This is a genomic window from Bacillus sp. MN7755, assembly GCF_054771475.1.
Genome location: NZ_BTRL01000015.1, coordinates 169,226 through 284,568, shown reverse-complemented (window position 1 = coordinate 284,568; position 115,343 = coordinate 169,226). Strand labels below are relative to the sequence as shown.

Below are 115,343 nucleotides of genomic sequence, written 5' to 3'. Positions count from 1 at the left end.
GTCAATACTTCCGCACAGTTACGCGGACAGCCCGTTACACCCATCTTCATTTTATGAGGTGTATCTACCATTTCTAATGATTGTTCAAGGAGCATACCAAGTCCTAATGAATCTTTCGTACCGAAACGGCAGAAACGAGAACCAACACATGATTTTACATTACGAAGTGATTTTGAATACGCATATCCCGAAGTCATATTTAAGTCAGCCCATACGTTAGGTAAATCTTGTTTTTTTACACCATATAAGCCGATTCGGCTCGCACCTGTAATTTTCACAAGAGGGACGTCATATTTTTTCGCAACTTCAGCAATTTTCATTAAATCATCAGCTGTTGTAACACCTCCGTACATACGTGGAATAACAGAGAATGTACCATCATGCTGGATGTTACCATTCATTCTTTCATTAACGAAACGAGACGATTTATCATCTTCATATTCTTCTGGAATGGCCATACGTAAATAGTAATTTAATGCAGGACGACATTTCGAACAGCCATCTTCATGTACAAAACCAAGAACATTTCGTACTTCTTTTGGTGATTTTAAGCCTTTCTCATGAATCGCCGCTACGACTTCATCACGGGATAAAGGTGTACATCCACACATACCGGCAGATTGCGCTGAGGCATCAAAAGCATCTCCAAGTGTATAAGATAAAACTTGTTCGACAAGCGGACGACATTTACCACAAGACCCTGCGGCTTTCGTACAGCCTTTAACTTCTTCAAAAGTCGTTAACTCTTGTTCTAAAATGGCATGAACGATTGTACCTTTCGTAACACCATTACATCCACAAATCGTGTCATCCGCACTCATTGTAGCAACGTCAAGTTCACTTTCTTCACCAGCTTTGTGAAGAATGGAAGCTGGTGTATATTCTTGTATATCTTCTTCTTTCTTTAACATACTAAAGAGGCGTGTACCATCAGCTGTGTCACCATATAAAACGATACCGACGACTTTATTGTCACGAATTAATACTTTCTTATAGGAACGTTTACATTCATCAAAGATGGATATTGCTTTCGTTTGATCATCTTCATAAATTTGACCAGCAGAGAATAAATCACAACCAGCAACTTTTAATTGCGTACCGACGATACTGCCCGTATATCCATCAGTTTGTAAATTCGTTATATGTTTTGCTAATATTGCACCTTGTTCATAAAGAGGAGCAACAAGTCCATATGCGATACCGTCATGCTCTGCACATTCGCCAACTGCATAAATGGATTCATCATTTGTTAGCATATAGTCGTTAACTACAATACCGCGATTGACAATTAAACCAGCATCTTTTGCTATTTGCGTATTCGGGCGTATTCCGACAGCCATTACGATTAAATCACAATCTACAACTTCACCATCTTCAAATTGAATGCCCTCAACATGTTCTGTGCCAAGAATTTTTACAGTTTTCTTTTCCATTAGAAACTTCATGCCTTGTGCTTCTAAATCTTCGCGCAGAAGAGAAGCGGCTTTCGTATCTAGTTGCTGCTCCATTAAGCTAGGCATTAAATGAACAACATGTACGTCCATTCCTAAGTCAATAAGACCTCTTGCGGCTTCTAAACCAAGTAATCCACCACCAATGACAACGGCCTTTTTCTTTTCTGTAGCAGTATCAATCATAAATTGTGTATCTTCAATTGTTCGAAATCCTGTTACACCAGGAAGGGTGGAGCCTTCAATAGGTAAAATAAAAGCACTAGAACCTGTTGCGATAATGAGTTTGTCATATGTAAGAGTACGATTCTTTTCTGTGATAATGATTTTTTCTTCTCGGTTAATACTTTGAACTCTTTCGTTTGTATACAAAGTTATTTCGTTTTCTTCGTACCAACTGTATTCATTCATAATGATATCTTGCATATTTGTTTTGCCTTGTAAAACATGAGAGAGCATAATGCGATTGTAGTTTGGATGTGGTTCATCTCCAAAAATAGTAATCTCATATGAATCACTATCATGTTTTAATATTTCTTCCATACAACGTATGCCAGCCATACCATTTCCGATCATAACTAAACGTTTTTTCATTTTCGTTTCCCCTTTTTATGTGAAATGTTGAACAAAGGATTATATTTTTATTATAGAAAATCAAAAAAGGGAGAGATGTGATATTTATCACATTTTTATAATGATTCACAATTTGTTAAAATTCGGATTTGTGTGAGGGGAATGTGGATATTTTTCGCAAAATGAAAAAGCAGGACATAAGTATGTATACTCATGTCCTGCACTTTATTTATGCTCTCGTAATTGCACGTGGAAATAAAATATTATTCTCTAAATGAATGTGCTCAAATAAATCAGACTCTAACGCTTCAAGACGTTGATAAACAAGTCGATAAGTGCCGCAAGCTCCTTCTGGAGGAGTAAAGTCATTTGTTACTTTACGAAGTTCTTTTATAATATTTCCGGCATGATTGTGCTCATTTTCTAGTTCATCTACTACTTTACGTAACTTTGCATAGTTTTCATCAGTTGGATTTTGTTCGAATTCTAAAATTAATGGGAAATCTTCCGTTTCTTCTTTAATTAAATGTTGTTCTAATTCCATTTTAAGTTCATGAAATAGCTTATGAATTTGAGCTAAATGAGGCTGATTCGCTCCATGAACGCGTAATACTTTCGTTACATATGGGCTTAACTGCGGCAACTCTTCATTTAAATAACGATGATGCTTATTAATTACATAATCAATCAATTCACGATAAGAAGCATTTTTCCAATCAATTTCAGATTCATTTAATAGTTTCGTATTATGATAAAGCGTATTTAATTCTGTAAGTACTTCTGTTGCTGATAAATTTCTTTCATTAATTGCATCAATAAGTGTTTTATTACCACCACAACAAAAGTCTATTCTATATGATTTGAAAAGATCACTAGCTTTCGGAGATTGTGTAACGATCTCACCGACAATAGAAGTTTCAGTAAATGTATGTTCCATATGAATGCCTCCATAAAGTTTGAATGTAATATCTAAATTAAGAATAGCGATAAATGAAAAACAATGTGGTGATTGAAATCACTTATAATGTGTCAGTTTTAAGGATAATGAAATGAGTTTTATAAAAGGAAGAGGGAGGGGAATTCGTCGTAATAGTTTCTGATAATAAAAAAGAAGCTTACTAGAAGCTTCTTTTTTACTACTATTTTTCGCATGCAACTCCATCGCCATCACGATCAAGATGTGAGTCATAACCTGGTTGTCCTTTATATAGGGGAGCTTTCCCAGCAGATCTAACTGCGGCACAATTTTTGTAATATGCACTACTAGTATTTCCTGAAGCAGGTTGTGTTTGAGTTTGCTGTGATTTTTTCTGTTCCTCTTGTTGTTTGCGAGCTTGTTCATCAGCCAGACGTTTTTGCTCTTCTTGTTTACGAGCTTGTTCATCAGCTTGAAGCTTCTCATTTTCTTGCTTTTGAGTTTTTTCGTTCGCTTCTTTTTTTTCTAGTTCTTTTTTGTCGCTATCTTTGTGTTCTGTAGTGTTAGAAGCAACTTGTTTACTAGTTGCTGCCGTCTTTTCAGAAGAAGGAGCTGAAATACTTAATAATGCAACAAAAATGACAAATAAAATAGCAGTGATTATAAATTGTTTTTTTGCTACACCTGTCTTTTTAATTACAGATAAAATTGCCAGAACAAGGAAGAAAACAAATAAAACAAAACTTAAAATAGAAAAGAATTCAACAATTGGGTTATTAGAGGTCTCAGCACTAGTTATTATTAATACAATTGAAATCATAAAAAGAATAACGGCAGGACGACCATACTGTTTTGCTTTTCCATTTTTCTTAAAGAATGAAATGATACATAGAATTAAAAGAATAAAAGCAATTAAAAATAAAGCTGCACCAATATTACTCAAAATCGTCATTTTCATACCTCCATTTGTAAGATTTTCACTATTGATTATATAGGAACTTATTGGATATTACACGATTTATATAAATTTAGAAAATTAGTATTTTAATAGACTAACAAACATTTATTGTTATATACAGAAAAATAGATATATTTACTATTACGTTTTTAAAGAGAATTCATAAAGTATAGTATGTCGATTGAAAGGAGGAGATTTGAATGGAATTTCAATTATTGGTAACTTGTATATTACAAGAAGGTAATGCGTTCTTTTTAGTAACGAAAGTAGACGATGTAATTACGTTGAAAGTACCGATTACAGCAGGAGTAGCTGGTTTATTTTTAGCTTTAGGTGTACCAAGATGTTCTTAATTTAAATCTCTAGAGTAGAAAGAGGAGGACAAGCCTCTTTCTGCTAATACATAATTATTTTATGTAAACTAAAGTATTCTTTTTGTAATAGCACGTTTAAAATGGACATGCATATACTATAATGTTTCATTGGAAGTTATTGATATTTTTAAGCTATGAAAATAAAAGAGGTGCTATTATATATGAAAAGAAGAACATTTGATATTCCAGTTACATTACGAAGAGAGTGGTTTTTAATAGAGTTGGCTCATTTAACGAAAAAATATGGAATTGAAATTGCAACTAGCAAAATGGAAGCTGCACCGTTTTTAAGAGATCAAGTTACGGAATCAAAAATAGGATCAGGGCTCCAATACGATAAATATGATGATGAGTATATTATTGAAAATTAAAGGGTAAGAGCAAAACAAATTTCTTTATAACAAAATATAAAATAAAGCAGATTCTAAATATGGAATCTGCTTTATTATGGAATACTTCTAGTCAACTAGCCTCTTTCTAGTGTTTTTCCTACATTTTTCACTTGCGTTATTCCAAAAGATTCACGAAGAATGCGAGCATAATCTTTTGATTCTATTGGACTTTTATTTTTTGTGCCTTTAAAGGTTTCTGTATAATTTTTATTTGTTAATGAAACGTGACCATAATCAGTTAATTTACAAGTAATAGCCCCTTTATTAAAAGGAGATTCTTTATGCTCTACAATTACTTTTTGAATGTTATTCACTTTTTTCTCATCTATTGGATCTAAAGTGAAAGCATAGCCTATTTTCCATTCATGTGAAGGTTCAGATTGCAAGAAATTTGTAGATTCCCCGTTAGCCCCTTTTCTCATTTCTAAAATGTGTGTACCTTTTCGGGTAGTTCGTTTGCGAATTCGATATTCTCCCGTTTGAGAAGAGATGACTTCTCCATTAAAAGGGACTGGATGTAAAGGTAGATGAGATGCAAAACCTGCATCTATAACATAATCTTTATGATTATGATTTAATATGAGAATGACATGACCATCATCGGGTTTCCATTTATTATCGTAAAGATCATAAACAGTACCAGCTACTTTATATACTTGAAATCCACAATCCATTAAAAAGTAATACAATAAGGAGTTTAATTCATAACAAAGACCGCCTCGTTTTTGAATAAGTAACTTTTCTACTAAGTTATTTTTTGAGATGTTTTTAATAGTACCAGCCATAATATCGAGATTTTCATAGGGGAGAATCAAGCCCATTTTCAAGAGAATTTCATCTAAATCATTAAATGTTATTTCTTTTGCAGGAATTTTTAGTCGTTTAAAAAACTCCTTTTGTAAATTGGTCATCATAAAGCATTCTCCTTTCTTTTTACAGAATTTTCTTCTGCTCACCGCTAGGTTAGTACTTCTAAAAATTTAATTCAAGTCTACAAAAATTATCACAATATATGTTTCTGAAAATATTATTTTCTATTCGGAAATTTCAGTTTAATACTTAATAATAGGGAAGTCTTACAATATAAGCTTCTATTCGTTTAGTTTGTATTTAATTAAATAAAAGTACATATCTTCATTAAGTTTTTTTATAACTAGCTGGTAATAAAGTGTTTTTTTACTAAAGTTTTTTCAAGATTTGTATGCTTTATATAAACAATAATAATTTAGGGAGATTTAGATTCAGTAAAGTTAACAATTGTTGAGAAACTTTTTTGTAGCGTTCTCTCAAAAGGAAGAGATAGAATCAAAGAGAATAACGTGTGTAAAGGAAGAAGGGGTACTAGTAATCTCTTGAGAATAGGGACAAGATCTTGTTTAAGTAAAGAGATTATCTAGTATTAAGAGAGAAGATAAAAAATATTACAAAGAGCACCTTCTTTCAAAAAAAGTGGGGGGAGTAACATGCGATTGATGAGAAGATGTGTTGCCTTACTAATTGTATTTTTTATCATGGTTCCAATGATTAGCACAAATGTGCGAGCAGAAGTTGTAAAAGAGCTTAAAACAGGATTTCCAGATCAAGAAGTCTTTACACCTGGAGAATGGTTTTTAGGTCAAAAACCTGCTAATTATGATGAGAATAAACCTCCAATTCTCTTTGTGCAAGGAAGGAATGGGAATGCTGATAGTTGGTATGGAAAGACAGTGTATCACGATATGAATGATATGTATGACTATGCTTTGAAAGCAGGCTATCAAACAGTATTTATACAATTATATGATGCTGCTGGGAAAGGATCAGCTAGTCAGTGGGATAACGGAAAATTGTTAGCACAAAAATTAGAAGAAATATATAACCATTTCGGTAAAAAAATTAATATTGTAGCACATAGTAAAGGCGGTATCGATACACAAGCTGCATTAGTAGGATATGGTGCAAATCGATTTGTCGGAAATGTGATTACGCTTGCGACGCCACATCATGGATCAAATTTAGCGGATTTATCATACAGTTGGTGGGCAGGGTGGCTTGCTTCTATATTAGGTCAAAAAGATGATGGTACGTATTCATTACAAATGGGTGAAATGGCAAAATTTCGTTCAACGATTGATAATAATCCAACAGCTAAATTAAACCGTTATTATACAGTTACTGGGACTAGCTGGGGCCCTGTATTTTCGGCGTTATCAATGGGCGGATTATATTTGTCATCATACGGTTCAAATGATGGACTAGTAAATGAGTGGAGTGCTAAGCTGCCGTATGGAACTCATTTATTTACAGATTCCAGATTTGATCATGATAATATACGGAAGGGATCAGCTGTTTTCTCACGAATTGAACCATATTTACGTACAGCAAATGTACCGGTTCCAGCTTTAGTAGCATCCAGCACTAGTACAAATGAAAATATAGAACAATTAAATACAACTTCCAATCAAAACATTTTAGGTGGGGAATTGCCACAAAATCAGTGGATAGAGCAAACTGTTACGGTTGATAAAAAGGCAGAAGGAATCGTTTCTATATTAACTGCTTCTTCGGATGTAGAAGTACAAATGATATCTCCAAAAGGAAAAATGTATACAAATAAGGATAGCGTTATAACTACTGGTGAAGATGAATCTTTCTTTGGTGGCGCGACAATTAGAACATTTAAATTTGATAAAATGGATGTAGGAGAATGGAAAGTTAAAATGATGGCGAAGCAGTCGAAAGATGCATACTTAGTTGTAAGCGATTACAAGAGCGACGCACCATTTGTACTTCAAATGCCTACTAAAGTTAAAGCGAATAAATCTGAGTATAAACTGAAAAAATCACCTGTGGCACCTGAAATGAAAGGGGATCTTTCCATAACAGTAAGAGTAGTTAATAAAGAAGGAAAACTAGTCTCTGAATTTAATGAATTACAAAATGTGAATAACAATACATTTACTGGTGCTTTGAAGAACATAAAGCAACCAGGAGTATATAACGTTACGATGGATATAAAAGGGATGAATAAAGAAGGACAACCATATAATCGTACAATTGTTAAGTCGGTTTATGTAGAGAAGTAAGAAAGAATGAGAAAAAAGTACCGAACTTTTGTAGTAGAAGAGTTTGGTACTTTTTTCATGTTTATTAGATTAACAGAAAAGTATGTTTTATGAGGGAAACGATAGAAATCAAAAGAACATTATTCAATAAAAAAAATGCTGAAATAGCATCTGAATGTGAAGATGAATATTAACTTAGTTTTATAACTGTTAATTCAACTGAATTAATACCATTATCACAAGTTACAATACTTTGACGATTAAAACCACTATTATTTTTTAGTTGAAGAGTTGAATTAGCTGGTACTGTAACAATCGTTTCGCCTACTAGTTGAAGGCATTCGTTGTTTGATGACGTATTCACTTGAAAAGCAAAGTCACCTTGACTATTTGCAAGTGGATTGTTATTTGAAAATATAGTCATGACTGGAATATGTGGAAATACAGGATTTGAGGTCGTGTTAATAGTTGAAATGAATGAAACTCTATAATCACTAGCTTGACTAAATTGTATAGTGGTAGGGTTTAGTAAGGAAACGCCTCCTGCTATAGGGCCAACGTGATTAAATGGAAAAGGATCTCCAAAAGGAACATTTATAAACTCAGTTTGCCAAAAAGTGCCGTATGCTGGACAGTTCTTTTTATGTGAATGGTCGCATGAAAATTTTTTATATGAACTAGAAGAGGAGTTGCATGAACATTGTTTATTTGAGTTTGAAGAATGATAGTATGAACCCAATATATTACCTCCTATTATTAATGAAATTTATACTTATAATAGTTTATGCTTGCCTTATATAAAGTACTCAAATGAAGAAATATAGTAATAGAATAGTTACTGTAACAATTTTTGAAGAAGAAAAGGTTAATGATTTGGTAAAAATATCATAGGAATTTCTTGAAAGATTGAAATAAAGGCTGAATACTTATAATAATTCCACTTGCAAGAGTAAAACCAGTATCCTCAGTTTCAATGATGTAATCGTTTAAGTGAATTCATATATTTAAAATTTTGTATATTAGAGTTTATAGTCCTTGGACTTTATTTACGTAGCAGGGCAGGAAGAAGACAAAAAGTATCGAATGAATGTACATATATAGTATTGTTTGCTTTTGGTGTGAATAGTAGTAAAAGATACGTTGAAATATTTAGTACGGTAACGAAAGAGTAATTAAATAATAGAGGGAGCAACTTACATGGAAAATATATTAAAGGTATCTTCAAAATCAAAACCAAATTCAGTTGCAGGTGCAATAGCAGGTGTACTAAGAACAAGTGGTAATGTGGAAATTCAAGCGATTGGGGCTGGTTCTTTAAATCAAGCGATTAAAGCAATTGCAATCGCAAGAGGATTTGTTGCTCCAAGTGGTATTGATTTGGCCTTTGTTCCAGCATTTCAAGAAGTTACTATTAATGATCAAGAAAGAACGGCGATTAAATTAATTATAGGTCCTAGGAAGAGAAGATCTTAAAAGAAAGTTTTGATATGAGTAATTTGAAAAGGTTGATAGATAAAGTAATAAAAAGGCCACTCTCATTTTTGAAGTGGTCTTTTGTATTTTCGTATTTCATATTGTGGATACGCCCCACATACTGAATTCGTAGTGGTATTCAGTGCGCTCAATAACAATCCCGAATTCTAAATCGTCCCCAACTAATACAAAATCTGCATATCCAGTTAGAAATCTTGATATGGTTGATAACGCTTCTAAATTCTCAAATACTTCAGTAATGTTCAGTTTAACTGCTTCAAATTTACCACCCTTAGAGAAAAAGAGTCTCCCTTCATTAACTGGAAATTTAATAGTTTTAGCTATTTCTTTTAACAATGCTATTGATAGTCTTCTGTTTTCTTCATAATTAGTGCTACCAAAATTTTTTATGTTTGAAGTTTGTGCTAGCGTATTAAATAAGTCTTTACAAAATAAATCATTAGATTCTGGATCCATAAATGAGTCCATAGAAACTGTAACAATATTAGAAAGTTCGTCTATCAGTTCTTTTCTACTACCATTTCTTTTTGCTTTCATTTTTAGAATTTCAATTCGGCTGTTATTCATATTACTCAAAATTTTTCACACCTTTACTCGCGTCGTGGGTGAATAAAACCCCACTGACTAAAGTTTTACTTGTTTTTCTAAAAAGGGGATACATGCAAGTTTCCTTTAAGATTCTATCAGTTTGTTCTTCTACATATCTGAGTCATTTTTCGAAGTCGGTTTAATATTATTTATTTTCATTTAGCATAGTCTCTAATTTATCTAATTCAATAAGTAGAGAATCGTCAAATCTTTTTACGAGACCAGTTTCAGTATAGGCTCTCACTGCACCTTTAATTCCACGAGATTTACTTTGCTGATAAGTGGCTAAACGGTTTAATCGTTTTAATAAATCTTTATAGAAGGGATCTTCTTTTTGTATATTTTTTAAAATTTCAATTACTATCTCAATTTGATTTAATAGTACAGTTTCATTTTTAGACATATATATTTTCCTCCCTTTCCTAATTTAAATTATAAGATAATAGGAAAAAATAAACAGAGAAATAATGAATGGTTTATAAAATGAAAATTTATCAAATACAGTTAAATTAAAAGGCGATTATTTGCTCATATTTTCCACTCAATTAATATGAAACTACTGTTTTAAAACATATAACAAATAAAAAGCGTCGCAAATGCTTGTATAACAGGCATTTGTGACGCTTTTATAGTTTTATTTAATAAAAAATAAACAACCCTAAAACTGTTCATTCTTCTCCCAAGATTCAACGATATAGTATAAAAAACCTTATTATATCAAGGTTTATAAGTGTTGATTTTCCTTGATGCTCACATTTTGCTCACATTAAATCATTTCATTTTTTATCAGACGTTTTCATTAGATTTTATTATGCTCTCGAAGTTTTCTGCGGCTTGTTGCTGCATGTTCTGTGTGATGTGGCTATACTTGTCTAACGTCATTTGAATAGATGAGTGTCTTAAGCGATCTTGTACGATTTTAGGGTGTTCTCCAGCCTGAAGCATGAGTGTAGCGTGAGTATGTCGTAAGTCATGTATACGAATTCGGGGAACACCAGCTTTTTTATAGTGATCATTCAAAAAGCGATGGGGAGCATCTATATGTAAGGGCGAATGTATCGTATTGCCAGTGAAAATATAGGCCTCTTCATTCAAGTGTATACCCCAGCGGAAAAATTCTTTCTTTTTATAGGAGTAGTAGGATTGTAACTTCCCTATAACAAAAGAAGAGATACTAATGCTTCTATTTGAAGACTTAGTTTTTGTAGCAGCTTTAAAAAGTCCTTTTTCTGTTTTTACAAGCGATTTATTTACCAGGATACGTTTATTATCAAAGTCAATATCTTTCCATGTTAGTGCAAGTAATTCTCCGCGTCTCATACCTGTATAGATTGCGAGTAAGAAGAACATATGGTACTTGGTATTTTTTTCTTTTAAATAATGGAGGAATCGATTACATTCTTCGCTAGACCATGTTTTCATCTCACCTTGCTCTTCACGTGGTTTTTTTACTTTATTCATTATATTATCATGTACGATCTCCCATTCTACTGCATGTTTGAATATGCATCTGAAGCAGCGATGGATATTGCTGATTGTACCATTTGACAGGCCTTTTTCTTTAAGTTCAGCATAGTAGCTTTGAATCATTACGGACTTAATACTTTTAATTTTTTTATAACTAAATGGGGGAAGGATATAGAGCTTAACTAAGCTCATGTCTTTTTCATAAGATGTAATTTTTAATTCAGCTTTACGAAGAGGCTTTAACTTTTCCCATACATCTAAAACAGTTAATTGTTTGTCATCAAAATATATTCCTTTCTCTATCTCTGTAATCATCGTTGCAGCAGCATTTTGGGCTTCTTTTTTTGTTCTAAATCCACTCTTACTTTTTTGCTGACGTTTTCCTGTGGCCGGATCTATACCGATATCTATTGTAAAAGACCACGTATTTCCACGTTTACGGAAACTTCCTTTCATATTCAATACCTCCTGAATCGTTATTTTTGAAAATTACAGTATTGTGATATTTGGTTCTGTAATTTACTTGCTAATAATTGATTTTCATAATGTAAAAGCCTTTTTTCAGCAAACTGTGTTGTTACATTGAATTTTTCTGAGATTATATATGCTTTTAACTGTAGGGGAGGAATCTTTCGTAACATAAAAGTAGGTACACAAAACTGTTGTGCGAAGTTTTTAGCCTTTGCTTCTTGATAATCTAGAAACATTTGATGCATTAATAATTGATTACCAGAATGAAAGAGAATGTGACAGGTCTCATGGCCAAAATCCTCCCATTGTTCTTGCTGAGAGATACGATTATCAATAACTAAGTTAGAGATTTGATTTCGTTGCATTGCATGACTTCCAAACGGAGCAAAGTACAGCAAAATGTTTAGCTTTTTCGCAATCTCCATCATATCAATTTGCTCGGGAACAAAAATAGATAAGGATTGGTACAAGTGCTGGATATAGTCTTCAAGTTGTGTTGTGTAGTAGGGTTGCGATTGAAACATAGTTTCACTCCATTCGTATTATAAGAACGTACGTTCTTATAATATAACAAAAATGATAAACTTGGAAGGATAGGAAAAGGAGAGGGTAAAAAAGTATGAAAATATGATAGACAGTTACTTATATTATATTTATTGCTTATAAGATTTTAAAAAGTTAGATTGAGTAGGAAGCCCTTCTAAAATATATACGGTATTAACTTTCTATACATTGGAAATTACAGTGAAATATATATAAGGCATATCCTTTATTATTCTAATTGTGCAATTAATAATCTAAATTAACATAAAGAGAGGAGGCAGATGGCCAACCTTTTCTTTATGTTCACTGTGTTAAAGTTGTGTAATCTTTGAAAATACATCTCGATAAGCAGCGGGTAAAAAGCTTAATACAATGGAAAATAGGAATAAGCCAATACCTACAATCCCTAAAGAAATTATTATTTTAGGGATTGTGGATTCAAAACATCCCCAACAAATTTGCACTAATACAATTCCAAAATAGATTATAGTTAGAGAAACCATAAAGAACATACAAATTAAAAAACCAGCAAAGAAAAAATTAGGGGCGTATTGTAGGTAGATAAGAGATGGTATACTAAAGGCTCCGAAAATGGTAACAATACTACTAATAATGCTTAACTTATCGGCAGCTGATCCGTCTTTAAAATTTGTTTTGAGTCTTTGTAAAAAATTCATTATAATATCCTTTCTGCTTAATAAATAATTTATTATATATAATATAATAAATTAAAAGTGAAGAATAAAGCACAAACAAACATATAAATTCCATAGAGATAGGTCGCCGGATTTATATATAAGACTTTCAGATTGTCTATGGAATAACAGAATAGATAAGTTTATTTAATCAGTGGTAAACTAGTGGATAGTAGTATTATATAATGTAATGATTATAGATAAGAGGGTGTGTTTAATGGATAGTTATAATTTTAGATTTAGAAGAGGCATTAGAACGGCATCTAGTGAGCAATATGATATTTATTATATGAATGAAAATATAGGTGAAATTCACATACAATTTATGAAAGATAATTCTGATGAAATATGTAATTTAATTATTACAAAAGATATTTCGATTACTGTCAAGGAAGAATTAATTGAAGAGATTATAAATACAATTATAAGTAATCCTGAAGATTTTTTTGTAATTAATATATTCATTGGAAATTTTGAAGGTTCGGTAATCAATACACCTCATCCGGATGGTATGGCAGCTAAACAAAAGGATTTGTCTAAGTTTTTGAATACATATCAGGTAGCAAAAGGACAATTAGCTGAGGGAGCAGCTATAGATTTTTTTAAAAGTATGAACTATCAAGCTGAAGAAGCACCTCCTAACTATGATCAAAACTTTAAAATTGATATATTAGCTGAAAATGAAGAGGAAAAATTATATATTCAGGTAAAATTAGGGATGATTGCAGATAAAGAAATAGGGAAAGTAGTAAAAAATGTATCTGTGTTGGAAGATACAAATAAAAATAAGGTTGTTTGTATTGTTGCTGAAAGATTTCCAGTAAAAGCAGAGAATTTAAGGAGAACACTAGAAGAACAATATGGTATGAAAATTATGTACATCCATAAGTATCAAATATTGGAAAATTCCCCTAAATATAAAAGAACTCTAAAATAAGTTGTTAGGGAAATAATTAAACATAAAGAAAAAAAGTTAAGTATAAGAAAATCGTAATAAAGTATGTATGCTCATCCTTTTTATTTAACTATTAAAATACTTTATTATATAACCTTATCAAAGAATGGTGCAATAAGTAGGGCCTTTTTATTTCGAGATGTAAATTATAGTAGGAGTTGAATTAAAATGGTAAGTCGATTAATTGATTTACAGAATGTACAATCTAATGCTCATTCAAATCGAATTGAAATAACTGATGATGAAGAGGATAATTTAAGATTAAGTAATATAAAACTAATGAGAAGTAAACTGGTGAATTTAGGTATGAAACATGCTGAGTTTTCTACATGTGCAATTACACAGACTCGTCTGGAAAGGTGTTATTTACGTAAAGCGAAATTTGTAAATGTAGACTTTACTGGATCCACCTTTGAAGATTGTGATCTAGAAAATGCTAATTTTAATTCATGTAACTTAAGATACGTAAAATTTAGAAATTGTAAGTTGAACCTTAAAGAAATTCTAGGGTGTTTACCAACAGAACCAAATTTAAAGGTAGCATTGTTAAAAGAATTAAGAAAGAACCAATTAGATTTAGGCGATAACAAGTCTAGTGATGCAATATTAGTAAAGATATATGATACAGAAAAAGAATTACTGTTAGAAAGAGTAATGTGTAGGACAAGTTATCATAGAAACAGAGAAGATCTAGTCTCGAGAGCTGGTGCATTATTCAATTATATTATGCTGCAGATGAATGATTTCATTTGGGGATATGGATTGAAATTGTCTCGATTGTTTAGAACAGCAATATTAACGATTCTTATGTTTGGTATGTTAATCTATTATTTTACTGATAAGGATTATTTAGCTGTAACAGCAAGTGGAAATATCCATACCAAATTGAATTTTTGGGAATCTCTATATGCTAGCTATACTAATTTTACAACTGTTGGATATGGTCATTACACACCACTTGGAACGGCAAGTATACTATTGTTTGCAGTTGAAAATGTATTAGGATTAATTTTTATTGGATTTTTAGTTTCGGGCGTATATAGGAGGATAGCTAAGTGAATAAAAGGGATGATTTTGAGGAAATTAAGGGCCTATTAAGTATTGTTCTTTTTGGTTCAAAAGCAAGAGAAGATGAAGATGATTTTTCAGATGTAGATATATTTTTGTTGGTTGATGATGTTCCGCAAGTTCGAATAACAGAGATTATTAATTTAATAAAAACTAAATTACCATTTAATAATATAGGTATTTCTCTTTATACGATAAGTACATATAGGCAGTTACTATTAGAAGGTTCTATGTTTTTATGGCATTTAAAACTTGAAGGAAGAATCCTTTACACAAAATCCGATCTGAATTTATATAATGGCCTAGAACCTTTTACTAATTTTAAAAAGAACTATCTAATATATGAAAATCTCTTTATAAGTGCAAAATCGAGTTTGCAAAAAAACGGATTGAATGAATACGATCTTTCACAATTATTCTTTATTTGTAGAAATATATGCCTTCTTACATGTTTTAAATTATCCAATCCTACATTTGGTCGGATTTCTGTATTTGATAATTTAGTAGGCAGAATAGGGTCCACACCACTTAGTCGAGATAATTATATTTATTTATCAAAGTGGAGGTTAAATTATACTAGAGCAGTAGGATTCCAATTAGATTTTCCAACAGAAGTAAAGCTTTTAGAAATTTTGAATGAAATAGAGGCTTTATTTACTATTTGTAAAGAAGCTTTAGAAATAGGAGGACAAAATGATAGAGAAATTACCAGAAATGAAGAAGTTCTTAGGAGAATTGAAAACAGATAATACTGTAGTTTTTGATTTACAAAAAGTAAGTTTATTTGAAAGAGAGTTATATTTATCTATTCAAAGTGTACTAAGTAAAGAATATAATGTTCGTTTGGGTGGTTTAACCAATCGCCATCATATTGAGTTTCTAGAGCATTTAGACAAGAGAAACGTATTAATAGATAGTGATATTAAGAGATTAGTTGATGCAAGTTTTAAAATCTATGACATTATTCATAAAAGAAATGAATCTTTAGGGTATGGTCCTACAAAATCAGAGAATGTAGATAATGAGAATGTAATTTTATTAATTAACTCTATTAGAAGCTATATTGAGCAGTTTGAAACAATAGCATAGGAATCATTTTAAAGTAACTGCAAATAAATAACCGTTAGAACTGTTTTACAGATTCTAACGGTTATTTTATATAAATCTCAAAGAAAGCATCTCTCTTGAACTTTGCTTGTTTAATAATTGATTCCCATTTAAAATAATAATCTGCTGTTTGAGCTTTAACTTCCTTCTTAGCTAGTACATCTTCTTTTTTAGTATGAAACGAAGTGGTGACTTTGGTGATTCCCACTTGTGTAATTTATTTGAGATTTGATTTTTGATTCTATTTTAGAATGGTAGTCCCAAAACACTCTCCAGTTTATATAAGAACTGGAGAGTGTAAAAATGTTATGTTTTTCTTTGCTATATGTCCCATCGTTCATATTTATTTTTGATTTTTCTCTCCTTGCATCAAAAACTCCCAAAAACGTTTTAATTCCTCGCGTTTCTCAGGGGAAGCCTCTTTAATATTTTTAAACCAGAGACCTAGTTCTGGATCATTTATTATGGCATCTATGTCAGATGATTTAGTTTGCTTACAATTAGATACTCTGCCTAATAAAAAATCAGTAGAAACTGAAAAAAGATTGGCTATCTTCAATACAGTCTCCATAGGTGGTTGTTTAGTGTCATTTTCATATGCAGTATATGTAGTACGAGCAACACCTAGTTGATTAGCTACATGTGTTTGTGTCCATTTAGCGTTTTCTTTCTTTTTCTCTTCTCGTAAACACTTCAATTTTTCACCAAAAGTATTCAAAGTAGTCACCACCATTATATTTAAATCTTACTTTTAATTATAAACGAATTTTTGTGTTACTAATAGTAACTTGAATAATTGTTCCTAAAGGTAACATTTTTATTGATTTGTTCCTTAAAGTAACTTATAATCTTGTTAAGATGTTCTTTTAAGAAACAAGGAGGTCATAATATTGAGAGATTGGTTAAAAGAATTTAGATGTGTAAAAGGTTATACGCATGAAGATATTGCAAATAAATGCAAAATATCTAGAAGTTATTATACTCATATTGAAAATGGAACAAAAACACCTTCTGTAGAAATAGCTAAAAAAATAGGGGGAAGTTTGAATTTTGATTGGACATATTTTTTTGGGAAGCAATGTTCCTTAAAGGAACAAATAATTACATGAAGAGGTGGTATATATGATTAACTTCGATATCGAATCATTTCGTCAAATCATCCGAGAAGAAGTACAAAGAGCAACAGAACATCTTCAGCCAATGAAAGAATTACCGCCATTTTTAACTATTACAGAATTAATGGACCTGTTACATATTAAACGAACCAAAGCATCTGAGTTATTAAACCGTTCTGATTTTCCAGTATGTCGTGAAGCCGGGGTTCTTATTCCTACACACCTTCTTTTTAAGTGGATGGAGAATCACACTGAATGGGTAGAAAACAATACAGAGTATTACAATCCATTTAAAGAATCCGTCTAATAATAAATTACCATAGTAAGTTGTCACAAATAAATATTGCTTTAGGTACGAATGGGGGAAGTAAACGATGTCCATAGGAAAAGAAGTTGCTATGGCACGCAAACGAAAGGGAATCACCCAAGAGCAACTCTCCTTAGAAATCCCCGTGAGTCGTGAGTCACTAGCAAAATATGAAACTGAACAACGACGGTTACCAGAAGATTTACGAAAATGTATTACTGAAGGAATTGATGATCCACAACTGTTTTTCAAAATGTGGAGTGAAGCTACTGGTTATGTTAGTATCCCATTTTTTAATGGAGAGCTTATAGATCTACATCCTGCAAGTATGAGGTACATGGTCCAACAAGAGACCAATGAAGCGTTGGAACAACTTGATACAGTATGTTGGTCTAAGCCTTCACAAACTTGGTCCGAAAGAGAGAAAGAGGATTTGAAAAAGGTAATGTATGAAGTTCTGGATGCTACAGGTTCAATGATGAGCCTCGTAGCGGTCCTATGTGATCAATATGGTTTTTCAATGAAAGAGATCTTTATGTACTGGAAAGTATCATTACGAGCTAGGAAGTATATAAAAGATTAATTTAATTATTTTATTGAGGAGGTTTAAGTCATGACAATTGATTATGCAAGCCCAACTTTAAATCAATATAAAACGCTAATTCGTAAGGAAGCAAATTTATATGGTGATATTCGAATTGCAGCAGTTTGTGGAGACTATATGAAAGCTAGGGACCTAAAACAAGAGAAGAAATTAATGGAGATAAGAATTCGAATTATAGAAGCAGCGTTCGTTTTGAAAAACAAAAATAAAAAAGAAAAGACTACCGCATAGCCCGCGATAGCCAAGAAAATTAACATATGAATTATAGCATACTTCAATTTAATGCGATAAGCAATTGTGCTTGTCGTTATGATCAGAAAGGCTGAGTACCCCTATCTTTTAATAGATTCTGCTTTTTCTTTCTGTTCATAACGATGCGTACAGTATCAATTACTAGAAATAAGGAGTAAGTCATGAAATCAGAATGTAATAGTCTGTTTGATTTAGTTCTACCAGGTGATTTTGCTTTTGCAAATGAATTACATAATTGCATGGTGACATGTATTCATAACATGTTCAATGCTGGTTCATTAGATGAAGCGAATCATTGGGAGAAGGAATTAAATAGATGCGCAAAAGAATTCAAGAGCCTTCGTAATGAAAAAGAGGATCACGATGTATCTAAGAGTTATCGTGTAGTTGTGAAAAGCCTTCAAGGGCAGGGGATCAATGCATCAGTAGTTAGTCGAAGAAAATAAAAAATCTATCACTTGGCAGAGTGATAGATTTTAGACTCTTATAGAGAGTCTTTCTAAAAATTGAATTGGATTAAGTATATCAAAGCAAATCAAGTAAAACAATGGAGGATGAATAATATGGCAGTTTATAGACCTGTTCAAGTTTCATATTGGCAAGATGCTTTCGTTTTAGATCTTACACCGGAGGAGAAATACTTCTACTTATACTTAATGACTAATAGCAAAACTTCTCAGAGTGGTATCTATGAGCTTCCATTACGAGTGATAGAAATGGATACAGGGTATAACCGTGAAACGGTTGAGAAGCTGCTAGAGCGGTTTGCTGATTATGGGAAAATTTATTACAACAAAAAGACGAAAGAAATTATGTTGCTTAATTGGCTTAAATTTAATGCTATTACAAATTTGAATATTGAAAAGTGTGTGTTAAAAGAAATCCAGAATATTAAGTGTGAAGATTTTTTAATTGATTTTTATGAGACATGTTTAGATTTAGAACAGCAGCAAGATTTTAAAATACCTCGTATTAAGGAATACTTCCAAGCTCGTTTTGAGTGGCTTATAAGGGGCTTCGAAGACCCTATGAAGGAAAAAGAAGAAACAAAAACAGAAACAAAAGAAAAAGAAGAAACAAAAACAAAAAAAGAAGCAGCAAGCTGCTCAAGTGATAAAAAAGTTGCAGAAGAAAATCCAATAGCATTTTATGAGCAAAATTTTGGAGTTCTTAAACCATTTGTGGCTGAGGGTATTAATGCATGGATTGAAGATTTGAATGCACAGCTTGTTATTAAAGCAATGAAAATAGCTTTAGAAAAGAATGCACCTAATATGTCTTATGTACAAGGTATTTTAAGAGATTGGCATGCTAAAGGGTATAAAAGCATTAATGATGTTGAAGCTGCACAAGCTCAATTCCGTAAGAAGTATCAGTCACGTGGTGGAAGAAATAATGCTCGGAAAGAAATTGTTCCTGATTGGTTACATACTCAAGATACGGAAACACATTCTCAGTCAGTAGAGAATAGTGAAATCGAATTAGAAGCTGAACGGAAACGTTTAGAACAAGTGTTATCTAAATATAAAAAAGAGGCTTAGGAGGATTGTAATGCCAAAACAGTTAACGATATTTGATGTTGAGCCTGTAGTAGCATTCGATACTGAGAAAGCACACATTCATCGATTGAATTCTAAAGTTCGTTTTACGGATATAGTTGTTCAAGTGCCAAAGCAAGTAAGAGCTACTGATGAATTAAAACCAACAACAGCGCCAAATGATCAGTATGAATTATTTGAGGAATATACAATTGGAATTTGGAGATTTAAGCGAATGGAAGATAAGCAGTTCGATTGGGAAGAAGCGGAGGAGCTTTGCAAGTCTGCGAGAGATAATAAAGAACCGATTTCAATACGACTTTATTTATCATTAGAACAATCATTTATTCCCGATAATGTTGTGGAATATCTATAACAAAATAAAAAAGTCGAGATTGCTCCCGACTTGCTGCGACAAAATAATCATAACATACGGGAATGGTCTTAGTGGGAAGTATTAAAGAAAATCTTGTAGAAATGAAAGCTGAAATAGATTTGAAAATAAACGGAATATATGTTGTTAAAAATGGTCAGGTCCAACTAATAGAACCACCCCAAGGTGGATTTGGTGAACAATCATTTGTATATCAAAGTGGAAAAGTAATTCGTATGGAAGAACGAAAAACACAGTTAATTTAATCAAATTTGAATTTTATTAAATTATAAAAGTCCCTGTAAGTATCAAAAGGGATTTTAGGTTAATACAATTTTGCTTAAGCATTAAAGTGTGTTAACAATTATTGCTCTAATAGCACGAGGTCCTAGAGTATCTCTAGTGTCATCTGTATTAAGTCTACTTGTGGTGATGAATAGGCTATACTGATAGGTTCCTGGAGGTGGAGTATCTACCCACATGACAGATGGATTTAAGGTTATTTGAGCGAATAGGCTTGTTGTAATTATATTAAAAATATTTTCATTTCCAGTTGTTATCGGATCCCTATCTCTCAATAATCTAATTTCAATACCTGCGCCAAACTCGGATCCAATTTCAAAAGGAAAGAAATCTCCTGTAGCAAAAATATCAAGTATGACTATTTGTCCAGGTAATACAGTTATTAGGGGAATATTTAAAGTAGGAATGGTAAAAGGAGGTACAGGTTCATTGTCACCTGTAAAAAATACATTAACTATGCCAGTCGGCCCAGTTGGTCCAGTAGTAGTGTGAATGGTGGGACAGGTGGTAAAGTAGGTCCAACTAAATTAGGATTTATTGAAGAAGAAAATAAAAAATCGTCCATTATATTTTCAACTCTGAAAAATTCGTATTACTAATAGTAAATGTGAAGATAGAGTAAAGTGAAATGGACAAACGAGGAATTAGGCAATGGGATTTTAAAAAAGCGTTATTTGAATAGAAAAGGGGCAAGAAAAGATAAAATAAGACCGCTCCTTTTATAGGAACGGCCGTACAAATATCATGTGCTGGAGGTCGCTCCAAATGGCGTAAGATGTTTTCTCTAAAAAGTATGGACAAGAAGTTTTACGATTATACGTAAAAACGGCAGGCAACTAATTAAGTTACCCGCCTGTTCTCAAGTGGTACGGAGGAGAGAGCTCCGTTTGGAAAGAGTACAGCCGTGGGAAATCGGCTTGCAGATAGTATGTACGATATAAAAAAGATTATTCGTAAAGTGAAATATGAATGATTTTTTATTGAAAGTATTATTTTGTAGAATATTAATTAAATTTGAATTTTGTTAAGAGATGAAATGTTGAACAAATGTGAATGATCAGATGATACTAAGGTAAAAGAAAAAGAACCCTTTATAAGGATTCTTTTGGGGAGTCAATCTAACATTCACATTCGTAATCACGGTAATATTCATCGCACGAATCATGCCTATCATTGCAGCAGATACAAAATGTCTTTTTAATCAATACTTCAATGAAATTAAGGAATTCGGTATTATTTGTGAGAGTAAGGCTTTGAAAATCTTCTACTTGAAATACTCTTGTTTCATTTGTTGCAAGAGTCGCCATAATTGGTGTGGGAGATTTTCTTGTTTGAATAGTTACTTCGATGGGGAAGACATCTTCGGGTACAGATATTTGAAGTAATGTTTTATTGTGATTATTAGTTAAATCTTCAAAAACTCTTCTTGAAGTGTCAGGGGGTACGATGATGGTTATAGGGACATTTTCAGTTGGAGTGGTATCTGGACCAGCTACGGTATGAGTTTCGATAAAACAGTTATCTTTTTGAAAGTAAGAATATGATTGTTCTTTATAATACTTTTTATGAAAATCATGCCTATCATTGCAGCAGATACAAAATGTTTTTTGAATGAATATACCAATATTGCTATTGATATTAGTATTATTTGTGAGAGTGAGGCTATGGAAATCCTCTACTTGGAATACCCTGGTTTCACCTGCAACTATTGTTACATTAATCGGTAGACGAGAACTTCTTGTTCGGATAGTTACTTCAATTGGTTGGGAAGTACCGGGAATGCGAAGATCAAGTAATGTTTTATTGTGGTTATTGGTGGAATCTTCAAAAGCAGTTCTTGTAGTGTTAGCTGGTACGTTGAAATTTAAAGCTGTATTCGAACCAGTTATTGTATGGGTTTCGATAAAACAGTTATCTTTTTGATGGTGAGTGTACAATTGTTTTTTATAATACTTTTTACCATCTTTTAAAAATAATCAGCCATACTTATGTCGCTCTCCTTTCTTTGAGATATCTATATATTTTATTAAAAAAAGAATAGATTGCTTGTACACAATAAGAAAATCTGCTCTTGTAATTAATTAAAAACATTATTTGATATGTAAATGTAAGAGCACTTCGGGAAGTGCTCTGTAAAGACTATCCATTCTAAAAAGAAAAGAAAATAAAATATTTTATGAATTTATTTTTGATATTTGGTGTATTCTTTGTATAAAAATTTCATTGGAAACTGAAAACTAGATGCCATAATAGCACCTAGTTTTAAAGGAGTACTGATACTAGTTTAATTTGATAATGTTTAATTCTAAAGCATTTATTCCATTATCGCATGTACGAATGTCTTTTTCGCCTACAAAGCTATTATTTATAAGTTGAAGTGTTGAGTTGGCCGGGACTGATAAAATAGTGTCCCCAATGAGTTGAGTGCAATCTACATCCTCTGAATCTAGTATCGAAAGACCAAAAGTAGCTTTGAAATTGGGAATTAGACTGTTATTTAATAGTATAGAAATGGTAGGCGAATAAGGGAATGAAAGGGCTACAGTCAAGTTAATCGAGGAAATGAAAGAAATTCGATAATCCCCAGCTTGTGTGATATTAATTGTGGTTGGATTTAACAGAGAAATTCCCCCTACCATAGGGTCAGCCTGATCGAAAGAAAAAGGGGATTCGAAAGGGACTGTAATGATTTCCGTTTGCCAAAAAGTTCCGTAAGCTACTGATAGTGATCCAGTCGGCCCAGTCGGCCCAGTCGGCCCAGTCGGTCCAGTCGGTATTGTGAATGGTGGAACAGGTGGTAAAGTAGGTCCAACTAAATTAGGATTTATTGCAGCAGAAGATAAAAACTCGTCCATTATATTTTCATCTCTGGATAGTTAGTATTACTAATAGTAAATGCAGGGATAGAGAAAAGCGAAATGGACAAGTGAGGAATTAGACAATGGAATTTTCATAAAAGTGTTATTTTATTATAGGAAAATAGGTGACTCAGCAAGTGTGCCAGCCGAGTCACCCGGTACTATCGATCCAAATAATGTTCTTTTTCTATATGTATTTATGTTGAGTTCCTAGAGGCTAGCTCAAAAACCACAGTTAAAGGACAAAGAAAATCATTTTAGAGAGTATTAGATTTTATTATGTTAATGCTACAACAGCAAGAGTTAAGCCCAACGTATTTAATGTATTAGAATATGGTCCTACATTAACAGTAAGAGTACTTGTTATACCTGAAGGTGTAGTGAAAATTGCGGGTGCTGATACAGAAGTGAATCCTGCAGTATATCCTAGAGAAGTACCTGAGCCAATGATTGGATTATTATTAAGATACATAGTGATACCTGCAGAATTACCTCCTGGTTGAATAATAACTTGCACTTCATAGATTGCCAAATAGGTTCTTCCACCTTCAAGTAAAACAGTTGTTGGTGGTGTGAATGAGATTGCCGTACCATTAGAATTTACCACGGTATCTAGTGGAATTGCAGAATTTACAGAAACTATTGTTGGGGTAGTTTGAACAACATTTAAACTGTTAGACGTGGGGGATGGACAAGTGCAAGGCTTGTGAATTTTAGAGTTATTATCATTTTGGTAATTCACAAATAATCAAACTCCTTTGTGTAAGATAATTTTTTATCTCATATAAAACGTAGCTTTTTTGTGTATCTATGTTATTTTGAATAAGTTTGTAAAATTTAGCCGAATAGTATTGCTCAGTCAATTCTTAAAAGTATTTGATACTCTAGGGATTTCAAAGTGCATTCGATAAATATATATGAATGTTTTTCAAGGACATTACTGTAAGTTAGGAAACATAATAAAATAGTTATTGTATAATGACAAAAATTAAAGAACCTGTTAGTAATAACAGGTTCTGTGTACAAGGAGTTCAAGGAATACAAGGAAACCACTCCAGGGAAACCTGTGTATTTCTTGGCTTAATAGTAATGTATTCAAAATAAGCAAAAAAAATGAATGAAAGTTAAGTAAAAGTTTTTTATGACCAAAAATAAAATAACCCACTACTTAAAGTAGGTTATTTCGATGAGGTGTGCAAGGAATAAAACAAAATAGTTATATTATTAAAGAAAAAACATGCACAAAAATTGCGCATGTGCAATAAAAAGCTATGTCTCGTCTATGTAAATATATTCTTAACTACTATAAGCGGTGAGTATGTTTGAGAAAAATTTTTATTTACAAATATGAAGAGCGCTTTTAAGGCGCTCCATGACCAAAACTAATATTAAAAAAGAATACCACATGATATTTTATGCATGTTCTTAATAAAAGTGCAGTTTAAAAAATCTTTCTTTAGCGCAACAAAGCAGCTAGTTAATAAAACTAACTGCTTGTTGTACAAAAGAAACGCTACGCTTACAGAAATAGTTTGTAACTTAAAGTTACAAAAATAGTATGAACAGGGTTAAAAATGTTATTCAGAAATGAAAGAAAATAAAATAAAAAAGAGCACCATGCATAAGTGCTCTTTAAGATAGGAGGTAACACTTTGAGCTGGATGTTTAGGTTAAAATTATATGGCGCAGAAAAGAAATAAGACCTAAAACCTAAAACTTATTTTCAACTCAATACAAAAGAGCAGCTAGCAAAAGCTAACTGCTCTCTAGAAAAGCATTAAGAAGGAAGTTCAGAACTCAAGTGCATTTATAGTATGGACAAGGTTTAGGGATTTATTCAAGGAGGAATGGATAATGTGTACTTATTGGGGAAGCGCAGTTAAAGAATTCTTTAAGAAGCGAGAGCAAGAACGAAATAAAAGAGCAGCTAGCAAAAGCTAACTGCTCGGTACTCCAAGGGGGAACAAGGAGAAAGATAACCATGTGTCTACAGTATTGACGGAATATTGAGTTTTATTCAGGAGGTAGAGGGAAATGGATAAGAAAATTATGATTCCTAGAGCGGTTGCTGAAGAATTATCAAAAAAAGCGGAGAAGTATGGGAGAGAAGGCGCAGCATACATGATGCTTGAAATGTGTGACATTAATAATAATTCGACTTATGAATGGTTAAAAGGTGAAGGGAATCTTGTTAAACTAGCATCCGCTATTGAGTTTGGGTATGAGATTCAAGAAGATAAGTTATTAAATCGTTATCAATGGAGCAAAGGTATAGCTCAGACATCAAAAGATAATGAGGACGTTGATACATCTTGGCATATAGGTCATTACGTAGGAATAGAGGATGCACTTGAAATCTTAGGAATCACGATTAAGAGCATTAATGATCAAAACTGAACAAAATAATCCTTTTAATATAAGTGGTATGTAACTTAAAGTTACAGTTAGTGTATAAACAGAATTGGAAGAGTTGTATGGGAATAGAACTTAATGAAAGATTTATTTTAAAAGAAAGTGGTGATACAAATGTATATCTGTCCAAAATGTTTAGATTGTTTCGCTGATCAATATGAGCTTTTTGAAAATTTAACATTGTGTGGAGCGGATAATGATTCTTAAGTACTTTAATAAATTTAAAGTAGTTGGTTTATAAAGTTGATTCAGAAATATGTATAAAATCAATATAGAAGTACGTTTAACAAATTTGCATAATTCCTAAAAAATACTTTTATAAGACGTTATTATAAAATGAGAAAGTAAAGAGAAATTTAAAATTATTAACAGTGAGATGGGGAATTGAATAGGATTATATTAATTACTTAATGCTGGGATATGTTTTAAATGGAAAAACAATTTAAAGAGATATTTGGTGCATGGGTTGCAGCAATAGGAACAATTACTTCCGCTATTGGAAGTACGCCTTTTGATTTTATAAGCAGTAATGTAAGAAAGGATTTAAATGTTTATGGAAGCGTATTACAGGCTGTTGGAAATGCTTTAGAGGCTGATGGTCAAGGAGAAGTGTCTCTTGAAAAAATCGGTAATGAAATCTAATCAATTGGTAATGTCACTGTAATATCTGGATTGATTATCGATTTTAAAGAAGAAACACAAATTAAATTAGTGATTGCCGGGAATTGGACACAGGCTTTGGGTGGACTTACAGCATTAGCAGATGAATTTGAGGATACATCCGATAAAGATGAACACTTAAATATTATAGGAAACTTATTACAATCGATTGGGAATTCATTACAGGCAATAGGGGGTATTGACGAATTAAAAAGTATCAGAAATGAGGACCAGTCTAATAAAGAAGGTAATGTAAATGATGTGGAGAAAGATACAAACACTCAGGTAAACAACGAAACTAATGAAAATGAAGAAGGAAAGCTAATAGATATTATAGGAAGTTGGGTTCAAGCAGTTGGTTCTGTAATTTCATTAATTGGACAAATACGTGAAGAGAGTGAGGAATTGGAAGGGAACGATGAATAGAGTAATTTAATAGAACAGTTAAAACAATAATTCTTTTAAAGTGAAAGCAAACAGAATATAGTCCGGCTAGAAAACTAGAGGACACCAATTCATTAAAACGGCAATGAAAGCTGTTTTAGGGATAGGTGTCCTTTTTATTTTGAAAAGGGAGATGGGGAAATGAAGGTGCTAAGAGATCAATTACGTGAATGGAAAAAGCAATCGAACCAATTGAAAAAGAAAAATAAGAAAAAAGGAAAAGAGAAATTTAGCACTCGTGAAATTGAGGATTTGATGGGGATGCATAGACATTGTTATGAGCGGAAACGTGGAGCTTTAAGACAAAAATAATTTAGAAATAAAAAGGAGTGGTCTTACATGACTAAACAATTATCTTTCTTACCAAAAATCGATAGAACGGCAACACAAGAGGAATTAGAAGGCTTGCTGGAAAGCGTACGTATACATAGGCAATTTGGAATGATACGCAAAGAAATGAAAGTCACTCCTTCTTATGAAATGCGTGAGCACGGTCCTACGCATGCAGTTGGAAAACCACTAGAAGCTGTAGCTATAGCGAATATTCAACAAAGCAAACGAGAAGAGTGGCTTGAAAAAATGTCATTACGTATTGATCAGTTTCTAAATCGATTAGGAAACGGTCGTGCTGGAAGTATTCAAAGGGATATTATTTGTAAACGTTATTTAGAAGAAGAGGACGTATGTGATTACATGGTTTATAACGAAATAGGAATGTCAGAGCGTACTTACCGACGTTGGAAGTCTAAAGCGTTTTATAAACTTGCTTTTGCGCTTGGATTAGAAGTTTACGAGACAGAAGAAACTGGAGGTAATGAATAGTGAATTTTGTTCAACCAATACGTGATCCAGAGCAAATACAACAGATTAAAGAGTATTTAAAAGTAAAGAGCGAACGTAATTATATCTTGTTTGTAATGGGGATTAATACAGGTCTACGTATTAGTGACATTTTAAAATTGAAGGTTGGAGATTTAAAGGGAAGCCATATCTCAATGCGTGAAATGAAGACAGGTAAGCAGAAACGTATTCAGATTACTGCAGCATTAAGAAGAGAGTTAAAATGGTACATTGAAGATATGGAAGATCATGAGTATCTAATTAAGAGCAGACAAGGAAAGAATCGACCAATCGGAAGAAGCATGGCATATAAAATACTTAGTACTATAGCAGCAAAGTTTGGTTTAGAAGAGATTGGGACACATACATTACGTAAGACATTTGGATATCATATGTACATGCAGACAAAGAACATAGCTTTGCTGATGGAGATATTCAATCATTCAAGTGAACGAGTAACATTAAGATATATAGGAGTAAACCAAGATGCAATGGATAAAGCAATGACTAGATTTAAAATCTAATCATTGCTTTTTTGTTCGAGGATAGCAACATATGCTTATCGACTTAAGAACAGAAACTTACGCTTGAACATAAAATCAAATTTAGATGAGAAAAGCTATTTCAAGTGAATAAAATCCACTCTTTAAGAATACATAAAAAATATATATACAAGCGTAGTCTAATCACTACATCATTGGTGAAAGTAGAATTCTATAAATTTTGGAGGAAGAGATATGCAAAAAAGGGTTCTCCTGTTTACAGATTTAGGGATTGATGATGCGTTTGCTATACTGTACACCTTTTTTCGTAAAGATATACAACTTTTAGGAATTGTGGCCGATTATGGAAATGTATCAAGAGAAAATGTAATAAAAAATATTAACTATTTAAAGTATATTGCGGGAAGAGAAGAAATACCTGTATTCCTTGGTGCTTCTGTACCGTTGACAGGTATATTAATTCAGTATTTCCCTGAGGTACATGGAAAAGTTGGATTAGGACCTATTATTCCACCTGAAATTTCATATCCAGTTTATCCTTTAAATGATATTTATCAAATTATAGAATCAAATTTAGAAGATCTTACAATTATCAATTTAGGAAGACTTTCTTCGCTAGCTACGACTTTTGTATTGAATTTAGAAACAATGCGAAATGTAAGAGAATGCATTTGCATGGGGGGAGCTTTTTTCTATCCAGGTAACGTAACTGCTGTGGCTGAAGCTAATTTTTACGCAGACCCTTATGCAGCAAACTTAATTCTGCAGCATGCAAAGAACTTGACGATTATTCCTTTAAATGTGACTCAACATGCGATTGTTACACCTGAGATGGTCCAGCAAATCGATGCATTTCATCGGAATACACAGGATCTTGCAGGACTCATCATCAAACCTATGTTAGATTATTATTATAATTTCTACTCCAAGTCTACTCCTGGTATAAGTGGAAGTCCTATGCATGATTTTGTAACGGTGTGGTATTTGCTGAATCAAGAGGCTGTTAGTCTTTCAAGGGTACCTATTAAAGTGATTCCTGATCAAGGGGAAGGATTTGGTCAAAGCATTGCAGACTTTCGTTTTGTTACTAATCCAGGCTATAAAACGCATAATGTAGCTTTTCAGTTTGATTATGAATGGTTCAAGAAGGATATTATGGAAACGTTCCTAAAGAAGAGAGTGTAACAGACTTTATTAACTTCAGATAATACGGATTATATGAATGAAATATCACTGCACTTCACGTACAAGAATTCGACTTTTTTAGGTTGAAATTCGTCTAACATACAAAGCTCCCGAAATGTTGGCTGTACCCTATCACTATCAAGCTAACAGAATAAAATCTTCCTAATTTCTGGTATATTAAAACCTTAAGTTGATGACCATGTGGTGCTCCCCCACATCCATCAACTTAAGAAAAGTAAACACCTCAAAAACAAAAAATGAGTTGACTTCTCAAAATAACTAAATATAGAGAAAGAGAAATTTCATTTAGTGGGTACTTCAAAACCTTAGCTTGATTGCGATGGGGTCACCATATCAAAAAAGAAAATTGTGCGTTTAGACATATTTTTCAACCGCTTCCTGTACGTTAAGGGACTCGTTATTTTTTTACAGTTTTTTATTATGCAATTCAAAATAATTAATTATAATAGGTGAAAAAAACGATCAATAGTTGGGGTACGGAAAGGATTTGAATTTACATTCTTTCTCAATACATATCATGGAAAAATAAAGTAAAATATGGGTTGGGGCTATGTCTCATGTTGTGTTAATCCTAACAATAACTAAGGGTACATAATATGCTTTCATACCTTTGAATAATTTTGTTATAGAAGGGATGGAGATTTAACTGGCTCAAATTGTTGGTATTAATAGATACCTTTGTACTAGGGCTTTAATCTATATGCGTGAGGGCCTTTCCCTAAGTCTTGTCAGGAAGTAAGGAACAGTAAGCAAACACTTATACAATATGAATAGAGGAGAGGAATGCCATATGAAAATACGTAGTCAAATTACATGTGCAAGTCTGGCCCTTTTAATAGCTGGAAGTTCCCTGTTATATACAACATCAACCTCAATTGTAAAAGCAGAGCCCGCTCAAAATGTATCTAGTTCGTTACAAACAAATACGCAACGAGATCGTACTTCCGTCAAGCAAGCAATGCGAGATACATTGCAACTTGGATACCCGGGGATACTTGCTAAAACTTCTGAGGGTGGAAAAACGTGGGGGTATGCCGCTGGAATAGCGGATCTGAGAACCAAGAAACCAATGAAAACAGATTTTCGCTTTCGCATTGGGAGTGTGACGAAGACGTTCACCGCAACAGTTGTACTTCAATTAGTTGGAGAGAATCGCCTGAAGCTAGACGACTACATCGAAGACTGGTTGCCTGGTGTCATTCAAGGAAATGGATATGATGGTAACAAGATTACTATCCGGGAGATATTGAACCATACAAGTGGTATCGCTGAATACTCAAGGTCAAAAGACGTTGATTTTACGGATACAAAAAAATCGTATACGGCTGAAGAGTTAGTGAAGATTGGGATTTCTCTTCCCCCAGACTTTGCTCCAGGAAAGGGCTGGTCTTATTCAAACACAGGATACGTATTACTGGGTATCCTTATTGAAAAAGTAACTGGAAACAGCTATGCGGAAGAGGTTGAAAATCGAATTATTGAACCACTTGAATTGTCGAATACATTCCTACCAGGCAACTCAAGTGTTATTCCAGGCACTAACCATGCCCGTGGATATTTCCAACCAGACGGAGCAAGTGAGCTAAAAGACGTTACTTATTATAACCCAAGTGCAGCTAGCTCTGCTGGAGATATGATTTCTACTGCTGACGACTTAAACAAATTCTTCTCTTACTTGCTCGGTGGCAAATTACTGAAAGAACAGCAACTAAAACAAATGCTTACTACAGTTCCTACAGGAAAAGAAGGAATCGATGGATATGGTCTTGGAATCTATGAAACTAAGCTTCCAAGCGGTGTCTCGATATGGGGACACTCAGGTGGCATTCTAGGGTTTACAACTCTAGTTGGAGGTAAACTTGGAGGCAAGCATACGTTGGTCGTCAATTGGAATAGTTTGGGTAGAACTGGCAGTCCTAATCCTTTTAAAAATATTTTACTTGCTGAATTTAGCAAGTAGGAAAAAAGGAAAAATTTATCATAGTTTTCATAGTTGAAAATATACTTTTCTGGTTCAAAAGCCCCAACTTATTTTCAAGAAAAATTTGGGGCTTTTTTTGTTTTGGTAGCGTTTATTCTCCTTAAGTTGATGGATGTGTGGTGCTACCCTATTCTATACGGTTACTCATTTTTATTGTGTTGTGTAACTCAAAAGAGAAAGTGCTATGAAGCTATTGATATCAAGGGCTGTAGCGTTTAGATTAGTTACACAAAATATAAGATATGGGTAAGTGGTAGTATCAAGGAATTGAATGGTGTATATACATAAATATAAAATGTAAGGGGGAGGTAATTGTGATTCATGTTAAATGAAGAACTATTAGAAGTAATAATTAGATACAAAAGGAATACTGGAAGAAATCCTGATGTGTTAAAGCTAAATCCAACTTATTTTAGAAATATTCTAGAAGAATTGAATTATCCACAGTGGATTATAAAAAAGAAAATGACAGAAATGAAAAAAAGTATTTTCGGTGTATCAGTGGAATTAACAGATGCAGTGGAAAAATTTGAACTATGAAAAAGTTGGCAGAGTCGTGACCGCTTTTTGGCAGGAAATGTGCCGGTTATTTTGGAATTAACGTGTTATATTTGTATTGTGGGAAGTGGCGGGAAACACAACTCATTATGTTGTTTTTAAAATTCTAAACGGTTCGTAATGATGGCACATAAAATCCGAAACCAGCAGATGGTAGTGGTTGAATGATAACGTTATTAAGGAGAGCTTTTGCTCTTCTTCCAGTTACTTAATAAAGTGCAAACAAATTGATGCAGCAATATTAGGTGATTGGAAGAAGGAGAAAACTTCATTTACCGTAATTGAAATACAAATAAATAATTGATATCAGAGCATCCAAAACGGGTGCTTTTTTCTTTGTTATATAGAAATTACACATTAAACGTATTTAAATACTGTTTTAGGTATAACATGAATTGACATCAATGGTACAGATATTAGATGTTAAATGTACCGTGAAACTCTTGGAAATACAATGATGGGAAATTATAATGATATTGGTATATTACGGGAGAAGGCGGAATTGTAGGAGTAAAGGGAATGTGCCCAGGTTGCATACCATATTGACCATATGAATGATATTGAAGTAAATGTTGCCAAGTCGCAGCTGGAGCTACAACAATCCTCATCGGGAAAGGATTCATAATATAATCACTCCTAAAGTAGTATTCATGTAATAGGGTATGCGCTTACTGAATATGGATGTGCACAATCTAGGTCTATAAACATAATAATCAACGGACAGAAAATAGGGTTACTAATCTTATGATGTGTCCATTATGGGTGTTTTATTTTACTATGTAGATAGAACAAACATGTGTATAGCAATTATCGTAGGCGCTGCCGTGATCTGGGTGGCGCCTTGTTTGTTGTTAAGGAAAGATAAGGATTAACAAAACAAACTCAACTCAACCCATTTAATGGTAATTAATTAAAAATATAGTCTAATGTAACACATCATATATTTTGTTACGTAAATTTCGATAAAAATAGAGATAGTTAACTAAGTGAAGTTTATGCAAGGGAAAGCGGATGTTTTAGGGTAAAAACAGCGTAAAATCAACGATGTATAAAACATGTTGTAATTGGAAGTTCTCTAAAGGGCTACAAACGTTGATGTGACGGCATATTTCCCGAAAACCTTGTTTACATAAGTAACCTTATCGGTAGTCATTTTGAATATCTATTCATTTCCCATGCATACAACAAATTTCCTACCACTATTTTAAAAATAAGATTCTTTTTGGAGTAGTTTTTATGAAAAAGAAAAGATACATGAAGAAAAGAAAGAAAATGAATCTTTATTATGTGACGAATGGATATATGGGTGGTTCACAAATCCATGTATATGTCATTGCAGAAAATATAGATAGAGCAATAGAATTAGCTTCTGAAAAATTTAAAGAAGATGCAAGAAATGAAAGTTATGATGAGAGACTTGCTTATCATAAAAAATACGGTTGGTCCACAGATCACTTAGAAGAATATCGTTACGATGAAAGTTATTGGACTGATTTAGAAGCTTACTGTGAAGCGGAAGATGTTTCGCGAGAATTCGTTTCGGACGTAAATGATTAACTTCAAGTAGCGAATCTGCTGCTTTTTTATTTTGAATAGAAAAAAAGGAACCTGACATGGTTCCTTAATTCGATTCAGAAGTTGTGTAGTTTTTCTTGATGATATCTCTTATGTTGATAATTAAGGATATAAGGAATCCAACAGCTAGGATACCGTTTAGCCAATAATATGTATTCCCTGATGTAAATTTATTATAAAAGGAATTGACATTATAATATACTAGGAGCACTGAAAATACAGTAGAGAGTACTAACATTCCAAAACTTTTCATGATGTTCACCTCGATTCTAAAATTTGGAACTTTTTATATAATTATACATCAAAATTAATGGATTTAAAGTGAAATATAAAGGACTTACCATGAGGTGGTGTAAATGGAAGAAGAAAATATAAACGTTCCTACATGCTCTGTTTGTAATGAACCCTGCATGTGGACATTAAAAATGCCATTAACTATAACTCATTTTGATAAAACTTATATCCGTGAAGCAAACACGGATGATTCTCATATATGCATTGAGTGTTTAGAGAAGGAAGTGCAAACAATTGGATAAGGGGGCAGGTGTTATGTAATTATGGCGAGACAACGAAGTCCAGACCGTAACAAGGCATATGAAATATTTAAAGAACATAACGGTGATATTACGAATCGTAAAATTGCCGAATTATTGTCTACATCCGAACGAACTGTTAATGAAAAGACAGTAGGAGGATGGAAAACAAAAGATAAATGGGTGCAGCAATTAAATGGAGTACTCCATAAAAATGAACGGAGTACTCCAAAGAAAAATACGGAGTACTCCAAAAAGAAACCAGGAGCACCCAAAGGTAATAAGAATGCTGTAAATAATCGTGGTGGAGCCAAAAAGGGCAATAAAAATGCTGTTGGTAATCCTGGAGGTTCTGCTCCATTGCGTAATGGTAATGCAGCTACTCATGGTTTATATAGAAAGTACTTACCGCAAGAAATATTTGATTTAAAAGAAGAATTAATAGAAGCAATTAATAATGACCCTTTAGCAATCATCTGGGAAAGCATTATGCTGCAGTACACTCAAATCATTCATGCTCAACGTATCATGTTTATTAGAGATAAAGAGGACATGACAAAGGAACTTCGAAAGAAAAAGCTCACCGAAAGCGGATTGGAGGAAGAATGGGAAATTCAATTCGCCTGGGATAAGCAAGCTAGTTTCTTAAATGCTCAATCGAAAGCAATGTCAACGCTAGTAACCCTTATTGAAAAATACGATAGGTTAGCTAATACCGAGGAACAAAAACTACGAATTGAGAAACTTAAGAAAGAAATTGCTTCTATTAAAGTTGATGGTGACACTAATCAGAATACAGAAGACTGGAAAGAGTCACTTATGAAGATAGCAGCGCGCAGACGTAAACAAAAGGAAGCTGAAGCTAATGAGTAATACGTCCTTTAGTGAATTTATGGAGATTATCGATGTTTATTGGGATGATCCAGTTGCGTTTGCTGAGGATATGCTTGGTTTTTATCCGGATGAATGGCAGAGAAAAGTTCTTATGGATTTAGCACAAAGTCCAAAGGTTTCAGTTCGTTCTGGCCAGGGTGTTGGTAAAACAGGTCTTGAGTCAGTTGTTGTTATCTGGTTCCTTTGCTGTAGGCCAAATCCAAAAGTTATTTGTACAGCTCCTACAAAGGAACAGTTATTTACTGTACTTTGGGCTGAAATAGCGAAATGGTTAGAAGGCAGTGTGGTTAAAAATCTACTTAAATGGACTAAAACACGAGTATACATGATTGGCAGTGAGGAACGTTGGTTTGCTACTGCTAGAACGGCAACGAAGCCGGAGAACATGCAAGGATTTCACGAAGACTATATGTTATTTGTATGTGATGAAGCTTCTGGTATAGCAGATCCTATTATGGAAGCCATACTTGGTACTTTATCTGGTGCAGAAAATAAATTGTTTTTATGCGGAAACCCAACAAGAACAAGTGGTGTATTTTATGATTCTCATAATCGTGACAGAGATTTATATAAAATACATAAAGTATCTAGCTTAGATAGCCCTCGAACCAGTAAAGACAATATAGAAGTATTGAAAAAGAAATACGGCGAGGGTTCAGACGTTTGGCGTGTACGTGTACTTGGTGAATTTCCTAAAGCAGAAGCAGACGCTTTTATTCCACTAGAAATTGTAGAGCAAGCAGCATCTTGTAAAGTAGAGCCGACTGGTGAAACACTTGACTTAGGTGTTGACGTTGCCCGATTTGGTGATGATGAAACTGTAATTGCTCCAAGGATAGGAAATAAAGTCTTTAAAATATAAAACCACTATAAACAAGATACTATGGAAACTGCTGGCCACGTATTGAAATTAGCTAAGGAATACATGGTAAAGTACAAGCAGTTAAAAAGAGTTGATATAAAAGTCGATGATAGTGGTGTTGGTGGTGGTGTTACGGACAGATTGAAAGAAGTTATTAAATCTGAACGATTACCATTCAAAGTATATCCGGTTGTGAATAACGGGAAGCCGCTTGATGATGAGCATTATGATAATGCAGGTGCAGAAGGTTGGGCCGTTGTAAGAGATTTACTTGAAGAGAATATGAAAGCATTTATACAGGGGGAAGAACCTACAATGGAGATTCCAAATGATGAAAAAATGATTTCTCAATTTTCTAGCCGTAAATACAGAATAACAAGTAGAGGTAAGATTGCATTAGAGCGAAAAGAAGAAATGAAGAAACGCGGATTGCAATCACCCGATAGAGCAGATGCTATAGTTCTAGCCTTCTATAAACCGAAAGTAGTTATGGGTGGGAAAGTTAAAAGAGTGTAGTCGGACATTAATTGTTCGGCTATTTCTTTTGCTCTTTATTTATAGAAGAAAGGAGGACATACAAACGATATGAGCGATAAAAAGACAATTAAGAATGTAAAAGTATTTGGTATTAATAAAGCTGCAGATGAACCAAAGAATAAGGAAGACAACAGCAAGCAAATGGCAGTTGATCCATTCGCTCAATCATATAGTGATAAAGGATTAATTAAACCTCCATATGAAATGTCAGTGCTACTGGATATAAAGGAAAGTAATCCTATTCATTCTGCTTGTATTAGCGCAAAAGTCGATGATATTGCTGGTGTTGGTTTTGACTTTGCCCCTTTTGAAGAAGTAAAAGAAGCAGCGAGCCAGGAGCAGTATAAAAGATTAAAAGAATTCATGCGTAATTGTAATCCGGAAATGACAAGCTCAGAAATCATAAGAGCCGTATGGGATGATTATGAGACAGTTGGCTGGGGAATTATTGAAGTTGTTCGTAATAACAAAGGTGAACCGTCAGAACTATACCACATTCCAGCTCATACAGTTCGTGCTCATAAAGATAAAATTCGCTTTGCTCAAATCGTAAGTAACAAAGAACGATGGTTTAAAAAGTTCGGTTATCCTGATGAGTTTCGTCTTGTTGATGGTCAACCTTTAGGGGCAGAAGATATTGCAGAAAACGGGACAGAAAAAGCCGGAGAAGTAATTGTTATTCGCAAATTCGGTTCTCGTTCTTCTTATTATGGGATACCTAATTACGTTAGTTCTATTGGTTCAATAGTTGGCTCTCAAGCAGTGCGAGATTACAATATTAACTTTTTTACGGGTAAGACTATTCCGGATGCTTTGCTATTTATTGAGGGAATCGATGAAATAGATGAGGGAACGGAAAATGAATTAAAAGCGTTCTTCTCTGCAGAAACTAAGGGCGAACATCATAAGTTGGCCGTAGTTCCTGTTCCACCAGGAGCAAAAGCTAGATTGGAAAAAGTCAGCCCTGATGTAAAAGAAGGTAGTTTCCGTTTGTATAAGCAGGATAGCGCAATGGAGATATGTGTGGCCCATCGTGTACCACCTTATCGTATCGGTTGGGCTATGACAGGTTCATTAGGACAAACAACTGCTAAAGAAATGAATGAGATGTACAAGCGTTCTATTATTGAACCTGGCCAAGAAATATTAGAACATCGATTAAACAATCAATTGTTCCGTGTATTTTCTGAAATGCTAGGCGGTTTAGATTGGCATTTTAAATTAAATGAAATCGATACGGATGATCGTGAAGCAGATTTGAAATATGCAAAAGACAGTTATGAGGGTGGAATATTAAAACTGAATGAGTCCCGTAAAGTGGTAGGTTATGAACCTGTACCGGAAGGGGATAAATTCTTTGATGGTAAAACAGAATCTTCTCCGCCTGAACCAATTGCAAAAGCTGCAGATAACGAGCAAGATAACTTAATTGCTATTAATGCATTTAGGGAAAAGCATGAAGAAATAGAGAAAGCTATGCAAAAGAAGGTAGCTTATTTTTTTCCGAGCAGGGAAAACGGCTCTTAAACCTGCTTCCCGTAATTCGTATTAATAAAGCAGATGAAGAGATTGATCTTGTAATTGCAGAAGCAGAAGTTGATGAATTTCTGGATAATGTTGATTGGGATGAGGAACGACAAATGTTTGTCGATGAAGTCACTGCTACGCTACAGGATGATGTAACAGAATTTGTACAGAGTACTATTGCATCAAATGGTTTAACCTGGATGGTATTAGATCCAATTGGTGACGTTGCTGCAAAATGGGTTGCTGCTTATGCATTTGAATTAGCAAAAGGAATCCATGAAACGACTAAAGATAGATTAAGAGAGACAATGTTAAAGAATCTTAGTGAGGGAATGGGTGTCAATGCATTAAGTGTTTCTATTGCAGATGTGATGTCAGAAGCAAGTAACTATAGAGCAATGATGATTGCACGTACAGAAACAACATATGCAATGAATTACGGCAATTTAATTGCTTATAAGGGCGCAAATAGAAACAAGAAAACATGGCTTACAGGTAATGATGAACGTGTTTGTAAAGAATGTGGTGGTTTACACGGGGAAACGGTAGATATTGATGATCTATTTAGTAATGGAAAGATGTGTCCGCCAGCTCATCCGCATTGTCGCTGCACTATGATTTCAGAAGAGTAATAAAATACACCTATTTAATTGGGGTTTCATCGTCAAAACGTATACGGCTTTAAATTGGCTGCTATGCGTTTTGACAGTGGAACCCCAATATTTATAGGGAAGGAGGTAAAACAATGGCATACGAACTAAAAAACGCCGAAATTAGTTATATTTCATTGGTTACAAAAGGTGCAAATGGTCGTCAATTCGCCATTATGAAGAGTGCATCTGCTAAACAACCAAATATATCAAAGCAAGTTCCAATCCTTAAAACAGAGGAAGAGAAGCAGCTTGTTACAGGTGTGGTATATGAACCAAATGTAGAAGATTCACATGGGGATACAATGACCGCAGAGGAAATTGAAAAGGCTGCATATACCTTTATGGATAATTACCAACACATCGATAAACAACACGATGAAATCGCTGGTAAAGGGACAGTAGTTGAAAACTGGATTGCTAAAAGTGATATGACAGTAGGCGAACAAGAAGTAAAAGCAGGAACATGGCTCATGACAGTTCGTGTTGATGATGTAGATACCTGGGAAGAAATTAAAAAAGGTGAAGTCACTGGTTTTTCTATGGGTGGATTTGGTGAACGTGTAGAAATCGCAAAAGCAGATGATCTTACTCGTGAAGAGAAAGGCATTATTCGTAAAATGGTCGGTTTCTTCAAAGGTGAGAAACACGAGATTAAAAAGGGCGAAGTAAAAGATCGCTTTGTAGACGAAAGACAGAATCGTGATTTACGTGCCGTTTTTAATTTGTTCGAAGATGTGTTCTATTGGGAGATTTGGGAGAATAATCCCGATATCGACCGAATGACAGCTGCTCTTGATGATATGAAGGAAATCCTTTCTTCTATTAAAGGCGGTTATACCATTGCGAAATCAGAAGATAGTATAAAAGCAGAAAACATTGTATTAGAAAACATAAAAAAAGCTGGGAAAGTTTTATCCCAAAAGAATCATGCAAAATTAGATGAAGCATTAGCTTTAATTAGTGAAATAAAAGAAGCTGCTTCACCAGAGGAGGAAGAAGAAATGAAAGTAGAAGATATTGCAGAGATTGTTAAACAAGCGGTAGAGCCACTAGCTACTAAGCTAGATAAGATTGAAAAACAAGTGAATGGTGAGGAAGTAGAATCGACACCAGAAGAGCAAACAGCGGAAGAGCAAGTTGCAGCAGTTATCAATAAAGCGCTAGAACCATTTGTTGAACGTCTTGAAAATATCGAAAATGCTGCTTCTATTCGTAAAGGCTTAGATCCAGACGAAGAATTCACGCCAGGGCAACAACCAATTAAAAAATCTGTATGGACAGGGATTAACCTGTAATATAAGTGGGAAATATTAACATGGGAACAACGTACAACAATCAAGATTTATTAAAACGTGTATCTAGAATTGAAAAGACAATTACTACAGGATCAGTTTCTTCTGGTTTATTAAACCCGGAGCAAAGTAAAGAGTTCTTTAGAATGGCATTTGATGCAACACCATTCTCTCAGTTACATCGAAAAGAAATGCGTAAAGCGAAACAAGGCGTACTTGATAAAGTCGGTATTGGCGGTCGTATTCTACGTAAGAAAACAGAGAATAAAGATGATGAGTACCGCGCAGGTGTTACTACATCAACTATTCCATACAATACAAAAGCACTTCGCCTACCTTGGGAAATTACAGAAGAAACTCTTCGCGAAAACATTGAAGGTGAAGGTTTTGAAGATACTGTAATGACTCTTATGGCATCTCAAACTGGAGTCGATTTAGAGGATTTACACTGGAATGGGGATAGTGAATCATCGGATCCATTCTTATCAATTAACGACGGTTGGTTAAAGAAGATTTTAAAATCGAAAGAATCGCATATTATTGACCACGCTAAACTAGTAACTGGTACAGGAGAAGAAGCAAAAGTAAATGGATTTGGTAAAGGTTCAATCTTTGCATTATCTGGTGTTATGCCAAACAAATATAAGAATAGTAATCTACGCTGGATTATGTCGCCAAATCGTAGAGAAAAATGGATTGAATATTTAACAAACCGTCCTACTGGTGCTGGTGACGCTGCATTACTTGGAGCAGGCGATCAAGTTAATAAACCAATGGGCTACGGAATTTGTACAGTTCCTTCTTTAACGGATGATGTAATTATTCTTGCAGATCCACGTAACTTTATTGCTGTTAACACATATGAAACACGTATTCGTAAAACAACAGAAGGTAAAGCTGCAGTAATGGAAGATAAACGATTCTATGTAATTCACTTTGATGATGATGCTGTAATTCAAGAAATGGATGCAGTAGCAATCTTAACAAATATTCCGGATGCGTTTGGAGCTTAATATCCAGACGTATTTTTTATGGGAACAAACTCTTTGTTATTAGGGTTTTGAATGTATACTTTTTTAATATTTTCTTATTTTTAATGGAAAACGAGATAGAACCAATAAAATCAACAATACGAAAGTAAACTTTCATCGAAAAGTTTACTTTTAAAAATAGATAAAATAATTTGTTATTCACATCACTAGAAAACATAAATATCCAATAAAGATATTTAATTACAAATTCATTTATTTGATTTATAATTATATTTAGAAAATAGAATGGAAAGGTCTTGATAATATGTTGGGTATTGATGTTATAAAAACAACAGAGGAATTAATTATTAAATGGCAATTAGCAAAAGTTAGTATTCCATTAAATGAAATTATTGAAGTTACTGAAGATGATACTTATGCTGGTGTTGAAAAAGTAGATGCAATTCGAATTGGGACACCTTATGCTACAACTGATCGAATCTTAATTAAAACTAGAAAACAAGACTATGTACTATTTACTACTAATAAGGTTTCAATTTTAAATAAAATAAATGCTTAATTATTTTATTGATTTTGTATAGATTTTTTAGATTAAAAGACGACTTATGTAAAGTCGTCTTTTGTTTTCCTTATAATAAAACGAAAGTAAACTAATAATGATTATTTTACTTTCGTGAAAGGGGTGTTAATTATGAAATTAGTTACGCTGCGATTAGGTGGCACTTACACCGCTTATGGACAAACGTTTAAGAATGGTCAAGGAGAAACAGTTGCAAATGATAAAGCTGATTACCTTGTAAGTACTGGACATTTTGAACTTGTAAAAGAAGTCGATAAGAAGGAGAAAGAAACATAATGAATATTACCGTGCAGGACATTAAAGACCGCGTAAATGTGCAGAAAATGCCTGATACAGTTATTCAAGAACTAATAGATTACTATACGGTTATTACTAGAAGGTATTTAAGAATCAAGCCGGAGAATCCGATGAAAGAAATCATCCAGACAAGTAAACTAGCTTGGCTTACTTTTCCTACTGAATCTATAGCAAAAGTAACTCATGTTAGTTCGAAACAAGATATGTCCGATTCTATTACTGTAAACGGGCGTATTGTTTATGGTTTATCCGAAAATCAATTGTATGAATTCGAATATAAGATACAAGATTATGATGATCTGCAGGTACTTATGAAGAAATGTATTATTGATTTGGTTGTTTCTGCAGTAGTTCGTGCTAACTTGCAGCGAAAGGGAATGAAGACATCGGAAAGTATTGGCGATTATTCGTACCAGATTAGCCCAGAAACGTTAGACGAACCTGCTACAAACAATAAGATACTCAATGGCTTAAAAGGGTTTAGAGCAAGAGTTAAGCCGGTGATGGCAACATGAATATGTACTTTGATGATGGTGGTATGGATGATTTATATATTCATGAAGTAGTTGTAAAACGAAAAGAGAGAAAGAAACAATCCTCTGGTAATTATGCAGAAATAGAAGAGGACATTTACGAGAATATAATCTGTCGTGTAACTACTAATTCAGCTGCAGATAATGAGAGGTTTAAGCGTGATAAACAAAATTTCGATACAACCTTTAAGATATATGCACCTGCTTCTTACAAAATTAAGCCTAATGATCGTATTCATTTTAAAAATGAAGAAATAGGCGTTGATTATACGTTTGAAGTAAAAGGAGAACCTCGTAATCCTGCATTTTTAAATCATCACATTGAGATTTACTGCGAAAAGGTGTGATTCTATATGGCTAATTCAGTAGAAATTGAATTCTCAAGCAATATGGAGCAAGTAAAGACGCATATTAACGCTATGTGTGTTGAAAAAGTCACAGCAGCATCTATTCATTTACAAAATGAAGTTAAAAAAAATCTCACAGGTAGCCGTAGCGGTAAACAATACAAAATACCACATACAAGTCGTAAATATACTGCTTCTAAACCAGGGGAAGCTCCTGCTGTTCGTACAGGAGATTTGCTAAATTCGATTAAATACAATATTAAACGATCACAATCAGAAGTATTGGGTGCAGTAGGAAGTGACTTGCAAAAAGCAATATGGCTTGAAAATGGTACAAGTAACATGGAAGCCCGTCCATTCTTATTAAAGTCATTCGAAAGACAACGCAGAGACCTTAAAAGAATGATGGGAGGATAATGTATGTCTACTGCTATTGCAACTATTAGAACGCTTGTAGAGGGCGACGAAATAATAAAAGCTAATCTATCGGAATATGGTGAAGGCGAGGACAAAGGTCCCGCTCTTACATTTCAAACTGCGCAAGATGATATGGAAATGCCTTATGTGGTTATAAGAATTGAAGCAAATAATCCGGATGACGTTGAAATTATAGATCGTATGATTCTTAATTTCGATGTGTATTGTGATAACGGTGATTATGATAAGGCGAATTTGGTCGCTACACGTATTGAAAAATTGCTAGATAGAGAAGTTGGTTTAAAAGATGACGGGATACTTTCTATCCATCGTGCAGGTAGTCTTCCTGTACCAGATGAAGACCCATCTATCATTCATATAAATGTAAAATTTCTTGTCCGAACCATACGAACGGACTTGTATTAGGGGGTAGAACAAATGAGCTGGAAATTAATTAACGGTGTTCGGGAAGGAACTACTGATAATTTCGTTATTGGCCCTGGTGTTATGTACAAAGGATTTAAAAGTGTAAAAGAACTCGGGGAAATGGTTGGAGCAACTACTGGTGGTACGAAAGTGGGCTTTGATCGTGAGTACTATGATGCAGATATTGATGGTGTGCTAGGTAAAATGGTGCGCGGTAAATGGTTATTAAAAGATGAACCGCATATTGAACTTACATTAGTAGAATTTACAAAAGAAAACCTGCAGTTAGCTTTACCTGGAATGACAGTAGATTCTACAACAGAAACTGATTACGATATTATGAAGCCTTCAAATGAAATTCCTGACTCAAGTTATCACGATATTGCTTTGATTGGGATGGTTTCAGGAAGCACCTTGCCGATTATTTTCGTTGTTCGAAATGCATTAGTAGTTTCATCTATTGAAGTGGATTTGAAAGATGGAAAGGGAACGGTTGGTTTGAAATGTAAATTCATCGGCCATTACAGTGAATCTGCACCAAATACACCGCCTTATGAAATCTATTTACCAAAGAAGAAAGCAGCAGCACTTAAAGCGCCGACTACCGCATAAATGGTAGTCGGTTTTCTATTACATAAAACTAGCTAAATGCTAAAAGGAGAGAACGAAATGGCTTCTATTTTAGAAAAAATGATGAACAATGGTACAGACATTACAATCATGGGTGAGACAGTAGCAATGCGACGATTAAACGTAACGGACGTTTGGCGATTCGCTAAGATTATTTCGAAGGTTGGACGCAGTGCGATAGCTAACTTTGCTGATTTCGGTAAGGATAAGCAAGAAATGGATGAATTAACTAAAGTAGCCGAATCTCTTCCAGAAGAGGAAAAACAAGCGCAATTAGCTGCACTTAAAGAGAAGCAGCAACAAAAAGGATTGGAATTTGCTTTCCGTGTTTTAACAATGATTCCTGCTTGTGAGGATGACTTTACAGAGTTCTTTGCTAGTCTATTAAAAGTAAAAGCAGAAGAGTTTCGCCAGTTCCCTCCGGAAGCAATGGTTGCTGTTATACAAGGGTTATTAGAAAGTGAGGACTTAATGACTTTTTTCAACCAGGTCAAGGGACTAGTGAAAGTTCAGAGCGGGAAATGGAGCAAACCAGCAGCGACTCAGATCCAAGCGTAAACGAGAATACAAATGAATATTTAGAGGAAGCAGAACAAAATATGTTACGTGCTTTCGATAAGATCCAAAAGCGGTATGGATGGACAGATGAATATGTCTTATCCATACCTTATTCGCGTTTGATGGATTTATTTTCTTTCATTGCACAAGAAGAGCAGCAAGAAGAATTAAATGAGTGGAAGAAGATGGCGTTCATTGGATTTCAAACCCGTCAGCTAGAAGAAGGGACTACGTTTAATGATTACCTTCAAGCGTTTGGGCTTGCTGGTTCTCAAGAAGATACTGATGCCGCTTATAAGATGGGTGAAGTATGGACGAAAGAAGAATGTGAAGCACACGTTGAGCAAATCATGGCTCAATTCCAAGACGACGATGAGGAATAAATGGGTAATAAACCCCAGCGAAGGGGGTGCGTAAATGCTCGCTGAAATGTTCCAGTTGTTCGGAACAATTGGTATTAAAGCAGAAGGTGCTTATAAAGATTTACAACAATTTGAAGACCGCGTGCAACAAACTGCAAATGGAATGCATGATAAATTCCAAAAAGCAGGTGAGTCGATTAGTCATGTAGGTAACAAAATGAAAGATGTTGGTACTAACATGACTGCTGGTGTCTCATTACCTTTGGCTGGTATTGGTGCGGCAGCTGTTAAAGTAGCATCTGATTTCGACGCTTCTCAAAGAAACATCCAATCTTCTTTAGGTCTTACTGAAAAAGGTGCTGAAAACCTTGGCAAAGTCGCAAAGGAAACTTGGAAAGATGGATTTGGCCAGAGTATTGAAGAAGTAGATCAATCGCTCATAAAAGTGTATCAAAATATGAAAGATGTCCCTCACGAAGAATTAGAAGAAGCTACAAAGAGTGCTATGACACTGGGAAAAACATTTGATTCTGATATAAATGAGGTAACTCGTGGTGCAGGACAATTGATGAACCAGTTTGGTATTGAATCAAAAGAAGCATTTGATTTATTTGCAGCCGGTGGACAAGAGGGATTGAACTATTCGAATGAAATGTTTGATAATGTGGCCGAATATGCGCCGCTTTATAAACAAGCCGGTTTCTCTGCTAACGAGATGTTTACCATTATGGCAAACGGGACTCGTGATGGCAGTTATAATCTCGATTACATTAACGATCTTGTAAAAGAGTTCGGTATTCGTGTACAGGATGGTTCTAAAGGTGTATCTGATGCCTTTGCTGAAATGTCTCCCGAAACACAAAAAGTATGGGATAACTTCAATAAAGGTAAAGGAACTTCTGCAGATGTATTTAATGCAGTACTTGGCGATTTAGGTAAAATGGACGACAAAGTAAAAGCCAATCAACTTGGTGTTGCTGTATTCGGTAGATGATAAATTGTGCCGAAGTAAAATTGCGGTATTAAGCAAGAAGGGTGAGATTCCTAACTTGAACCGAAGGCTATATAAAATATAGTCAGGGGCAGAGCATAGAGGATGAAAAGATATAATTCCTCCACGAGACCGCGACACTTATTAGTGAAAACGTATGCCGAACTTGCATTAATATGAAGTGCAAGAAGTAGAGGATAAAAAGCCTTTACGATAACAAAGTTGACAAAATGGGAAGACATGGGCGCACAAGCCGTCTTAGGGCTTAATAATGCAAGTGGTGCATTAGGTGATGTTGAGGGCGCAATGGGCAAAATGCAGAAGACGCAGCAAGAGGCATTTGGTGTTCGATGGCAAAAACTCACTCGTACTACAATGGCATCATTAGAACCGTTAGGCCAGGCAATAATTGATATTGCAGAAGTTGCCCTTCCTCCTATTATCAAAGCTGTAGAATTAGTTGCAAAGGCGTTTAGTTCTATTCCAAAACCAATCCAAATTGGTATCGTAGCAATTTTAGGTATGGTTGCAGTATTAGGGCCATTAGTCGCTATGATGGGCTTTATGACAAGTGGAGTAGGTGCATTTGTCGGTTCATTCAGATTCCTAGTACCCGTATTATCTAAGGTTCCATTGTTATTTACGGGTATATTAAAACTTGGTCCTAGATTAATTGGTATGTTCGGAATGATAGGGAGAGCAGTAGCTTTCTTAGGTAGCACTGCATTTGCAGGACTTTTAAAAGTAGGGCCTAAACTTATTGGAATGTTTGGTGCAATAGGTAGAGCGCTCGCTATACTCGGAAGATCTGCAATGACATTACTCATGAATCCCTGGACGATTGCAATATTAGCTATCGTTGGATTAGTATATTTAATTTATAAAAATTGGGATGATGTTGTTAAATATACGAAACAAGCAGTGAAATGGATAGGTGATGTATGTTCTAAGGGATGGGATGCAACCGTAAAAGGTGCGAAATCAGCTTGGTCCGGTTTATCTAAGTTCTTTTCTGGATTTTGTGAGGGAACGAAAAAGGTCTTCCATGCCTCTGTATCATTTATAGGAAAAATACTCGAAGCAGCCTGGCGCGGTATAGCTGCAGTTATAAAGTTTTACATTAATTTCTGGAAAAAAGCATTCGAACTTGGGTGGATTGCTATAAAATTCATTTTTAATGCCGCTTTAAATATCTTAAAAAGCGTTGTTAAATTCGCCTTAGAAGTTATTAAAAATGTAATCTCATTTTATATAAAAGCATACCAAACGATTTTTAGAGTTGGGTGGAATATCATTAAAACGATATTTACAACTGTCCTTAACTTTTTGAAATCGTTTATTCGTGCTGCTTTCGAATTTATAAAAAATGTGATTTCAACAGCGATGAATGTTATAAAAACTATAATTTCTGCAGCCTGGAATTTTATAAAAACGGTATTTGTTACGGTTTTAAATTTCATTAAAAATACTGTTCAATCTGCATTCAATTTTATTAAAAATATAATTATTAATGTAATGAACTTTTTGAAAAATTTCATTCAAGCAGCCTGGAATTTTATTAAAGATACAATCATTGCAGCGGTTCGAGCCTTTGTTAATTTCGTAGTTGATAATTTTAATAGACTTAAAAATACTATTTTTAGTGTTGTTGGAGCTATTAAAGATTTCATAGTAAGTAGCTTTTCTGCAATTAAGAAAGCTATTACAGGAGCTTTTACAGGTATTGTAGATATCGTAAAAGATGTATTTAGCAAAGTAGGCTCTATTGTAAAAAATGTAGCAAAAGAAGCAGTTAGCTGGGGAAAAGATATCATTGCCGGAATCGGTGAAGGGATGGCTGGAATGGCTGGTTGGCTTGTAAAAAAAGCTAAAGGCGTAGTTTCAGGAATACCTAAAGCTGTATTAAAATTCTTCGGTATCCGAAGTCCGTCCCGTTTAATGATGGAATACGGGGGCTATATTACGGAAGGTTTAGGTGTAGGGATGGAACAAATGATTCCCGCGGTAGATAAAGCTTCTGAATTACTAAATAAAGCCGTTGTACCACCTAAACCAATGAAACTAGTAACGGACGTATCTACTCAAATTGGACAAATGGGAGCGCGCTCTGCTGACTTAATTGGTAAGACTGCACATCCATTCGCTGGCCAAACCCATGTTGAGAAGAAAACGAATAAAGGTGTAACGATTCAAAATGCTACATTTAAAGTCGATGTTGAAAAACTACAGTCTGCAGACAACTTTGTAAAAATGAGAAAGCTGCTACAAAACGTAGTTGCTGATGATCTAATGGGAATGGCGGTGCGAAATGTATGAGTATATTAAAAACATTGCATAGAAAAGCAGGTTCATATTACCTCTTTGAAGATATAGTCGAATTAAAAAACACAATACAATATACCATTAATTTCACATGGCCAGGGACATATAACTTTTCATTTATGTCCCAAGTTCCTATTGGTTCTGATGGGATGCTACCCTACAAATACTTTATTGTCCGGGTAAATGGTATTGAAAGGTTTAGAGCAAGAGGACCTTATGCCTGGGAAGCAAGAGAAATATTTGTTGGTGCAGGCCCACAAACAATTGAATTTACAACAATCGGTTACGGTTCTTCTGACAGAGCGTATGTGAGTCAAGCTTATTATCATTCATTTGGAGAGGTTCCTAACATTGCAATGATTGAGCAAACAAAGATGCCAAAGTCATTAGACAGCTTAAAAACTTACAATGTTATGCATGGATATCCGCGTTTTCAAAGTGCTGGTAATAAAGGATGCGAAGTAGAATTCACTCTGCTATTTAGAGATATGAAATATTGGCGTGATTTCATGAGGGAAATATATCGTACTCATATTATCACTGGTGATTACGGTACTTACGGGGGTATTATACCACCTAATGAAGTGGATACAATACGAAAAGGTACATTAGTAATAGCAAAATGCAAATTAATATCTACAGCACAAGCAGGCGTTGGAGTTGATGGCATATGAGGGAAGGTTCTGTATCTTTAATTAGAATGTTGGGGAGTCATTTCCAATTAGGAAATAACTCCCCTAATTTAATTGTTTTTATGAAAAAAAGGGACTCTTCTTCTTCTTACGTCCAAATTCAACACCGTGTAACGGGTTTAGAAGTCCAGGAGAACGCAGACCAGTTTGCTAGTACATTTACTATTACCTTTGCAAATGAATACGGTCAAATGGCCCCTGATAATTGGTATGGTAAGTTTTCTTCCATTCAAGAATGGTTTTATAACAGTGAGGTAACAAATACAAATCAACTGTATCCACAGACTGAATTTAAGGTGTCTATTGGCTATGGTGAAGAGGTTTTACCTTATATACATGGTTTTGTATCTGATGTGAAGGTAAATGCCGAAAGTGGTACTATTTCAGTCACTTGTACAACATCTTATAAGAAACTTCTACATAAATCAGTAATACCAACACCTGGATCGGATGAAATTGTAGCACCCACTGGCAATGTTTATAATGTTGTGAAATTCTTCTTTCAAAAAGCAGGGGTCGTCTTACATGGTAGTCCCGTAAACATACCTGGCACCAATCAAAGTTGGCTCGTAGAAGGCGCTACTGGTAAGAGGTTTCAAAAATGGGATGAAATTGTTCGAGATATTATAGATACAACATTCCACTATATTAAACATGAACCGGATGGAAGTTGTACGTTTATGAAAATGCCGGACTATGCCATTAACGAGCCTGCTAAATTTAACTTTAATGAAGGTGAGAATCTCATTTCATTAGATATGCAGCTAACAGACCAGGATATTAGTAATAGTATTGTTGTTAAATGTGGAGATTACGCAAACGGATTTCTTAATTCATTTCTTTTAAAAAATGTATCGCAGGGTGATTTACGAGAGGAAATGATAGAAGTCCCTTGGGCTACAACATTCTTTGCAAGAAGAGCAGTCGCTGCAGCTTATCATTTAAAGGCAATACAAAAGTTTAGAACATTAACGGTTGCAGTAGTTGGTGATCCAAGGATTCAATTGTTCGATGTAATTTCTGTTTATAACAGAGATTCTGGCCAACAATGGAATTATTTCGTAAAAGGGATTAATACTATGATTTCAGCAGATGATGGTTTCTATCAAACTTTAGATTTAACAGTTAACTATGGGTACGAACCTACTCCTTATACAGACATAAGCGGAATCACAGTAAACGTAGATACTTTACGATTAAAACTTTGGGATTATGACTATGAAGATGGTGACGTAATAAATATTTACGCCAATGATAGGTTAATAGAAGAAAATTACCTTATCCGAAACAACCCTACATATGTTGATATCCCGCTCGAATACGGGGTAAATGTAGTTGTATTTGAAGCTGTACGAAATCCTTTAAGGTGGCTTACAGGACGAATGCAAGTGTTAGATACACAGAATAATATTCTATTTGATTATGGTGATATTCCAGATTTAACGTTTGATAGAAAAAACATAGGTCCAGATGGATATTATATTCAACGTCCTGCAAAAACATGGTCTGTCACAAGGGTAAATTAGGGGTGATATGATGATAATGCAAAAGAACTTATATGATCCGATTATGTATTTGATGAAAGGATTAATTGATAGAGAATTTTACAGCGGCGGAAAACCAATGCCTGGCGATGACCCAAATAACGTATTTAAAGAAGGTATGACAGAGGGCTATACCCTCATTCGTGATGGTGCTCGTTTATCTGCTGTTGATGGAGATAAATATCTTTATTACGATTTAATTTTTAACGACCACGGTATGTTAGATAAGGTTATTTTATCCCACAAGATAACAGGAAAGATGATGGAAACTCAATTAATATATAATGCAAAGAAACAATTAGAACGTGTGCAGCCGCGACTCCTTAATAAAGGTAACGGTATGCTATCTGATTTAGCAATTCCCGATGTGTCGTAATGATGCACGGGAATTTTTTAATACATGGAAAAGGGTGAATGCTCTTGTTTGAAACAACCTATTTAGCTGGTGGCCGATTAGATCCACCGTTTCATCCAACAAAAACGGAACCATTCGTACCTGGATTCATTATGGATTCCACATCATATAAAACGGATGAAGTGAAATATATATTACCTGCAGATATGGAGATTTACGCGATTAGTGTTAGTTCCTCCATGTATGAATTAGATGATAAATGGGATTTAATCGTGAACGGACAAACTGTTTGCCAGGATATCTATACGAAGCGTATTCCCGAAGGTATACACTTTATGGTTTACAAATCTGTAAAAGCAGGAAGTACAATTACATTCCGATTCCATAATCAAGGAATTCTTGATAAAACGGTATGGTTTGAACTTCACTTTTTAAGATAAAGGAGAGTACTTTATGAGCTTTGCTGTTAACTATATGGCTGGCGGGCGATTTGACGCACCTTACTTCCCTACAAAGACAGAGCCATTTATCCAGGGTCGGAGAATTGGTATTTATGATCAAATCCATGTAGATAAGTTTTCATTAGCCTTTGAAACAGAAATGATTGCCTTCTCTGTTGCTGCTTCTCATTACAGTGATAGGGACTATTGGAATTTATTTATTAATGGCCAGCAAGTATTTAAAGAAGTTTATGTAAAAGATGTGCCGGAGGGTTTTAATTTCTCCGTTGTAAAAGCTATACCTGCTAATGCTGAAGTAAAGTTCGAATACCACAATGCATCCGCAGATAAAAAAACTATATGGCTGAATTACCAACTATTAAGAGATTAGGAGCGTGAAATAGATGGCATACGTTGAAAAAATAGTTACAGAAGCAGATTTTCATAATTCACTCATAAATTTAATGACTGAAAACGGTTGGAAGAAAGTCAAAACCTTTTATAAATACATTGATAAGGTCAAAGAGCAAGGAAGCAAAGATAACATTACTAAGCTGTATAAATATTGGTGTGCAAAACATGTTGTCTTACAAAATTCAGATGGTGGCATGTACGGAATCGTTCAAACTTGGGCTTGGGAAACTAAAACAAAACTAAATATTGATTTATCTACAGATAAAGGTAGAACAGAATTTCAGTCTTATGTTGAAGATAATCCAAGATATAAAGATCGTTCTTGTATGTATCTATACATGATAGAACAAGTTCCAAACTATCAAGACAATAGCATGATTCAAATGGGCGCTCAAGACGGTAGTGAATTTCAATCTATTATGGATGTTGAATTAGCTGAAGTAAAGGTGACTTCGGAAAGAAACGTAAATCCTAGTACTGGGGAAGTTTATTACACAAATTCCTACGAATATGCAGATTCACCTCAATTGATGATGTCCCCTTGGGTAAAATGTTCATTTAGAAACCCTAAACTAACAAATATAAATGTCGATTCGAATTGGTGGCCGGATTCAATGGTTCGTATTACGGGACAAGTAGATAAATCCCGTGTGGTTCTTCTAATACAAGCTGATAGAACGCCTGCTTTCGATAATAACTCTGTTCCTGTAATTCCTGTTTATATGGGGAAATTAGAAAGTTATGCAGCAGATGACACAATTGCCGACGCTCTATGGGCAGGCACCGCTTACGATGAAGGTTCAGAAGCGTCTTCCCATAATTATAACTTTGAAAGTAAAACTCCATTTAGGGATGTAAAAAAATATATGCCGAGAACGAAGGCATATCCAAAAAGCCCAGGTAACGGTATTGATAACATCATAATTAAACGTTCACGTTTTGGAGCAAGATATCAAGCTCATTATCTAGCGTGGAATGTTCCATCTAACATGATGCCACCAGATAGAAAAAGTACAACTGGTGGCCAGTATCCAAACGCATGGCAGAATCATGAAAATGATGAATACAAATATCAATTTAACCCTTCTGTTTACAGCAATAAAGTCCATACGTCACGAGCGTATATTGTTCATCCAGAGGAAGGTGTTCGCGGTTATATGCCTTATATCGTTCTACTATCACCTTTAGGTTTATTAAATGGAGATAAATTGAAAGTAAGACAAAATACTTGTCCAGATACCCATGATATTTATCGTTTCTTTACAGTCGATGCAATTTCACCAATTACAAAGTTACCCGCTACTGCTTATCGACCAGCTGGATTAGGAATTTACGAAAAAACAAGATAAAGGTGGATGAATATAAATGTGGTTTGATAAAATAACGTATTTGCAAACATTACCAAATGACTTAGAAAAAATGTTTACTACAAGCGGATGGAGTAGAAAACTATTTTTTAGGATTCGTAGTGGAATTAGTAAGTTTATCGATGTTCGTTTATTTGAAGCGGCTGGAAGTGATGGAGAACGTAGAAAACTAGGAGTAGCAACTGCCTATGATACAAATGTATCAGACTTTACCGATAGCCGATATATTACAACCGACTCCCCATTAGGAAAATTAGGTATGGGTGACGGTACGAAGAAAGACTTCCAAATACCCGTATTTCCAGTAATAGAAAGCTCCCTTATTATTTATATAAATAATCTCGTGAAAGATAAAAAAAGTTACACAGTGAATGCACGGACGGGAGAAATCAAGTTTACAGAAGCACCTACAAAAACCGATAAAATTACATATGAATGTAGACTTGCTAGTGATGCCTACGAGCCTTCAAACGATATGATTTTCTTCACTTACAGCCAATACTTTATTGAAAAAGAAGTAAAACTATCAGATCAAGCAAGTAATTTAGGGAATGGGAATGGAACAAAAACAGAGTTCCAATATCCATTCCCTAATTTTGATGAGTCTCGCACCATTTTTTATAAAAATGATGCCATTATCTCACCAGAAGAGTACACATTTACCGAATCAAAAGTTGTGCTTAAAAAGGCACCTGCAAGTACGGATAATATTAAAATGGCTGGCTTCTATACGGTTGAACCTAAAGCAGATGGAACCATCGATACACTAACAGCAACTAAATCTTTTGATACAGAAGATATGTTAGGCATTATGAGTGAAGTGTATTCAGCGTTGAATTTCGCTAATCCTTCACCATATACACCGATTAGTTTCACTCCGGAAAAACGGTTTACAAAAGACTGGAAACGAGATTCTGTTGTTTATATGTATGGAAATGCCAATAGAGATCGTATAGCCATGTTTATGCGTGTAGATCCAACACCTGCTCCTGTTCGTGCTTTATTCGTTCCTGTTTATATTGGACGGATGTATACATTTGATAATGCTCCACGAAGAAATATGATAATCGCAGCAGGTTGCCGTACAGGTGACCAATTTGTATATTCCGCAAATAAAAAAGTCGGAAATTCAACGATAGATTATGGGGAAAATACAAGTAACGGTAATGAAACGGTACAATTGGCACAATCTTATACAGGTTCCATGTATCAACACCATTACCTTTCTTTCATTACTCATAATATGGATGTTGATAATAGTCAGGGACACTTCAATCCGTCTGTTTATAGTGGTAAATACCATTTATCTCAAGTGTACATTGTTCATCCTAATGATGGGTATGTAGGGAAATTAGATGATGTCTATGCAGTCCATCCGAAAAACATCCAACAAGCCGATGAATTAGAAATTGAAAAAACAGTTTCTAATGAAGTTCTAGGGAAAGGTGATGGAGCACGTAAAATATTCCACTTAGAGCATAAACCTAAAGGCGATACCTTAAAATTACTACGCTCTTGTATAGAAGTACCTAAGGATGAATATGTGTACAATCCAGATGATAAGACAATTACATTTAAGGAACCACCAATAAACGATGCTGAAATTTTAGCCTATTATGAAATGGCGCAATTATACCGTTATACATTGCCCACAACACCTGTCTCGCCAATGACACAAGAAAAAGCAACGCCTTTCAATCCAATTGGCTTAGCGATCTACAAAGAAGATATCTAAAAATAAGGGGGTAGCAGAAGAATGAGTGAAAAAGTTTATTCTATTGCTTCCCCTTCTATATGTACCAAAGAAAAAAGTCATGTTGTCACAATTGGTTCTGGACCCAATAGAAATGAGAGAACCTATTCTATTTCTATTACTCCGGCAAACACAGAAAATAAGAATGATGTTGAGTATCTGCTTTGTATCGCTCCTTACGCAAGGCATAAGGCGGTTACAGAGAATAATGCAATAGTCACTGCGACGAAAGTACGAGCGAAGGGAGTCTTATCTAGTGCTCTTGAGGAAGCGATTAGACAAAATGAAATTGATGTTTCTATTTCTAACACAACTGATTTTGAATTAACTCGAATTATTGATGTGGCCAATTTGGAAACGCAGCAGTCTCAACGTATTGATAGTATTCCAGTGCAACTTATTTCTGCGGATGAATCCATACAACATGAACGAATTTTCGATATAGACCATATCGAAGGGGTAGAGAGCGAAAGACCAAATGAAAGAACTGCAGTTGTGCATCATACAGATGAATTACAACTTATAACCAGAGAATACGAATCAGCTCAAATCATAGAGCAGGATATATTAAAAAATACATTACGTGAGTTCGTAGCGGCTGGTGTGGATGAATTACCAGAATGGGTAAAAGTCGCTCGTGTGCTATATGGCGAAGAATTTTATGAAGAGGTAAGTCAAATTGTAACTAGGGAAATGCACGGAGAGTATAACGAGGGCACTATATCAAATATCGTTTCCCCAGCCATCGATGCATTAATTAACACAGAAGATATTAGTGAAACAAAACGAAAAGAACTAGAAACCCGTGTGCTGGATGATTACGAAACATTTACAACAGAACATGAATTACAAGCTTCCATAGAAGAATTTGATTTATTTGAAGGTATGGGGATTCCTGTATATCTTCCAGAGTTTGATTTGTTTGGACGTATCCGAAAAGAACTAGAAACACGAATTACACTTTTCGAAGATAATTCTAAAACATTACAAATAATACAAATGCAAATGGACCAAACAATTGAATCAAAAAAAGTAATGAAAGAACATACAACTGCAGTAATTCAAGAAGTGACTTCTTATAAACAAAATACACAACAAGCTCTTATTACAGAGCAAGAAACCTTTATCGGTATACGTGAATTTGAAGGCGGAGTTATCTCTGATAGTACACCAGCTGATAAAGAAGTTATAACAACAGATACAGAAGTAATTAAAAATGTAGATGCAGTAAGAGAATTTGAACAATATGCAATCGTTAGTGAACAAGAATTATTAGAGCGACAGGTCTTTGTAGAAGCTGTGACTAACGAAACAGATACATTTGATAGGGAACATGAATTAGAAAGCGTTACGGAGGAATATGAACGTTTTGAACGCAAACCAGAACGAGAATCGGTTCTAGAGGATACCGAACAATTCAAACTGGAGAGAGTATTTGATACAGAAAAACCAGATGAATTAATAGTTATCGAAAAAGAAAATGATGATCCGAAGTTATGGCTACGACATAGCCGTCAATCTTGGTGGACAAATTCAAATTGGAAGAAAACAAGATAAAGAGAAGGTGATGGTATGGCTTATATAGGACAAGTACTCAAAAAACCAGAAACAGGTTGGAGACGTTATGATGATGCCGAAGATAGTGCTCTTATTACGTATGAAGGCGCGTGGGAAATAAGGGGTTCGTCTTCCGCTGCTTATGGTAAATATCATATTTGTGGTGGTAAATTAAAAATACGATTTTCATTTGTGGGTAGTAAACTTCGTATAATAGGTGCTACTTATAAACTTTGGCCTGGCACTGTTGACGTCGAGATTGATGGTGAAAAATATGGTTCCTATAATATTGGTGACCCCGATTCAGATGGGGAATATTCTGTCCTTCTATATGAAAAGAACGATCTACAGTATGCAATTCATAACGTTATCTTGCATGCAGATGAGGTAAGTACTTTAGATGCTCTAGATTTTGACGCACCAGGAGGGCTTGTCACTCCTATTAAAGTTAGTGATGTTCTAAAAGAACCTCAACTTGGTTGGTCACGGTTTGATGATACGGATAGTAATTTTCAATATTCTGGAGCATGGGACATATCTAAATCAGTTGAACACTATGGAGGTTCTATACACTTTTGTCCAGAAAAAAACAAGCTAGCAACTGTACAATTCAAATTCTATGGGAAAGCTTTACGAATTATAGGTTTATTATCTTCTGCGTATGATGTAGGTCAAATTTCAATTGATGACATGCCATCCGAAAACATTATTTATACGTATAACCCTTTAAAACCTCAAGCACTAGTTTATGAGAAAATGGATTTAAAAGAAGATTTTCATACAGTCAAACTGTCTGGTCTTAACATAAATTTTGACGCAATTGACATTCTAAACGGAAAGTTAGTTCCTTTTAAACAAGAAAAAACAAAAGTATCCTTATACGAAAAAGAAAGCGGAAAAATATTTGTAGATGATTTTGATTCTGTAAATCCAAAATGGCTTATTTCACCATCAAATTCATTTAACAACGCTATCAAAAAAGGATTCTTACGTATGAATCATTCTGCAGATAAAGATGTTATGCTTTTAATCGATAAACCACAAAGTAACTTTGCAATCCAGGTTATTGCGGATTATGCTCCTACAAAAGAAGGAGATGAAGGTGGCTTACTAATCTATCAAAATGAAAAGAATAAAGTCGAGTTTCTTGAATCCTATTCTGCTAATAGTTCACAAAGCAATAAAGAGTGGATGGCGATTTGTACAGAAGATCAATGGGACTTTTACACAAAGACTGATACATTCTTTGATTATACGGATAACGATTCGTTAGCAGCAAAAAGAATTGGTGTTGTTCTAAAAAGAGGAACGGCAGAGGGATTTGCACCACTAGACATCAATAAAATTATTATGACAACAAGTAATATGTTACCTCTGCGCCAACTATATGAAAATTATAAGGTTGTATTAAAAGATACTGCAGGTAATATCCTTTCTACTAACATCGTAGCTGCAGCTCATACAGGCATTGATATTCTACTTCCTTCTTTAGAATTTGAGGGAATCATAGAAATATATGACGAGGAAAACGAACTGATAGCAAATAAACAAGCTACCTTCTATGGTGGAGATATGTATTGTATGGGTTCATCCCTACAAATCAAAATGAATAGCGAAGAATTAAATACAACGGATCCAACGAATTTAGGTTACATGTTGAATAATGAGCGGATTGTAAAAATGACTATCGTAAATGATAACATTGGTGCCGCTACAGATATAAAACTATCAATAGAGCAGTACATGGAGAAAGTCGGTTATACCTGGGCACTCATTTCATTAGATGGTACTAACTATTCGAATGAAATACAGATTGATTCAGTTGCTGCACAAGATACACGTGATTTTTGGGTGAAAGTTGTGAAGGATACAAATTTCCTAACATCCGAACCTATTTATTTTAATATTCATCTAAAACATAATTGAGGTGAATACAATATGGGAACTGTAATGAAATTATATAGATATACATCTGAAAGTGAGATTACACCATCAATCCTTATTGAGAGGAATGTACAAATTACAATTGAACCTGGAAAAGTTCTATATGCTCCATTGGATGTAGGTTGTAACAAATACGATATTCGTACAATTCAAGTTACAAATGACTCAAACGTTGAAGCAATGCTATTTATGTACGACCAAAAAGAGAACGGGAATCAAATTTATAAAAGTTTATTAGAAAAAAGAACGTATGATATTTTAACCATCCCTTGTGAGGATAAAGATCATACAAACAAGGTACATCTTTATATAGAAAATCGGGGCGGAACACCCTCTACTTTTAATGTTTCTATGAAAGCAATACGTTTAAATTAAGGAGGAAGATGTAAAATGACAAATAAAATTTTCAATCGCTTTGAAGTTGCACGAAAAGACATATTCCAAACAGTTATTGATGAGATGCTTAGAGTTGGATGGGTACAAAAAAATAAAGGAGCATCTTCTGAAAATAACTCTTTTGATATGTATTCAGATGGTAATGATAATAAGAAAAATATATTCTTAGCACTTATCCCGTTTGATGGAAGAAATTCTGAATCTGCCCCGTCAACAAACTCTAGTTATGATATTAGAAAATCAGACTACGCAGATCCATTCTTTCGCTTTTTTGAAGGTTACGACGAAAACTCAAATAGCCGGATAAATATAACTGACTCCAATCCTTTAGGCTGGTTTTTTGGTAGAAGATATAACACTGGTTTTACAAAGGGAAAAGGACCAACTTATGATAAGGATGCAATTTTTGAATTATACGTTTTTGCAGATAAAGAACGTGTCATTGTTGCTACAATCGCACCAGAATATCTATCCGGTTACAACGTTGTATCATATATAGGTGTTCCGGATGACCTGTATTTAAAAGAATCACATGAACCATTTACAAGGGCAATATATGCAGCATCAACAGCTTTCTCTGGAGTAACTACTAATTCTGCGGCGCAGCAAAATCAAGGTTGGATGTTTGCGGGTCCTGAATCATTTCCTTCTTCAACTAAACCATATAGATCCACCACAAGTTATTTTACGCCTTTGAAGAACCCGACAATTGATAAATCATATATTTTGTCTCCTATTTTTGTAGAGACTAAGGATGAGGGTGTCCGAGGACGATTAGATGGAATATTTTATTTAAGCGGAACAACGAATTTATCACAAGGAGACTTCATTGAAATTCCAACCGATGAAGGGATACAAAAATATAGATATTTAGCCTGTGTTAGTAATGTGGCCAACACCTTTTCGTTACCATCAGATATTGTAATAAGGGTTTCTTGATTATGGCTACTTTTAAAGGAATGATATTACGTAATTATCTAACTGTAGCCAATAGGAACGCACATACACGGAAGGGAGCATTTTTACCTAAAATAGAAACACCTAATAATCAACAAAATCATGACATGAAACGGCCAAGACAAGAGCCATTAGAACATTCATGGAAAAAATTAAATACGTAAACAAGAGAATCCAAGCGTGCAGCAGCAGGCTTTTTTATTTTGGCCAAAATTTGAAAGGAGGTGAGAACTTGGAAAGAATTCAAGAACTCATCAAGTCGTTAAATATAAGTGATGTCATTACAAGTACTCAATTCAAGGCAGGTGCAGCAATAAGTGGCGGATTAGGAACGCTATTTAATTTCCTGTATGGAAAGACGAATTTAATTTGGATAGTGATTTTCGGATGGATTATCATGCTAGATTGGATTACTGGCAGTAGGGCTTCTAAACTAGATGGAACCTATTCATCTCAATACGGAATTGAAGGCATCACGAGAACCGTGGTGCTTTTATCATTACCTGCTCTTGCACACTTCTTTGATATGGCTCTTAAACTACCGGACTTCTTTTTCTTCATGGTAACCGGTGGATTAATCTATCATATCTTTAATAGTTTCGCTGCAAACTGCGCGAGAATCGGCTGGGATAAATGGATTCCTGCATGGTTATTAGAAAGTGTAGCATCCGAAATTCAAGCAAAAATTCAAAGGTCAGATGCAAGAAAAGAAAAACAGAACAAACAATAAAAATACACGCCTTACATAAGGAGAGCATTGTCAAAAGACGGTGCTCTTTTTGTTTGGCTAAAAAGGGGAAAATACACAATGAAAAAACCATTGAAACTATTTAGTTCATTATTTATGACTCTATTGCTCTTATTTTCGTTCACTACGGCTTCTTTTGCCGATAGAGTACTAATTATCCAAGACTTACCGAAACAAGCATATCGCTACGGTGTGGGCGCTTATGAGGGCGTTGTCGCACATAGTACTGCAACACCAGAAGCACCAGCAATTAATATTCAAAAGTATGAGTCTCGTACATGGCGTTCTGCTTTTGTTCATTATGCAGTAGATTGGGATGAAACAATCCAAATTGCCGATACAAAATATATCGCTTATGGTGCTGGACCAGCTGCTAACAAACGATTTGTTCACGTAGAACTTTCTGAAACTAGTAATCCAGCTAAATTTAAATCTTCTTACGAACGTTATGTAAAACTATTAGCTAAGATTTTAAAAGATAGAGGAATTCATCCAAGCAAAGGATTATGGACACATAAAGATATTTCCTACAAATTAGGTGGAACCGACCACGAAGATCCGCTTGATTATTTTCGCAGTCACGGTGTATCAGAATCACAATTCAGAGCAGACGTACAAAAGGCATATGATGGCGCAACTGTTACAGTTAAACCAAAACCACAAGAACCTTCTCAAAACGTTACATGGACAACAGGAGTTGCTTATATCGATGGGTATAATATAAACCTTAGAAGTGGGCCATCAACAAATTACGGTATTATCCGTCAATTAAGTAAATATGAATCATATCAAGTATGGGGAAAACAAGGTGATTGGTTAAATCTTGGTGGTAATCAATGGATTTATAACAATCCATCCTACATTAAATATCAAGGGGAACAAACTTCTGCTGCAAGTTCTGTAGTAGGTAAACGCGTTGTTTCTAAAGTGGACAACCTTCGCTTCTATGACGCTGCTTCCTGGGCTGATAAAGATGTAGCAGGAACAGTAGATGAAGGGCTTGGATTTACTATTGATGCTAAGGTATCCGTGAATGGATCTGCACAATATAAAGTACACAATAGCAGAGGGACAACATTCTATATTACAGCAAATGAATCATATGTATATGTGAAGTAAAAAAAGGGTCTGCTCATACTTGAGTAGACCCTTTTTATTTTATATCAACAAATTCTTCAAATTTTAATCGTGTCTGTAATCCAAATGCATCCGTGTAATGTACCGTATTGCTTTGCTTATCAATATCTATAACAGTAATGTATTCATCATGGATAAATCCATCAAGATAGTATGAAATAAATATTTCTTTTGTTTCATGAAGGGATTGCATTAACGCTCTTTCTATTCGTTCCATAGTATCTTGTGTTAAAAAAGGTTTAGGTACTTTATATTGTTCCTCAAACATTCTATGTATTTCCTCGTATTGCTCCGGCATTGAAGCAAACGGGTTCCATTTGACCATTTTATCAAGATATTTTTTAAATAAATTTTTAATATTAACGATTCTATCATTATATATATATCTTCATCGATATCTTAATTTGGTAGTTACTTCTCTCTACATTTATTTATGAGAATTAAGTTCACTTTTTTCATTATATAAAGAACGATTCATTACATTTTTTAGTGTGAGTTCTGTTCAAGTTTCTTTTTACATAAAAATGTGAGGTGAAGTGATATTCTGATTATTTAAAAAGGAGGCAGACATATGTCTTTAGAGAAGTTTGTAGATGCATTACCTATTCCACCTGTCTTAAAAGCAAAAGATGAAATTGATGATATCCCATACTATGAGGTAACCATGAAGCAAGTACAACAAAAATTGCATAGAGATTTGCCACCAACTACTGTCTGGGGTTACAACGGTATGTATCCTGGTCCTACATTTGAAGTACGAAGAAATCAACCTATTTTAGTTAAATGGAAAAATAAATTACCCTTCGAACATCTACTGCCTGTGGATCGAACTATTCATGGAGCAGAACCAGATAAACCTTCTGTCAGAACGGTTGTTCATTTACATGAAGGGCGGGTTAGACCCGAAAATGATGGATATCCAGAGGCATGGTTTACGCGAGATTTTGAAAATGTTGGTCCAAAATTTGTGCATGAAGTCTACTATTATCCAAACTGTCAACGTCCTGCAACGTTGTGGTATCATGACCACGCCCTTGGAATCACTCGTTTGAACGTTTATGCAGGACTTGCAGGTTTCTATATCCTTAGAGATAGAGCAGAGGAAAAATTGAACCTTCCGAGTGGGAAATTTGAAATTCCAATCGTCATCCAAGATCGATCGTTCTATCCTAATGGTGAACTGTTCTATCCAACCCAGCCAGGCCATGAGCCGCCTCCAGCACCGCAGCCACCTCCACCAATAGATCCAACATTACCAAATCCATCAGTTGTACCTGAATTTTTCGGAAACACCATCTTAGTCAATGGAAAAGCATGGCCTTATCTTGAGGTCGAACCACGGAAATACCGATTCCGCATCCTTAATGGTTCCAATGCTCGTTTTTATCGTATACGGTTGAGTTCTGGCCAAAATTTTGTCCAAATTGGCACAGAAGGAGGGCTTTTAGAAACACCAATCACCGTATCCCAAATCATACTTGCACCAGCTGAACGTGTCGATGTTATTATTGATTTTTCGAACCATAAAGGTCAAAGTATCATCTTAACAAATGACGCACCAGCCCCATTCCCTAACGGCGAACCACCTGATTCAAACCTTACGCAGATTATGGAATTTCGTGTCAAACGAAAATTGCATAAACCTGACAATAGTAAAATTCCAAAAGAATTGAGTTGCTTGGAACATCTTGATCCTAACGATACTGTAATCGTACGAAAAAACCTCTTAGTTGAAACTACCGATGAATTCGGGCGTTTAAAACTTTTATTAAATAACCTAGATTGGGATCAAATGCCCCTTACAGAAACCCCATATAATGGGACGATAGAGATTTGGGAGCTTTACAATACTACACCGGACACTCACCCTATTCATTTGCACCTTGTTACTTTTCAAATTTTGAATCGTGCTACGTTTACTGGGGATCCAAATGGTCCTGACCTTATAGTTGGGCCACCACAACCACCTGATCCAAGCGAGATGGGCTGGAAAGATACTGTTCGTGCCAATCCTGGGGAGGTTACTCGTATCATTGCACGTTTTGGTCCTTTTACAGGAATCTACCCGTGGCACTGCCACATCCTTGAACACGAGGACCATGATATGATGAGACCATATGAAGTTCTTAATAATCAGAATTTTAACCCGTGTGAACCGATCCTTGGAGAATGTCCAGATGATTCGTTTTCTCAGTGTTTCGACTGTGATAATGATGACGATGATTGATCACAACACATCGCTATCAAGCTAAGATAAATTTGTATCTATAGAACGAAGAAAACGCTATTCTTTTTGTAGAAATATACAGAAAGGATAGCGCTTTTCTCAAAAGGCATTTTATAACTTTATAAGTAAAAAGATATTTGATTTACAAACTGTCATAAACTTTACCTAAATCTTTCTTGATTTGTGTCTTTAATTTTTGATTTTCACTCTCTAATAAATATACCTTTTCATTTAATCGATTGATCCTATTTTTTAACGTTTCTATAATTACATCTTTGCATGCTTCAGATGTATTTTTTTTATTTTTTTATATCATGTATTCCTTCTTGTTGTTGACGTAATCCCTCACTTTTGTTTTTTTAACTCCATTATAAACGAAGGTATGTTCTTTTTTTGGACATAAAAAAGTGCCATCATTATCAAGTTGATGACACGATATACGCAAAAAATATTATAGCGTACTTTTATTCAGAGCTATATTAATTCAAAATTAACGATTTTTAATATGAATATTCAAAAATAAGTTTATCAAGTTAGAATATTCAAAAAAATATTTATATAAACAAGTATGTCGTGGTAATATTTAACAAAGGGGAGGTAGAAGTAGATGAGTGTTGACAGTATTTCTAAAGAAGAAATCACAAAATTATTAAACGACTGGTATCAAGCTATGATTTCACAACGTGTATTACAGTCTAAGAAAATAAAAGAAGAGATTGCAAATAAAATCAATAATATTAAGGAAGACCAAACAATATTAGTCTACTATGCTTTATTGAATGGGCGGTATAACCTGCTAATACGTGATATGGATAGTTCGAAAGATATTTTGGACAAGATTGAACCATTACAAGAGCCTACGGAAACATTTTTAGAGTACTATTATCATTTATTTAAAGCGATTTATGCTATTAATACAGCAAACCATAGTGAAGCAAGAATGCAATTTGAAAAAGCTGAAATATTTTTAGAGTACATGCATGATGAAATTGAAAAAGCTGAATTTAATTATTGGCTTGCAGTTTATTACTATCACATATTAAAACCAATCCTAGCAGTTCAATTTGCTGTGAAGGCGAATGAAATATTTTCAATTAGCCCAGGGTATGAATTAAAAACTGCAGCATGCTTAAATACTTTAGGGATGGCACACATTCGACTAAATGAATTCGAAAGTGCAGAGGAATATTTACTTTCAGCACTAGGTACTTTCCAAAAATCTAATGATGAACTTCTTATTAAACGAGTTAAGCATAATTTAGGACTTTTATATGCAAGTCAAAACATGCCAGAGTTAGCAATTAAACACTTAGAGGATTCATTAGAAAATAACGCTAAAACTATGTTTCTTTTAGCAAGAGAACACTTTAAGTTAGGTTACAATCATATCGCCAATGAATACATTGAGAACGGCTATAAAATAAGTGACTTATGTTATCGACATCATTTTCAAATTTTAAGAGCATTACATAACTATGCGCCACAAGAAGAACTAGAAAATGTGGTCATGGAAGGTATTTCGTATTTTGAAAAAGAAGAATTATATGATTGGGTAAAAGAATATGTTTCTCTTTTAGGTGAAAGATTCTATGGTTCAGAAAATCATGAAAAAGCTAGCAAGTATTTGCACATCGCTTTAGATGCAGACAAAAAGAGCATAGAAAGAAGGGCGCTAAAATGAAAAAAGCAATCTTATTAATGATGATGTTATCCGCTGTTTTTACTTTAGGGATTAATAATGTAAAAGACGCACCACAAAACGAACCAATTCAAGTATTTATGGATCATGGAGAACATATTTAAAACCTAAGGAAGAGGGCGCTTATAGTGTCCTCTTTTTAATATCTATTATTTATATGATGAGGTTGCAGGTACGTCTTTAGGTTATTGTTTGATAAACGTAAGATGTTTCTAAAAATGTGTATACAAAGGTGTGATTTTGTACTATATATGTTCACATATTTGCTCACATTTTGTTCACATACCATATGAAAAAGTATGAAAATCTATAAAAATAATTATTTCAATAAAATTTGTTCTAGATATTAAAAAGTGCCAAAACCCTTGTGGTATAAGGGTTTTGGCACTTTTGTGTTTTTTATATTTTATCAAATAAACAACCCTAAAACTGCTCATTCTTCTCCCAAGATTCTACAATATAATGCGCAATCGTCGGATTAAAGCCTTTACCAACTAAAAACATAATTGCAGCAACTTCTGTTAAAGCGTGTTTGTGTGATGTATGTTTTGCTTCATTTAAACCGTAATCTACCCAAGGTTTTACGAAATCTAGTACAGGTTTCTTTAAAGGTAAAAACTGTGTACCGACAACTTGTTGAATTTGTTGTTGTGTTGGTTCTGTAATTGGTCCAGGTGGTAAGATTTGAGGCTGTGTAATATCGAATGTAGGTCCAGGCGGTAAAATTTGTGGTTGAGTCGGATCAATTGTTGGTGGTTTAGGTGGTGAGACACGTGCGTCGTAGTTTGGTTGATACATTTGTTGTTGGTATTGCGGTTGTTTAGACTGAGTTGGGTATGGGTTTTGTTGAAATTGTTGTTCTTGATTTTGTGGTGCTGTATATGGATTTTGAGGGTACTCATAATTCGGACGTGTGTCATATGGATTTTGTTGATATTCAGTTTCTTGATTTTGCGGTGTTGCAAATGGATTTTGCTGAAATTGTTGTTCTTGATTTTGTGGTGCTGTATATGGATTTTGGGGATATTCATAATTTGGACGTGTGTCGTATGAGTTTTGTTGATAATTAGTTTCTTGAGTTTGCGGCGTTGCAAATGGATTTTGTTCATATTGTTGCTCTTGCTGTTGTAACTCTTGTTCTTCATATTGTTCTGTATATCTTTGTTCTTGTTGCTGAGGGTAAAATGGTTGTTGTGGGTAAGGCGGTTGATTATTATAGAACATATTTATTCCTCCTTCATGATGATGCCTACCACCCAGTGTATGGGCGGACAAGAAAATATGTGATGAAAAAATGCGGGCGTGTTACAATAAGTAACTGGGTGAAGATAAAATGACAAAACAAGAAAAGGTTCAAAAAACAATTACTTTTGTAAAACATATTTTAGAAAAAGATGCGAGTGGGCATGATTGGTATCATATTGAGCGCGTACATAAACTGGCGATTTCTTTATCCGAGCAAGAAGGAGGAAATCGTTTTATAATTGAAATGGCAGCATTACTTCACGATGTGGCAGATGAGAAGTTAAATGAAAGTGAAGAAGCAGGAATGAAAAAGGTTTCTGATTGGTTAGAAGAGTTACATGTTGAAGAAGAGGAAAGTAAACATGTTCTTCATATCATCGCCAATATGTCTTATAAAGGTGGTCATGGCGGTAAAGTTGAGTCACTTGAAGGGAAGATTGTTCAAGATGCAGATCGCTTAGACGCTCTTGGTGCAATTGGAATAGCTCGCACATTTGCATATGGTGGAGCGAAAGGGCGATTAATGTATGATCCAACTATTCCTCCGCGTGAAGTGATGACGAAAGATGAATATAGAAAAAATAATGACCCATCTCTAAATCATTTTTATGAAAAACTTTTAAAACTAAAAGACTTAATGAATACGAACGCAGCAAAACAAGAGGCTGAAGTTCGTCATCGTTATATGGAACAGTTTATTGAACAATTTATGAAAGAGTGGAATGCACAAATATGAAAATGTTAACTGTGGAAAACTTATCAAAATCATATGGAGAAAAACCGTTATTTGATGGATTATCATTTAGTATTGCAGAAGGACAACGTGCCGGAATTATCGGTGTAAATGGTACTGGTAAATCAACGTTATTAAAAATTATTGCAGGGGCAGAAATTCCTGACACAGGTGATATGACTCATTCACGTGGGTATACAATTAGTTATTTATCACAGCAACCTGAGTTTGATGAGAAATTAACAGTATTAGAACAAGTCTTCCATGGTGATACACCTTTAATTCGTCTTCTTCGTGATTATGAAAAGGCGCTATTACATATCGAAAAAGATCCAAGTAATGAAAAAGTACAGGAACAATTATTTGCAGTGCAACAACGTATGGATGCGATGAGTGCGTGGGAAGCAAATGCGAATGCCAAATCATTATTAACGAAACTAGGAATTACGGATTTCACAGCAACTGTTGGAAATTTATCTGGTGGGCAGAAAAAACGTATTGCGATGGCGCAGTGTTTTATTGAAACACCGGACCTATTAATTTTAGATGAGCCTACGAACCATCTTGACCATGAGACAGTTGAGTGGTTAGAGGAATATTTAGCGCGATATACAGGTGCGGTATTACTTGTAACCCATGATCGTTATTTCTTAGATCGTGTGACGAATCGTATTTTCGAATTAGATAATGGAAAACTGTATAGTTATGAAGGAAACTACAGTACGTTTTTAGAAGCGAAAGCACTTCGTGAAGAGCAAGAACTTGCGCAAGAATCAAAGCGTCAAAACTTATATCGCCGTGAACTAGCGTGGATTCGCCGTGGTGCAAAAGCTCGTTCGACAAAGCAAAAAGCACGTATTCAACGTTTTGAAGAGATAAAAGGTCAAGAAGGACCAGCTGCAAAACAGTCTGTTGATATTGCACTTAGCGGTAGCCGCCTTGGGAAAAAAGTACTTGAGCTAAAAGATGTAACAAAAAAATTCGGTGATAAAACGGTATTGAACAATTTTAATCATATTGTGAAACCAGGCGATCGTATCGGAGTTATTGGAGCGAATGGAAGCGGGAAATCTTCGCTATTAAATATGCTTGCAGGTAAGTTATCTCCTGATAGTGGTGAAATTGAAGTTGGGCAAACTGTAAAAGTTGCTTATTATACGCAAGAAAATGAAGAGATGAATTTAAATCAACGTATGATTGAATACATTAAAGAAATTGCGGAAGTTATTCATACGACAGATGGAAAAGTAATTGGTGCGTCTCAAATGTTAGAACGTTTCTTATTCCCGCCACATTCACATGGTACACCGCTTGGTAAACTATCTGGTGGCGAGAGAAGACGTTTATACTTATTACGTATATTAATGGGAGAACCGAACGTACTATTACTGGATGAGCCTACGAATGATTTAGATACACAAACATTAACAGTGTTAGAAGATTATTTAGAAGATTTCCCAGGCGTCGTTTTAACTGTATCGCATGATCGTTACTTCTTAGATAAAGTAGTTGATGAATTGTTCATCTTTGCTGGCGGAGGCGAAGTACGTGAATTTTTAGGTAGCTATACTGATTACTTAGAAATGGAAAAAACGAGAGAGCTCATTGAGAAAGCGGAAGTGCAAAAAGAGAGAAAAGTAGTAGAAGAAGCACCGAAACAACAACGTAAGCGTAAACTTTCATATAACGAGCAACGCGAATGGGATACAATTGAAGATACAATTGCAGGACTTGAAGAAAAACTGGAATCTATTGGAGAAGAGCTTGCGAATGTTGGTTCTGATTTTACGAAAGCTCAAGAATTGTCTGAAACGCAGCAAAAAACAGAAGAAGAGCTGGAAAAAACGATGGAAAGATGGAGTGAACTATCGGATATTGTTGAAGGATTAAAATAAAAACAAGCTGCATATATTGAAAAGTAAAGAGAAAAACTTTACACTATTGGTAGAACCTATTTTAGGAGGGAAAAAATGAGAACATCTAATCCAATGTTGAAAAAAGAGGCATTTCGTAAAGAGGGAGCAAGCGCTTCTGCGATGACGATTGGCGGAACAGTAGGCAAAACGTTCATTATGCTTATCTTGCTACTTGCAACGTCTGTCTATTCATACATACAGATGATGCAGGGGACGATGAAAATGCCGGTGTTAATTGGTGCATTAGTAGTTGCAGCAATCATCGCATTTGCATCTATGTTCTTCCCGCGTATTTCACCTTTTGGTGCACCGATCTATGCAGCAGTAGAAGGGGTTGTATTAGGTAGTATTTCAGCAGTTTATACAATGAAATTTGGCGATTCTATCGTTTTAAATGCTGTATTACTAACAATCTCAATTCTATTTGCAATGTTAGTGTTATATGCAACACGCGTAGTAAAGGTAACGGATAAATTCCGTACAGGCGTAATGGCAGCAACACTTGGAATTATGGTTATGTATTTAGTCGTATTTCTACTAAACATGTTTGGTGTGACTGTTCCGTACATTCACCAAGGCGGTACAATCGGTATTATTATTAGTGCAGTTGTTATCGTAGTTGCTGCATTAAACTTATTACTAGATTTCGATTTAATCGAAAATGGTGTACGTAGTCAAGCTCCGAAATATATGGAGTGGTACACTGCGATGGGACTAATGCTTACATTAGTTTGGTTATACTTAGAAATTCTTCGTTTCGTTTCATACTTTACGAAAAATGACTAATAAAAAAATCCTGCATGAAAAATGCAGGATTTTTTTATTTTCAAAGATAAATTGATGATGTGGTATAATATGGATGTTAATAACTTTAAATTGAAGGGGATGGAATATGATGAAAGAGAAAAAAGGGATTATGAAAAAACTATTTTCTAAAAGTTTTTTCATAGAACTAGATGAAGCTTTAACGTATCCATCATCGGAAGTTATTACTTCAGCTATCGTAGGGTATGCAGCTGAATGTAATGAACAACTTAAATTTGAGAGTAAAGTAAAACCGATTACTTTTTATTTAGGAAGTGTATTGTACCGTGTTGAAATAAAGATGGCTCACGGAGGATATTACATATCCTGCAGTGAAGTATAATTTTTTGAAACCTTACATGTTTATAATATGTTAGGTTTCTTTTTTGTTTTTATAAGATATGAAATAATTTTTTTTACTATAAAATATATTATTTTACACTTTTTACCCTCCACACATTTTTCTTTACAATGAAGAAAAATATGTGAGGTGGTATAACTTATGATGAATCGAGTTGTATTAATCGGTATATTGACAAAGGAGCCAGAATTATACTACACAAAGCAAGGCGTCGCTTATGCACGAGTATGTGTTGCGGTGAATAGAGGTTTTCGAAATAGTTTAGGTGAGCAACAAGTAGATTTTATTAATTGTGTCGTTTGGCGAAAATCGGCTGAGAATGTAACTGAATATTGTACGAAGGGGTCTCTTGTTGGGATTACAGGGCGTATTCATACGAGTAATTACGACGATGAACAAGGAAAGAGAATATATAGAACGGAAGTTATGATTGAGAGTATTACCTTTTTGGAGAGAAGACGGGAGGGCGCATCGCAATAAGAGAGGACTTTAAACAATGGTTTGGGGGAATTAGGTGGAAAGAGAAAGAATGAAAAAGTATGATGATGGAAAGAAATCAGCAAGATAAAGCATCCGAGTAGGTTTAGAGAGGTGGAACATGTTACAATACACCTAAGAACACGCAATAAAGGAGAGTTTTTTACGTGAAGATTAAAGCAATTGAACCGACGCCAAGTCCAAATACAATGAAAGTTATTTTGAATGAAGTATTACCATCGGGAGCGCGTAATAATTATACAAATGAAAATAAAGAACAAGCGCCAATGCAAGTGCAAGAAATTTTGAAAATTGAAGGCATTAAAGGTGTATATCATGTAGCCGACTTTTTAGCGGTGGAGCGAAATGCAAAGTATGACTGGAAAGTTTTATTACAACAAGTTCGTGCTGTTTTCGGCGAAGAAGTAGTAGAAGAAAGTGAAGAACAACAACTTGCTCATTTTGGAGAAGTGAAAGTGTTTGTTCAAATGTTCTTTACAATTCCCATGCAAGTAAAGTTAACAGATGGAACGACGGAAGAACGTGTTGGTTTACCAGATCGTTTTAAAGAATCAATTATGAAAGTTCAAATGTCTGCACCAAACGTTGTAAAAGAACGTAAATGGGTGGAACAAAGTACACGTTACGGTAATTTTGAAGAAATCGGGAAAGAAGTAGTAGAAGAAATTGTTGCTGCTTATTCAGAAGCACGTGTAAATGAAACGGTTACAGAATTATTAAATCAGGCAGGGGCTGTTGAAGTAACGATTCAAAAGCGTGAGCCATATAAAGTAACAGAAGAGATGATGAAAGATGCTGACTGGAAAAACCGTTTTGCAGCATTAGAACAAATGGATCCTACAGAAGACGATATTCCAGTGTTGAAGATGGCGTTAGATGATGAAAAAGTTTCAATCCGTCGTTTAGCAACAGCATATTTAGGTATGGTAAAAGGTGATGAAGTATTACCGTTATTATATAAAGCACTATTAGATCGTTCAGTAAGTGTACGCCGTACAGCGGGCGATTGCTTATCAGACGTAGGTGACCCAGCAGCGATGTTCGTTATGATTAAATCTCTGAAAGATCCAAGTAAATTAGTACGCTGGCGTGCAGCGATGTTCTTATTTGAACTTGGAGATGAAAGTGCGATTCCAGCATTAAAAGCAGCGCAAGATGATCCAGAGTTTGAAGTAGCAATGCAAGCGCGTCTAGCATTAGAGCGTATTGAGGGCGGAGAAGAAGCAAAAGGTTCTGTATGGAAACAAATGACGGAGTCTCGTAAAGGGGAATAATGTATGATTGTTTTCTATGATAGTTGGTGTCCGATGTGTACGGCGGTTGCAGATCGTACGAAAAAACTAGATAAAAAGGGTAAGATGAAATTTGTTTCATTTCGAGATGAAGATATAGTTGAGAGGTATGAAATTTCTCAAGAACTACAAAGTAAGATGGAACAAAGATTGTATATTTTAAAAAATAGTAAGTGGTATGACGGAATTCATAGCATACATGTATTAGCAAAGGCTGTTCCATCTTATTGGTTTGCAGTGCCTTTTATAAAGCTATCTATCGTACTTGGATTTGGAAGTAAAGTATACGATTATATCGCTAACAATAGAAAACTTGTCCCAGTTGGACATTGCCGTGAAGGGGTTTGTGAAATCCCTTCAAAAAAATGAAATCATCGTTATGTTTCTTTTGCACCTATTAATAGAGCGTGATATGATGAACTTGGAATGAAAGTTGAAGGAGAGATTACAAGATGTCAAATGCTTATGAAGAATACATGCGCCAAATGGTAATTCCAATGCGCCAAGAATTAGTACGTTCTGGATTTGAAGAGTTAACTACAGAAGAAGCTGTAACAGAATTTATGGAAAACACGGCAGGCACAACTTTAGTAGTTGTAAACTCTGTTTGTGGTTGTGCAGCTGGTTTAGCACGTCCATCAGCAGGTCAAGCAGTTGTTCGTGCTGAAAAACAACCTGATCATCTTGTAACTGTATTCGCAGGTCAAGATAAAGATGCTACTGCAAAAATGCGTGAATACTTCGGAGAAATTCCTCCATCTTCACCATCAATGGCATTATTAAAAGGAAAAGAAGTTGTTCACTTCATTCACCGTCATGAAATTGAAGGTGCAACTATGGACGAAATTATTACGAACTTAGAACAAGCTTTCGAAAAGAATTGCTAAAGAAGGGGGAGAGTAAATCTCCCTCTTTTCTTTATATAGAGGTGAAACAATGATAGTAACAACAGCAGGGAGAACAAACAAAGAAATGACAGATTATGCAAATAAGGTAGCAGCAGAATTAAATAGTTCTTTCGTTAAACGTAATGACATACCAGTACATACACTGCATGAGCAGTATGAACAAGATATACTTGTTGTGGGCAAAAACCGATTAGCTATTTATCCAAAAGGTACGGAAGAGTCGTTTTTCTTTCATCCAAACTCAGCGATGTTTCGTGTGAAAAGGTTAATGCGCGGAGAACACGATCCATTTGTACAAGCTGCTAAATTAGAGAGCGGAATGACAGTGTTAGATTGTACGCTCGGTATGGCATCAGATAGTATTGTAGCTAGTTATATTGTTGGTGAAAGCGGAAAAGTAACAGGACTTGAAGGCAATGAATATATGGCTTACATCATGGGAAATGGTTTGCAAACATGGTCTTCATCCGTTTCTGAAATTGATGAAGCAATGCAACGAATTAATGTAAAGCAAACGGAGCATTTTCAGTTTTTAAAACAATGTGAGGATAATAGTTATGATGTTGTTTATCTGGATCCAATGTTTGAAGAAACTGTCATAGAATCAGATGGAATAAAAGGGTTAAAACACTTCGCTTTGTATCATGATATTACTGACGAAACAATTGCGGAAGCGAAGCGTGTGGCGAGAAAGCGTGTCGTTCTGAAAGATCATTTCCGTAGTTCTAGATTTGAAAAACATAATTTTCACGTATACAAAAGAAAAAGTGCTAAGTTTCACTTTGGTGTAATTGACCTTTGCTAATTGTTTGAAAAGATGTATAATAAGCAATAATTAATTAAATATACTGTCTGTGATGAAGAGAGTAGTCTTTTTTAGACGGAAAGCGAGCTAGGGATGGTGTGAGCCTAGTGCGGAAGAAAAAGATGAAGCGCACTTCGGAGATGCTTCTTGAACGAATAGTAGAGTAAGCCGAGGCCCCCTGTCCTCGTTATAAACGGGAAAGTGGTTCGTAATGAACAACAAGGGTGGTACCACGGGTTAAAACTCGTCTCTTTTTTAGAGACGAGTTTTTTGTGTTTTAAAAAATAAGGAGGTTATTTCATGGATTATAACACGCATTTTGCGAAAAGTTTATCCAGTATTTTAAAGGATGAATTAACGCAAAACCAAATTTTAGACTTAATTGAAACACCAAAACAAGATGATTTTGGAGATGCAGCGTTCCCATGTTTTTCACTTGCGAAGCAATATAAAAAATCACCAGCTTTAATCGCAAAGGAAGTTACGGAGAAATTAAGTGACCCGTTCTTTACGAAAACAGAGGCTGTTGGTCCTTACGTAAATGTATTTTTTAATCGTGAAACTGTAAGTGATGCAGTATTAAAAACGGTTTTAGCGGAGAAAGAAGAGTACGGCCAAAATCACATTGGCTGTGAAAAAACGGTCGTTATCGATTATTCCTCTCCAAATATCGCGAAACCTTTTTCGATGGGGCATTTACGTTCTACAATGATTGGAAATTCCCTGAAACATATCGCTGAAAAATGTGGCTATGAAGTTGTAGGAATTAATTATATTGGGGATTGGGGAACACAGTTTGGAAAGTTAATTACCGCCTATAAAAAATGGGGAAATGAAGCAGTAGTTAAAGAGGATCCAATACGTGAACTATTTAAGTTATATGTTCAATTCCATGAAGAGGTAAAAGACGACGAAGAACTAGAAGAAGATGGACGCGCTTGGTTTAAGAAATTAGAAGAAGGTGATGAAGAAGCAGTTGAGCTTTGGAATTGGTTCCGCCACGAATCCTTAAAAGAATTTTCTCGTATTTATGAACTTCTCGGTGTTGAATTTACTAATTATCAAGGAGAAGCTTTTTATAATAATTTAATGGAAGACTTTATTGGGATTTTAGAGGAACATGATTTGCTTGAAGAGTCAGAAGGTGCATTAGTTGTTAATTTAGAAGAAGAGGGAATGCCGCCTTGCTTAATTAGAAAATCAGATGGTGCGACTATTTACGCAACGCGTGACTTAACAGCAGCGTTATATCGTCAAAACACATACGCATTTGATAAAGCATTATATGTAGTTGGCCCGGAACAAAGTTTACACTTCAATCAATTTTTCACTGTATTAAAAAAGCTTGGATATACTTGGGTTGATGGAATGGAACATGTACCGTTTGGGTTCATTTTAAAAGATGGTAAGAAAATGTCGACACGTAAAGGGAGAGTTATTTTACTTGAAGAGGTACTTGAGGAAGCAATCGAACTTGCAAAACAAAATATTGAAGAGAAAAATCCAAACTTAAAGCAAAAAGAAGAAGTAGCAAAGCAAGTCGGTGTTGGTGCAGTCATCTTCCACGATTTAAAAAACGAACGTATGCACAATATCGAATTTTCATTAGAAAACATGCTGAAATTTGAAGGTGAAACAGGCCCATATGTCCAGTACACACATGCACGTGCTTGCTCTATTTTAAGAAAAGAAAGTGTAGAATTTGAAACGTGTACGTTTGTATTAAAAGATGATCATAGTTGGAGTGTCGTAAAATTACTAAACAAATTCCCGCAAATAATTGAAGCAGCCTTCACCAAAAATGAGCCATCAATCATTTCGAAATACGTATTAGATGTAGCACAATCGTTTAATAAATATTATGGAAATGTGCGTATATTGGAAGAGAGCGAAGAGAAAGATAGCAGACTGGCATTAGTGTATGCTGTGACGGTTGTATTAAAAGAAGGATTACGTTTACTTGGGGTGGATGCTCCTGAGGAGATGTAGCATAGTAGTAAACTGACAAACCGGTTTTAGTATGAACCTGGTTTGTTTTTTTATTAGATATATAATTCTTTTGCAAAATCAATTAAAATCTTTTTAGAGAGGGTGATTCATATTGATCCGAACTTTAATTTTGCAAATTCCTTGTCATAGAAGAGCGGAGAGAAGTTTCCTTAAACTACAAAAGTACATACCTTTATGTGCGCGTTGTACAGGCATGCTTATCGGTATTTTAATGTTTCCAATTTATTTTTATATAACCCCTTCATTTCTTTTGGCAATCATACTATCATTTTCTGCTCAAATTCCGTTACTCATTGATGGATTCATCCAAAAGTAGAAATGGAGAAGCAGCACAAATTTGCTAAAAGTAACTACCGGTGTATTAAGCGGTAATGGTATGGGGTTATCCATTTCGTCTAGTGTTATATGGATATTATCTTAAGGTATATAGTAACGGAGGTATTTACATAAATGTTCTGGGTTTACTTAATTCTAATTTTTATTTCAGGCGGAAGTGGAATCGGTTTTATAATTCAAAACAAGTATACAGAAGCAATAATAGCTTTTGTTATTTGCGCACTACTGATTTGGCTGCTGTATTATTATCTTAAAAGAAACAAAAGAAAGAGAAAATCAGATTGTGGCGATGTAGACTGTACGGATTGTTTAGATTGTGATTGTACTTGTTAATGAATTTTCTTCAATTGAAAAAGTATCTATATTTGGGAATTCGGCATTAACTTCAACTGGTGTGTTTCCTAGTGATGATTACGGTGTTTTTGTATATTTGCAATTTGATAAATGAAAAAATGTCATTTATTGTCGATAAGTCGATATTCGACATATAATCGCTGATATATGTTAAGAATCGGTCGATATATTTTGAAAATCGCCGATAAAACGAAAGAATCGCTGATATATTTGAATTATCGACGATATAATTTTATGTACAGAGTTCACCTTTCGAAAGATAAGATTCACATGTTACGTTATTACATATAATCAAACAAAATACAGAGAAAAACAATCATTTTTACTATATTTTGTTATAAATTTGAATAATATTAATTAATACCACTCATTATAAGTGATTTTAGTTGAATACCTACTATATGATGTGTAAAATCTAAGCAAGTAGCAGTTTAAATAAATATTCGAGGTGAATACATGCTAGATTTTAAGCAGTTAGATGCTTGTTTGAAAGACAAGAGATTTATAGATGGATTACAGGAAATAAATAATGAAATTTCATATATAAAAGAAAAGAATACTTTATCTTATTTGAAGAATTGGCTTGCTAATATTCCTTCACATAAAGAGTTTGATATATTAATACGTCTTACTGATGAAGGGCTTATGCACCAATACAGTTCATTCCTCATTCGCTATGCATATAAAAAATTCCCAAATATGAGAACGCTCTCTTTATATTGTGATGAGTTAATTGATGAGCGGAAAATACTTGAAGTAGAACAGTTGTTAAAAGATTCGTTAGAAGAGGTAAATAAAGAAGAAATAGAAGTTGATCTTTTAGCGAAAACATATTTTACGTTAGTACGATGTTTGCTAGAAATGAAACGAAATGAAGAAGCCCTTTTTTATATGAAAAAGGCAGAAGAGTACAGTGCACGTGCTGTATTTGATAAATGGGGCTACGTCTATATGCATACAGGTGAATGGGAGAAAGCAGAAGAACAATTTATAGCTGGCATGCAGCATAAAGATTGTGAAGAGTTATCTACCTATTTATTATCACAGTTATATGCGAATAAAGGAGAACAAAAACGTGCATTACAGCTAATTGATGATGCGATTGTAAAGTTCCCGCAAGTACCATATTTTCATTTTGAAAAGGTAAAATATTTATTAGATTTAGAGAAGTATGAAGAGATGTTAGCGGTAATAGATAATATAAATAATCAGCTTCCTTATCATGCTTATAAAGCTTATTTTGTACATTTACGTGCAGAAGCGTTTTACAAAATGAATAAACTTGTAGATTTACAACAGTTATTAAAAGAAGAAAAAAGTTTAAAAGAGTCTTTATATCATAATTTAGAAAAAAATCCAGATGGAAAAAAGGTTCACTTACCTATAGTTCCAATTGTACAAAAGGATAATTATTGTGTGCCGACAAGTTTAGAAATGATGTTGCAGTTATGGGGAGAAAAACGTACACAAGATGAAATAGCAGAGTTTATTTTTGATATGACTGGCTCGAAGTTTTCAGATACTGTTTCTTATTTAGAAGAATTAGGTTATGAATATCGTTATTTTAAAGGGAATGTGGAAAATTATAAGAGACTGCTAGATCAGGGGATTCCCGTTTTATTAAGTATAGATATTGAGCATGCTTCACATGTGCAAGTGCTAGCTGGATATGATGATACGTTACAAGCTTTTTATGTTCAAGATCCGAACTTTATAGAACCAGTTATTGTGGAATATAGTAAGTTACAAGAAAAATATCGTTATACAGGTTGTTTAGCGATTACGTTTGTTCCGAAAGAAAAGAAGGAACAATTATCATTTTTAAATGAAGAAGAAAATCATTATTTTAAATCCATTTTTTCTTTAACGGATCATTTAGATGAACAAGATAAAGATGGGATTCATAGCTTAGTACAGTTTTTAAAAGAGACGAGTGATAATCCGAATACGTGGTTATATACGATTAAACATTTAGATGTTGAAGTAGATAATAAGTTTATTTTATCTTGTATTGAAAAGTTAATGGAGAGGTTTCCGAACTCAGATTTTGTTAAATTACATGGTGCGCAGTGCTTTATTCGCCTTCAAGAATTAGAAAAAGCAGGGCAAATGCTCGCGAGTGTTGAGAAGAAAAATAATCGTGCTTTATATCATTTAATAAACGGAAGATATGCTTTTGAACAGGAAAGTTATATAGAAGCAATTTCAAGTTTTCGTTCCTCATTACAATTAGATGCAGATCAGCCGATTGCTTGGAGTTTTCTCGCATTATCATATATGTATATCGATCAATCTGAAAAGGCATTGCAGTTTTCTCAAGTTGCTTTAGAACGTAGTCCAGAAAGATTCACTTTAACGAATCACGGGTTAATATTAATAGATTTAGAAAGATATGAAGAAGCGTATGAAATCTTTAACGATCTGTTAAAAGAGTATAAAAATGAAGCACATGTATGGTATGAGCGAGCGAGATGTGCGCATCATTTAGGGAAATTACATTTAGCGATAAAAGGGCTTAAAATAGCGATTCATTTGGATAGCAATGCACCTTACATTTATACGAAACTTTCGGAAATATACGAATCTGATTTGAAGGATGAGGAAAGTACGAAAGAAATTTTATCAAAAGGTATTGAGAATTGTGATGATAAAGCACCTCTATACGTAAAATTAGGTGATTATCACTTTCAAAATGATAGTCTTGAAGAAGCAGAAGTATTGTATAAGCGTGCTTTAGAAGAAAATGATGAGGATGTTTATTCTCATTTCGGACTTACACAAGTTTATATGGCAAGAGAGCAATACAAGGAAGCAAAAGAATATATTCTCGGTATTGAAAAACAAATTGAAAAGAGCCAAGATTTTCATATGAATGCGGGAATGGTTTTATGGGATGCTGAGGTTGAACTTGGTGGAAATGAAGAAGGGTTTAAAGTAGCGTTGTCTAGGTTAGAGAGTGGTATAAAGCAGAGCGAATATAATGTAGCAAGTGCGTTAGATGAATATGTGAATCGAATTAAAGGAACTGTATTTGTACAACGAGGGATAGCATTTTTAAGAACGCTACACAAAGAAAGAAATGAAGTAAGTGAATTCGGTTGTTATACAGGTATTTTATATGAATCTATTGGGCAGTACGGCCAAGCGATGAAAAGATATAATAAGGCGATAGAACAAAAGGCAACAGCATTACCTTATTACCGAATTGGTGAAACACTTATGGCATTAGGGCAATTGGTGGAAGCAAAACAAGCGTATGAAACATGTTTAGAGCTTGATGGGAATTTCGTAGGTGTACATTTACAGCTTGCAGAAATATACGAAAAAGAAGAAAACCGCTCTAAAGAACAAAGTCATATGGTTCAGGCAATGAAAGAAGAGCCGCTGCATATTAATATGGAATATTTGGCACAGCTTTCAGTAGAGATGAATCTTCAGGAAGAGTTGCTGACTGAACTGGAACAATTAGCAGACGAAGTACCTGAAATATGGCGATTAGATGCGATTGCCTACGTATATGGAGCGATGGATGAAATAGATAAAGAACAAGCGCAGATTGAAGAAGCACTACAAGTAGATGGTGAGCATACAGAAGTTCTATATCATTATGCAAAAGTATTAGTGAAAAATAGAAATGCAAAAGCGATTGAAATTGCAATGAAAGTGATACAAAAAGATGTAAAGAATGAACGTATATTTGATGTATATGTAAAAGCGATAGAACAACATAAGAAATTGTCTAACATACGAGATTTTCTTCATACATTAAAAGTGAAAAAAGTAGAAAGAAGTATGGCATTTATGTATGCTGCATCTGCGGTTACAGAAAGATGGATTGAACGTCAACAAAATGAACAGCCGAAAAAATCCATATTTACGAGAGCTTTTTATCGTATGAAAAACCGTGCGAAAGAAATTTCGATTATTACTACAATCATTGATTTATATGAAATTTCCTTAAAGCTAAATTCGAAAAATAGTATGGCAGCGCAGCGATTTGCACTATTTTACGAGAATGTGGCGATGTATAAAGAAGCAGTAGATGTATTGCAAACATCGTTAGAACATAAATGGGATTACGATGTAGCGAAGCAACTTGTAAATCTTTTCATAGAGTGTGAGGGGGAAGATATGTTACGAGATGCTTCGGAATTAACGAAGCAAATGGTTCGAGAGTTACCAGATGATTATGATACCCTTCTTCTGCAAGCACAAGTCTTCTTTAAAGCAGGAGAAGTAAGAAAAGCAGAAAAGATTACCTTACAATTAACGGAGCAAACACCGTTTGTAAGTAGAGCGTTTCTTGCTTTAGGAGAAATGTATCAAAGTCAAGAAAGGTTTGAAGAGGCAATTCATGTATTGAAAAATGCTTGTATACACCATCCAAATGAAACCGCAATTCTGCTTTCTTTAGCATCTTCGTATCATGGTGCCGGACAAACGATAAAGGCAGAAAAAATAACAAATGAAGTATTAACAATTGATGAGAGTGATTTGTTAGCAAGATACGATCGTGCTTGTTATTTAGCACAGTTAAACAGAATGGAAGAGGCGAAAGAAGAGCTTGAAATTGTACTTCGTGAGGATGAGTCAGGATTTTTCGCTGAACTTATCGAGGATGATGAAAACTTAGCAGCATTGCGAGAATTTGAAAAGTAATTGTATACGAATAGGGAAAAAGAGTGAAAATATATTTTGAATTAGTTGACAATTTATTGCCCGATGGAATAAAATAGCTTTTAACAAAGTATACAAATCTGAAGACGAGAAAGAGTAAAATAGTGTACTGTTCCCCAGAGAGCCGGTATGTTGCTGAAAGCCGGTGTGCAGACGTTATTTGAAAATCATCTCCGAGGAGCCGAGGCTGAAAGTGAGTAAGCCCGGACGGATGTCTACCGTTACAAAGAACACGTATGATAGTACGTTGCTAAGTGCTATTAGTGAAGAGCTAATAGAATTAGGGTGGTATCGCGGGTAAACCCGTCCCTACTTCATAGGGACGGGTTTTTTGTGTGCTTTAAAATATTCAAAGGAGTGATTGTAGATGAAGAAAGTAGATGTAAAAGAGTCAGCTGTAGGGAGAGAAACACGTATTCGTAAACAGTGGAACGAGCAAAGCATTTTCGAGCAATCAATTCAGAATCGAGAAGGCGCACAATCTTTTGTGTTTTATGAAGGACCACCAACGGCGAACGGACTACCGCATGTAGGTCATGCACTTGGACGAACAATTAAAGATGTAGTAGCAAGATATAAAACGATGGCTGGTTATAAAGTGTTAAGAAAAGCGGGATGGGATACACACGGTTTGCCTGTAGAATTAGGTGTTGAGAAGCAACTCGGTATTTCTGGTAAACATGAAATCGAAGAGTATGGAATTGAGCCATTTATTAAGAAGTGTAAAGAGAGTGTATTCACATACGAGAAGCAGTGGCGTGAATTCACTGAAAGTATCGGTTATTGGGTAGATATGGATGATCCATACGTTACGTTAAAGAATCCATATATCGAAAGTGTATGGCATATTTTAGGGACGATTCATGAAAAAGGATTATTGTATAAAGGGCATAGAGTTTCACCATATTGCCCAAGTTGTCAAACTTCACTAAGTTCACATGAGGTTGCACAAGGGTATAAAACAGTAAAAGATTTAAGTGCAACAGTTAAGTTTAAAGTAAAAGATAGTGAAAATGAATATTTCCTAGGTTGGACAACAACACCTTGGACACTTCCAGCAAATGTTGCACTCGCTGTACATCCAAATATGGAATATGTTAAAGCGAAACAAGAAGGTCATGTATACATTGTTGCGAAAGAACGTGTGCAAGATGTATTAAAAGAAAACTATGAAGTACTATCTGTTCATAAAGGGGAAGAATTATTAAATACTTCTTATACAGCACCGTTTCCAATGAAAGAAGTTACAAATGGTTACCGTGTAATCGGAGCAGATTTCGTAACGGCAGATAGTGGTACAGGACTTGTTCATATCGCTCCAGCATATGGGGAAGACGATTATAGAGTCGTTCAAAGTGAAGGATTGTCATTCTTACATGTTGTAGATGAGAAAGGTGAGTATACAGAAGCAGTACCATTTTTGAAAGGTAAATTTGTAAAAGATTGTGACGTAGATATCGTTCGTTATTTAGCGAAGGAAGGTTTACTATACCATAAAGAAAAGTATGAACATAGTTACCCGCATTGCTGGCGTTGTGATTCACCGCTTCTTTATTATGCAGGAGAGAGTTGGTTAATCCGAACGACTGCAATTAAGGAAACATTTTTACAAAATAACGATACTGTTACTTGGTATCCAGATCATATGAAACATGGACGCTTTGGTAAGTTTTTAGAAAACATGGTGGACTGGAATATTAGCCGAAATAGATATTGGGGAACACCATTAAATATTTGGGAATGTGAAAATTGCGATCATCAATTCGCACCGAAAAGCATTGCTGATTTAAGAAAGCATAGTACGAAAGAAACACCGGAAGATTTAGAATTGCATAAGCCGTATGTAGATGAAGTGCAAGTTTGCTGCGAAAAATGCGGAAGTACAATGAATCGTACACCAGAAGTAATTGATGTTTGGTTTGATAGTGGTTCCATGCCATTTGCGCAATATCATTATCCGTTTGAAAATAAAGAGTTATTTGAAGAACAGTTTCCAGCAGATGTAATTGCAGAAGGAATTGATCAAACACGCGGCTGGTTTTATAGTTTATTAGCTGTATCAGCACTATATACAGGAAAAGTACCGTATAAACGAGTGTTATCACTAGGGCATGTTCTAGATGAGGAAGGACAGAAAATGTCTAAAAGTAAAGGGAATGCACTAGATCCAGTTGATTTAGTAGAGAAGTTTGGTGCAGATGCTCTAAGATGGGCTCTACTCGTTGACAGTGCTCCGTGGAATGCAAAGCGTTTTTCTGAAAGAACAGTACTGGAAGCAAAATCTAAATTTGTAGATACGTTAGTCAATGTGTATAGCTTCTACGTTTTATATGCAAATTTAGATAAGTATAATCCGAACGAAACGTATGATGTAAAGCGGACGAAATTAGATGAATGGGTATTATCAAGATTGCATAGCACAACGAAAAAAGTGAGAACAGCGCTTGATGATTATCAATTTACGAATGCAGCTCGTGAAATCGTGGCGCTTGTAGATGAAGTAAGTAACTGGTACGTAAGACGATCACGTAATCGTTTCTGGGAATCTGGTATGAATGCTGAAAAAGCAGCTGCATATGAGACACTTCATGAAGTGCTTGTAACAATTAGTAAACTAATTGCACCATTTACACCGTTTGTCGCTGAAGATATTCATTTGAATTTAACTGGAAGTAGCGTTCATTTAGAGGGTTATCCAGTTGTAAATGAAACATTACTACAACCTAAATTAGAAGCGGAAATGGATGCTGTTTTACAAGTTGTTGAACTTGGAAGAAGTAACCGTAATCAACATTCTTTAAAAGTAAAACAACCGCTAGCAGAACTCGTACTACTGGAGCATAACGAGAATGATATGGATTGGGAATCTTATCGTGATATCGTTATGGATGAACTAAATGTAAAATCGTTCCACGTTGAACTAGATGAAACGAAGTATACATCCTATCAATTAAAGCTGAATTTTAAAACGGCGGGACCGAAGTTCGGTAAGAATGTAAATGCAGTAAATGGTTGGCTAAAACAATTATCACAAGACGAGGTACAAAACTTTGTATCTACAGAAAGAGCAGTTTACGAAGCAGCCTCAGGAGAAGAAATAGTTGTAACAGCTGAAGATGTAATGGTTGAAAAAGTTGCAAAATCAGGCTTCTCTAATACGACTAACGGACAATATACAGTAATGTTAGATACAAATGTAACGGAAGAATTGTTACAAGAAGGAGTAGCACGTGAGTTTATTCGCGCCGTTCAAGAATATCGTAAGCAGTTGAATTTACCAGTAAATTTACGAGTGGATGTTATTCTTGATACAGAGGAAGAGCTGAAGCAAACATTAACGAATCATAAAGATCTGTTGGAAGAAAATTTACTCGTTAAGCAATTTTCATTTGGTAACTTAACGACTGAAGACGATGAACTATCTGTAGGTGAGACAAAAGTCCGCATTAAATTAAGTGCAGCTCAGTAAAGAAAAAAGGAAGTTGGAATGATTCCAACTTCCTTTTTGTATGAAGGTAAATTAACTAGCTAATTTCCTCATAATCCATTCGATAGGTCCTCTAGAAAATTTCTTTCTCCATAATACGCTAAACAAAATACTGAAAATGAAAAATGCAGTAGCAAATAATAAAACAAAAAGTAGTGTTTGATGTTCCATTCTATTTAATAGAATTAATGTCCCAATCCCGATAAATACATGACTTACATAATGAGTTAATGTTAATTGTCCGGTTTGTACAATGGAAGTAACAAACCAATTATTTTCAAATTTTTCAGTGATATAGAGGCAAATTATTAATATAGAAAAGACTGATCCAGTAGCAGATAAAATGTATAATAAATTTGGTAAAATGGGTCCTGTATTAAACAAAAATGTAGCTGCCTCTTTGCCGATGTATGGAATAAAGTAGTAGGTAAGTCCTTCTGATAAAAGTTCTGTCAATATTGTGGTTGTAATACCGAGAAAGAGTAATCTCTTTCTAATTCTCCTATTATGAAGGTCTAGCCGGCCAATTATCATACCGATTAAGAAGAACGAAAACCAAGGGAAAAAAGGGTGATAACCATTAAAGAATAGATTGCGAAGAAAACCGTTTACTGTCCAGAAGTCTACATAGTTTATAAATGGAGTAGGGCCTCCCCAACCTTCGAAAGTATTGAAAGTAAGCTGAAGAGATTGTGCCAAGAGTAGGATAATAATAGATAACAATAGTAATGCTTTTTTTCGTACTGTAATGAGTAATGCAGCAACGAAAAGGTAAACACCGTAGTAGTGTAATATATCCCCAGTCCACTCCATTACGTATAAAAGTAATCCTAAAATAAATAAGAATAGTGCCCGTTTCCATATGATTTTTCGTCTATTAGAAATTTTTATTTTTTCATTGCTAGCAACAGATGATCTAGTCATTAAAGATATGCCAATTCCAGCAAGTATAACAAATAAGGCAGAAGCTCTACCTTCAAAAAGTGACATGAAAGTTATTAAAAATGGGGGACCATTTCCTTCTGCACCTGTTATCACCATAAAATTAACAAGCAGCATACCAAACATCGCCAAAGCTCTAGCAAAATCCAATCCGATAATGCGCTTTTTTGTATTCACTTCAATCCCTTCTTTCAAAAATGCTGTTTACAGCCTCAAGCCATATTTGTTTATAATTCATATCTACATGTAACATCATAAAATTCCCGATATTATCAAGCACTAATGCTAACATATGAGCTTTTGAAACTAGGTTTTTATTTTCAATTAATTGAAGTTCAGTTGCTTTTGTAAGGAGTGATTCAAATCCTTGTAAATATTCTGTTTGCACAGTTAGTAATCGCTCTTTGTACATATCGTTTCTTGAAGATAGTAATACATATTCTTGCAACACACGATTAAAATATGGATCGTTAAGCTGTTCATCTATCATTTTAAAGCCAATTTCAACACATTTCTCAACAAAATTTTCTTTCGTAAATGCTTCTGTATCGAAAAACGCAGAAAACTGCATAGCCTTGCATAATTCAGTAAAGATAACTTCAATTAAAGAATCTTTAGATTTAAAGTAATAATATATAGATGGTTTTGCAATCCCAACTTCCTCAGCAATCATCGTATAAGTTGTTTTAGCAATGCCGTATTCAGCAAATAATCGGTAACTAACATCCATAATTGAAGAGAAGGTTTCTTCACTTTTACTCATTGTAACGCCTCCTTTCATAAAACATATCATGAATTATTTTTATTTTCAACCTACCGTTAGGTAAAAAAACAAGTCTGTTCTTCATACGGTTCTTTTAAAAATTTATTTCATTTTACATGCAATTATTGAGAAAGTTTCATCTGTAATAAATACAAAGGTAATAGAATTGTTCATAGAGAATTAAACGTAGATTCAATTTTTATCCATCCATTTTGTAAAGAATGATTGCCTAGTGGTAATGGGAAAAGGTTGGGCTACTTTATTAGGGGGAGTGGTTCTATGTTTAATAAAAAAATGGTGGCAATGGCGATGACTGTGCCATTAGTAATGGGGACGCTTTCTACTGTTTCTGCAGTAGAGACAAAGAAACAAGTAAAGGTGGAAGCTTATTCGCCACAGAAAAAAGCTATTGAATATTTAAAAGGGAATGCCAATCAGTACGGATTAAAGCCAGACCTTTCAGACTTGCAATATATTTCTACAACAGAAACGTCAGTAGCTTCATATGTTAGATTCCAACAAGTTGTGAATGGTGCACCTGTATTTTCCAAGCAAATTACAGTTACTCTTAACGGAGAGGGAAAGGGAGTACTTGCTGTTTCTGATTATCAATCTGTTAAAGGTGTGAAGGAAGTACCGACAAAAATTAGTGAAAAAGATGCAATACAAAAATCAATGGCGTATGTTGGAGAAGCAAGTGAGCAAAACTTATGGGCTCCTACAGATAAAGAATTTGGATACATTATTGAAGAGGGAATTGCTCGTCCAGTATATAAAGTGGTTGTCCATTCTAATAATCCATTTGGTGCATGGGAAACATTTATTGATGCGGAAAATGGAAAGTTAATTAAAAAGGTTGATATAAACCGAAAAGTAGAAGGAACAGGAAAAGTATTTTTACCTAACCCTGTCGTATCAAGTGGGAGTTTAGCAGGATTAAAAGATAATAACGATGCAGATTCAACAGCGCTAACGAATCAATTAAAAACTGTTACGTTAAAAGGTTTAGATGGGACAGGATTTTTAATTGGAGAGTATGTAACGATATCTTCAAAAGCGAGAACAAAATCTACAAACTTACAATTCAACTATACACGTGCAAATGATAGCTTTGAAGATGTGATGTCGTATTATCATATTGATACATTGCAGCGTTATATTCAAAGTCTTGGGTTTCAAAATATTAACAATCGTTCCATTAAAGTAAATGTAAATGGAACAACAGCTGATAACTCATTTTATTCACCATCAACAAAGGCTTTAACTTTCGGTACTGGAGGAGTCGATGATGCAGAAGATGCTGGCATTATTGCGCATGAATATGGACATTCAATTCAAGATAATCAAGTTCCTGGGTTTGGAAGTTCACTAGAAGGCGGAGCGATGGGAGAAGGATTTGGTGACTTCTTAGGTGCTACTTATGAAGATGCTGTATCGACTACAGGTTACGGAAAAGCATGTGTTGGAGAGTGGGATGCGGCGGCTTATTCTAGTTCAGATCCAACGTGCTTACGCCGATTAGATACGAATAAAGTGTATCCGAAAGATATAAAAAATCAAGTACATGCTGACGGTGAAATTTGGTCACAAGGACAATATGAGATGGCACAAGCTTTTGGCCGTGATGTTGCAACAAAAATTATTTTACAATCACATTGGTCATTAACGCCAAATTCTAAATTCAGTGATGGAGCAAAAGCGATTAAGCAAGCAGATGCTCTTTTATATGGCGGACAACACGCTGCTGATATCGATCGTATTTGGGCGGCAAGAGGAATTAGTACGAATTAATATAAAAAGTCGTGGCGTTATAAGCCACGACTTTTTAATTTGCTTAAGAACTGGTACTAGTAAATTAAGCTATATGAATGATAGTGTGAATTTATCCGCATTCCATTTATTTTTTCTCGTCTTTAAAAACAAAATGCTCTTTAAATTTCCTAGACTCAACTTTTTGACCGTTTCTCATTGAGCGGAAAGGGTGTTCTTGCCAAGTAATGATTACATCAACCTCATCTGCTTTTGTAGAAACAGGGAAGTTAGCATGTTTAAATCCGGTTTTCCCGCTTGCGAGACGACTTTCTTTTCGTGAAAAGAGTTCGTATTTTGTTTTCATATTTGGTTCATTACGAAAGACTTCAACTTGAACGTTATATACTTCGTTTTTGCCAACATTTTTTACTGAAAATTGATAGGTTTGAAATTCATCTTTTTTAGCTTGAAGCACCTTGTTGCTTATTTTTTTCGGTTCATCAATATTCACTTGCCATTGATCAGAGTTTTGGGAGATGGGTAAAGATTTTGGTGAGTAGGCGTATGTTTCATTCACTACAATTAGGCATAACAAAAGAAGAAAGAAACTAATCGCTTTTTTCATATTAACACCTCACTATAAAATTTTTATTAATATGCGTAAATAAAACGGTGAATATGTAATTAAATGGAAAAAAGGTGATACTTTGATTCAAATGAATTTGAAAAAACTTAAAGAGATAGTAAATGGAGAAGGATTACAAGAATCCTTTCATCTTATAGAGGTACATGGTGTCTGCATAAATTCCAAAAATATTAAAGAAGGAAATTTATTCGTTCCAATCATTAGGGTGAAAGATGGGCATGAGTATGTGAAAGAGGCAATGGATAATGGGGCTGTCGCTTCCTTATGGAAAAAGTCTTACGGTACTCCGCTAAAAGGGATTCCAATTATATTTGTAGATGAAACTTTGTTTGCTTTGCAACAATTGGCACAATTTTATCGAAGCGAGATAAATGTAAAAGTAATCGGAATTACCGGTAGTAATGGCAAGACTACAGTAAAAGATATAATAGGAGGCATTTTAAGTTCAACTTATAGAGTGCATAAAACAAAAGATAATTTTAATAGTCAAATCGGTTTACCTTTAACAATTTTAGAAATGAAACGAAATACTGAGTTCTTAATACTTGAAATGGGAATGAGTGAAAAAGGACAAATTCGAAAATTATCACGAATAGCTCAGCCAGATGTAGCGATTATTACAATGATTGGACAGTCTCACTTAGAAACGCTTGGATCAAGAGAAGAGATTGCGAAGGCTAAATTTGAAATTGTAGACGGATTAAATGACGATGGACTGTTTTTATATAATGGTGATGAGCCATTACTTTCTCAAAATATTAATATGCTAGGTATAGAATGTAAGTCATTTGGTGGAAAGTATACAAATGATTTGTTTCCAACAAACGTACAATTAGATGAATATGGTGTTCATTTTAAATTAAATAATTCAAAAATACAGTACGATGTTCCCTTACATGGAAAACATAATATTTTTAATACGATTGTCGGAATCGCTGTAGGTCAATTTTACAAAGTTCCTATAGAAAAAATACAAGAAGCATTGCAAGAAATAAATATTACACAAATGCGCTTTCAGTTTTTAACCGCTAAAACAGGTTTTACAATTATTAACGATGCATGGAATGCCAGTCCTTCCTCCATGAAGGCTGCAATTGAAACGTTACAGAAATTAAATGCCTATAAGAAAAAAATTATAGTGATTGGGGATATGTTGGAGTTAGGGAAGAAAGCTGAAACATATCATAGAGAAATTGGTAAAATGTTAAATGAGGAGAGCATTCAATATGTATTTACGTATGGAGAGTTAGCCGAAATTGTAGCGGAAGAAGCAAGAAAGGACTATCATACAGGAAAAGTACAGTCATTTGATAATAAAGCCGAGATAGCAGAGGAAGTATTGAGAGTTATAACGAAAAAGGATGTTGTTTTATTGAAAGGTTCACGTGGAATGGCTTTAGAGGAGATTGTACAAAACTGGATGTGAAAAATCAAAATATATTTAAAAGTGCTTGCATTTTATAGAGTGAAGAGATAGAATAATCTGTAAATATAAAAAGTGATGATCAGGAAAAGTACATGATGCAAAGGTCTACAGAGAGCAATCGGTTGCTGGAAAGATTGCGATACCGCATGATGGAAAGACACCTGTGAGTGTTGCTTTGAACGTGATAATTAGTAAAAGCAAACGGTACCTACCGTTATCAGGGCTAAGATGGTCATTATGACAATTTGGGTGGTACCGCGGAAAAATCCGTCCCTATTTTTAGGGGCGGATTTTTGTATTCTTTGAAAGGAGGTGAGTGACCGTGGATGATGACGATGACAACAACAATAACGTAAATAAATATAAAATTACTGGAGGGAAATGTAATGGGTCAAATCATGAAACGTTCACTCACAAAAGAATGTACGGAGCAAAGCGGAAAGGTTGTATCACTTCAAGGATGGGTAAAAAAGATTCGTCATCTAGGTAATGTTAGTTTTTTATTATTACGGGACAGAACGGGAGTAATTCAATGTGTATTAGAAAACGAGTTAGCTGGATTCAAAGTCGATGTAGAAAGTGTTGTCCACGTAATTGGTGAAATAGTTGAGACGTCAAAAACAGAATTAGGCGTAGAAGTACTTGCTCACGAAGTGAAAATATTAAATGGTGCAGAACCACTTCCGTTTGAAATAAATAAAAAGAAGTTACAAGTTGGTTTAGATCAACTACTTAATGAGAGAGTATTATCATTAAGACATGAGCGAACTGCGGCGATATTTAAAGTGAAATCTACACTCGTTCAGAGCTTTAGTGAATTCCTTATAGAGAACGATTTCACACGTATATTTACTCCGAAAATTGTTTCCCAAGGGGCAGAAGGAGGAGCGAATGTTTTTAAGCTTCCATACTTCCAAAAAGAAGCTTATTTAGCACAATCACCACAGTTTTATAAACAAATGATGGTAGCTGGGGGACTCGAACGTGTTTTTGAAATTGCACCTGTTTATAGGGCGGAACATCACAATTCTTCCCGTCATTTAAATGAATATATATCGTTAGACGTAGAGCTTGGCTTTATTCATGATTTTCATGAAGTGATGCAATTAGAAACAGATGTTTTACGATATATGTTTCAACAAGTAGCAAAAAACTGTGAGAAAGAACTACAACTATTACAAATAGAAGTACCTGTCATTACTGAAATACCGAAAATCACATTGTTAGAAGCACAAGAAATCTTGAAAAGTAAGTATCGTAAAGAATCTCCTATAGGGGATTTAGATACAGAAGGTGAAAAGTTACTAGGGAAATATGTGAAGGAAACATATAAGAGTGAATTTGTTTTTATTACACATTATCCGAAAGAAGCGAGACCGATGTATACGATGCCAAATAACGAGAATCCGGCTATTACTGATTCGTTCGACCTACTATATAAAGGATTAGAAATAACATCAGGAGCACAACGAATTCATAATTATGAAATGTTACTTGCTTCTTTTAAAGAAAAAGGATTACATCCCGATAAATTTCAATCTTATTTAAATACATTCCGATATGGGTGTCCCCCGCATGGTGGTTTTGGAATTGGATTAGAGAGAGTTGTATATAAACTTTTAGAGTTATCGAATGTGAGAGAAGCGAGTGCTTTTCCGAGAGATTGTACGCGTCTTATACCATAACATTAGCACCCTTCTATAGTATAGAAGGGTGCTTTGCATTTCAATAAAAGTGAAAGAGAATAATAATATTTTTTGTGTGAAAATATGTAAATTATATTAAGAACATTTTATAATGAATTGAGAAAAAGAAAATTCATAAGTTATAATGAAATATGAATATAAAAAAAGTTCATATAATAATGTATGGAAGGGTATGAAACATGTTATATCAAACGCAAGCAACACAACAAACACCAGCTTATATAATTTATCTTCTTGATGTAAGCGCATCAATGAACCAAATGATGGATGCAGGGGGAGAAGAAAAAAGAAGAATTGATATTGTAACGGATGCTCTTTCTTTAGCGATTCGCCAAATGGTATTTCGTTCAACAAAAGGTAGTCGCTTGCTCCCGAGGTATAAGTTATCTATTTTAGCCTATAGCGATCATGTTTTTGATTTATTGGGTGGTGTGAAAACAATAGACGAGGTAGCAAGACTGCGCCCACTAGAAAAAATCCAAACGCATCGTTTAACTGATACAGCAAAAGCTTTCTCTGTAGTGGAGAAGTTATTGCAAAAGGAATTACCAAATCTACAAGAAGGGCCAGCTCCTGTTGTTTGTCATATGACAGATGGTGCTTCAACTGGTGAAGATCCAGAATTAATTGTACGAAGAATTATGAATATGTCTGTACCTGATGGAAATGTACTAATTGAAAATATTTTTATTTCAGATGAAATTATGCAAGAACAAATTACTAATATAAAGAAGTGGGAAGGGATTATGTCAAATACAGAAATTACAGATGAGTATGGTGCAAAGTTGCAAAGACTTTCATCGCCTATCCCTCAAAGCTATCGTGAGATGATGACGGAACATGGATTTCATATTGCAGATGGTGCGGTGATGATGTTTCCTGGAACAAATGCGGACTTAGTATCACTTGGATTTCAAATGTCTGCTGCAACGCCGGTTCGATAGGAGGGAGAAGTATGGTGAAATATATCCTATCGCAAAAGAAAGAAACGGTATTGCAAGAAAAGAAAACTAAACATTTTACTTATAGATATAGCTATGTAAGAGCAACAGAAACGCAGGATTTAAATGAGAGTGGACAAGACTTCTTAGCATTTCAAGATAATGGAACTAGTTTCATATTTGCGTTATGTGACGGTGTAGGGCTGTCTTTTCATGGTGAAATTGCTGCAGAGTTTCTTGGTATGAAGTTATTAAACTTGTTTGAAACATGTCAAAAAAGTGAACTGGATATTACTACATTAATAAATGAACAGTTAAAAAATTGGATAGAAGAAGCTTCAGAGGAAGTGAGTGCATTTCGATTGCCAGAAGAAACACCGTGGTTACTACGCGATGTTTTGGAAGAAAAGCGAAAACAAGGTAGTGAAGCGATGTTTATTGGAGGGAAAATAGAACTTATTCCAAATCAAGATAAAGCAAAAATAACGATAGTTACACATGGTGATTCATTTGTACAATTGTTTCAAGATAAGGAGAATTGTTCGAATGTAATGAAGTTTGAGAGAAATATAGAGAAAAGATGGTCTACACAGCGTGGCATTATTGGCGGGGAATTGGCGGTTTTTTCAAAGACAGTATCTAGACAAGAAGCTAATCGGATAGTTATTCACTCAGACGGACTTGCACCACTTAAGCAGTATAATTTTGAGGAAGTGTTAAAAGAAATCGAGAGGGCACAGAACTCTCCGACAAGTGATGATATTTCATTTTTAGATGTTTCTTGGTAACAAACACGATGGAAAAAGGTGAATAAACGTGGAAGAGATTATTGTGACATACATAAAACAGTCAAATGAAGAAATTGATATTGCAATTCCAAATGACGTAAAAGCGGTACAAATTATTGAAGCAATTTTACATCATGAAAAAATAGATGAAGCATTGAGCGTTACCTATGAAATTAGAGTGGCAAAAGATAAAGAAGAATGGCATTCTATTCGAAATGATGAAACGTTGCGCGATAATGATGTGTGGGATGGACAATATGTAATGCTATATAAAAAAGGATCGATTATCCCTTCTTTTGAAATGCTACCGGCAGAAGAAGTTTATAATGAACCGGTTAAACAAGATATATCTACTAGTGAAGAAGATTATGTATGGAAAATTATTGAGTAATAGTTTTTGAATGGGGAAGGAGAAATGTTTTGTGCAAAAATCACCGTATTTTCAACGCTCTCCGCGTGTGAAAGTAGATATACCAACAGGGGATGTTATTATTCATGATCCGCCGAATATACCGGAGGAGCCGAAGTTTTCAATTGAAACAATGTTACTGCCAGCAATGATGACGGTTTTAACATTGGTATTATATTTTGTAATGATGAAATTTATGAAGATGAATTCAAGTTATATGCCATTAATGATGGTTTCAAGTATTCCAATGTTGGGATCATATGTAATTACAACGATGGGGCATTTCCGTAAAAAGAAAGAACATCGTCAAATGGTTGAACAATTACAAACAAGATATTTAGAGCAAATTCAAAAGCATCGAGTGGAATTAGATACGCTAAAGGTTGAACAAGCAAAATATTTAATTACACAAAATCCAAGCCCATTAAAAAGTGTACAAAGAATTGAAAATCGGGAAAGTAATTTATGGGAGCGTACACCTGAAAGCCCAGACTTTTTAGATATTCGTATTGGTACAGGAGAAAGACCATTTCTTGTAGAATTGAAGGTGCCTGAACAGAAAGGTTATGAAGAAAATCCATTAGTTACAGAAGCGCAAAATGTGAAAAGGGATTTCAATACGATACCGAATGGGCACATTTCAATTTCTTTGAAAAAAAACGATGTAATTGGTGTAGTCGGAAATAAAGAAGATAGACTAAACTTTATTCGAATTGTAACGACACAAATTATGACGCATCATGCACCAAATGAAGTGAAAATAGCAGCATTTTATCATGAGAAGGAGAAAAAGCAGTGGGATTGGATGAGGTGGCTTCCTCACGTATGGGATGAACAGAGAAGTATGCGCTTTTTATCTGAAAATCAACAAGATGCACAGAAACTAGCTGAAGTACTATTTACCCCCCTTAACATGCGTAGAATCTATAATTCTTCTGCGCAAGCGGATGCAAAAGTTCCTTTAATTCCAATGTATGTCTTTTTCTTATCAGCAAGAGAATTTATAGAGGATGATCCTTTAACGCCAATGTTACTTAGAGAAGGTGAAAGTGTAGGGGCTTCTACATTTATTTTTGCGGAACAAAAGGAACGGTTACCGATGGAATGTGATCTTGTTATAAGTTTAAATGGAGAAAATGGTGAATTAGTAGAAACGTTTTCAAGTTCAACTGAAAATAGTGGGACAACGCGTGCTAGTTTTAAAGTAGATCGACTTTCATTTGAACGATGTGAACTAGGAGCGCGAAGCATTGCTCCAATTCGGATGAAAAGTTCTACAGCAGCCAACATTCCGAAAGTATTAACATTTTTAGACTTGTTTCAAGCTAAAAATATGGAAGAGTTACAAGTGCTAGAGAGATGGAAAGAAAATCGATATCCGACTTCATTACCGGTTCCAATTGGTGTAAGAGAAGGAAGTAAACCTGTTTTTCTAAATATTCACGATAAAATAGAGAAAAAAGGGCATGGTCCGCACGGTCTAATGGCTGGTACAACAGGATCAGGAAAAAGTGAAGTGATTCAGTCTATAATAGCGGCGTTAGCAGCGACCTATCACCCTCATGAGATGGCATTTATGCTTATCGATTATAAAGGTGGTGGAATGTCAAACACATTTGCGGGATTACCGCACATTATTGCATCTATTACGAACCTAGAGGATCCAAACTTAATTGAGCGTGCCAGAATTTCATTAAAGGCAGAATTAGAGCGGAGACAAAAATTATTCATTCAGGCTGGAAATGTGCAGCATCTAGATGAATATTATGAAACAAGCTGGCGTGAAAAAGAACCTTTACCACATTTATTTATTGTTATTGATGAGTTTGCTCAAATGAAAAAGGAACAACCTGAATTTATGGACGAGCTAATTAGTGTCGCTGCCATAGGAAGAACTTTAGGAGTTCACTTATTATTAGCAACTCAAAAACCTTCAGGGGTTGTAAATGACAAGATTTGGAGTAACTCGCGTTTTCGAATTTGTTTACGTGTACAAGATGACGCAGATAGTCGTGAAATGCTTAAGATTCCAGATGCATCTAAAATCAATGTACCAGGACGAGGGTATCTCCAAGTTGGTAGCAATGAAGTATTGGAATTATTCCAATCTGCATGGAGCGGAGCACCTTATAATCCAGATGAAGAGAAAGTTCTTGATATTGTTGACTTTACAGAAGTGAAGCTTTCCGGTGAAAGAATAAAAGTGAAAAAGCGTCCAAAACCAATGACAAATAGTCCAAAGCAATTACAAGCTTTTATTCAATATGTACAGAGCGTATCAGAAAAAGAAAATATTAAAGCATTACCAGGACCTTGGCTGGATCCATTACCGGAAAAATTACTGTTAAAAGAATTTTATGCTATGGAAAATTGGACAATTGCTGAGTGGAATAAACCGAAAGAATATTTACAAGTAACGGTAGGATTAATTGATGATGTTGCAAATCAAGCACAATTTCCTCAGAAATTAGATTTACAAGAAGGGCATTTAAATATTTATGGTATGCCAGGTACAGGAAAAACGACGATGTTGCAAACAATTATTATGTCCTTAGCTGTATCTCATACACCAGAAGAAGTGAATTTCTATGTTATTGATTTTGGTCGAATGTTCTTAGATTTTAGAGATTTACCTCATATAGGCGGGATTATACAAGAAGGCGAAAATGAGAAAATGAAACGTCTATTCGGATTTTTAAAGAAGGAAATCACGCATAGAAAAGAGAGTTTTTCTAATATCGGTGCAAAGTCATTCTCTATGTATAACCGAATGGTAGAAAAGAAAATACCAGCTATAGTAGTAATGGTAGATGGTTATATAAGGTTCAAAAATGAATTTGAGAAAGAAAATGAAGTATTAGAATTATTATTACGCGAATCAAGTACATACGGAGTATATTTCTATTTTTCTCTGAATCAAACAATTGATATGTTCGATCGTGTTCGGAATAATATACCGATGGCACTTACATTTGAATTGCAAGATGGAACAGAATATCATAACTTAGTTGGCAGACCTAAATTCCCATTAATTGAAGTTCCTGTTGGCCGTGGATTAATGAAAGGGCAACCGCCGGAACTATTCCAAGCAGCATTGCCGTTTATTGGTGAAAGTGAACTTGAGTACTCTCAACAATTAAAAACAATTATTCAAAAAATGAATGGAGAATGGAATGGTGAAAAAGCAAAAGCTATTCCAATGGTACCTAAAGAAATATTTGTAGAGCATATGATTGAAGAATTAGAAACAGCCCAAATTTCAGCAGGTATAGAAACAGAGGACATTCATTTGCAAAGTTTTTCTTTAGATGAAATGAGTCATATATTTGTTGGGGGAAGAATAGAAGGTGGAAAAACATCGCTATTACAAACGCTTCTGTTCACGACTGCATACCAATACTCTCCAGAAAAGGTTGAGCTATACTTAGTAGACCTTGGTGAAAGACCTACAGGCATATTAGCTCTGGGAGATTTACCTCATGTAAAGAAGAAGGTTACAGATAGTATGCAATTAAAAGAAATGTTAGATGAATTGTTAGAGTTAATAAATAATAGAGAAGCAGTAATGCCTTCTATAGATTCAAACGTAACAGTGGAGTTTCCATATAAGAGAATAATCATTGCAATTGATGATATTGATCAAATGTTAACTGTATTATCTACTGATTATGAGGCAAAAAACAAAATGGAACTAATAGTCCAAAATTGTAAAAATAAAGGGATTCACTTTATGACTGCGGCTACTACGTCTAGCTTAAATAGCTATTCACATGAAAAATGGTTTGCAGAAATTAGAAAGAGAAGTATTGGTTATTTATTGGGAACGACACAAAATAACGATGTGTATTTCTTTAATATGAAACTGCCACATACTGAAATGGATCAAGAATTATTAAGCGGGGATGGATATTGCATACGTAGAAAGCCAATCAAAATAAAATGTGCATATACACCATTACATTTACTTCGCACGATGACAGATAAAATTAGTGTGAAATGGTCTGAATTAAAAGTGAAATAATATTAAAATAGGGTTAAATTACTAGAAAATAGAATTTTTTTGTAATTTAACTCTTTTAAAATTGTATGAATATAGTTTATAATCTAATTGTTGTATCATTTATGATTTGAAAGGGGAAATTATTACGATGGCAGAAATTAAAATCACACCAGAAGAACTTGAAAGAATCGCAGGAAACTTTAAAAACGCAGCAGGAGAAGCACAAAGTCAAATTAATAGACTTGAAGGCGATATTAATAGTTTAGAAGGACAATGGGCTGGGGCAACACAAGCGAAGTTCCGTGGAGAATTTATCCAATCTAAACAAGCAATGCAGCAATATATTCCAATCTTAGAGGGTATTTCAACAGACTTAAAACGTATTGCTGATAAATTCCGTAACACAGATAACGCATACTAAGAATAGAACAATTGCAAAAGATCAGGAGCTATTGTTCCTGGTCTTTTTTTTGAAAAATTGTTATACGAGAGTAAGGGGATAAAATGGGATTCCGACCAGAAGTAGGAGAAAAAATTAGTCTTAATAAAGATGTTTATCGTTTTGAGAAACACCCAGCTGTAATTGGTATTGAAATGCCCTATGGTCAAGAGGGAAGACAAGGAACAGTCTATCAATTACAACAGGAAAATGGTGTGGAACGAATTGCATTAAAAGTTTTTAAGGAACGCTATCGCGAGGAAAAACATCAACTAGCATTTTTGAAACCACTTTCTTCCTTAGTAGGTCTTAAAGTATGTTCACGCTATATCGTTACTAAAGAAGAACATACATCTGCAATCGAAAAATCAGAAGATCTTGCTAATAGTATTGTAATGCCTTGGATTGAAGGTCCAACTTGGGCTGATATTTTACAAGAACAACGAATGTTATCAAAAGAACAATGCTTCTTTATTGCAGAAGCATTTCTTACAACACTTAAAATGATGGAGGAAAATGAAGTTGCTCATAATGATTTATCGTCTAGCAACGTACTCATACCTTTCTTAAGTGAAAATCCAATTGAAGGCCAACACTATATCGAACTTGTTGATGTTGAGCAAATGTATGGTCCAAAAACGAAAAGACCTTCGTTATTGCCAGCAGGTTCAGCGGGCTACGCACCAATGTATTTAAAAAGTGGAGTATGGCAAAAAGAAGCCGATCGATTTGCAGGTGCCATTTTATTAGGAGAAATATTGAGTTGGTGTAGTGAAGAAGTTCGAAATAAAAAATGGACGGATGCAAGTTACTTTAAAACGGAAGAAATGCAGACAGAATGTGAAAGATATACGTTACTTCAGCAAGTATTACATAATCAATGGAATGGGGAAATTGCAAAATTATTTAAGCAGGCATGGAGTAGTAACTCTTTCGCAGAATGCCCAAGCTTTGCACAGTGGTACGATGTATTTAATAGCGTGAGAGAAAGAATAAAAATTGATGCGGAAAGGCAGTCAGCAGAAGAACACTCTCTTTTTGTATCAAAATGTTTGGAAATTGCAAGATTATTAGAAGAGAGAGGATTTAAACAAGCGGCATTATATGAGTATAAAATAATTTTCAATTCACTCAATCCATCAACAGCTCTGCAAAAAGAACTCGCATATATCATTCAAACTATGGAGAGTCAAGAGCCTGAAATAAATAAAAAAATGGTCCTACAGCATTATTTGGAATTAGCTACTGAATTGGAACGAGAAAACAATGCAGCATTTGCTTGTTTCGTCTATTCACGAATCGTACAATTTCCAAACATTGATCAGGCATTAAAGCAGGAAATTGAAAGCATTATTGAAGAGATAAAAGAAGGACAAGGAACAGAGTCGCAGCAAGAAGTAGCAGCTACAATTACAGTTCCAAATAGTATTCTACAGAGCCGGAAACAAACGAAAAAACAAGTGGAATATGATATAGATGATGAGATTTTAAATGCAAAAGCATCAAATCAACCACTTACAGTAGCGCATGAACAAAGTGAACCATCAGCTTTTTCTACATGGTGGAAAAAGAATAAAAAGCGAATTTTGATTATTGGTTCAACTGTAGTGGTTGTTATAGGTGGTTCAACGTTATTTTATTTCTACACAACAAACGCGAAATATCAAAAGTTTATGGAACAAGCACGACAAGCTTATGATGATAAAAAATATACAAAAGCAGAAGAAGCTGTTGGGCATGCAATTGCTGTGAAGGGTAAAGACGAGGCATATCTCCAATTAGCAACGATTTACGTTGCTGAAGGAAAAAATAAAATTGCAATCGATTATATTACAAAACTAATAAAAGATAGAGAAATAGATAAAGAAAATAATGAAGCTGCTTATTTATTAGCTTCAGCAAATTTCCGCATTGGAAAATATCAAGAAGCAGTGCAAAATTTTGAACAAGCGTTAGCGAATAATGCAAAAGGAATTGAACCATACAAAAAAGATGCGATGCGAGATTTAGCTGTAAGTCATATGAAAATGAAAGAATTTGAAAAGGCAGAAGATGTTATTGTCAAAATGAGCACGAAAACAAATGAGGATAAGGCAATTGTTTCGTATTTAAAAGGTCAACTTTCAACAGCAACTGTACAGTTAGACAAAGCAGAATCTTTCTTTAAAGAAGCTATTATGCAAGATTCAAAGAATGCCATATATACAATTGAACTTTCAAATTTATATGTGCTTTGGAATAAAACAAACTTAATTGATAGTGCGAAGAAAGAAATAAATTATCAACAAGCATCGCACATTTTACAAGTAGCGATTCAAAAAGATATGAAAAATATTGAGTTGTTAAATCAACTAGGAATTGTGTATTACGAAGCGGGCCAGTTTTATGAAACGCGAGATGGCGCAAAGAGTACTGCTGCATATCAGCAAGCGTTAGAAGCTTACAATAGAGTTGTCAGCAGTGGAACACGCGACATAAATACGCTTGTAAATATAGGGATTTTATACGATAAAGTGGGACAAGGAAATGAAGCAGAGAAGCTTTTCACAGAAGCATACTCACAAAACGATGAAAATCCGCATGTGAATTTTGCATTTGGGATGTTTAAAATTAAACAGAAAAAATATGAGGAAGCAAGTCGCTTCTTAAGAAAAACAGTGCAAGCAAATGAAAATGAATCTGAAGTAAGAGCCGCGCAAGAAAAACTAACAGAAATGAAAACAAACGGTTGGATTCAATAAAGATAGGAAAAGGGGAAAAGGACATGGAGGAAAACAATAATAACTTAGGGAAAAAAGTCGCTATATCGGTAATGTCAGTAGCTTTACTAGGAACGTCAGGATATCTTGTGTATGACAAAGGCTTTAGGACAGCAGGAAAAGAACCAGTAAAACTAGCAAGTAATACAGAAGAGAAAAAAGATGATCGTATTACAGGAGGGAATTTACAGTCTATGTTCCCAAATTTAGTTGCTGATCCTGCAAAAAAAGATGAAAAACCGGGCGAAAAACCAACTATTAATTTAGCAGACTTAATTGGAAATAATAAATCACCAATTACGCCAGTAACGTATAAACCAGACGAAGTATCGGTGGAAAAGAAAGATCCACAAATCAAATTATCAGATGCACCAACTCCACAAAAACTTGATTTACTAACTAATATGGTTGGACCTGTGGCAGAGCCGACGGGGAATTTGCCTGAACTGGGAAAAGTGAATGATAATAAACAACAACTTAATGGGCAAGAAGGAGATGGGAAAAAGCCAGACACAAATCCAGAGCCAAACCCAAATCCGGTTCCAAACCCAGAACCGAATCCGAGTCCGAATCCGGTTCCAAATCCAGAGCCAAAACCAAATCCGGTTCCAAATCCAGAACCAAATCCAGAACCAAATCCAGAACCAAATCCAGAACCAAATCCAGAACCAAATCCAGAACCAAATCCAGAACCAAATCCCAAACCAAAGCCGGACCCAGAACCAGAACCAAAACCAACACACCCAACAATTACAGTATCACCAAAAACGGGCGATATTTTAGTTGAGTGGTACGCTGGAAATGGAAAATATTACTCATCTGTTTTCTTTAATGATTTTTATACGAGTCAAAAAGAACTAGATGAAAATGCATTAAATAATTTAACGAACTACTATAGTAAAAAGGAAGACTGGACGCTTGTTAGCCAATTGAATACACCATCAAAATCGAAATCGATAGCTGAACATAAGTTAACATTAGATAATGTAGAACAAATTCTTACAAGTGGTGAATATTCAAATGAGAGAGCACTATTCTATTTACGTAATCAAATGAATGTACTAAATGAATCGGTTACTACACCAGAAGAGCTACAAAGATATTTAAGTGAAAATAAGAAGGATTATATTAAATCTGTAGCAGAAAAAGTTTATCAAACAGCAACAGAAGAAAAAAGAGAGTGGTCAAATACAGGGGATGTAGCATCTTTAGAACAAGCATTAAGTAAATTTTATTTAGTTACATCAGTACTTGAAAGCGTAGAGCCTACATTAGTAGAAAAAGCGAATCAAGGTGTAGAAGATATTTTCAACAAGCTATTACAAGAAGAATTACAGAACCTTAATATCCAAACAACAGTAGTGCAGTCTGCAACTGAGACAAAAGAAAAAGCAAGCCCGGTAAAAGAAAATACTAGTAGTAATGAAGAAAAAGCAGTTACAGAAGGAAATGAGGCAACAAGTACAGAAACAGAGAAAAACCTAAAAGATTCAAAGACTGAGGATGTCAAAAATAACGATAAAACAAATACTATAGATTCTAATACTCAAAAAGCGCAAGTGAAATCTGAACCATTTAGTCAAGAGATTGATCAAATAGAAACGTATTTAAATCCAGCAAATCCACAATATGAAAATGCTTTACTATTAGCAAATCAGTATATTGACAGGGCAACAGGCGAACAAAAAGAAAAGTTAGAAAAGCAATTTAGTGCGGCTGTAGAGGGACTTCGCGGACAAATAAAAGATCCTAATTTTAAAGTGGAAGATGCTATAAATAAAGCGAATTTATTAGCAAATACAGCAAGAGTAGAAAAATCTGTTCAAGATGAATCTCATAAGTTATTAATGCCGCTAATGTTTGAAAGAAAAGCAAACGATGCTGCAAATAATGAAGAATATTATACAGCCGTATTAAATATTGCAAATGCAATTCGTACAAAGCACCCATTGGAACGTTCAAGAGAAGAAATGGTTAAATATGCGAATAAATTATGGACAGATACAGAAAATGAATGGAATAAAATGAATGGAACGACAGGATGGCAAAGTGAAATAGGTAAAACATTATTACCATCATACACATTACTTGCACAGTTAAAAGATATTGATAAAACGATTGGCCAAATTAGTGGTATGAATATGATTGATAATGCATCAAGAAAAATGGAGGGAATTCAACTTGTGCAATTAGCAGGTGATGAAGCAAATAAAAAAGGTCAAACGAGCCTTTATAATGCTTTACATTATTATGGTCAAGCAGCTTCCCGTGGTGTTGTTGACAAAGCAGGATTTTCTAATGTTGCTAGTCTTGTAATTAAAGAAGCAAAACAGTTAGAGAATAAGGATGCTTTAAACAACTATCAAATTTTATATAAAACACCAGGAATTGAAGAGCTAGGAATTAAAGATGAAGTAAAAGTGACAATTGAGTATTTGAGTACATTTGAAGCTGCAAAGGTAAGCGGGAATAAAGATACGATTGAAGATTTAGCTTCAGCAATTGAATTAACTTCTCATACTATGGATTTAGCAATAAAATTAAAATATCCAGAAACAGATGCAAAAGAATGGATGAATACGGTAGCTCTAAAAATGTTTAATAAAGGTGCAGGATATATGTCTGCAACTGATACGAATAATGCATATAAATGTTTTGAATTTTTAAGTCGTGATAAATATGCAAATGCTATTAATGGAGAAATAACGAAACAAGCAAAAGAGAATGTAGAAAAAATTAAAGCTATGAACGTTAAAAAATAATTGGATTTAACATTCGCCATCTTACTTTGCGTAAGATGGCGAAATTATTCCGCATAAGGAGTAAATATTAATGAGTTTAGTAGAAATTTGAATTTTACTAAACTCATTAATTATTCATCATAGTCACGCTATTCGCAATGGAGAATTTGAAAGGTGGAAAAAAGATGATTAGCAATTTAAAAAGGGAAGCATTATCCTCATTGAAAGGCCATTGGGGATTAGGGGTAGGTTCAACGTTTCTTAATTACCTCATTCCCGTAGCAAGTATGTATATCATTGGTATAGTAGTATTTCTAATTTTTGGTTTGTTTATAGACGTTATAGGACCCGAGAACTTTGTATATTATGCATACGGCGAACCTCAAATTAATTTTGGTTTTATTTTATCTCAAATTATTGTATGGGCTATTATTTTTATTCTTTATATTGTTGTACAAAGTGTTATGAGTTACGGCTATTATACAATTACATTACGTTTAGCAAAAAATGAATCTACCACAATAGGTGATTTATTTGCTGGTTTCAATTCAAATAATATATTTAGAGCTATGAAACTAGGTATCTTACAAACAATATTTATTAGCTTATGGAGTCTTTTGTTCATTGTTCCAGGTATTATTAAATTTTTCTCTTATTCTATGGCTTTCTACATTATGTTAGAGGATCCAGAATGTACAGCAAGTGAAGCAATTAAAAAAAGTAAAATGATGATGAAAGGACATAAGTTAGATTTATTTATCACTTGGTTAAGTTTCATTGGTTGGTTTATTTTAGGTTCATTGGTGGGAATGTTTACACTAAATCTCCCATACCTTTGGATTTCGCCATATTATACTACTACAGTATCACATTTCTACTTAAATCTAGTGAATAGAACTAATGATTCAAAAGAAGTACCAGTAATCAATATTCAAAAATAACGAATTTAAATTTCGCATAAGGAGTGAAATTCAATGAGTTTAGTAGAAATTTGTCCATTAGATGAGGCGTTAGTGGAAGCTTTACAGAATGAAGAAAAAAGAGTTCATTTTTATGAGATATTACAGAAATCAAATTTGTACGTTGTTGCTTCTGTAGAGGGAGATACAACTGTAGATGAAGAAGGGAATTTGATTTCAACTGAAAATACACAATTGCAAATTCATTATTTTGAAATGGAAGAAGGATTAATGTTACCACTGTATTCTGATTTGAAACATTTAGAAATGGTTATTCCAGAAGAATGTCCGTATGTTTCTATGAATGCAGTTGAATTATTAAAGACGATAGATTTAGAGGCAAATGTAATATTAAACCCAGGAACAAAATTTCAAAAATTATTTGTAAAGGAAGAAATTGAAGCGATTTGTGATAACAGTATTTTTGATGTTTTTTCTAAAGGGAATAAGTAAAAATTGATGCAGTTCTATTTCTTTTTGGTATAAAATAGAGGAAGGTGGGAGAAGGTTTGGAAATTAAGGTCAAACCTGAACAACTCGAACAAATTGCCAAAAACATATCAGAGATGCAAACACACAGCCAGAACATACAACAAAATCTCAATCAATCTATGTTTAGTATTCAAATGCAATGGCAAGGAGCAACGAGTCAACATTTTTATGGGGAATATATGAGATCAATGAGACTCATGGAATCTTACATACGTAACTTACAAGTTACAGAAAAAGAATTACGGCGTATCGCTCAAAAGTTTCGTCAAGCAGATGAAGAATATCAAAAGAAACAAAATGAAAAATTGAAAGAAACCCATAAAAAAGAAAAGAAACATGAAAAATCATGGTGGGAAAAGGGAGTAGAAGGAGCAGCTGAATTCATTGGAGTAAATGATGCAATTCGTGCAGTTACCGGTAAAGACCCTATTACAGGAAAAGAATTATCATCAAAAGAAAGACTCATCGCCGCAGGATGGACACTCCTAAACTTTGTTCCTGTTGGAAAAGTGGCAAGTCTTGCTGGAAAAGGAATAAAGTATGTCGCTTCTAGCTTTGGGAAGACGATTGTAAAAGCAGGAAAAAGACTAGGCGAAGGCGTAACAATGGTAGCCGGAAAAGCTGGAAAAGCAGCTGTCGATGGTATAAAAACAGCCAGCCACAAAGTAAAAGAGGGTGTAAACTTTGTAGCTTCCACAGCAAAAGGATTTGCCGACAAAATCGGAAGTCTATGGAACAAAGGTGCCACAACCGTAAAAACAACCTTCTTGCAAGGGAATGAAAAGATCCAGCACGCAGTAAAAACATTACTGGAATACAAATGGATCCCAGGCGAGGGAAAAGGATTCGCCGTGGCTGGAGTAGGAAGGGTCTCAGGAGGAGGACAGTATTCTCTGAAAGAGGCTTATCAGTATATGGAGAGTAAGGTTGTTAAGGGTACGGGTGAAGCTACACCTAAAAAGAAAAGTGTGCCGGATTGGCTTAAAGAGCGATGGGAAGCAGGGAATAATTTTAATAAGGAAAATCGTCCTCGTTACCCTTATAATGAGGTAGAGTTGGAAGTAAAAGAAGTAGGGGGTAAAAAATACGTAGTTGACTCATATGCGCACAATAAGGAAATAGTATCTAGAAAATTTACTCAACTTAGTGAAGTGCAAGAAAAGACAGCTAAGAGTTATTTAAATGAAATTACAAAAAAATATCCTTCAGGTTCTAAAATATCAAATGGTCCTTTTAATCCTAACGCTCTCAAAGGGGGGCGACTTAAAGGTGAGTTAATATTAGAAGTACCAGTTCAAAATAAACCAATTCCGCAAACGATTCTTGATGAAGCAACAAAAAATAGGATTATTATTAGGGATATTAAAGGGAAGGTGTATAATTGACTATGAAAATTTATTATTGTGACGAATGGTCGGACATTAAAAAGAAGCCTTGGAATATTCTGGATGACCGTGATGCATACACATATCATCAAAAACATGAACCATATACGGCGGTATTAATTGAAGATGAAAACCTTAAGTATATTGTAAATGTTACAAATGAATGGGTTTCGGTGGGATTTTATGATGACTTGATTCGTAAGTATTTAAATTATGATTTTGAAGTTATGAGTGACAGTAAGATATTTTTAAGAACAGCTACGTATTGGGAATATGATGATGAAACTGATACAGAAGTAAGTAGCTTGATTTTGGGATTCCGAGAAAATGGCTATATAGCAATGGAAAAAAGGGATTTAAAGACCGGTTTAGTCGAGGAGCGTGAGATTAGCGATACACTTGAAAGAAACTGGGATGTATTTCCTGAATTTGGTCATTATATTTATTTGTGTAGAGAGGAAAGATAATGTTTTTAGGAGCACTCTATAGTGCCAAAGCTATTATAAGAAAGGTGTTATATATCACTAACACATAAGGCAAGCGAACTAAAGATAATTAAAGTATTGAATTAGAAAAAAGAAAAATGATATATTTGAAAATAGAGACTCCATGAAGGTAATACCATCATGGAGTACTGTGTGCAATGATAGAATAGAAAACGAAGTACGAGCTTAGGCGAGATGACATTTTACATGGCGATGAATATAAACACATGGAATGTACATTAAACTAACGAACTCGTACAAACTCGTAAATTTTAACGTAACACTTGTCGCGATATGTAAAAGGTGTCATACTTGTGCTACAAAACTTACAAAATTAATGCTACTTAAAAACATATGAACTTAAAGCACTTGATTGTCAATTATGGCAACAAGTGCTTTTTTGCATTTTAGCGTAGAAATAAGTTGGTAAACGTATAATTTTATAAGTGTATTAAGTGTTAAATTTTATAGATTGTAGTGGCTTTGTACAGTGTACGACATTACTAGAAAAAAATTATTGTAAAAATTAAGGGTTGTATTATGTTTTGAAGTCATCGTAAAGTACGTTTTAACGGATTTACGTTATGAACACGTTATCCGCAAAAAACAGGTAAACGTTACAGGGACTAAAATTACTGTAACGGGAGGGAATTTATAATGGGAGAGAAAGTAGTTGGTTACGTACGAGTTTCAACGGAAGGACAAGTACGTGATGGGTATAGTTTAGCGTATCAAGTAGAAGAGATTGAACGTTACTGTACCGAAAATAATTTAGAATTACTTCGTATGTATGAAGATAGAGGGTTAAGCGGAGCGACTGTTGATGAAGAGGGATTAACAGTTGAACGTGATGGACTACAAGAGCTATTGTCCGATATGGCGTATAAACAAGTAAGCTATGTTGTTGTTTTGAATACATCACGATTGTGGTGCTCTGATATGGCGAAAGTATTAATACAACGAGAACTAAAGAAACATAAAGTAGATGTGAAGGCAATTGAACAATCAAGCTATAGTATTTACACACATGATCCAAATGACTTTTTGGTGAATGGCATGTTAGAACTATTAGACCAATATCAACGACTTGAAATTGCATTGAAGTTAAGTAGAGGTAGAAAGAAGAAGGCTGAACGAGGTGGTTATGCAGGTGGTGGCGTACTTTTTGGCTACAAGGCCAAAAAAGGACAAAAGGTGTTAGAAGTAGATGCTAGGAAAGCAGTAGTTGTACGGAGACTATTTGAATTACGACACTTTTTTAAACATTGGTCGCTAACTCAATTGGCAGAAAGACTGAATAGGGATGGTTATCGTACAGAGAAAGGAAAGCTGTTTACGAAAGTACAAGTGAAACGCATGTTAGACCGAGAGAGCTTTTATCGAGGGATATATACATATGGACAAATACAAGCAAATGGGAAACATCCAGCAATTATTTTATAAACTCACTTAAAAAATTAGCTCATTTTACTATACATACTACTAGAGTTATGAAAAATGGATAGGCTTGCGTACCTATGCGCATCGGAAGATGAACGCTCGAACTAAGGTTGCCGACATTTTTATATATGACTAAATCATTGAATAGAGGGATGAGTTATGCATAATAGACAGAACTATTTGTATGTAGGAGTAGATTTACATAAGGAGCATCATACGGCTGTTATGATTAATTGTTGGCAAGAGAAACTAGGAGAAATACAATTTGAGAATAAACCATCTGCATTTTCGAAGTTCTTATTAGAAGTAGAGACATATGTGTGTGATGGGATAACTGTTGTATTTGGTTTAGAAGATGTTGGTGGTTATGGAAGAGCATTAGCGAAATATTTAGTAGACCATGAACGAGTTGTGAAAGAAGTAAATCCAGCTTTATCATTTTTAGAACGAAAAAGCCAAGTGATGATACAAAAAAATGATAGTTGGGATGCAGAATGTGTAGCACGCATATTGGTAAACAAATTTAATCAATTGCCAGATGCAAAGCCAAACGATTTATTTTGGTCGATACAACAACTAGTATCAAGAAGGAATGCATTAGTAAAAGCACAAAGTGCGTTAAAGAATCAACTACATATTCAATTAAACCATCATTATCCAAGCTATAAAAAGTTTTTCTCAGAGTTAGATGGGAAAACAGCATTAGCGTTTTGGCAGCAATATCCGTCACCCTCTTGTTTAGAGGGGGCGAATATAAAGCAATTAACAGCTTTTTTATTAGATGTTAGCAACAATACATGTTCAGTAAAGAAAGCAAGCGACATATTAAAACTTGTAAAAGAAGATGGACAAACAATGAAAGAGTATCAGGAAACGCGAGATTTTTTAGTAAGAAGTATTGTAAGGGGCATTGAGTTTAAAAAGAAGGAAATGAAATACATCGAAAGAGAATTAAAACAGCTAGTAAAACTACTAGATTATCAATTAGAGACGATGCCGGGAATAGAACTTGTGACGGCATCAGCATTAATAGCTGAAATTGGGGATGTAAGACGATTTCCAAATGCTAATAAATTAGCACGATTTGCGGGGATTACGCCGGTTTACTTTGGTTCTGGCGGAAAAGGTAAGACACATAAAAGCAAACAAGGAAACAGGGCGTTACACGCTTTATTTTATAATTTAGCTGTACAGCAAGTGCAAGTAGCGAAAAGAAGTAAGATGCCACGAAATCCAGTGTTTCATGCGTACTATCAGAAGAAACTAAAAGAAGGAAAAACAAAGGGACAAGCATTGGTATGTATTATGAGAAGGCTTGTAAACATTGTTTATGGCATGATGAAATATAAAACAGCTTATGAATTGCCGGTAGTGGAAGAAAAAGAAGTAGTTTAATAAGGTTTTACATGGTTTTCTTTTTTATTGTGAGAGTTTAAGATTACAACATAGGGTACGGGTAAGGTTACTAAGGATGTAGACAAAATTGATTATGGAGCTTATTTAAAAAAGAATATAGGAGATCCTCCAAAAGATATGTATGATCCGCATGCGCATCATATTGTATTTAAAAAGGGAAATGGAAAAGCCCAAAAAGAATTAGTTAAAGAGGGGCAAGAGATATTAAAGGAATATGATATTGATCCGATTTTAGGACTTGAAAATCTTGTTTGGGCTCCCAATAGGGTTAAAGGTCAGCATGGTATTGAAGCGCTTAGAAATGTTGTTGATAACCTGAAAAAAGTAAGAGATGCTGGTGGAGATAGAGATGATATATTAGAAATGCTTAATAAACTTGGAGATATTGCAAAAAGGAGGAAGTAATTAAGATGGATAGTAAGCAGGTTGCAAAAGAAATCAGGTCATCTATAAAAAATGGTAATGTTGAAGAGGTGGCTGAATTAATTGGTTCTAATAAAGAACTTTTAAATATGATGACACCTTTTGGGACATGGCTTCACGTTGCTGCTTCTAGAGGGAAGTTGGATATAGTAAAAAAACTAGTAGAACTTGGGTCAAATATAAATACGTTAGGTGGCGTATATGGTGGTGGAGCATTAAACGAAGCTGCTTCTGAAGGGCATATTGATATAGTAAGATATTTATTGTCATGTGGAGCTGATATGGACACAAGTGAGCCCGAAAGGAATCCATTGTTTGGTGCAATTAGTAATGAGCATGTTGATATTGCAAAACTGTTAATTGAGAGTGGGATAGATACAAAAGTTAAATATAGTGGTGAATCCATGAAAGATATAGATGCATTAACTTTTGCAAGGGAACAGGGTCAATTAGAAATTGTAAAGTTATTAGAGAACCAAAAAGAATTGACTACTACTATAACCGAAGTAAATGATAATAATCAAGATTATCATGATGAAATCTTAGAGCATGTAACTAAATACTTTGGAACTATCCAAAATACTATAATTGAGATTGTTCCTGGTAGTAAAGTTTCAGTCAATATCCATATAATTTCTCCGTCAATGAATAAAGATTTTGTAACTCTGGTAACTACAGGTATGAGTGATGTACCTATGGGTTATTCAAATGAAGAAAGCGAGTTTAAATATGCAGAATTGTTATTGAAATTGCCTTCGAGTTGGGTAGTTGGGAAAGAGAATATGGAGGACAAAAACTATTATTGGCCTCTTGAATGGTTAAGGAAAGTAGCTCATATTCCACATATTTATGATGGATGGCTTGCTGAAGGAGTTATTCTTCCCAATGGAGAACCCCCACAACCATTTGCATCGAATACAAAATTATCATGTATAATGGTATGTCGTCCCAAAGAATTCGGACTAGATAAAGTTCAAGTTGAACAAGGAGATATAAATATTTATACACTTGTTCCTATTTATGAAGAAGAAAGAAATCTGGCGTTAGAAAAGGGTTATGAGTACCTACTAAAAAAAATGAATGAGAAAGGTATCTCAGATGTTTTAGATATAAACAGGGTAAATGTTGGTTTATAGTAAGAATTATAGATATTATTTAACGTAATAATACTACGTTAGACAGGCCGATTATAGTCAGATAACACTATGATTGGTCTGTTTTTTTGTTCATTTAACTTAGTGCTTGCTTGTTTTACAAGAGAAGAAGAGTACTTTTTTGATTTTAGAACGAAAAGTGAAAAGAGAGTTATAATTTTATAAGTGCACTAAGGGTACGGGTAATAGAGAGGCTGAAGTTCCACCTGCTTTTAGACAAACTGATTTTGCTAGTTCGTATGAATCAAGGATTAATCAAACACCTGCACAGATTAATCCAAAGATTGAATTTGAAGGAATTAGGGGAGAATCTTTAAGTACGCTTAAACCGCCACCAGACCCTAAATTGAAAAGCATATTAGATGAGGCTGGTATAAAAGGTATTCAATATAAAAATGGAGTTCCTGATTTTTCACCAGTATCAAAAGCACAGGTAGAAATCAATCATATGGTAGGTGGCACTGGTGGAAATGGATCAGTAGCAAGACGTCTTAATTTCACTCAAGCAGATGAAAAATTGGCTGAGCAATTGAATAATTCTCCTGAATTAGCACGTAAGTTTGGGATGGAATCTGGTGAAATTACATGGAAGCAAATAGAGAAATATCGACGTGCACACAAGTTAACTTGGCATGAATTGAATGATGTAAAGACAGTGCAACTTGTACCGACAGAGATAAACAGTAAATTTGTACATCTTGGTGGAGTAGGTGAAATCAATGCAGGAGCGTTTATGCCAGATGGATTTGCTAGTAAACAATAAAGGAGAGATATATAATGAAAATAAATGATGCAGTTTTTGGCGAACTTGAGTTTAATAATTATGATTGGATTGGATATAAAAACATTGAGTTTTTTGGGAACGAAGTTAAGGTGGCATTAATAGTCAGGGGAGAAGATGATGGTCAGTTTGAGGAAGAACAATATATGGCATATAATTTTTTAATAGAAAGATGGCAACAATTACAACAAAGTATTTTGGAGCCTATATTAGATTATTATAAACAAAAAAGATATGAATTTGGTTACGATGTTGAATTTAACGAAAATTATCCTTTAATAGAAACAGCTACTCAAATTCTTGAAAAAATAACCTTAGTTGGAATTTTTGTTCCAGATAATGACCTTATCGACTTTCTTGATATCGGACTTACGTTTGACTGTACATGGGATATGGAAAATGGATTAGGCCTTTGTTTTGTGAAAGGTGAAGTAACTGAGGTAGGTTATCAGGACGTTGTACTTTAAACTTCGAAGTTTATTTTTATAGAGACAATAAAATTGTTTTTTTATTCATTCGGAATATATGGGCTGATAGAATTAAGGGATAGTTGAAGTGTACAAAAAAAGAAAAGGTCATTTTGAAATACGCACTTCATGATGGTTGTACCGTCATGGAGTACTGTGTGCAATGATAGAATAGAAAATAAAGTACGAGCTTAGGCGAGATGACATTTTAATGTGCGACGAATATAAAGACATGGAATGGACATAAAACTAACGAACTCGTACAAACTCGTAAGTTTTAACGTAGTAGTTGTCATGACGTATAAAAGGTGTCATACTGTTACTACAAAACTTACAAGATTAATGCTACTTAAAAACATATGAACTTAAAGCACTTGATTGTCAATTATGGCAACAAGTGCTTTTTGGCATTTTAGCGTAGAAATTTAAAAGAGCATTATAATTTTATAAGTGCATTAAGTGTTAAATTTTTATTGTTGTTTTATAGATTGTAATGGCTATCTACAGTGTACGACGATAGTAGAGGAAAAAATAAAGGGTTGTGTTATTTTTTGAAGTCATCGTAAAGTACGTTTTAACGGATTTACGTTATGAACACGTTATCCGCAAAAAAACGGGTAAACGTTACAGGGACTTTAATTGCTGTAACGGGAGGGAGTTTGATATGGGGGAGAAAGTTGTTGGTTATGTACGAGTTTCAACAGAAGGACAAGTGCGTGAAGGGTACAGCCTAACGTATCAAGTAGAAGAAATTGAACGGTACTGTAACGAGAATGAACTACAGCTGCTTCATATATACGAAGATAAAGGGATTAGCGGAGCGACGGTAGATGAAGATGGATTAACAATTGAACGTGAAGGCTTACAAGAATTATTGTCAGATTTGGCATATCAACAAGTGAGGCACGTGATTGTATTAAATACATCTCGGTTATGGCGCTCTGATATGGCAAAAGTATTAATACAACGAGAGCTAAAGAAACATGAGGTTGATGTGAAAGCGATTGAACAACCAAATTATAGTATATACACGTATGACCCAAATGACTTTTTAGTAAATGGCATGTTAGAACTACTAGATCAATATCAACGTCTTGAGATTGCATTAAAGCTAAGTCGAGGTAGAAAGAAGAAGGCTGAACGAGGTGGGTATGCAGGTGGTGGCGTACTGTTTGGTTACAAGGCCAAAAAAGGACAAAAGGTGTTAGAAGTAGAAGCTGGGAAAGCAGTAGTTGTACGTAGACTATTTGAATTGCGACACTTTTTTAGGCATTGGTCACTGACTCAATTGGCAGAACAATTGAATGTAGAAGGATACTGCACAGCGAAAGGTAAACAATTTACGAAAGTACAAGTGAAACGCATGTTAGATAGAGAGAATTTTTATCGTGGCATGTATAAATACGGGAAAATACAAACAAAAGGACAACATGCAGCAATTATATAACAGTCGTACTTAAAAAAATCGCTCATTTTACTATATGTACTTATGAAATTATGAAAATGGATAGGCTTGCGTACCTATGCGCATCGGAAGATGAACGCTCGAACTAAGGTTGCCGACATTTTTATATATGACTAAATAATTGAATAGAGGGATGAGTTATGCATCATAGGCAGAACTATTTGTATGTAGGAGTAGATTTACATAAAGAGCAGCATACGGCTGTTATTATTAATTGCTGGCAAGAGAAACTAGGAGAAATACAATTTGATAATAAACCATCTGCATTTTCGAAGTTTCTATTAGAAGTAGAGACATATGTGAGTGATGGTTTATCAGTTGTATTTGGTTTAGAAGATGTTGGTGGTTATGGAAGAGCATTAGCGAAATATTTAGTAGATCATGAACAAGTAGTGAAAGAAGTAAATCCAGCTTTATCATTTTTAGAACGAAAGAGCCAAGTGATGATACAAAAAAATGATAGTTGGGATGCGGAATGTGTGGCACGCATATTGGTAAACAAATTTGAGCAACTACCAGATGCAAAACCA

Annotated in this window: 111 protein-coding genes, 6 pseudogenes and 3 other annotated features (2 of these 120 running past the window's edge); of the genes and pseudogenes, 95 read left to right on the top strand and 22 right to left on the bottom strand. The window is 34.6% G+C overall.

The window, feature by feature from the left end; translation table 11 throughout:
- The 3 genes from nirB to ACYVEC_RS18090 all read right to left on the bottom strand — a co-directional run.
- On the bottom strand, nt 1-2,045 hold the 5' portion of the coding sequence (gene nirB, locus ACYVEC_RS18100; RefSeq protein WP_098555934.1) for an NADPH-nitrite reductase large subunit. The gene continues 361 nt to the left of window position 1, outside the view; the window shows 2,045 of its 2,406 coding nt (coding positions 1-2,045); the start codon lies at nt 2,043-2,045; its stop codon lies off the left edge, out of view.
- A 208-nt stretch (nt 2,046-2,253) separates the two neighbouring features.
- Nucleotides 2,254-2,961 (bottom strand): iron-sulfur cluster repair di-iron protein, encoded by a 708-nt coding sequence (gene ric, locus ACYVEC_RS18095; protein ID WP_098555935.1) that lies wholly within the window; start codon nt 2,959-2,961, stop codon nt 2,254-2,256.
- A 202-nt stretch (nt 2,962-3,163) separates the two neighbouring features.
- Nucleotides 3,164-3,892, bottom strand: a complete 729-nt coding sequence (locus ACYVEC_RS18090; protein ID WP_460507610.1) for an excalibur calcium-binding domain-containing protein — start codon at nt 3,890-3,892, stop codon at nt 3,164-3,166.
- A gap of 206 nt (nt 3,893-4,098) precedes the next feature.
- Between ACYVEC_RS18090 and exsG the strand changes: the two genes are divergently transcribed.
- On the top strand, nt 4,099-4,251 hold the full coding sequence (gene exsG, locus ACYVEC_RS18085; protein ID WP_000395678.1) for an exosporium protein ExsG: 153 nt from the start codon (nt 4,099-4,101) through the stop codon (nt 4,249-4,251).
- Between the two features lie 182 nt (nt 4,252-4,433).
- Nucleotides 4,434-4,643, top strand: a complete 210-nt coding sequence (locus tag ACYVEC_RS18080; RefSeq protein WP_000830253.1) for a hypothetical protein — start codon at nt 4,434-4,436, stop codon at nt 4,641-4,643.
- Nucleotides 4,644-4,738: 95 nt separating this feature from the next.
- Here ACYVEC_RS18080 and ACYVEC_RS18075 read toward each other — a convergent pair whose 3' ends face one another.
- The gene (locus ACYVEC_RS18075) at nt 4,739-5,578 is read right to left on the bottom strand and encodes an arylamine N-acetyltransferase family protein (RefSeq protein ID WP_460507605.1); all 840 of its coding nucleotides are present in this window, start codon (nt 5,576-5,578) and stop codon (nt 4,739-4,741) included.
- A gap of 549 nt (nt 5,579-6,127) precedes the next feature.
- Between ACYVEC_RS18075 and ACYVEC_RS18070 the strand changes: the two genes are divergently transcribed.
- Nucleotides 6,128-7,729, top strand: a complete 1,602-nt coding sequence (locus ACYVEC_RS18070; protein ID WP_063222815.1) for a lipase family alpha/beta hydrolase — start codon at nt 6,128-6,130, stop codon at nt 7,727-7,729.
- Nucleotides 7,730-7,898: 169 nt separating this feature from the next.
- On the opposite strand, the gene ACYVEC_RS18065 is transcribed toward ACYVEC_RS18070, so the two are convergent.
- Nucleotides 7,899-8,447 (bottom strand): hypothetical protein, encoded by a 549-nt coding sequence (locus ACYVEC_RS18065; RefSeq protein ID WP_063222816.1) that lies wholly within the window; start codon nt 8,445-8,447, stop codon nt 7,899-7,901.
- 458 nt (nt 8,448-8,905) lie between these two features.
- Between ACYVEC_RS18065 and spoVS the strand changes: the two genes are divergently transcribed.
- Complete coding sequence (gene spoVS, locus ACYVEC_RS18060) at nt 8,906-9,181, top strand: stage V sporulation protein SpoVS (protein ID WP_016088106.1); 276 nt, start codon at nt 8,906-8,908, stop codon at nt 9,179-9,181.
- Between the two features lie 96 nt (nt 9,182-9,277).
- Here the strand turns inward: spoVS and ACYVEC_RS18055 are convergent, their stop codons facing one another.
- From ACYVEC_RS18055 to ACYVEC_RS18035, 5 genes are all read right to left on the bottom strand, one after another.
- Nucleotides 9,278-9,778 (bottom strand): YxiF family protein, encoded by a 501-nt coding sequence (locus ACYVEC_RS18055; protein ID WP_063222817.1) that lies wholly within the window; start codon nt 9,776-9,778, stop codon nt 9,278-9,280.
- Between the two features lie 157 nt (nt 9,779-9,935).
- Nucleotides 9,936-10,193, bottom strand: a complete 258-nt coding sequence (locus tag ACYVEC_RS18050) for a hypothetical protein (RefSeq protein WP_063222818.1) — start codon at nt 10,191-10,193, stop codon at nt 9,936-9,938.
- A 383-nt stretch (nt 10,194-10,576) separates the two neighbouring features.
- A complete protein-coding gene (locus tag ACYVEC_RS18045) occupies nt 10,577-11,713 on the bottom strand; it encodes a site-specific integrase (protein ID WP_460507598.1) in 1,137 nt (378 codons plus the stop codon).
- Nucleotides 11,714-11,733: 20 nt separating this feature from the next.
- Nucleotides 11,734-12,252, bottom strand: coding sequence for an ImmA/IrrE family metallo-endopeptidase (locus ACYVEC_RS18040; RefSeq protein ID WP_460507595.1), 519 nt, complete (start codon nt 12,250-12,252; stop codon nt 11,734-11,736).
- A gap of 330 nt (nt 12,253-12,582) precedes the next feature.
- Complete coding sequence (locus ACYVEC_RS18035) at nt 12,583-12,948, bottom strand: hypothetical protein (RefSeq protein ID WP_460507592.1); 366 nt, start codon at nt 12,946-12,948, stop codon at nt 12,583-12,585.
- Between the two features lie 235 nt (nt 12,949-13,183).
- Between ACYVEC_RS18035 and ACYVEC_RS18030 the strand changes: the two genes are divergently transcribed.
- From ACYVEC_RS18030 to ACYVEC_RS18015, 4 genes are all read left to right on the top strand, one after another.
- Complete coding sequence (locus ACYVEC_RS18030) at nt 13,184-13,903, top strand: hypothetical protein (protein ID WP_460507589.1); 720 nt, start codon at nt 13,184-13,186, stop codon at nt 13,901-13,903.
- 186 nt (nt 13,904-14,089) lie between these two features.
- A complete protein-coding gene (locus ACYVEC_RS18025; protein ID WP_440042004.1) occupies nt 14,090-14,980 on the top strand; it encodes a pentapeptide repeat-containing protein in 891 nt (296 codons plus the stop codon).
- On the top strand, nt 14,977-15,738 hold the full coding sequence (locus ACYVEC_RS18020) for a nucleotidyltransferase domain-containing protein (protein WP_460507585.1): 762 nt from the start codon (nt 14,977-14,979) through the stop codon (nt 15,736-15,738). Before ACYVEC_RS18025 ends, ACYVEC_RS18020 begins: the two co-directional genes overlap by 4 nt.
- The gene (locus ACYVEC_RS18015) at nt 15,683-16,078 is read left to right on the top strand and encodes a hypothetical protein (protein WP_460507582.1); all 396 of its coding nucleotides are present in this window, start codon (nt 15,683-15,685) and stop codon (nt 16,076-16,078) included. Before ACYVEC_RS18020 ends, ACYVEC_RS18015 begins: the two co-directional genes overlap by 56 nt.
- A gap of 361 nt (nt 16,079-16,439) precedes the next feature.
- Here the strand turns inward: ACYVEC_RS18015 and ACYVEC_RS18010 are convergent, their stop codons facing one another.
- On the bottom strand, nt 16,440-16,814 hold the full coding sequence (locus tag ACYVEC_RS18010) for a helix-turn-helix domain-containing protein (protein WP_440041998.1): 375 nt from the start codon (nt 16,812-16,814) through the stop codon (nt 16,440-16,442).
- 172 nt (nt 16,815-16,986) lie between these two features.
- On the opposite strand from ACYVEC_RS18010, the gene ACYVEC_RS18005 reads away from it, so the two are divergent.
- From ACYVEC_RS18005 to ACYVEC_RS17970, 8 genes are all read left to right on the top strand, one after another.
- Entirely contained in the window at nt 16,987-17,205 is a 219-nt protein-coding gene (locus ACYVEC_RS18005) for a helix-turn-helix transcriptional regulator (protein WP_215564256.1), read from the top strand.
- 13 nt (nt 17,206-17,218) lie between these two features.
- A complete protein-coding gene (locus tag ACYVEC_RS18000) occupies nt 17,219-17,518 on the top strand; it encodes a DNA-binding protein (protein WP_044797202.1) in 300 nt (99 codons plus the stop codon).
- A 67-nt stretch (nt 17,519-17,585) separates the two neighbouring features.
- Nucleotides 17,586-18,101: a helix-turn-helix domain-containing protein gene (locus ACYVEC_RS17995; RefSeq protein ID WP_460507576.1), complete on the top strand. Its 516-nt coding sequence runs from the start codon at nt 17,586-17,588 to the stop codon at nt 18,099-18,101.
- Between the two features lie 30 nt (nt 18,102-18,131).
- Nucleotides 18,132-18,353 carry a hypothetical protein gene (locus ACYVEC_RS17990; RefSeq protein WP_000151153.1) on the top strand — a complete coding sequence of 74 codons (222 nt, stop codon included), beginning with the start codon at nt 18,132-18,134 and terminating at the stop codon, nt 18,351-18,353.
- A gap of 182 nt (nt 18,354-18,535) precedes the next feature.
- On the top strand, nt 18,536-18,820 hold the full coding sequence (locus ACYVEC_RS17985) for a hypothetical protein (RefSeq protein WP_460507573.1): 285 nt from the start codon (nt 18,536-18,538) through the stop codon (nt 18,818-18,820).
- Nucleotides 18,821-18,937: 117 nt separating this feature from the next.
- Nucleotides 18,938-19,915: a DnaD domain-containing protein gene (locus tag ACYVEC_RS17980; protein ID WP_063222829.1), complete on the top strand. Its 978-nt coding sequence runs from the start codon at nt 18,938-18,940 to the stop codon at nt 19,913-19,915.
- A 10-nt stretch (nt 19,916-19,925) separates the two neighbouring features.
- Entirely contained in the window at nt 19,926-20,288 is a 363-nt protein-coding gene (locus ACYVEC_RS17975) for a hypothetical protein (RefSeq protein WP_063222830.1), read from the top strand.
- A gap of 71 nt (nt 20,289-20,359) precedes the next feature.
- Nucleotides 20,360-20,551 (top strand): DUF3954 domain-containing protein, encoded by a 192-nt coding sequence (locus ACYVEC_RS17970; RefSeq protein ID WP_199677655.1) that lies wholly within the window; start codon nt 20,360-20,362, stop codon nt 20,549-20,551.
- 435 nt (nt 20,552-20,986) lie between these two features.
- Here ACYVEC_RS17970 and ACYVEC_RS17965 read toward each other — a convergent pair.
- From ACYVEC_RS17965 to ACYVEC_RS17950, 4 genes and pseudogenes are all read right to left on the bottom strand, one after another.
- Nucleotides 20,987-21,153, bottom strand: a pseudogene (locus ACYVEC_RS17965) (exosporium leader peptide-containing protein); the annotation flags it as partial.
- Nucleotides 21,154-21,706: 553 nt separating this feature from the next.
- Nucleotides 21,707-22,525 carry an exosporium protein D gene (locus ACYVEC_RS17960; RefSeq protein ID WP_275718854.1) on the bottom strand — a complete coding sequence of 273 codons (819 nt, stop codon included), beginning with the start codon at nt 22,523-22,525 and terminating at the stop codon, nt 21,707-21,709.
- A gap of 342 nt (nt 22,526-22,867) precedes the next feature.
- Nucleotides 22,868-23,443 (bottom strand): exosporium leader peptide-containing protein, encoded by a 576-nt coding sequence (locus tag ACYVEC_RS17955; RefSeq protein WP_460507569.1) that lies wholly within the window; start codon nt 23,441-23,443, stop codon nt 22,868-22,870.
- Nucleotides 23,444-23,723: 280 nt separating this feature from the next.
- Entirely contained in the window at nt 23,724-24,188 is a 465-nt protein-coding gene (locus ACYVEC_RS17950; protein ID WP_063222835.1) for a hypothetical protein, read from the bottom strand.
- A gap of 1,292 nt (nt 24,189-25,480) precedes the next feature.
- On the opposite strand from ACYVEC_RS17950, the gene ACYVEC_RS17945 reads away from it, so the two are divergent.
- The 8 genes and pseudogenes from ACYVEC_RS17945 to ACYVEC_RS17910 all read left to right on the top strand — a co-directional run bounded on the left by ACYVEC_RS17945 (nt 25,481) and on the right by ACYVEC_RS17910 (nt 32,032).
- On the top strand, nt 25,481-25,843 hold the full coding sequence (locus ACYVEC_RS17945) for a hypothetical protein (protein ID WP_063222836.1): 363 nt from the start codon (nt 25,481-25,483) through the stop codon (nt 25,841-25,843).
- Nucleotides 25,844-26,287: 444 nt separating this feature from the next.
- Nucleotides 26,288-26,944 (top strand): annotated as a pseudogene (locus tag ACYVEC_RS17940) (DUF6944 family repetitive protein).
- Nucleotides 26,945-27,103: 159 nt separating this feature from the next.
- Complete coding sequence (locus tag ACYVEC_RS17935) at nt 27,104-27,274, top strand: hypothetical protein (protein WP_080468479.1); 171 nt, start codon at nt 27,104-27,106, stop codon at nt 27,272-27,274.
- Between the two features lie 27 nt (nt 27,275-27,301).
- A complete protein-coding gene (locus ACYVEC_RS17930; protein ID WP_098555958.1) occupies nt 27,302-27,784 on the top strand; it encodes an ArpU family phage packaging/lysis transcriptional regulator in 483 nt (160 codons plus the stop codon).
- Complete coding sequence (locus tag ACYVEC_RS17925) at nt 27,784-28,326, top strand: site-specific integrase (RefSeq protein WP_063222838.1); 543 nt, start codon at nt 27,784-27,786, stop codon at nt 28,324-28,326. The genes ACYVEC_RS17930 and ACYVEC_RS17925 overlap by 1 nt, the downstream gene beginning before the upstream one ends.
- A 213-nt stretch (nt 28,327-28,539) precedes the next feature.
- A complete protein-coding gene (locus ACYVEC_RS17920; RefSeq protein WP_098555960.1) occupies nt 28,540-29,490 on the top strand; it encodes a nucleoside hydrolase in 951 nt (316 codons plus the stop codon).
- Between the two features lie 811 nt (nt 29,491-30,301).
- Nucleotides 30,302-31,471: a serine hydrolase domain-containing protein gene (locus ACYVEC_RS17915; protein ID WP_460507561.1), complete on the top strand. Its 1,170-nt coding sequence runs from the start codon at nt 30,302-30,304 to the stop codon at nt 31,469-31,471.
- Nucleotides 31,472-31,813: 342 nt separating this feature from the next.
- A complete protein-coding gene (locus tag ACYVEC_RS17910) occupies nt 31,814-32,032 on the top strand; it encodes a hypothetical protein (protein ID WP_000930974.1) in 219 nt (72 codons plus the stop codon).
- Between the two features lie 434 nt (nt 32,033-32,466).
- Here the strand turns inward: ACYVEC_RS17910 and ACYVEC_RS17905 are convergent, their stop codons facing one another.
- Nucleotides 32,467-32,673, bottom strand: coding sequence for a hypothetical protein (locus ACYVEC_RS17905; protein WP_063223221.1), 207 nt, complete (start codon nt 32,671-32,673; stop codon nt 32,467-32,469).
- A gap of 613 nt (nt 32,674-33,286) precedes the next feature.
- Between ACYVEC_RS17905 and ACYVEC_RS17900 the strand changes: the two genes are divergently transcribed.
- Complete coding sequence (locus ACYVEC_RS17900; protein ID WP_063223222.1) at nt 33,287-33,607, top strand: hypothetical protein; 321 nt, start codon at nt 33,287-33,289, stop codon at nt 33,605-33,607.
- A gap of 64 nt (nt 33,608-33,671) precedes the next feature.
- Here the strand turns inward: ACYVEC_RS17900 and ACYVEC_RS17895 are convergent, their stop codons facing one another.
- Nucleotides 33,672-33,878: a hypothetical protein gene (locus ACYVEC_RS17895; RefSeq protein ID WP_078183142.1), complete on the bottom strand. Its 207-nt coding sequence runs from the start codon at nt 33,876-33,878 to the stop codon at nt 33,672-33,674.
- Nucleotides 33,879-33,981: 103 nt separating this feature from the next.
- Between ACYVEC_RS17895 and ACYVEC_RS17890 the strand changes: the two genes are divergently transcribed.
- The 31 genes and pseudogenes from ACYVEC_RS17890 to ACYVEC_RS17740 all read left to right on the top strand — a co-directional run bounded on the left by ACYVEC_RS17890 (nt 33,982) and on the right by ACYVEC_RS17740 (nt 61,664).
- The gene (locus ACYVEC_RS17890; RefSeq protein WP_460507556.1) at nt 33,982-34,161 is read left to right on the top strand and encodes a hypothetical protein; all 180 of its coding nucleotides are present in this window, start codon (nt 33,982-33,984) and stop codon (nt 34,159-34,161) included.
- Nucleotides 34,162-34,182: 21 nt separating this feature from the next.
- A complete protein-coding gene (gene terS, locus ACYVEC_RS17885; protein ID WP_063223224.1) occupies nt 34,183-35,031 on the top strand; it encodes a phage terminase small subunit in 849 nt (282 codons plus the stop codon).
- Nucleotides 35,024-36,430: pseudogene (locus tag ACYVEC_RS17880) on the top strand (DEAD/DEAH box helicase family protein). The gene terS and the pseudogene ACYVEC_RS17880 overlap by 8 nt, the downstream one beginning before the upstream one ends.
- A gap of 69 nt (nt 36,431-36,499) precedes the next feature.
- Nucleotides 36,500-37,978, top strand: a complete 1,479-nt coding sequence (locus ACYVEC_RS17875) for a phage portal protein (protein WP_460507552.1) — start codon at nt 36,500-36,502, stop codon at nt 37,976-37,978.
- Nucleotides 37,979-38,091: 113 nt separating this feature from the next.
- Entirely contained in the window at nt 38,092-38,610 is a 519-nt protein-coding gene (locus ACYVEC_RS17870) for a phage head morphogenesis protein (protein ID WP_063223227.1), read from the top strand.
- Between the two features lie 113 nt (nt 38,611-38,723).
- On the top strand, nt 38,724-39,926 hold the full coding sequence (locus ACYVEC_RS17865; RefSeq protein ID WP_063223228.1) for an XkdF-like putative serine protease domain-containing protein: 1,203 nt from the start codon (nt 38,724-38,726) through the stop codon (nt 39,924-39,926).
- Between the two features lie 20 nt (nt 39,927-39,946).
- Nucleotides 39,947-40,936 (top strand): phage major capsid protein, encoded by a 990-nt coding sequence (locus ACYVEC_RS17860; protein WP_098557323.1) that lies wholly within the window; start codon nt 39,947-39,949, stop codon nt 40,934-40,936.
- Between the two features lie 283 nt (nt 40,937-41,219).
- The gene (locus ACYVEC_RS17855; RefSeq protein ID WP_063223230.1) at nt 41,220-41,474 is read left to right on the top strand and encodes a SunI/YnzG family protein; all 255 of its coding nucleotides are present in this window, start codon (nt 41,220-41,222) and stop codon (nt 41,472-41,474) included.
- A 132-nt stretch (nt 41,475-41,606) separates the two neighbouring features.
- Nucleotides 41,607-41,771 (top strand): YqbF domain-containing protein, encoded by a 165-nt coding sequence (locus ACYVEC_RS17850; protein ID WP_080468520.1) that lies wholly within the window; start codon nt 41,607-41,609, stop codon nt 41,769-41,771.
- A complete protein-coding gene (locus tag ACYVEC_RS17845) occupies nt 41,771-42,307 on the top strand; it encodes a hypothetical protein (protein WP_063223231.1) in 537 nt (178 codons plus the stop codon). Before ACYVEC_RS17850 ends, ACYVEC_RS17845 begins: the two co-directional genes overlap by 1 nt.
- The gene (locus ACYVEC_RS17840; RefSeq protein WP_460507547.1) at nt 42,304-42,672 is read left to right on the top strand and encodes a hypothetical protein; all 369 of its coding nucleotides are present in this window, start codon (nt 42,304-42,306) and stop codon (nt 42,670-42,672) included. The genes ACYVEC_RS17845 and ACYVEC_RS17840 overlap by 4 nt, the downstream gene beginning before the upstream one ends.
- A 6-nt stretch (nt 42,673-42,678) precedes the next feature.
- The gene (locus ACYVEC_RS17835) at nt 42,679-43,089 is read left to right on the top strand and encodes an HK97-gp10 family putative phage morphogenesis protein (RefSeq protein WP_063223233.1); all 411 of its coding nucleotides are present in this window, start codon (nt 42,679-42,681) and stop codon (nt 43,087-43,089) included.
- Nucleotides 43,090-43,092: 3 nt separating this feature from the next.
- On the top strand, nt 43,093-43,515 hold the full coding sequence (locus tag ACYVEC_RS17830) for a hypothetical protein (protein ID WP_063223234.1): 423 nt from the start codon (nt 43,093-43,095) through the stop codon (nt 43,513-43,515).
- A 12-nt stretch (nt 43,516-43,527) separates the two neighbouring features.
- Entirely contained in the window at nt 43,528-44,127 is a 600-nt protein-coding gene (locus ACYVEC_RS17825; protein ID WP_336448607.1) for a hypothetical protein, read from the top strand.
- A gap of 57 nt (nt 44,128-44,184) precedes the next feature.
- Entirely contained in the window at nt 44,185-44,703 is a 519-nt protein-coding gene (locus tag ACYVEC_RS17820; protein WP_336448606.1) for a hypothetical protein, read from the top strand.
- On the top strand, nt 44,667-45,086 hold the full coding sequence (locus ACYVEC_RS17815; protein ID WP_460507542.1) for a hypothetical protein: 420 nt from the start codon (nt 44,667-44,669) through the stop codon (nt 45,084-45,086). The genes ACYVEC_RS17820 and ACYVEC_RS17815 overlap by 37 nt, the downstream gene beginning before the upstream one ends.
- Nucleotides 45,087-45,120: 34 nt before the next feature.
- Nucleotides 45,121-46,050 (top strand): annotated as a pseudogene (locus ACYVEC_RS17810) (phage tail tape measure protein); the annotation flags it as partial.
- A 228-nt stretch (nt 46,051-46,278) separates the two neighbouring features.
- Entirely contained in the window at nt 46,279-48,372 is a 2,094-nt protein-coding gene (locus ACYVEC_RS17805; protein WP_460507539.1) for a phage tail protein, read from the top strand.
- Nucleotides 48,369-49,052 carry a hypothetical protein gene (locus ACYVEC_RS17800; protein WP_063223239.1) on the top strand — a complete coding sequence of 228 codons (684 nt, stop codon included), beginning with the start codon at nt 48,369-48,371 and terminating at the stop codon, nt 49,050-49,052. The genes ACYVEC_RS17805 and ACYVEC_RS17800 overlap by 4 nt, the downstream gene beginning before the upstream one ends.
- Nucleotides 49,049-50,596, top strand: coding sequence for a hypothetical protein (locus ACYVEC_RS17795; RefSeq protein WP_098555328.1), 1,548 nt, complete (start codon nt 49,049-49,051; stop codon nt 50,594-50,596). The genes ACYVEC_RS17800 and ACYVEC_RS17795 overlap by 4 nt, the downstream gene beginning before the upstream one ends.
- 10 nt (nt 50,597-50,606) lie before the next feature.
- Entirely contained in the window at nt 50,607-50,990 is a 384-nt protein-coding gene (locus ACYVEC_RS17790) for a hypothetical protein (RefSeq protein ID WP_063223241.1), read from the top strand.
- Nucleotides 50,991-51,034: 44 nt separating this feature from the next.
- Nucleotides 51,035-51,409: a hypothetical protein gene (locus ACYVEC_RS17785; RefSeq protein ID WP_063223242.1), complete on the top strand. Its 375-nt coding sequence runs from the start codon at nt 51,035-51,037 to the stop codon at nt 51,407-51,409.
- Nucleotides 51,410-51,422: 13 nt separating this feature from the next.
- Nucleotides 51,423-51,800: a hypothetical protein gene (locus ACYVEC_RS17780; RefSeq protein WP_063223243.1), complete on the top strand. Its 378-nt coding sequence runs from the start codon at nt 51,423-51,425 to the stop codon at nt 51,798-51,800.
- Nucleotides 51,801-51,813: 13 nt separating this feature from the next.
- Nucleotides 51,814-53,172, top strand: coding sequence for a hypothetical protein (locus ACYVEC_RS17775; RefSeq protein ID WP_063223244.1), 1,359 nt, complete (start codon nt 51,814-51,816; stop codon nt 53,170-53,172).
- 16 nt (nt 53,173-53,188) lie between these two features.
- Nucleotides 53,189-54,925 (top strand): hypothetical protein, encoded by a 1,737-nt coding sequence (locus ACYVEC_RS17770; protein WP_460507533.1) that lies wholly within the window; start codon nt 53,189-53,191, stop codon nt 54,923-54,925.
- Nucleotides 54,926-54,946: 21 nt separating this feature from the next.
- Entirely contained in the window at nt 54,947-56,500 is a 1,554-nt protein-coding gene (locus ACYVEC_RS17765) for a hypothetical protein (protein WP_460507530.1), read from the top strand.
- A gap of 15 nt (nt 56,501-56,515) precedes the next feature.
- A complete protein-coding gene (locus tag ACYVEC_RS17760) occupies nt 56,516-58,426 on the top strand; it encodes a hypothetical protein (RefSeq protein WP_460507527.1) in 1,911 nt (636 codons plus the stop codon).
- Nucleotides 58,427-58,438: 12 nt separating this feature from the next.
- On the top strand, nt 58,439-58,819 hold the full coding sequence (locus ACYVEC_RS17755) for a DUF1998 domain-containing protein (RefSeq protein WP_063223248.1): 381 nt from the start codon (nt 58,439-58,441) through the stop codon (nt 58,817-58,819).
- 15 nt (nt 58,820-58,834) lie between these two features.
- A complete protein-coding gene (locus ACYVEC_RS17750; protein ID WP_063223249.1) occupies nt 58,835-59,779 on the top strand; it encodes a hypothetical protein in 945 nt (314 codons plus the stop codon).
- A gap of 250 nt (nt 59,780-60,029) precedes the next feature.
- Complete coding sequence (locus tag ACYVEC_RS17745) at nt 60,030-60,527, top strand: phage holin family protein (protein WP_063223251.1); 498 nt, start codon at nt 60,030-60,032, stop codon at nt 60,525-60,527.
- A gap of 78 nt (nt 60,528-60,605) precedes the next feature.
- Nucleotides 60,606-61,664, top strand: coding sequence for an N-acetylmuramoyl-L-alanine amidase (locus ACYVEC_RS17740; protein ID WP_460507522.1), 1,059 nt, complete (start codon nt 60,606-60,608; stop codon nt 61,662-61,664).
- A 34-nt stretch (nt 61,665-61,698) separates the two neighbouring features.
- Here ACYVEC_RS17740 and ACYVEC_RS17735 read toward each other — a convergent pair whose 3' ends face one another.
- Nucleotides 61,699-62,007: a YolD-like family protein gene (locus tag ACYVEC_RS17735; protein ID WP_063223253.1), complete on the bottom strand. Its 309-nt coding sequence runs from the start codon at nt 62,005-62,007 to the stop codon at nt 61,699-61,701.
- 246 nt (nt 62,008-62,253) lie between these two features.
- Here ACYVEC_RS17735 and ACYVEC_RS17730 point away from each other — a divergent pair, with 246 nt between their 5' ends.
- From ACYVEC_RS17730 to ACYVEC_RS17720, 3 genes are all read left to right on the top strand, one after another.
- Nucleotides 62,254-63,909 (top strand): multicopper oxidase family protein, encoded by a 1,656-nt coding sequence (locus ACYVEC_RS17730; protein ID WP_063223254.1) that lies wholly within the window; start codon nt 62,254-62,256, stop codon nt 63,907-63,909.
- Nucleotides 63,910-64,516: 607 nt separating this feature from the next.
- Nucleotides 64,517-65,590 (top strand): Rap family tetratricopeptide repeat protein, encoded by a 1,074-nt coding sequence (locus ACYVEC_RS17725; RefSeq protein WP_063223255.1) that lies wholly within the window; start codon nt 64,517-64,519, stop codon nt 65,588-65,590.
- Nucleotides 65,587-65,712, top strand: a complete 126-nt coding sequence (locus tag ACYVEC_RS17720) for a hypothetical protein (RefSeq protein WP_063223256.1) — start codon at nt 65,587-65,589, stop codon at nt 65,710-65,712. The genes ACYVEC_RS17725 and ACYVEC_RS17720 overlap by 4 nt, the downstream gene beginning before the upstream one ends.
- Before the next feature lie 319 nt (nt 65,713-66,031).
- Here the strand turns inward: ACYVEC_RS17720 and ACYVEC_RS17715 are convergent, their stop codons facing one another.
- Nucleotides 66,032-66,832: a hypothetical protein gene (locus tag ACYVEC_RS17715; protein ID WP_063223257.1), complete on the bottom strand. Its 801-nt coding sequence runs from the start codon at nt 66,830-66,832 to the stop codon at nt 66,032-66,034.
- A 109-nt stretch (nt 66,833-66,941) separates the two neighbouring features.
- Here ACYVEC_RS17715 and ACYVEC_RS17710 point away from each other — a divergent pair, with 109 nt between their 5' ends.
- The 14 genes and pseudogenes from ACYVEC_RS17710 to ileS all read left to right on the top strand — a co-directional run bounded on the left by ACYVEC_RS17710 (nt 66,942) and on the right by ileS (nt 85,016).
- The gene (locus tag ACYVEC_RS17710; protein WP_063223258.1) at nt 66,942-67,589 is read left to right on the top strand and encodes an HD domain-containing protein; all 648 of its coding nucleotides are present in this window, start codon (nt 66,942-66,944) and stop codon (nt 67,587-67,589) included.
- Nucleotides 67,586-69,481: an ABC-F family ATP-binding cassette domain-containing protein gene (locus tag ACYVEC_RS17705; RefSeq protein WP_063223259.1), complete on the top strand. Its 1,896-nt coding sequence runs from the start codon at nt 67,586-67,588 to the stop codon at nt 69,479-69,481. The genes ACYVEC_RS17710 and ACYVEC_RS17705 overlap by 4 nt, the downstream gene beginning before the upstream one ends.
- Nucleotides 69,482-69,556: 75 nt before the next feature.
- Nucleotides 69,557-70,288 carry a Bax inhibitor-1/YccA family protein gene (locus ACYVEC_RS17700; protein ID WP_098557354.1) on the top strand — a complete coding sequence of 244 codons (732 nt, stop codon included), beginning with the start codon at nt 69,557-69,559 and terminating at the stop codon, nt 70,286-70,288.
- Nucleotides 70,289-70,394: 106 nt separating this feature from the next.
- Nucleotides 70,395-70,649: a DUF4318 domain-containing protein gene (locus ACYVEC_RS17695; RefSeq protein WP_460507514.1), complete on the top strand. Its 255-nt coding sequence runs from the start codon at nt 70,395-70,397 to the stop codon at nt 70,647-70,649.
- A 159-nt stretch (nt 70,650-70,808) separates the two neighbouring features.
- A complete protein-coding gene (locus tag ACYVEC_RS17690; RefSeq protein WP_460507511.1) occupies nt 70,809-71,147 on the top strand; it encodes a single-stranded DNA-binding protein in 339 nt (112 codons plus the stop codon).
- Between the two features lie 164 nt (nt 71,148-71,311).
- Complete coding sequence (locus tag ACYVEC_RS17685; RefSeq protein ID WP_275718874.1) at nt 71,312-72,439, top strand: conserved virulence factor C family protein; 1,128 nt, start codon at nt 71,312-71,314, stop codon at nt 72,437-72,439.
- 3 nt (nt 72,440-72,442) lie between these two features.
- On the top strand, nt 72,443-72,826 hold the full coding sequence (locus ACYVEC_RS17680) for a thiol-disulfide oxidoreductase DCC family protein (RefSeq protein ID WP_063223264.1): 384 nt from the start codon (nt 72,443-72,445) through the stop codon (nt 72,824-72,826).
- A gap of 83 nt (nt 72,827-72,909) precedes the next feature.
- Nucleotides 72,910-73,344: a BrxA/BrxB family bacilliredoxin gene (locus tag ACYVEC_RS17675; RefSeq protein ID WP_000063705.1), complete on the top strand. Its 435-nt coding sequence runs from the start codon at nt 72,910-72,912 to the stop codon at nt 73,342-73,344.
- A gap of 49 nt (nt 73,345-73,393) precedes the next feature.
- Nucleotides 73,394-74,170 (top strand): class I SAM-dependent methyltransferase, encoded by a 777-nt coding sequence (locus ACYVEC_RS17670; RefSeq protein WP_063223265.1) that lies wholly within the window; start codon nt 73,394-73,396, stop codon nt 74,168-74,170.
- A gap of 40 nt (nt 74,171-74,210) precedes the next feature.
- Nucleotides 74,211-74,425 (top strand) — a binding site (T-box leader).
- Between the two features lie 45 nt (nt 74,426-74,470).
- On the top strand, nt 74,471-76,159 hold the full coding sequence (gene argS / locus ACYVEC_RS17665) for an arginine--tRNA ligase (RefSeq protein WP_199677619.1): 1,689 nt from the start codon (nt 74,471-74,473) through the stop codon (nt 76,157-76,159).
- A 112-nt stretch (nt 76,160-76,271) separates the two neighbouring features.
- Nucleotides 76,272-76,601 (top strand): annotated as a pseudogene (locus ACYVEC_RS17660) (DUF2085 domain-containing protein).
- A gap of 29 nt (nt 76,602-76,630) precedes the next feature.
- Nucleotides 76,631-76,849, top strand: a complete 219-nt coding sequence (locus tag ACYVEC_RS17655; RefSeq protein ID WP_063223267.1) for a hypothetical protein — start codon at nt 76,631-76,633, stop codon at nt 76,847-76,849.
- A gap of 477 nt (nt 76,850-77,326) precedes the next feature.
- Complete coding sequence (locus ACYVEC_RS17650) at nt 77,327-81,529, top strand: bacteriocin-processing peptidase family protein (RefSeq protein ID WP_098556223.1); 4,203 nt, start codon at nt 77,327-77,329, stop codon at nt 81,527-81,529.
- Between the two features lie 92 nt (nt 81,530-81,621).
- Nucleotides 81,622-81,861 (top strand) — a binding site (T-box leader).
- 53 nt (nt 81,862-81,914) lie between these two features.
- Nucleotides 81,915-85,016, top strand: a complete 3,102-nt coding sequence (gene ileS, locus ACYVEC_RS17645; RefSeq protein ID WP_275718875.1) for an isoleucine--tRNA ligase — start codon at nt 81,915-81,917, stop codon at nt 85,014-85,016.
- Nucleotides 85,017-85,067: 51 nt separating this feature from the next.
- On the opposite strand, the gene ACYVEC_RS17640 is transcribed toward ileS, so the two are convergent.
- Nucleotides 85,068-86,153: a DUF418 domain-containing protein gene (locus ACYVEC_RS17640; RefSeq protein ID WP_142332785.1), complete on the bottom strand. Its 1,086-nt coding sequence runs from the start codon at nt 86,151-86,153 to the stop codon at nt 85,068-85,070.
- Nucleotide 86,154: 1 nt separating this feature from the next.
- Nucleotides 86,155-86,739: a TetR/AcrR family transcriptional regulator gene (locus ACYVEC_RS17635; RefSeq protein ID WP_098556218.1), complete on the bottom strand. Its 585-nt coding sequence runs from the start codon at nt 86,737-86,739 to the stop codon at nt 86,155-86,157.
- A 279-nt stretch (nt 86,740-87,018) separates the two neighbouring features.
- On the opposite strand from ACYVEC_RS17635, the gene ACYVEC_RS17630 reads away from it, so the two are divergent.
- Nucleotides 87,019-88,530: a M36 family metallopeptidase gene (locus ACYVEC_RS17630; protein WP_063223271.1), complete on the top strand. Its 1,512-nt coding sequence runs from the start codon at nt 87,019-87,021 to the stop codon at nt 88,528-88,530.
- Nucleotides 88,531-88,636: 106 nt separating this feature from the next.
- On the opposite strand, the gene ACYVEC_RS17625 is transcribed toward ACYVEC_RS17630, so the two are convergent.
- Nucleotides 88,637-89,116, bottom strand: coding sequence for a hypothetical protein (locus ACYVEC_RS17625; RefSeq protein ID WP_098556215.1), 480 nt, complete (start codon nt 89,114-89,116; stop codon nt 88,637-88,639).
- Nucleotides 89,117-89,207: 91 nt separating this feature from the next.
- Between ACYVEC_RS17625 and ACYVEC_RS17620 the strand changes: the two genes are divergently transcribed.
- The 21 genes and pseudogenes from ACYVEC_RS17620 to ACYVEC_RS17520 all read left to right on the top strand — a co-directional run.
- Nucleotides 89,208-90,563 carry a UDP-N-acetylmuramoyl-tripeptide--D-alanyl-D-alanine ligase gene (locus tag ACYVEC_RS17620; protein ID WP_142332784.1) on the top strand — a complete coding sequence of 452 codons (1,356 nt, stop codon included), beginning with the start codon at nt 89,208-89,210 and terminating at the stop codon, nt 90,561-90,563.
- Between the two features lie 66 nt (nt 90,564-90,629).
- Nucleotides 90,630-90,841, top strand: a binding site (T-box leader).
- A 108-nt stretch (nt 90,842-90,949) separates the two neighbouring features.
- Nucleotides 90,950-92,248 carry an aspartate--tRNA(Asn) ligase gene (aspS, locus tag ACYVEC_RS17615; protein ID WP_199677615.1) on the top strand — a complete coding sequence of 433 codons (1,299 nt, stop codon included), beginning with the start codon at nt 90,950-90,952 and terminating at the stop codon, nt 92,246-92,248.
- Between the two features lie 200 nt (nt 92,249-92,448).
- Nucleotides 92,449-93,213, top strand: a complete 765-nt coding sequence (locus ACYVEC_RS17610) for a vWA domain-containing protein (RefSeq protein WP_063223275.1) — start codon at nt 92,449-92,451, stop codon at nt 93,211-93,213.
- Between the two features lie 11 nt (nt 93,214-93,224).
- A complete protein-coding gene (locus tag ACYVEC_RS17605; protein ID WP_063223276.1) occupies nt 93,225-93,998 on the top strand; it encodes a protein phosphatase 2C domain-containing protein in 774 nt (257 codons plus the stop codon).
- Between the two features lie 28 nt (nt 93,999-94,026).
- Nucleotides 94,027-94,389, top strand: coding sequence for a ubiquitin family protein (locus ACYVEC_RS17600; protein WP_098556212.1), 363 nt, complete (start codon nt 94,027-94,029; stop codon nt 94,387-94,389).
- A gap of 31 nt (nt 94,390-94,420) precedes the next feature.
- A complete protein-coding gene (essC, locus tag ACYVEC_RS17595) occupies nt 94,421-98,428 on the top strand; it encodes a type VII secretion protein EssC (RefSeq protein WP_142332783.1) in 4,008 nt (1,335 codons plus the stop codon).
- A 127-nt stretch (nt 98,429-98,555) separates the two neighbouring features.
- Nucleotides 98,556-98,828 (top strand): WXG100 family type VII secretion target, encoded by a 273-nt coding sequence (locus ACYVEC_RS17590; protein WP_000807831.1) that lies wholly within the window; start codon nt 98,556-98,558, stop codon nt 98,826-98,828.
- Between the two features lie 83 nt (nt 98,829-98,911).
- The gene (locus ACYVEC_RS17585; RefSeq protein WP_098556208.1) at nt 98,912-101,587 is read left to right on the top strand and encodes a tetratricopeptide repeat protein; all 2,676 of its coding nucleotides are present in this window, start codon (nt 98,912-98,914) and stop codon (nt 101,585-101,587) included.
- Nucleotides 101,588-101,610: 23 nt separating this feature from the next.
- Nucleotides 101,611-104,367: a hypothetical protein gene (locus ACYVEC_RS17580; RefSeq protein WP_460507494.1), complete on the top strand. Its 2,757-nt coding sequence runs from the start codon at nt 101,611-101,613 to the stop codon at nt 104,365-104,367.
- Nucleotides 104,368-104,531: 164 nt separating this feature from the next.
- On the top strand, nt 104,532-105,287 hold the full coding sequence (locus ACYVEC_RS17575; protein WP_063223281.1) for a DUF975 family protein: 756 nt from the start codon (nt 104,532-104,534) through the stop codon (nt 105,285-105,287).
- A gap of 33 nt (nt 105,288-105,320) precedes the next feature.
- A complete protein-coding gene (locus ACYVEC_RS17570) occupies nt 105,321-105,758 on the top strand; it encodes an SseB family protein (RefSeq protein WP_063223282.1) in 438 nt (145 codons plus the stop codon).
- Between the two features lie 56 nt (nt 105,759-105,814).
- A complete protein-coding gene (locus ACYVEC_RS17565) occupies nt 105,815-107,182 on the top strand; it encodes a WXG100 family type VII secretion target (RefSeq protein ID WP_275718877.1) in 1,368 nt (455 codons plus the stop codon).
- Nucleotides 107,183-107,184: 2 nt separating this feature from the next.
- Entirely contained in the window at nt 107,185-107,649 is a 465-nt protein-coding gene (locus ACYVEC_RS17560; RefSeq protein WP_275718885.1) for a hypothetical protein, read from the top strand.
- A 675-nt stretch (nt 107,650-108,324) separates the two neighbouring features.
- Complete coding sequence (locus ACYVEC_RS17555) at nt 108,325-109,110, top strand: recombinase family protein (protein ID WP_275718878.1); 786 nt, start codon at nt 108,325-108,327, stop codon at nt 109,108-109,110.
- Between the two features lie 156 nt (nt 109,111-109,266).
- Nucleotides 109,267-110,502, top strand: coding sequence for an IS110 family RNA-guided transposase (locus ACYVEC_RS17550; RefSeq protein ID WP_460507489.1), 1,236 nt, complete (start codon nt 109,267-109,269; stop codon nt 110,500-110,502).
- 138 nt (nt 110,503-110,640) lie between these two features.
- Nucleotides 110,641-110,928, top strand: coding sequence for an AHH domain-containing protein (locus ACYVEC_RS17545; RefSeq protein WP_063223286.1), 288 nt, complete (start codon nt 110,641-110,643; stop codon nt 110,926-110,928).
- A 5-nt stretch (nt 110,929-110,933) separates the two neighbouring features.
- A complete protein-coding gene (locus ACYVEC_RS17540; RefSeq protein WP_199677611.1) occupies nt 110,934-112,082 on the top strand; it encodes a suppressor of fused domain protein in 1,149 nt (382 codons plus the stop codon).
- Nucleotides 112,083-112,269: 187 nt separating this feature from the next.
- A pseudogene (locus ACYVEC_RS17535) lies at nt 112,270-112,863 on the top strand (HNH endonuclease); the annotation flags it as partial.
- A gap of 14 nt (nt 112,864-112,877) precedes the next feature.
- Nucleotides 112,878-113,348, top strand: a complete 471-nt coding sequence (locus tag ACYVEC_RS17530; RefSeq protein ID WP_460507486.1) for a DUF6985 domain-containing protein — start codon at nt 112,878-112,880, stop codon at nt 113,346-113,348.
- 664 nt (nt 113,349-114,012) lie between these two features.
- The gene (locus ACYVEC_RS17525) at nt 114,013-114,795 is read left to right on the top strand and encodes a recombinase family protein (protein WP_460507483.1); all 783 of its coding nucleotides are present in this window, start codon (nt 114,013-114,015) and stop codon (nt 114,793-114,795) included.
- A 158-nt stretch (nt 114,796-114,953) separates the two neighbouring features.
- Nucleotides 114,954-115,343, top strand: the 5' end (the start) of a protein-coding gene (locus ACYVEC_RS17520) for an IS110 family RNA-guided transposase (RefSeq protein WP_460507480.1). It continues 846 nt past the right edge of the window; only the first 390 of its 1,236 coding nucleotides appear in the window; its start codon is at nt 114,954-114,956; its stop codon lies off the right edge, out of view.

Bases quoted from the DNA above. Each gene is read 5' to 3' on its own strand.
- ric (WP_098555935.1), bottom strand. From the start codon at position 2,961: ATGGAACATACATTTACTGAAACTTCTATTGTCGGTGAGATCGTTACA.
- ACYVEC_RS18090 (WP_460507610.1), bottom strand. From the start codon at position 3,892: ATGACGATTTTGAGTAATATTGGTGCAGCTTTATTTTTAATTGCTTTT.
- exsG (WP_000395678.1), top strand. From the start codon at position 4,099: ATGGAATTTCAATTATTGGTAACTTGTATATTACAAGAAGGTAATGCG.
- ACYVEC_RS18080 (WP_000830253.1), top strand. From the start codon at position 4,434: ATGAAAAGAAGAACATTTGATATTCCAGTTACATTACGAAGAGAGTGG.
- ACYVEC_RS18075 (WP_460507605.1), bottom strand. From the start codon at position 5,578: ATGATGACCAATTTACAAAAGGAGTTTTTTAAACGACTAAAAATTCCT.
- ACYVEC_RS18070 (WP_063222815.1), top strand. From the start codon at position 6,128: ATGCGATTGATGAGAAGATGTGTTGCCTTACTAATTGTATTTTTTATC.
- spoVS (WP_016088106.1), top strand. From the start codon at position 8,906: ATGGAAAATATATTAAAGGTATCTTCAAAATCAAAACCAAATTCAGTT.
- ACYVEC_RS18050 (WP_063222818.1), bottom strand. From the start codon at position 10,193: ATGTCTAAAAATGAAACTGTACTATTAAATCAAATTGAGATAGTAATT.
- ACYVEC_RS18045 (WP_460507598.1), bottom strand. From the start codon at position 11,713: ATGAAAGGAAGTTTCCGTAAACGTGGAAATACGTGGTCTTTTACAATA.
- ACYVEC_RS18040 (WP_460507595.1), bottom strand. From the start codon at position 12,252: ATGTTTCAATCGCAACCCTACTACACAACACAACTTGAAGACTATATC.
- ACYVEC_RS18035 (WP_460507592.1), bottom strand. From the start codon at position 12,948: ATGAATTTTTTACAAAGACTCAAAACAAATTTTAAAGACGGATCAGCT.
- ACYVEC_RS18030 (WP_460507589.1), top strand. From the start codon at position 13,184: ATGGATAGTTATAATTTTAGATTTAGAAGAGGCATTAGAACGGCATCT.
- ACYVEC_RS18025 (WP_440042004.1), top strand. From the start codon at position 14,090: ATGGTAAGTCGATTAATTGATTTACAGAATGTACAATCTAATGCTCAT.
- ACYVEC_RS18015 (WP_460507582.1), top strand. From the start codon at position 15,683: ATGATAGAGAAATTACCAGAAATGAAGAAGTTCTTAGGAGAATTGAAA.
- ACYVEC_RS18000 (WP_044797202.1), top strand. From the start codon at position 17,219: ATGATTAACTTCGATATCGAATCATTTCGTCAAATCATCCGAGAAGAA.
- ACYVEC_RS17995 (WP_460507576.1), top strand. From the start codon at position 17,586: ATGTCCATAGGAAAAGAAGTTGCTATGGCACGCAAACGAAAGGGAATC.
- ACYVEC_RS17990 (WP_000151153.1), top strand. From the start codon at position 18,132: ATGACAATTGATTATGCAAGCCCAACTTTAAATCAATATAAAACGCTA.
- ACYVEC_RS17985 (WP_460507573.1), top strand. From the start codon at position 18,536: ATGAAATCAGAATGTAATAGTCTGTTTGATTTAGTTCTACCAGGTGAT.
- ACYVEC_RS17980 (WP_063222829.1), top strand. From the start codon at position 18,938: ATGGCAGTTTATAGACCTGTTCAAGTTTCATATTGGCAAGATGCTTTC.
- ACYVEC_RS17975 (WP_063222830.1), top strand. From the start codon at position 19,926: ATGCCAAAACAGTTAACGATATTTGATGTTGAGCCTGTAGTAGCATTC.
- ACYVEC_RS17955 (WP_460507569.1), bottom strand. From the start codon at position 23,443: ATGGACGAGTTTTTATCTTCTGCTGCAATAAATCCTAATTTAGTTGGA.
- ACYVEC_RS17945 (WP_063222836.1), top strand. From the start codon at position 25,481: ATGGATAAGAAAATTATGATTCCTAGAGCGGTTGCTGAAGAATTATCA.
- ACYVEC_RS17935 (WP_080468479.1), top strand. From the start codon at position 27,104: ATGAAGGTGCTAAGAGATCAATTACGTGAATGGAAAAAGCAATCGAAC.
- ACYVEC_RS17930 (WP_098555958.1), top strand. From the start codon at position 27,302: ATGACTAAACAATTATCTTTCTTACCAAAAATCGATAGAACGGCAACA.
- ACYVEC_RS17920 (WP_098555960.1), top strand. From the start codon at position 28,540: ATGCAAAAAAGGGTTCTCCTGTTTACAGATTTAGGGATTGATGATGCG.
- ACYVEC_RS17915 (WP_460507561.1), top strand. From the start codon at position 30,302: ATGAAAATACGTAGTCAAATTACATGTGCAAGTCTGGCCCTTTTAATA.
- ACYVEC_RS17910 (WP_000930974.1), top strand. From the start codon at position 31,814: ATGTTAAATGAAGAACTATTAGAAGTAATAATTAGATACAAAAGGAAT.
- ACYVEC_RS17905 (WP_063223221.1), bottom strand. From the start codon at position 32,673: ATGAATCCTTTCCCGATGAGGATTGTTGTAGCTCCAGCTGCGACTTGG.
- ACYVEC_RS17900 (WP_063223222.1), top strand. From the start codon at position 33,287: ATGAAAAAGAAAAGATACATGAAGAAAAGAAAGAAAATGAATCTTTAT.
- ACYVEC_RS17895 (WP_078183142.1), bottom strand. From the start codon at position 33,878: ATGAAAAGTTTTGGAATGTTAGTACTCTCTACTGTATTTTCAGTGCTC.
- ACYVEC_RS17890 (WP_460507556.1), top strand. From the start codon at position 33,982: ATGGAAGAAGAAAATATAAACGTTCCTACATGCTCTGTTTGTAATGAA.
- terS (WP_063223224.1), top strand. From the start codon at position 34,183: ATGGCGAGACAACGAAGTCCAGACCGTAACAAGGCATATGAAATATTT.
- ACYVEC_RS17875 (WP_460507552.1), top strand. From the start codon at position 36,500: ATGAGCGATAAAAAGACAATTAAGAATGTAAAAGTATTTGGTATTAAT.
- ACYVEC_RS17870 (WP_063223227.1), top strand. From the start codon at position 38,092: ATGTTTGTCGATGAAGTCACTGCTACGCTACAGGATGATGTAACAGAA.
- ACYVEC_RS17865 (WP_063223228.1), top strand. From the start codon at position 38,724: ATGGCATACGAACTAAAAAACGCCGAAATTAGTTATATTTCATTGGTT.
- ACYVEC_RS17860 (WP_098557323.1), top strand. From the start codon at position 39,947: ATGGGAACAACGTACAACAATCAAGATTTATTAAAACGTGTATCTAGA.
- ACYVEC_RS17855 (WP_063223230.1), top strand. From the start codon at position 41,220: ATGTTGGGTATTGATGTTATAAAAACAACAGAGGAATTAATTATTAAA.
- ACYVEC_RS17850 (WP_080468520.1), top strand. From the start codon at position 41,607: ATGAAATTAGTTACGCTGCGATTAGGTGGCACTTACACCGCTTATGGA.
- ACYVEC_RS17845 (WP_063223231.1), top strand. From the start codon at position 41,771: ATGAATATTACCGTGCAGGACATTAAAGACCGCGTAAATGTGCAGAAA.
- ACYVEC_RS17840 (WP_460507547.1), top strand. From the start codon at position 42,304: ATGAATATGTACTTTGATGATGGTGGTATGGATGATTTATATATTCAT.
- ACYVEC_RS17835 (WP_063223233.1), top strand. From the start codon at position 42,679: ATGGCTAATTCAGTAGAAATTGAATTCTCAAGCAATATGGAGCAAGTA.
- ACYVEC_RS17830 (WP_063223234.1), top strand. From the start codon at position 43,093: ATGTCTACTGCTATTGCAACTATTAGAACGCTTGTAGAGGGCGACGAA.
- ACYVEC_RS17825 (WP_336448607.1), top strand. From the start codon at position 43,528: ATGAGCTGGAAATTAATTAACGGTGTTCGGGAAGGAACTACTGATAAT.
- ACYVEC_RS17820 (WP_336448606.1), top strand. From the start codon at position 44,185: ATGGCTTCTATTTTAGAAAAAATGATGAACAATGGTACAGACATTACA.
- ACYVEC_RS17815 (WP_460507542.1), top strand. From the start codon at position 44,667: ATGGAGCAAACCAGCAGCGACTCAGATCCAAGCGTAAACGAGAATACA.
- ACYVEC_RS17800 (WP_063223239.1), top strand. From the start codon at position 48,369: ATGAGTATATTAAAAACATTGCATAGAAAAGCAGGTTCATATTACCTC.
- ACYVEC_RS17795 (WP_098555328.1), top strand. From the start codon at position 49,049: ATGAGGGAAGGTTCTGTATCTTTAATTAGAATGTTGGGGAGTCATTTC.
- ACYVEC_RS17790 (WP_063223241.1), top strand. From the start codon at position 50,607: ATGATAATGCAAAAGAACTTATATGATCCGATTATGTATTTGATGAAA.
- ACYVEC_RS17780 (WP_063223243.1), top strand. From the start codon at position 51,423: ATGAGCTTTGCTGTTAACTATATGGCTGGCGGGCGATTTGACGCACCT.
- ACYVEC_RS17775 (WP_063223244.1), top strand. From the start codon at position 51,814: ATGGCATACGTTGAAAAAATAGTTACAGAAGCAGATTTTCATAATTCA.
- ACYVEC_RS17770 (WP_460507533.1), top strand. From the start codon at position 53,189: ATGTGGTTTGATAAAATAACGTATTTGCAAACATTACCAAATGACTTA.
- ACYVEC_RS17765 (WP_460507530.1), top strand. From the start codon at position 54,947: ATGAGTGAAAAAGTTTATTCTATTGCTTCCCCTTCTATATGTACCAAA.
- ACYVEC_RS17760 (WP_460507527.1), top strand. From the start codon at position 56,516: ATGGCTTATATAGGACAAGTACTCAAAAAACCAGAAACAGGTTGGAGA.
- ACYVEC_RS17755 (WP_063223248.1), top strand. From the start codon at position 58,439: ATGGGAACTGTAATGAAATTATATAGATATACATCTGAAAGTGAGATT.
- ACYVEC_RS17750 (WP_063223249.1), top strand. From the start codon at position 58,835: ATGACAAATAAAATTTTCAATCGCTTTGAAGTTGCACGAAAAGACATA.
- ACYVEC_RS17740 (WP_460507522.1), top strand. From the start codon at position 60,606: ATGAAAAAACCATTGAAACTATTTAGTTCATTATTTATGACTCTATTG.
- ACYVEC_RS17735 (WP_063223253.1), bottom strand. From the start codon at position 62,007: ATGGTCAAATGGAACCCGTTTGCTTCAATGCCGGAGCAATACGAGGAA.
- ACYVEC_RS17730 (WP_063223254.1), top strand. From the start codon at position 62,254: ATGTCTTTAGAGAAGTTTGTAGATGCATTACCTATTCCACCTGTCTTA.
- ACYVEC_RS17725 (WP_063223255.1), top strand. From the start codon at position 64,517: ATGAGTGTTGACAGTATTTCTAAAGAAGAAATCACAAAATTATTAAAC.
- ACYVEC_RS17720 (WP_063223256.1), top strand. From the start codon at position 65,587: ATGAAAAAAGCAATCTTATTAATGATGATGTTATCCGCTGTTTTTACT.
- ACYVEC_RS17715 (WP_063223257.1), bottom strand. From the start codon at position 66,832: ATGTTCTATAATAATCAACCGCCTTACCCACAACAACCATTTTACCCT.
- ACYVEC_RS17710 (WP_063223258.1), top strand. From the start codon at position 66,942: ATGACAAAACAAGAAAAGGTTCAAAAAACAATTACTTTTGTAAAACAT.
- ACYVEC_RS17705 (WP_063223259.1), top strand. From the start codon at position 67,586: ATGAAAATGTTAACTGTGGAAAACTTATCAAAATCATATGGAGAAAAA.
- ACYVEC_RS17700 (WP_098557354.1), top strand. From the start codon at position 69,557: ATGAGAACATCTAATCCAATGTTGAAAAAAGAGGCATTTCGTAAAGAG.
- ACYVEC_RS17695 (WP_460507514.1), top strand. From the start codon at position 70,395: ATGATGAAAGAGAAAAAAGGGATTATGAAAAAACTATTTTCTAAAAGT.
- ACYVEC_RS17690 (WP_460507511.1), top strand. From the start codon at position 70,809: ATGATGAATCGAGTTGTATTAATCGGTATATTGACAAAGGAGCCAGAA.
- ACYVEC_RS17680 (WP_063223264.1), top strand. From the start codon at position 72,443: ATGATTGTTTTCTATGATAGTTGGTGTCCGATGTGTACGGCGGTTGCA.
- ACYVEC_RS17675 (WP_000063705.1), top strand. From the start codon at position 72,910: ATGTCAAATGCTTATGAAGAATACATGCGCCAAATGGTAATTCCAATG.
- ACYVEC_RS17670 (WP_063223265.1), top strand. From the start codon at position 73,394: ATGATAGTAACAACAGCAGGGAGAACAAACAAAGAAATGACAGATTAT.
- argS (WP_199677619.1), top strand. From the start codon at position 74,471: ATGGATTATAACACGCATTTTGCGAAAAGTTTATCCAGTATTTTAAAG.
- ACYVEC_RS17655 (WP_063223267.1), top strand. From the start codon at position 76,631: ATGTTCTGGGTTTACTTAATTCTAATTTTTATTTCAGGCGGAAGTGGA.
- ACYVEC_RS17650 (WP_098556223.1), top strand. From the start codon at position 77,327: ATGCTAGATTTTAAGCAGTTAGATGCTTGTTTGAAAGACAAGAGATTT.
- ileS (WP_275718875.1), top strand. From the start codon at position 81,915: ATGAAGAAAGTAGATGTAAAAGAGTCAGCTGTAGGGAGAGAAACACGT.
- ACYVEC_RS17635 (WP_098556218.1), bottom strand. From the start codon at position 86,739: ATGAGTAAAAGTGAAGAAACCTTCTCTTCAATTATGGATGTTAGTTAC.
- ACYVEC_RS17630 (WP_063223271.1), top strand. From the start codon at position 87,019: ATGTTTAATAAAAAAATGGTGGCAATGGCGATGACTGTGCCATTAGTA.
- ACYVEC_RS17625 (WP_098556215.1), bottom strand. From the start codon at position 89,116: ATGAAAAAAGCGATTAGTTTCTTTCTTCTTTTGTTATGCCTAATTGTA.
- ACYVEC_RS17620 (WP_142332784.1), top strand. From the start codon at position 89,208: ATGAATTTGAAAAAACTTAAAGAGATAGTAAATGGAGAAGGATTACAA.
- aspS (WP_199677615.1), top strand. From the start codon at position 90,950: ATGGGTCAAATCATGAAACGTTCACTCACAAAAGAATGTACGGAGCAA.
- ACYVEC_RS17610 (WP_063223275.1), top strand. From the start codon at position 92,449: ATGTTATATCAAACGCAAGCAACACAACAAACACCAGCTTATATAATT.
- ACYVEC_RS17605 (WP_063223276.1), top strand. From the start codon at position 93,225: ATGGTGAAATATATCCTATCGCAAAAGAAAGAAACGGTATTGCAAGAA.
- ACYVEC_RS17590 (WP_000807831.1), top strand. From the start codon at position 98,556: ATGGCAGAAATTAAAATCACACCAGAAGAACTTGAAAGAATCGCAGGA.
- ACYVEC_RS17585 (WP_098556208.1), top strand. From the start codon at position 98,912: ATGGGATTCCGACCAGAAGTAGGAGAAAAAATTAGTCTTAATAAAGAT.
- ACYVEC_RS17580 (WP_460507494.1), top strand. From the start codon at position 101,611: ATGGAGGAAAACAATAATAACTTAGGGAAAAAAGTCGCTATATCGGTA.
- ACYVEC_RS17575 (WP_063223281.1), top strand. From the start codon at position 104,532: ATGATTAGCAATTTAAAAAGGGAAGCATTATCCTCATTGAAAGGCCAT.
- ACYVEC_RS17570 (WP_063223282.1), top strand. From the start codon at position 105,321: ATGAGTTTAGTAGAAATTTGTCCATTAGATGAGGCGTTAGTGGAAGCT.
- ACYVEC_RS17560 (WP_275718885.1), top strand. From the start codon at position 107,185: ATGAAAATTTATTATTGTGACGAATGGTCGGACATTAAAAAGAAGCCT.
- ACYVEC_RS17555 (WP_275718878.1), top strand. From the start codon at position 108,325: ATGGGAGAGAAAGTAGTTGGTTACGTACGAGTTTCAACGGAAGGACAA.
- ACYVEC_RS17550 (WP_460507489.1), top strand. From the start codon at position 109,267: ATGCATAATAGACAGAACTATTTGTATGTAGGAGTAGATTTACATAAG.
- ACYVEC_RS17545 (WP_063223286.1), top strand. From the start codon at position 110,641: ATGTATGATCCGCATGCGCATCATATTGTATTTAAAAAGGGAAATGGA.
- ACYVEC_RS17540 (WP_199677611.1), top strand. From the start codon at position 110,934: ATGGATAGTAAGCAGGTTGCAAAAGAAATCAGGTCATCTATAAAAAAT.
- ACYVEC_RS17530 (WP_460507486.1), top strand. From the start codon at position 112,878: ATGAAAATAAATGATGCAGTTTTTGGCGAACTTGAGTTTAATAATTAT.
- ACYVEC_RS17525 (WP_460507483.1), top strand. From the start codon at position 114,013: ATGGGGGAGAAAGTTGTTGGTTATGTACGAGTTTCAACAGAAGGACAA.